General features: G+C 42.1%; 82 protein-coding genes and 3 pseudogenes (2 of these 85 cut by a window edge). 77 read left to right on the top strand and 8 right to left on the bottom strand.

The window, feature by feature from the left end; all coding sequences use genetic code 11:
- Positions 1–918, top strand: partial view of a hypothetical protein gene (locus MH117_RS06580; RefSeq protein ID WP_239327886.1) — the end only. The gene continues 2,517 nt to the left of window position 1, outside the view; 918 of the gene's 3,435 nt are visible here — the last part of the coding sequence; its start codon lies beyond the left edge, outside the window; it ends in the stop codon at positions 916–918.
- Between the two features lie 178 nt (positions 919–1,096).
- On the opposite strand, the gene MH117_RS06575 is transcribed toward MH117_RS06580, so the two are convergent.
- Both MH117_RS06575 and loaP (MH117_RS06570) read right to left on the bottom strand, forming a co-directional pair.
- On the bottom strand, positions 1,097–6,733 hold the full coding sequence (locus tag MH117_RS06575) for a hypothetical protein (protein ID WP_239327885.1): 5,637 nt from the start codon (positions 6,731–6,733) through the stop codon (positions 1,097–1,099).
- A 684-nt stretch (positions 6,734–7,417) separates the two neighbouring features.
- The gene (loaP, locus tag MH117_RS06570) at positions 7,418–7,945 is read right to left on the bottom strand and encodes an antiterminator LoaP (RefSeq protein WP_239327884.1); all 528 of its coding nucleotides are present in this window, start codon (positions 7,943–7,945) and stop codon (positions 7,418–7,420) included.
- Between the two features lie 578 nt (positions 7,946–8,523).
- On the opposite strand from loaP (MH117_RS06570), the gene MH117_RS06565 reads away from it, so the two are divergent.
- The 20 genes and pseudogenes from MH117_RS06565 (at position 8,524) to MH117_RS06470 (ending at position 51,793) form a co-directional block, all read left to right on the top strand.
- The gene (locus MH117_RS06565; RefSeq protein WP_481857255.1) at positions 8,524–10,065 is read left to right on the top strand and encodes an FAD-dependent oxidoreductase; all 1,542 of its coding nucleotides are present in this window, start codon (positions 8,524–8,526) and stop codon (positions 10,063–10,065) included.
- 1,023 nt (positions 10,066–11,088) lie between these two features.
- Positions 11,089–11,718 carry an antiterminator LoaP gene (loaP, locus tag MH117_RS06560; protein ID WP_239327883.1) on the top strand — a complete coding sequence of 210 codons (630 nt, stop codon included), beginning with the start codon at positions 11,089–11,091 and terminating at the stop codon, positions 11,716–11,718.
- Positions 11,702–12,907 carry an acyl-CoA dehydrogenase family protein gene (locus MH117_RS06555; protein ID WP_239327882.1) on the top strand — a complete coding sequence of 402 codons (1,206 nt, stop codon included), beginning with the start codon at positions 11,702–11,704 and terminating at the stop codon, positions 12,905–12,907. Before loaP (MH117_RS06560) ends, MH117_RS06555 begins: the two co-directional genes overlap by 17 nt.
- A 73-nt stretch (positions 12,908–12,980) precedes the next feature.
- On the top strand, positions 12,981–14,168 hold the full coding sequence (locus MH117_RS06550; RefSeq protein ID WP_239327881.1) for a class-II aminoacyl-tRNA synthetase family protein: 1,188 nt from the start codon (positions 12,981–12,983) through the stop codon (positions 14,166–14,168).
- 22 nt (positions 14,169–14,190) lie between these two features.
- Positions 14,191–15,252 carry a pyruvate dehydrogenase (acetyl-transferring) E1 component subunit alpha gene (pdhA, locus tag MH117_RS06545; protein ID WP_239327880.1) on the top strand — a complete coding sequence of 354 codons (1,062 nt, stop codon included), beginning with the start codon at positions 14,191–14,193 and terminating at the stop codon, positions 15,250–15,252.
- A gap of 20 nt (positions 15,253–15,272) precedes the next feature.
- Entirely contained in the window at positions 15,273–16,265 is a 993-nt protein-coding gene (locus MH117_RS06540; RefSeq protein WP_239327879.1) for an alpha-ketoacid dehydrogenase subunit beta, read from the top strand.
- A 6-nt stretch (positions 16,266–16,271) separates the two neighbouring features.
- Positions 16,272–17,324 (top strand): dihydrolipoamide acetyltransferase family protein, encoded by a 1,053-nt coding sequence (locus MH117_RS06535; RefSeq protein ID WP_239327878.1) that lies wholly within the window; start codon positions 16,272–16,274, stop codon positions 17,322–17,324.
- A 483-nt stretch (positions 17,325–17,807) separates the two neighbouring features.
- Positions 17,808–18,512 (top strand): ABC transporter ATP-binding protein, encoded by a 705-nt coding sequence (locus tag MH117_RS06530; RefSeq protein ID WP_239327877.1) that lies wholly within the window; start codon positions 17,808–17,810, stop codon positions 18,510–18,512.
- 2 nt (positions 18,513–18,514) lie between these two features.
- On the top strand, positions 18,515–20,839 hold the full coding sequence (locus tag MH117_RS06525) for an ABC transporter permease (RefSeq protein ID WP_239327876.1): 2,325 nt from the start codon (positions 18,515–18,517) through the stop codon (positions 20,837–20,839).
- Between the two features lie 132 nt (positions 20,840–20,971).
- Positions 20,972–26,788 carry a type I polyketide synthase gene (locus MH117_RS06520; RefSeq protein WP_239327875.1) on the top strand — a complete coding sequence of 1,939 codons (5,817 nt, stop codon included), beginning with the start codon at positions 20,972–20,974 and terminating at the stop codon, positions 26,786–26,788.
- A gap of 40 nt (positions 26,789–26,828) precedes the next feature.
- Positions 26,829–27,554 carry a thioesterase II family protein gene (locus MH117_RS06515; protein ID WP_239327874.1) on the top strand — a complete coding sequence of 242 codons (726 nt, stop codon included), beginning with the start codon at positions 26,829–26,831 and terminating at the stop codon, positions 27,552–27,554.
- The gene (locus MH117_RS06510) at positions 27,535–28,476 is read left to right on the top strand and encodes an ACP S-malonyltransferase (RefSeq protein WP_239327873.1); all 942 of its coding nucleotides are present in this window, start codon (positions 27,535–27,537) and stop codon (positions 28,474–28,476) included. The genes MH117_RS06515 and MH117_RS06510 overlap by 20 nt, the downstream gene beginning before the upstream one ends.
- 30 nt (positions 28,477–28,506) lie before the next feature.
- Positions 28,507–28,755: an acyl carrier protein gene (locus MH117_RS06505; protein WP_239327872.1), complete on the top strand. Its 249-nt coding sequence runs from the start codon at positions 28,507–28,509 to the stop codon at positions 28,753–28,755.
- A gap of 47 nt (positions 28,756–28,802) precedes the next feature.
- Complete coding sequence (locus MH117_RS06500) at positions 28,803–29,678, top strand: 3-hydroxyacyl-CoA dehydrogenase family protein (RefSeq protein ID WP_239327871.1); 876 nt, start codon at positions 28,803–28,805, stop codon at positions 29,676–29,678.
- A 171-nt stretch (positions 29,679–29,849) separates the two neighbouring features.
- Positions 29,850–31,100 (top strand): MFS transporter, encoded by a 1,251-nt coding sequence (locus MH117_RS06495; protein ID WP_239327870.1) that lies wholly within the window; start codon positions 29,850–29,852, stop codon positions 31,098–31,100.
- A gap of 27 nt (positions 31,101–31,127) precedes the next feature.
- Complete coding sequence (locus MH117_RS06490) at positions 31,128–38,288, top strand: type I polyketide synthase (protein WP_275444553.1); 7,161 nt, start codon at positions 31,128–31,130, stop codon at positions 38,286–38,288.
- Entirely contained in the window at positions 38,264–47,956 is a 9,693-nt protein-coding gene (locus MH117_RS06485) for a non-ribosomal peptide synthetase (RefSeq protein WP_275444552.1), read from the top strand. The genes MH117_RS06490 and MH117_RS06485 overlap by 25 nt, the downstream gene beginning before the upstream one ends.
- A gap of 695 nt (positions 47,957–48,651) precedes the next feature.
- Positions 48,652–48,984: pseudogene (locus tag MH117_RS06480) on the top strand (ArsR/SmtB family transcription factor).
- A complete protein-coding gene (locus tag MH117_RS06475) occupies positions 48,981–49,379 on the top strand; it encodes an SRPBCC family protein (RefSeq protein WP_239327869.1) in 399 nt (132 codons plus the stop codon). Before MH117_RS06480 ends, MH117_RS06475 begins: the two are co-directional and overlap by 4 nt.
- Before the next feature lie 158 nt (positions 49,380–49,537).
- Positions 49,538–51,793 carry an ATP-binding cassette domain-containing protein gene (locus tag MH117_RS06470; protein ID WP_239327868.1) on the top strand — a complete coding sequence of 752 codons (2,256 nt, stop codon included), beginning with the start codon at positions 49,538–49,540 and terminating at the stop codon, positions 51,791–51,793.
- A 230-nt stretch (positions 51,794–52,023) separates the two neighbouring features.
- Here MH117_RS06470 and MH117_RS06465 read toward each other — a convergent pair whose 3' ends face one another.
- Positions 52,024–52,521: a DUF1036 domain-containing protein gene (locus tag MH117_RS06465; protein ID WP_239327867.1), complete on the bottom strand. Its 498-nt coding sequence runs from the start codon at positions 52,519–52,521 to the stop codon at positions 52,024–52,026.
- Positions 52,522–52,837: 316 nt separating this feature from the next.
- Between MH117_RS06465 and MH117_RS06460 the strand changes: the two genes are divergently transcribed.
- From MH117_RS06460 to MH117_RS06420, 9 genes are all read left to right on the top strand, one after another.
- A complete protein-coding gene (locus MH117_RS06460; RefSeq protein ID WP_239327866.1) occupies positions 52,838–53,494 on the top strand; it encodes a response regulator transcription factor in 657 nt (218 codons plus the stop codon).
- A 3-nt stretch (positions 53,495–53,497) separates the two neighbouring features.
- Complete coding sequence (locus MH117_RS06455; protein WP_239327865.1) at positions 53,498–54,946, top strand: sensor histidine kinase; 1,449 nt, start codon at positions 53,498–53,500, stop codon at positions 54,944–54,946.
- Positions 54,939–55,706: a hypothetical protein gene (locus MH117_RS06450; RefSeq protein ID WP_239327864.1), complete on the top strand. Its 768-nt coding sequence runs from the start codon at positions 54,939–54,941 to the stop codon at positions 55,704–55,706. Before MH117_RS06455 ends, MH117_RS06450 begins: the two co-directional genes overlap by 8 nt.
- Before the next feature lie 167 nt (positions 55,707–55,873).
- The gene (locus tag MH117_RS06445) at positions 55,874–57,265 is read left to right on the top strand and encodes an ABC transporter substrate-binding protein (RefSeq protein WP_239327863.1); all 1,392 of its coding nucleotides are present in this window, start codon (positions 55,874–55,876) and stop codon (positions 57,263–57,265) included.
- Positions 57,266–57,602: 337 nt separating this feature from the next.
- Positions 57,603–58,496 carry a carbohydrate ABC transporter permease gene (locus MH117_RS06440; protein WP_239327862.1) on the top strand — a complete coding sequence of 298 codons (894 nt, stop codon included), beginning with the start codon at positions 57,603–57,605 and terminating at the stop codon, positions 58,494–58,496.
- 56 nt (positions 58,497–58,552) lie between these two features.
- A complete protein-coding gene (locus tag MH117_RS06435) occupies positions 58,553–59,386 on the top strand; it encodes a carbohydrate ABC transporter permease (RefSeq protein ID WP_239328665.1) in 834 nt (277 codons plus the stop codon).
- Positions 59,387–59,405: 19 nt separating this feature from the next.
- Positions 59,406–60,548 carry an efflux RND transporter periplasmic adaptor subunit gene (locus tag MH117_RS06430; RefSeq protein WP_239327861.1) on the top strand — a complete coding sequence of 381 codons (1,143 nt, stop codon included), beginning with the start codon at positions 59,406–59,408 and terminating at the stop codon, positions 60,546–60,548.
- Positions 60,549–60,630: 82 nt separating this feature from the next.
- Positions 60,631–61,206 carry a sigma-70 family RNA polymerase sigma factor gene (locus MH117_RS06425; RefSeq protein WP_239327860.1) on the top strand — a complete coding sequence of 192 codons (576 nt, stop codon included), beginning with the start codon at positions 60,631–60,633 and terminating at the stop codon, positions 61,204–61,206.
- A complete protein-coding gene (locus tag MH117_RS06420) occupies positions 61,196–62,269 on the top strand; it encodes a hypothetical protein (RefSeq protein ID WP_239327859.1) in 1,074 nt (357 codons plus the stop codon). Before MH117_RS06425 ends, MH117_RS06420 begins: the two co-directional genes overlap by 11 nt.
- Before the next feature lie 321 nt (positions 62,270–62,590).
- Here MH117_RS06420 and MH117_RS06415 read toward each other — a convergent pair whose 3' ends face one another.
- Positions 62,591–63,223, bottom strand: coding sequence for a GNAT family N-acetyltransferase (locus MH117_RS06415; protein ID WP_239327858.1), 633 nt, complete (start codon positions 63,221–63,223; stop codon positions 62,591–62,593).
- Positions 63,198–64,010 carry a MerR family transcriptional regulator gene (locus MH117_RS06410; protein WP_239327857.1) on the bottom strand — a complete coding sequence of 271 codons (813 nt, stop codon included), beginning with the start codon at positions 64,008–64,010 and terminating at the stop codon, positions 63,198–63,200. The genes MH117_RS06415 and MH117_RS06410 overlap by 26 nt, the downstream gene beginning before the upstream one ends.
- 341 nt (positions 64,011–64,351) lie before the next feature.
- Here MH117_RS06410 and MH117_RS06405 point away from each other — a divergent pair, with 341 nt between their 5' ends.
- The 17 genes and pseudogenes from MH117_RS06405 (at position 64,352) to MH117_RS06325 (ending at position 82,078) form a co-directional block, all read left to right on the top strand.
- Positions 64,352–65,722 carry an efflux RND transporter periplasmic adaptor subunit gene (locus tag MH117_RS06405; protein ID WP_239327856.1) on the top strand — a complete coding sequence of 457 codons (1,371 nt, stop codon included), beginning with the start codon at positions 64,352–64,354 and terminating at the stop codon, positions 65,720–65,722.
- A complete protein-coding gene (locus tag MH117_RS06400; RefSeq protein WP_239327855.1) occupies positions 65,719–68,850 on the top strand; it encodes an efflux RND transporter permease subunit in 3,132 nt (1,043 codons plus the stop codon). The genes MH117_RS06405 and MH117_RS06400 overlap by 4 nt, the downstream gene beginning before the upstream one ends.
- 90 nt (positions 68,851–68,940) lie before the next feature.
- Positions 68,941–70,335 carry a TolC family protein gene (locus MH117_RS06395; protein WP_239327854.1) on the top strand — a complete coding sequence of 465 codons (1,395 nt, stop codon included), beginning with the start codon at positions 68,941–68,943 and terminating at the stop codon, positions 70,333–70,335.
- Positions 70,336–70,797: 462 nt separating this feature from the next.
- Entirely contained in the window at positions 70,798–71,178 is a 381-nt protein-coding gene (locus tag MH117_RS06390; RefSeq protein ID WP_239327853.1) for a GntR family transcriptional regulator, read from the top strand.
- The gene (locus MH117_RS06385) at positions 71,175–72,041 is read left to right on the top strand and encodes an ABC transporter ATP-binding protein (RefSeq protein ID WP_239327852.1); all 867 of its coding nucleotides are present in this window, start codon (positions 71,175–71,177) and stop codon (positions 72,039–72,041) included. Before MH117_RS06390 ends, MH117_RS06385 begins: the two co-directional genes overlap by 4 nt.
- Positions 72,034–72,660, top strand: coding sequence for an ABC-2 transporter permease (locus MH117_RS06380; protein ID WP_239327851.1), 627 nt, complete (start codon positions 72,034–72,036; stop codon positions 72,658–72,660). Before MH117_RS06385 ends, MH117_RS06380 begins: the two co-directional genes overlap by 8 nt.
- An 89-nt stretch (positions 72,661–72,749) precedes the next feature.
- The gene (locus tag MH117_RS06375; RefSeq protein WP_239327850.1) at positions 72,750–73,604 is read left to right on the top strand and encodes a CPBP family intramembrane glutamic endopeptidase; all 855 of its coding nucleotides are present in this window, start codon (positions 72,750–72,752) and stop codon (positions 73,602–73,604) included.
- Positions 73,605–73,993: 389 nt separating this feature from the next.
- Complete coding sequence (locus tag MH117_RS06370) at positions 73,994–75,055, top strand: suppressor of fused domain protein (RefSeq protein WP_239327849.1); 1,062 nt, start codon at positions 73,994–73,996, stop codon at positions 75,053–75,055.
- Positions 75,056–75,588: 533 nt separating this feature from the next.
- Positions 75,589–76,170 (top strand): CatB-related O-acetyltransferase, encoded by a 582-nt coding sequence (locus MH117_RS06365; protein WP_239328664.1) that lies wholly within the window; start codon positions 75,589–75,591, stop codon positions 76,168–76,170.
- Between the two features lie 96 nt (positions 76,171–76,266).
- Positions 76,267–76,428, top strand: a pseudogene (locus MH117_RS06360) (TCP-1/cpn60 chaperonin family protein); the annotation flags it as partial.
- Between the two features lie 780 nt (positions 76,429–77,208).
- The gene (locus MH117_RS06355) at positions 77,209–77,688 is read left to right on the top strand and encodes a TlpA family protein disulfide reductase (RefSeq protein WP_239327848.1); all 480 of its coding nucleotides are present in this window, start codon (positions 77,209–77,211) and stop codon (positions 77,686–77,688) included.
- 19 nt (positions 77,689–77,707) lie between these two features.
- Positions 77,708–78,196, top strand: a complete 489-nt coding sequence (locus MH117_RS06350) for a peroxiredoxin family protein (protein WP_239327847.1) — start codon at positions 77,708–77,710, stop codon at positions 78,194–78,196.
- Positions 78,193–78,723: a MauE/DoxX family redox-associated membrane protein gene (locus MH117_RS06345; protein WP_239327846.1), complete on the top strand. Its 531-nt coding sequence runs from the start codon at positions 78,193–78,195 to the stop codon at positions 78,721–78,723. Before MH117_RS06350 ends, MH117_RS06345 begins: the two co-directional genes overlap by 4 nt.
- Positions 78,720–79,199 (top strand): hypothetical protein, encoded by a 480-nt coding sequence (locus tag MH117_RS06340; RefSeq protein WP_239327845.1) that lies wholly within the window; start codon positions 78,720–78,722, stop codon positions 79,197–79,199. Before MH117_RS06345 ends, MH117_RS06340 begins: the two co-directional genes overlap by 4 nt.
- Positions 79,199–79,597, top strand: coding sequence for a hypothetical protein (locus MH117_RS06335; protein WP_239327844.1), 399 nt, complete (start codon positions 79,199–79,201; stop codon positions 79,595–79,597). Before MH117_RS06340 ends, MH117_RS06335 begins: the two co-directional genes overlap by 1 nt.
- A gap of 16 nt (positions 79,598–79,613) precedes the next feature.
- Complete coding sequence (locus tag MH117_RS06330) at positions 79,614–81,431, top strand: ABC transporter ATP-binding protein (protein WP_239327843.1); 1,818 nt, start codon at positions 79,614–79,616, stop codon at positions 81,429–81,431.
- A 494-nt stretch (positions 81,432–81,925) separates the two neighbouring features.
- The gene (locus MH117_RS06325) at positions 81,926–82,078 is read left to right on the top strand and encodes a hypothetical protein (protein WP_239327842.1); all 153 of its coding nucleotides are present in this window, start codon (positions 81,926–81,928) and stop codon (positions 82,076–82,078) included.
- 456 nt (positions 82,079–82,534) lie between these two features.
- On the opposite strand, the gene MH117_RS06320 is transcribed toward MH117_RS06325, so the two are convergent.
- A complete protein-coding gene (locus MH117_RS06320) occupies positions 82,535–83,920 on the bottom strand; it encodes an SMI1/KNR4 family protein (protein ID WP_239327841.1) in 1,386 nt (461 codons plus the stop codon).
- A gap of 139 nt (positions 83,921–84,059) precedes the next feature.
- Positions 84,060–84,521 carry a hypothetical protein gene (locus MH117_RS06315; protein WP_239327840.1) on the bottom strand — a complete coding sequence of 154 codons (462 nt, stop codon included), beginning with the start codon at positions 84,519–84,521 and terminating at the stop codon, positions 84,060–84,062.
- A gap of 394 nt (positions 84,522–84,915) precedes the next feature.
- Between MH117_RS06315 and MH117_RS06310 the strand changes: the two genes are divergently transcribed.
- The 29 genes and pseudogenes from MH117_RS06310 (at position 84,916) to MH117_RS06170 (ending at position 113,596) form a co-directional block, all read left to right on the top strand.
- Positions 84,916–85,683, top strand: a complete 768-nt coding sequence (locus MH117_RS06310; protein ID WP_239327839.1) for a GNAT family N-acetyltransferase — start codon at positions 84,916–84,918, stop codon at positions 85,681–85,683.
- A 296-nt stretch (positions 85,684–85,979) separates the two neighbouring features.
- Positions 85,980–86,543, top strand: coding sequence for an RNA polymerase sigma factor (locus MH117_RS06305; RefSeq protein WP_239327838.1), 564 nt, complete (start codon positions 85,980–85,982; stop codon positions 86,541–86,543).
- Positions 86,509–87,804, top strand: a complete 1,296-nt coding sequence (locus MH117_RS06300; protein WP_239327837.1) for a DUF4179 domain-containing protein — start codon at positions 86,509–86,511, stop codon at positions 87,802–87,804. The genes MH117_RS06305 and MH117_RS06300 overlap by 35 nt, the downstream gene beginning before the upstream one ends.
- 259 nt (positions 87,805–88,063) lie before the next feature.
- Positions 88,064–88,825 (top strand): class I SAM-dependent methyltransferase, encoded by a 762-nt coding sequence (locus MH117_RS06295; protein ID WP_239327836.1) that lies wholly within the window; start codon positions 88,064–88,066, stop codon positions 88,823–88,825.
- 359 nt (positions 88,826–89,184) lie between these two features.
- Positions 89,185–89,892, top strand: coding sequence for a DNA alkylation repair protein (locus MH117_RS06290; RefSeq protein ID WP_239327835.1), 708 nt, complete (start codon positions 89,185–89,187; stop codon positions 89,890–89,892).
- A 772-nt stretch (positions 89,893–90,664) separates the two neighbouring features.
- Positions 90,665–92,065, top strand: a pseudogene (locus tag MH117_RS06285) (amino acid permease).
- Positions 92,066–92,332: 267 nt separating this feature from the next.
- Positions 92,333–92,704, top strand: coding sequence for a hypothetical protein (locus MH117_RS06280; RefSeq protein WP_239327834.1), 372 nt, complete (start codon positions 92,333–92,335; stop codon positions 92,702–92,704).
- Positions 92,701–94,035 carry a right-handed parallel beta-helix repeat-containing protein gene (locus tag MH117_RS06275; RefSeq protein ID WP_239327833.1) on the top strand — a complete coding sequence of 445 codons (1,335 nt, stop codon included), beginning with the start codon at positions 92,701–92,703 and terminating at the stop codon, positions 94,033–94,035. Before MH117_RS06280 ends, MH117_RS06275 begins: the two co-directional genes overlap by 4 nt.
- Complete coding sequence (locus MH117_RS06270) at positions 94,032–94,631, top strand: nitrous oxide reductase accessory protein NosL (protein WP_239327832.1); 600 nt, start codon at positions 94,032–94,034, stop codon at positions 94,629–94,631. The genes MH117_RS06275 and MH117_RS06270 overlap by 4 nt, the downstream gene beginning before the upstream one ends.
- Positions 94,628–95,449 carry an ABC transporter permease gene (locus MH117_RS06265; RefSeq protein WP_239327831.1) on the top strand — a complete coding sequence of 274 codons (822 nt, stop codon included), beginning with the start codon at positions 94,628–94,630 and terminating at the stop codon, positions 95,447–95,449. The genes MH117_RS06270 and MH117_RS06265 overlap by 4 nt, the downstream gene beginning before the upstream one ends.
- Positions 95,442–96,170 carry an ABC transporter ATP-binding protein gene (locus tag MH117_RS06260; protein WP_239327830.1) on the top strand — a complete coding sequence of 243 codons (729 nt, stop codon included), beginning with the start codon at positions 95,442–95,444 and terminating at the stop codon, positions 96,168–96,170. Before MH117_RS06265 ends, MH117_RS06260 begins: the two co-directional genes overlap by 8 nt.
- A gap of 29 nt (positions 96,171–96,199) precedes the next feature.
- On the top strand, positions 96,200–96,712 hold the full coding sequence (locus MH117_RS06255; RefSeq protein WP_239327829.1) for a redoxin domain-containing protein: 513 nt from the start codon (positions 96,200–96,202) through the stop codon (positions 96,710–96,712).
- Positions 96,705–97,025, top strand: a complete 321-nt coding sequence (locus MH117_RS06250; RefSeq protein ID WP_239327828.1) for a hypothetical protein — start codon at positions 96,705–96,707, stop codon at positions 97,023–97,025. Before MH117_RS06255 ends, MH117_RS06250 begins: the two co-directional genes overlap by 8 nt.
- An 84-nt stretch (positions 97,026–97,109) precedes the next feature.
- Positions 97,110–97,934: a sensor histidine kinase gene (locus MH117_RS06245; RefSeq protein WP_239327827.1), complete on the top strand. Its 825-nt coding sequence runs from the start codon at positions 97,110–97,112 to the stop codon at positions 97,932–97,934.
- Position 97,935: 1 nt separating this feature from the next.
- On the top strand, positions 97,936–98,586 hold the full coding sequence (locus MH117_RS06240; protein ID WP_239327826.1) for a response regulator: 651 nt from the start codon (positions 97,936–97,938) through the stop codon (positions 98,584–98,586).
- Between the two features lie 194 nt (positions 98,587–98,780).
- Positions 98,781–99,671, top strand: a complete 891-nt coding sequence (locus MH117_RS06235; RefSeq protein ID WP_239327825.1) for an ATP-binding cassette domain-containing protein — start codon at positions 98,781–98,783, stop codon at positions 99,669–99,671.
- 59 nt (positions 99,672–99,730) lie between these two features.
- Positions 99,731–100,519 (top strand): ABC transporter ATP-binding protein, encoded by a 789-nt coding sequence (locus tag MH117_RS06230; protein WP_239327824.1) that lies wholly within the window; start codon positions 99,731–99,733, stop codon positions 100,517–100,519.
- Positions 100,520–100,729: 210 nt separating this feature from the next.
- On the top strand, positions 100,730–101,548 hold the full coding sequence (locus tag MH117_RS06225) for a nicotianamine synthase family protein (protein WP_239327823.1): 819 nt from the start codon (positions 100,730–100,732) through the stop codon (positions 101,546–101,548).
- On the top strand, positions 101,545–102,882 hold the full coding sequence (locus MH117_RS06220) for an opine metallophore biosynthesis dehydrogenase (RefSeq protein ID WP_239327822.1): 1,338 nt from the start codon (positions 101,545–101,547) through the stop codon (positions 102,880–102,882). Before MH117_RS06225 ends, MH117_RS06220 begins: the two co-directional genes overlap by 4 nt.
- Entirely contained in the window at positions 102,864–104,432 is a 1,569-nt protein-coding gene (nikA, locus tag MH117_RS06215) for a nickel ABC transporter substrate-binding protein (protein ID WP_239327821.1), read from the top strand. Before MH117_RS06220 ends, nikA begins: the two co-directional genes overlap by 19 nt.
- Before the next feature lies 1 nt (position 104,433).
- A complete protein-coding gene (gene nikB, locus MH117_RS06210) occupies positions 104,434–105,378 on the top strand; it encodes a nickel ABC transporter permease (RefSeq protein WP_239327820.1) in 945 nt (314 codons plus the stop codon).
- The gene (gene nikC, locus MH117_RS06205) at positions 105,375–106,241 is read left to right on the top strand and encodes a nickel transporter permease (protein ID WP_239327819.1); all 867 of its coding nucleotides are present in this window, start codon (positions 105,375–105,377) and stop codon (positions 106,239–106,241) included. Before nikB ends, nikC begins: the two co-directional genes overlap by 4 nt.
- A 41-nt stretch (positions 106,242–106,282) precedes the next feature.
- The gene (locus tag MH117_RS06200) at positions 106,283–107,134 is read left to right on the top strand and encodes a DMT family transporter (RefSeq protein WP_239327818.1); all 852 of its coding nucleotides are present in this window, start codon (positions 106,283–106,285) and stop codon (positions 107,132–107,134) included.
- 31 nt (positions 107,135–107,165) lie between these two features.
- Positions 107,166–107,852 (top strand): class I SAM-dependent methyltransferase, encoded by a 687-nt coding sequence (locus MH117_RS06195; RefSeq protein WP_239327817.1) that lies wholly within the window; start codon positions 107,166–107,168, stop codon positions 107,850–107,852.
- 405 nt (positions 107,853–108,257) lie between these two features.
- Entirely contained in the window at positions 108,258–109,427 is a 1,170-nt protein-coding gene (locus tag MH117_RS06190; RefSeq protein WP_239327816.1) for a serine hydrolase domain-containing protein, read from the top strand.
- 670 nt (positions 109,428–110,097) lie between these two features.
- Entirely contained in the window at positions 110,098–110,427 is a 330-nt protein-coding gene (locus tag MH117_RS06185; protein ID WP_239327815.1) for an ArsR/SmtB family transcription factor, read from the top strand.
- Positions 110,424–110,843 (top strand): SRPBCC family protein, encoded by a 420-nt coding sequence (locus tag MH117_RS06180; RefSeq protein WP_239327814.1) that lies wholly within the window; start codon positions 110,424–110,426, stop codon positions 110,841–110,843. The genes MH117_RS06185 and MH117_RS06180 overlap by 4 nt, the downstream gene beginning before the upstream one ends.
- A 106-nt stretch (positions 110,844–110,949) precedes the next feature.
- Positions 110,950–111,537: a YdeI/OmpD-associated family protein gene (locus tag MH117_RS06175; protein ID WP_239327813.1), complete on the top strand. Its 588-nt coding sequence runs from the start codon at positions 110,950–110,952 to the stop codon at positions 111,535–111,537.
- Between the two features lie 772 nt (positions 111,538–112,309).
- Positions 112,310–113,596, top strand: a complete 1,287-nt coding sequence (locus MH117_RS06170) for a M24 family metallopeptidase (protein WP_239327812.1) — start codon at positions 112,310–112,312, stop codon at positions 113,594–113,596.
- A gap of 56 nt (positions 113,597–113,652) precedes the next feature.
- On the opposite strand, the gene MH117_RS06165 is transcribed toward MH117_RS06170, so the two are convergent.
- Positions 113,653–114,327, bottom strand: a complete 675-nt coding sequence (locus tag MH117_RS06165; RefSeq protein WP_239327811.1) for a CerR family C-terminal domain-containing protein — start codon at positions 114,325–114,327, stop codon at positions 113,653–113,655.
- A gap of 330 nt (positions 114,328–114,657) precedes the next feature.
- Here MH117_RS06165 and MH117_RS06160 point away from each other — a divergent pair, with 330 nt between their 5' ends.
- On the top strand, positions 114,658–115,343 hold the 5' portion of the coding sequence (locus tag MH117_RS06160) for a sensor histidine kinase (protein ID WP_239327810.1). Its footprint extends 562 nt past the window's final position; only the first 686 of its 1,248 coding nucleotides appear in the window; the start codon lies at positions 114,658–114,660; the stop codon falls past the right edge of the window.

The following is a 115,343-nucleotide window of genomic DNA, read 5'->3' as shown; positions in this document are numbered from 1 at the left end:
ACGTCGCAACAAACCAACACTGCGCAAGTGACATACCGTTACACGGACACTGGGACCAACGTTTCCTTAAACCGCAGCACAGGCTTAACGATCCAGCACCCGAATATCGTGCTGACGCTGACAGCAACAAGCGCACTCTCAGGTACCTTTTACGCTGCAAAAGCAGTAGTAGATGTCAATGAGGTGCTCATTTTCAAATTAGCGTTTGTTAATAACAGTGCTGTGGCGCTGATGAATGGAACGATCAGTCTCCCCATTCCTAACGGTTTTGTGTTTAATCGGATCAATACAAACGTGCAATGTACGTCATCTTATTCCGCCAGTACCCGTAAAATTACAATTAGTGTCCCGTCTCTGAGCGCTAATGCTTCTGGCTTTATGGCCTTTACTGTTGCCTTGCTGCCCACTATGAGATCGGGAAGTTCACTGACGCTGCAAGCAACCGCAGTTTCTTATACAAATGATATCTCATCCAAAGTGTATGGGGGAGAGCAAAGCAATGCATTTGTGACTAGTTTGCCACCTGGCACCTCCCTGCTGCCGTCACCAACAGATCGTATTAATGACAGTACCTCCTTTAGGGTTACTCCGCCAGGCTCAACGGCAATCATTACGAACTTCTTCCGTAATACAGGAGGAGGCTACGATGATTATACGCTCTCCATTGCTGCTGTCTCTATTGCGTACTCCTTACTTATTAATGGGCAGCGAATCACAACTGTGCCTCCAAATACGGCTTATTCGGCTGATCTCTCCATCATGTCTAACCTCGAACCTAATGAATCGCGGATCATTTCGATAGAAAGCACTATTCCTGCCAATTCTTCGCTCGGCTCTCGCTATGACTTTGTGGTGACAGCTCGCTCCAAGACAACGCCTAATCCACAGAAGACAGTGCTCAATATTGATCCTTTTTGATGCATTACATCTCACTTACTCAGCAGGCTCAGTTGTACAAAGGACCTCTTCCCTATGAAGCGGGTTAGAGGTCCTTATATTCCTGCTTCGAGTCAATATTTCATACGATTGTTCGGTCGTGATTTGGTAGGCGGCCACGCTAAAAAATCAAATACATCTGGAGGGAGGCAGTCATCGTCTATTGTACATAGATTTTGATAATATTACTTTGGTATGTGCGAGTTCTATAGTTCTGTGCTTGCTGAACTCGGTAACGAAATCCTACTTGCGAGCGGCAGGTGACATACCCAGCACGGGGACGGGTCTGAGCAGCCACCAATAGGGTAATACTAATATGCTTGCTTGTTGCCAGCTTTCCTAGGAAAATACCATGCTGCAAAACAAAATCAGGGCAGCAATTGTTATTAAGCATGACCGATCCCGGAACTAAGGTAAGCTGCGGGGAGCATGCCTCATAAAGCCAAACGTCCGTAAGATCGATATTGCCTGTATTCTTAATTTGGATCGAAAGTTTCACGTACTCGCCGCAGTTTATTTCGAGTGCACTGGCACGCTGATAGAGCTCGATATCTGCTGTACTGAGCTGCACAATAGCGTCATTGCTGACGGCCTCATAATCATGAATAATGGAGGAGTCAGGAAACTGGTAATAACATACTGCTCTGGCCCGACAGTCTAGTTGCTGTCTGGTTGCATGTATATTGGCAGCAGAAAAGGTAATACGTCGGGTGTGGCCAACTGCCAATTGGCCCAATTCAACCCTATGTTCCTGTTGCTTGCATCCCCATATGATATCAGCACCGTCCACCATCCAAACAAGTTCTGGTAGACTAACATAAAGCAATAGTCCAAACACAGCGTGGTTGCCGCTGTTCTCAACAACAATAGTAAAGCTGAGCGTGTCGCCGATTTCCAGGGACGTACAATTAGCTATCACGCAAACCGCTATCTTAATCTCCCTCGCACGATAGGTCGATTTAACTTTATCATGTTCCCAAACTGCAGGTCTGCTGTTTGAGTCATCACTATAATAATAAGTTGCAACAGTCTCAAATGAATTGTTGTCGATAGGCTGCTGATCTTTATACGCATGCCTGTTCACACTGTATTTTATGATGGCAGTTCGATCTGGCTGGAGAACAGGAAGCAGCATACGCGCTGTTGCTGGATAGATGTCTAAACTATTGTCATAGAGTAAAGTTGTGCTTACGCTGCTTCTCAGCTCCGCCGGCAGAATAGATGTTATATTTAAATTATAAGCTGCACCTCCACCAACATTGTTAATTGTGACTATGATGAGTTGTCTGTTGTCTGCCTCGCAGGAGGAGGTTGCAGGCACACTTCTTATTTGCAACCCATGGTGTTTCACATAAATGTGAACTTTGTTGCCAACAGCAATCCGTGGAAATGCGTCTTCGTCATACTGCGCGTTGCTATCATAATGAATCTGCACCTGATTGGTCACCCATGCTGAGGTGAGGGGAGTCGTTATCTCTGTTTCGTGAAATAGGCTGCAGCTTGCCCCAGGCTCAAGATGGGTAATATTTAATCCGTCGGGAAGCAGACAAATTTGGTCTGCTGCTAATGCCTGCGCAGATTCGACTTCCCATCTAGGCGAGGATAGCAGGTCACTCACATGAATATTTACAGCCTTAATCGTTCCTTGGTTGTGTATGATCGTGTGAAATGGCAAGAGTTCTCCCACTGCGGCTGCATCTTGGTACACGCTAGTACAAACAGCAAGCTCGTAGTGTTGAATAATGGTGATGACGCAATTGCTTGATGTATGATAGGTGTTAGTCGGTGTCTTAAAAAAAGAGTGATCTGTCTGATAAAATGCTGCAGCTGTAATCCTTAGACAGTTGGGGCGAGGCAGCTCCGACAGTTCTATCTCATAATGGACAACTACGTCTTCACCTGGAAGAATACGTGGAATCGGTACATGATCCGGTGCTGAGAGCACCTCATTTTCGCTGCTTTTATCGGAGATCCAAGCTTGAATCCGGCTTGCTTCCCGTGGAAGAGTCAAAACCAGTCTGACATGTTCTGCAAAGGTGTATCCCACATTAGTTACTCTTACAGCATAACGGATAGGCTGACACAATCCTGCTTCGCTTTGTTCTCCCATCAGCTGCAAAATTAACTTAGCTGGTCCTGCACCATAATGATGCGGCGTCGCCTTCGACGGGTTCTGGTTTGGCCAGGGAGGCAGGATGTAAATAAGTATGGGATCCGCTTTTGTAATGGTTTGCTGCTCGCTGCAGCTTGTCATCAGCGGACGGTATACACAATGGAGTTTTGATTGGATTAAACAAACTTTAGCACTCGTTATATCTTCTGCACTGATCACATATGTGATCTTAACGGTTGTGGAAGGTGAAAGCGTTCCAAGGGAAAATCCTCGTCCGGGACAAGCTTCTGTCCACCTCTCATCATTCACAAGTAAAGAGCCAGCCACTATATGAAGTCCTGCGGGTATGCTCGCGTAAAACCAGACGTCATCAGCAGTAATTGTACCAGCATTGGAGACCGCCACTTCACATTTCATTTGCACACCCGATGTGACATATTTGTGAGAGCAGGCAACAAAGAGAAGCAAGCATTTTCTGTATACACGGGTACTAACTGTATTACTGGATGTATTTCGTTTTATTGTACATGATTGACCATAACGTGGCATGTAGAATTCGGCTTCCGCTGAATTTAGCAGCTGTCTTGAATCTAAGGCCTCCTTACTGACTTGACACCGATAGGACACGACAAGACTAGCACCAGGCTGGAGGGTGTCTAGGTGTAGTCTGATAGCTGACACGAAAGGGTGATACGCCTTGCCGTTAATCCGCAAACTTCCCGGAATAAAGCACAGGTCAGCGGGTAAGGGATTTACATAATAAATACTACTTAATGGAACTAGAGCAGCATTTCGCAGCACAATGGTATATGTCAGTTGTTCGCCGACTTGAACACAATCCCGATCCACGCTCATACACATATCCAATAATGAAGCCTGTACGAGAATGGGGGCCGCATTGGATTGTGCTGTATTGTAGCTGATATGTTCATCACAGCTGTCATTATGAAAAGCGTAATTGATCCATGCAGAACTGCATATTAACTGGTTAGTAGTGATATTTGTTACCTCAGCAAGCAGACTTATCCAAGTTTCCGCTTTCGGCCGCAGAGAGGCGAGACGGAATCCGTTTTGAGGATCTAATTTAGGTGCTGGAACTCCATCAACCCGTACACTTGCGGTTACAACTTGAAGTGGTGTGGCTAGTGGATCAGCAAACCAGACTTGTCCAAGTGTCGTATTTCCGATATTAATGATGTGATGCGTGAATCGAATAATGTCTCCTACCAAAGCTAAACGTGTACAAGTCTGTTTGTTTAAGCTGACATCCACATGCTGAACTATAGTATAAACCCTATTGCTGCGGCTGGTTTTTGTTAACAAGTGATATGGATCAAGCTGCACATATTGATATGTGATCTCAGCTTGATTATAGACTCGTCCATTCGGTGGGAGTGCTGTCACCACTGCTGCAAACGTAATGGTATAAGCAGTGCCTCGGCTTAATTGCCCCAAGTGACAACCCGTTTGCAAATCACAATGTGAACGTTTCAAACCATTCACCGTGACTGTCCCTGGAACAAGCGTCAGCCATGGCTCTAAAATATCCCGTACCGTTGCACCTATAATGCTTGTATGGCCGCGATTGGAAACCTGGAGTGTGTAGACGAGTTGATCTCCTACTGCAGCATACTTCCTGGTAACCTTTTTAGTAAGGCTGATATTTAAATTATGAACGTATGTGGTCACCATATTGCTTGGCTGTGATACGGAAATAAGAGGTTGATCAGAAGCAATTTGATACGTATAGGGTACAACTGCCTGATTGCGAACATGCTGTAACGCTTCTATGCGGGTTATCCTTGCTTTAAATTGAATGCAAAGCGAGCGGTTTGGCTTTACATGATCCAAGTGGAAGCCCTTATAAGGATTTTTGTTAGGACAAGCTCGCCTGTCTATTATTACACTGTCTTCTACAAAGCTCATATCAGGGGCGGGGCTAAGGTAAACGGGAACCTGTTCAGCCGTTTCGTTGCCACCATTGCTAAGACGCAAAATTAGGTCTACAACGTCCCCAATATTGCTGCCTTTAGATTTCATAAGAAGGTTACGATAAATTTGTGCATAATGAAGCCAAACCGTTGTTGTCTGACTTCGAATAGTATAGTTTGGCCCGGTACAGCCGTTTGGACGAAAGAACGAATAGTTGATCTGTGCTGCAGTTTGTAGTTGATTATTTGGAGGAATATGCTGCAGCTTCAAGTCGTAGCGGATGAGCGTTGTTATACAATCATCGATCTTATATAAGTAAAAGCCAGCCAACGGGTCAGCATCAGGAAGGAATTGACCGTTAACGGTTAACGTACCAGGAATGTAATAGCAATCATGGTAAGCCATATCTCTAAAAAACACGTTTGAAAGTTTCCTGTGCCCAAACGATGCAATCTGAACGTTGAATGTAATAGAGTCCTGCAAGCGCGCGGATGTAACATCCGCATATTGAGTCACATTCAAGTTGCTCTGCTTATTTGGCACGGGGATGCTGACATAATTGGATATTGTTCGAGCGTGATAGCGAGTTAAGGATACCTCAAAGGTGTATGTAATTGAAGCGACACACGTTATCAGATCACGTGGCAGCTCATTTTGATCAATCAGCTGCTCATCGATTACGACTGGAAATCTAATTGTGACGGTTTCATTCGGAAGTAGATCCGAAATCGTGACGATTCCACTTTTACAGCTCACCACGGTTGGTGCGTTCTGATTAAGGACACCTATTAGTTCTTTGAGTAAAATTCCCCCTTCAGAAGCATAAAATGATGCCAATATCGAGTCTGCCTTTTGATTCCCTTCATTAAATAGCTGCAGCTCATAAAGTTCAATTCCCCCATACTGGTAATCTTTGTATTCCCCCAGTCGATTCAAACAGGACTTGATAAGTGCTCCGTCTGAATCCAACTGAACTGCCATCGTAAAAATATCCGACCGCTCTGTTCTCTGAGGAACAGAACATACGCAGATGAGTTGGTTTTCAAATGAAGGATTCGTCAGCTGCAAAGGGGAGGCTTGTAATTGACGCATCCAAGCTGGATTCAACACAGGTTGAGCATCATTCATCGGTGTACGGGTCGCGTAATAAGAGCCAATATCACCTGTTAGTGCTTGTGCATTTGCAGCGCAAAGCCATAAGTTGAACTTAATATTTGTACTGGGAAGGCGGAATCCAGTAAGCTTCCAGTGGTGAGATTTATGTTGGCTAACATGTTCATGGCCCGTTACCAGATTAATGTATTGTAAAGGCAAGGAGGGATGCTTGATGATGACATGCAGTACCCAGCCGCATTGCAGCATTGAATGGATGCTTTCCCAAGCGGGGATCGTAACCGAATAGGTTCCTGATTTCCATTCTGTCACTATTGAAGTGAGATCAGCTGAACATATGCAATGGCTTGCTTGTCCTTTTTGGACAATGTAATTTGTTCCCTGTTCATTTATTTGGTAATAACCGATGGGTGTACCCAGATTCACGCGGTTTACATGCAAATCACTCATTTCCTTCATATCCACGCCAGTTGTGAATGATGCGAACCAGGTAAGTTCTGCATGCAAAATATCACACTCAGGTAACAGTTCCAAAGTTGTGTTCGGAGTCGTCAAATTGTCAGCAGAGCCACTGCAATGTTGCCCAGTAAAAGTTACAGCCGCTGTATCAATCGTGGAATAGCGTGGAATAAGCGGCATAGTTCTGCCTCCATTATCTTAATATCTCTTTTATAGTTTATGAAGGGAATCATTGGTTATAACCTAATTCGTTAGTTTAACCAATAAGATGACAGTGGTGCATTTTTGACACTCATTTCTCTTATAAGTTAAGAACAGAGATTAGCTGCTGTGAGATTCCAGTACTTTACTGGTATACGAGTAATGAGCACAAAGCTACTCGTAACTCTGCGCTGCTGTTTAACAGCGTCGTTTCAAATTGTAAAGTGGAACAACTGCTTGGTTATAAACACGGAGAGTTAGGAGCTTTTCGTCCCGAAGAGTGGGTAAATCGTGCCCTCGATTTTTGGAATGAGGAGAGGAATCAATGAAGAGGTAAATGGGACAGATAATATACGGTCGCACCGTTCACGGAGGTTGCCGTAGTATATGTATGATCACAAAAAAATGAACACATAAAATAGAAGAACCTAGGAAGTTCTGCTTGATGCCAGATCTCTGTGGTTCTTCAATAGCTGTTACACGGCTAGATCGTTGCACAGTTTATGTATAATACGATATATTTTCAGATCATTACACGAATTCATCCAAGGCTAGTTCTCTAAATTGGTCAAATCACACAGCGGTTCACGAACGAGAAGTTGTCCAGTGGGTACAGAGCAAGGTCCGATATCGATAACGTCCAGCTGCTTGTCGGCGAGATGATCATGTGGACAAAATATTAATTCCTACCTCAATCATTCTTGTTTCTCCCAAAAACATAACTTCTATTTTTGCTCTACCTTTGCGCTTGTCAATTTTTCGTATAATCCCCTCTTTGCCAAATAACGGCCCAGCAATGACTTTTGCCCGTTTATTCATCACAATGACATCTGAATAACCAAGCATGTCATTTGGCCCGACTAACTGCAAAAACATATCCATTTCTTCATCCGGGATTTCTGAATAGGGACTGTAGCTTTGATCCAGCTTATGCTCCCCGCTTTTAACTAAGTAATAAATTTTTGGAGTTTTTCGCAATCGATGATATAAGGTGGAAATAATGCTTGTGTTAATAAAAACATATCCGGGAAAAATCACTTTGGCCGAATCATGAACACAACCCTGCTTTTTCTCCGGCACAAGCTTTTTGGGCACGTAACAAAACAGTGATTGCTTGTCGAAATGCTGATTGATAAACCCTTCCACATCTCTTTCTTCTCCCGACTTTACAAATAGTGCAAACCAGCTCATTATTCCCCTCCATGAATAGCTAATTAGTTACGGATGTAATAGATGGGGCATTTTTGTTAAATAACAATAATTTCGTAAAGAGAATATTACGGAATTCCTTCATCCCAAAAATAGGCTTACAAAAAATATTAAATAAAAATAAGGTATGTATAATGGGTGGATTACAGGTAATTACTGCGGAATTAGTCAAGGCTTACAAATGGTTACGGTCTTTCGATAAGGGGAGTAAACAACGCAATAGAAGAATACACCTTTTGTTAATCCTATATCGATGGTAGATAATGCGCTTGTCCGCTTGCATGGAAGTGCTATCATATCGTGAGGGTTCTTTTGAGGTAAATATTAACACAAATTTTAGCAAAATCAAGGGTACATTTAACTGTACTTTGCAAATGGCTGTAGAGAAATATAAATCAAAGATATGCCTGATCCTGGGATAGGACTTAGGTCATCAGAAGCCGCAGAGATAAATATTATATACTTTTGTGGAAAATATGCTGCAAACCTGCGTTTTGATTAAACAAATACTAAACAGGTAATGAATATCAAGAGACCCTAATCTAGGAGGTTCATTCATGATGGAAAAGGAAACCTTGATATTTAAAGATATGCCCCACTTGCCTAAGTCTTATTGGTTGGAATCAGTAAGCATTGATTCCTTCCCAAAGCTTACCGGCGATATTGAAGCTGAGGTTGTTGTCGTTGGCGGAGGAATTTCTGGTATTACGTCCGCTTATTTATTAGCAAAAGAAGGACTTAATGTTGTGTTGTTAGAGGCAGGTTACCTGTTCAATGGAACAACGGGTCATACGACAGCAAAAATCACGGCCCAGCATGATTTGATTTATGACGAGTTAATCCAAAATTTTGGTAAAGAAAAGGCACAGCTTTATTACAAATCAAATGACGAAGCGCTGCAATTTATAAAGCAGACCATTAAACAACACGACATCCAATGTAATTTTATTGAAAAGGATGCTTATATTTATACGAATTCAGAAACTATCATAAAAAGGCTCGAAAATGAGCATAACGCGTATGACAAGCTTGGAATAAACGGGAACATGGTAAGCCGAATCGATCTCCCCGTACCGATAAAGGCAGCAATTGTAATGCAAAATCAAGCTCAATTTCATCCACTTGAATATTTGAAGAAGCTCGTACAGTTGTTTATTCAGGCAGGTGGGCATATTTATGAGCATACAACGGTAGAAACCGTAGAAGATGACACTCAGCCAGTAGTAGTAACAAGCGATGGCCACAAAATTACATGTAAGCACGTCGTATCTTGCTCTCATTTCCCTTGTATGGACGGGATGGGGTTTTATTTTGCAAGAATGCATGCTGAACGTTCCTATGTAATTGGGGTCAAAAGTAAAAGCAGCGATTTGAATGGTATGTACTTAAGCGCTGATGACCCGAAACGTTCCGTCAGAACGACGCAACTAAGCAGCGGGGACAATTTGATCTTAATTGGCGGTGAAAGTCATAAAACGGGACAGGGGATATGTACAATCAAGCATTATGAGGCATTGCAAGCTTTTGCGCACACTACGTTTGGAATACAAGAGTTTCCTTACCGATGGTCTGCTCAAGACCTGGTCACTTTAGATAAGATACCATATATAGGGCAGATTTCTTCCGTAACGCCTAATGTATACGTAGCAACAGGGTATCGAAAATGGGGGATGACAACGGGAACAGCTGCCGCAATTTTACTTCGGGACTTGATTATAGGAAAAGAAAACGCGTATCAAGATTTATATACACCATCCAGATTCCTTGCTTTCCCTGATGTGAAGACGTTTATTTATCAGAATGTAGATGTTGCCAAACACCTCATTAGTGGAACGCTTGAAATTGTTCATAAGCTGCCTAAGGATTTAGCGAACGATGAAGGCGCTGTTGTATCCGTAAATGGAAAAAGAGCAGGGGCTTACAGAGATGAGCAGGGTACACTACACGTTGTCGATACCACATGTACGCATATGGGATGCGAGGTTGAGTGGAATGTTGGGGATCGAAGCTGGGATTGTCCATGTCATGGCTCAAGATTTTCGATTGATGGTGATGTGTTAGAAGGGCCTGCAACAAAACCTCTAAAACAAATCATTCAATAACCGAGCGAAAAAATGAACTTGACGATTTCCGTGTGCACATTTACCATAATAGTATCATTCCTTTACTTGGAAATTGGATGTGACATTGGTAATTTCGTTCAGATGTCCTCTATTTACACAAAATTCAAATGAGTGTTTCCGGGGGGGATAAATAGCTTACGAAATAATAGTATCATTGCATCATGTCTAATTAAGCGGTAGGTTGATTGCTCCTAGTACACGTCATGGATGGAACGTAACCGGGTGTAAATACTAGTTATGTTACAGGGAGAAGCGATAAGCGCATTGTTTTTAGAAAGACAAATGCTCTCTTCATTCGAGTAGAATCTACAGCGCTTCGACATCTAGATATTTACATCGTGTCTGTATAAGGATATAATCGGTAAAGAAAACCAAACATGGCAACTATCGGGCTTTAGTGATACTATTTTGTTATTTTAACAGTTGACGGAGCAGTAACATGCGCCAAATTCGAGCTTAAGAAATGCAATTCATGGATTAGTGCCTACAGAGGTCTTTTATAGAAGCTACATGTAAGGCAGTTTTCAATATTATTAATATAAAAGCATGAAATCCCCCAAACCGTTCCTCCAAGCAATGCATGGAACGAGTTATATCTGGGTTATAGAAACCACGGAATGAAAGCAAGACCACACCAAATAAACGGAACAGCAAATGCAAAGCGATTTTCAGATCGTATGTTGAGTAGGAAATTGCTGTTCTTCGCGAGATACTCTTCTAATATGAATTTACACAACATTCTTGACAGCCCCTTCTAACATCCAATCACTCTGTAAGGATTAATCGTTGTTTAGGCACGTTAATTTTTCTGTGTGAAAATATTCCTCATTCGCAATAGGTCTATCTTTTAGGAGGGTAGCTCAGTGGCGAAGCTCTGTCTTTTTAGCACAGGATGGATAAAAAATCAAAAAATATAAAAAAGAGGAGGGATGTTTAATTAGTTCCTTCTCTTTTTTATGTTCAAACCGCTTAACATATCTCATTTTCAAAAGGAGCTATAGTATGGGCTGGTATGCACTTTTTGTTGAAACAGGCAGTGAGGACATTGTTCAGAAATGCTTGAAGTTACAATTCTGCCAAAAAGATTTATATTCATGTGTTCCGAAACGGCTAATTCCTGAAAAAAAGGGAGGTAAATTTTACAGTGTCGTTAAAACGTTATTCCCTGGTTATCTGTTAATCAACACAAAGATGACTCCAACCATGTATTATGAGCTGAAAAAATTGCCCAAGTACTATCGATTGCTCCGTAATTCATCTTTTATGCTAGACAAAATAAATCGAAGATCTCAGTCAATGCCTGATCCACACATAGAAGAAGGAGACCCCATCTATAATTACGATGATTTTTTTAACAAAATAGAGGAGGTTGAAATCAGACAGATCCTGCAGCTCATTAATAACGAGAATATTATTGAGTACTCAAACGTCATTGTTGAAAACGCTAAGGTAAGTGTTCAATCGGGCCCGTTATATGGCATGGAAGGGATGATCAAAAAAATTGACAAAAGAAAGAGAAGAGCTCAAATTGCGGTCAGTTTTTTTGGCGGCGAAAGATTAATTGAAGTAGGAATTGAATTAATAGTGCCGGATAGCCAAGGTATGATGAAGTTTTATGAAAAGATGGGCTAACAAAAATGTTAAATATACTGAAATGAAAAGAGGTAATATTTTGTTTATCCAAAACCTTGAACTGACGAATCAACAAATGGAGAAGCAAGAGGAATTCAAAGCTTTTGTCGATTCTGAAATTGTCCCCGCAGCTGGACATATTGATCAAGAGGAAAACATGCCAGATTCCGTCCTTCAAAAGATTATAGATAAAGGTAACTGGGGAGCCGCATTACCCGCTAAATACGGTGGAGCTGACATGGATTATATTACTTATGGTTTGTGGAATGAAGAAATTGGTCGTGGCTGTGCAAGTTTACGGAATATTATTGGTGTTCAAGGCATGGTCACATCGTCTATTCTGCGATGGGGATCTCAAGAGCAAAAGCAGTACTGGTTGCCAAAGATGAGTTCAGGTGAACTCAAGGTCTCTTTTGCTATTACGGAATCCCAAATCGGAAGTGACATAAAAAACCTTCAAACGAAAGCGCAACGAGTGGGTACTGAGTACGTAATTTCGGGTCAAAAAAAATGGATAACGTTTGCACAAAAAGCGGATGTCTTTTTGGTATTTGCTCAATGTGATGGTCAGGCAGTAGCCTTGCTAGTAGAAAGAAATACACCCGGCCTAACCGTTCGTCCGATATCTGGACTAGTAGGCTTTAGGGGCTCCTTGCTAGCTGAACTAAGTTTTGAAGAATGCAGAGTTCCTGTCGACAATTTGGTTGGTAAAGTCGGCTTCGGATTAGCGCTTGTAGCCAATAACGGTTTGACTCATGGACGTTACAGTACAGCCTGGGGAGCCGCAGGCTTGGCACAGGCTTGTTTGAATGCGAGCTTAGACTATGTTAATGAAAGAAAACAATTTGATCACTATCTAAAAGAACATCAATTGATTCAACAGATGATTGCCGATATGGTAACCAATACGATAGCTGCAAGGCATCTATGTTTTCGAGCAGGCCAGCTATGGGACAACAATGAGGTAAATGCTACGTTTGCTACTTCATTGGCCAAATATTTCTCTACCGTTCATGCTTTTAAAGCGGCAAAGGATGCAGTTCAAATACATGGAGCCAATGGTTGCAGCAGCGAGTACCCCGTTGAAAGACATATGAGAGATGCCAAGGTTATGGAGATCGTAGAAGGAAGCACTCAGATTCAACAGGTCTTAATTGCGCAGGACGCTTTTAATATGTTTAATAACTGACTGGCATTGAATCACATACTTTCTCGAAGCGAAAGGAATGCTTATAACTATGGACAATATTCATTACATTCTATTGGATGAACCAATATCTATAAAACACGCCGAGGAACTAGAAAAAAGAATTTATTTTATATCCGCCAACATTAATCAATTTAAATTGGTTAAAGGTGAAAGTACTATCAATGGTGTAGAAGTCAGTCTATTGCCAGGAACCGATCCTATCGAAATTAAAACTAAATTAATAACCGTGATCGACAATGAGATTGCGCTTCAAAAAGTGCTGCCACCTCGAGTCATTTGGAAATCAGATAAACATGACACAACTTATCAGGATGATCTTTTTGATAAGCTGCTTGAAAAAGAAATGGTTTATGAAATGGGCGAAGGTCAGGTCTGTTTTGGAGAAAAATTAATTTTCTTAATGGATACTTTAGATCGAATGATTAAAGAGATGACGATCTCTAATTTTGGAGCAATCGAATATCGATATCCTACATTAATTTCTACCAAAGCCTTAGAGAAATGTGGATATTTTAAATCGTTCCCACATTTCTTAATGTTTGTTACGAGGCTTCATAATGATATTGATACCTACCGTGATTTTCTTGAGGACTATACATCTCATAACGGGGTCGGTTCATATTTGCTGTCCTCCTGCCAAAATGTTGACTATTGCCTGCCCCCAACCATGTGCTACCACACCTATCATCAATTCCAAAATACCCAACATGCTGAATCACAAAATCGTGTCATAACATCAATCGGAAAATCATTTCGCTATGAATCGAAGTATCATCGCACCCTAGAAAGATTATGGGACTTCTCTATTCGTGAAATTGTCTTTATGGGGTCAAAGGATTTTGTGCTGGATAGTCGTCAAAAATTTATGGAAGCTTCATTTGCTCTTTTTCAGAAATTGGGATTGGAAGGACACTGCGAAGTAGCTAGTGATCCGTTCTTCTGCAGTGAAGACACAGCGGCGAAGATATTTAATCAAAGAATGCAAGAACTTAAATACGAGCTGCGGTTAAAGGTTGCAGACGATCGAACCATAGCAGCCGCTTCCTTTAATTTTCATGATCATTTCTTTGGGGAGCAATTTAATATAAAACGCGGTGAATCTGAGTGGATGTCAACAGGATGTGTTGGTTTTGGAATTGAAAGGTTAGCCTACGCATTTATTAGCCAGCACGGGATGGATGAAGAAAAATGGACAAGAATTTTATCAAATGGATGTCCAGAAGCCATTTTGGCGGACTAAATCCAATAATATGGGGGACTAGATGGAACAACAGCGTCTATTTCAAATCTTAGAACTCGACGGTACATTGCGGGATGACAATATGGTCATAAACGAAAAATTGGCCATGGAGATGTACAAGCTTCTTGTATTAAATCGGATATTTGATCGAAAGTTAGTGAACATGCAGAGAAAGGGTCAAATTGGTACTTATGCTTCCTTTGAGGGGCAGGAGGCGAGCCAAGTTGGCAGTGCTATGGCACTTTTAGAACAGGATTGGATGTTTCCTACCTATCGGGATCATGCAGCGATGTTAACATTCGGTTATGAGATGGTTAAAATTATTTGGTATTGGATGGGCAGAATTGAGGGCTGTATTCCTCCTAATAATAGAAATATTCTTCCTCCTTACGTGCCGATAGCTACACAGATTCCTCAAGCGGCAGGGGCCGCTTGGGCTAGTAAATATAAGAATGAAAGTGCTTGCTCGCTAGCTTATTTTGGAGATGGGGCCACCTCAGAAGGAGATTTCCATGAAGGGTTAAATATGGCCTCTGTATTTAAGGCACCAGTGGTGTTCTTCTGTCAAAACAATGGCTATGCGATTAGTGTACCGCTATCACGCCAAACAGCAAGTGAAACTATTGCTCAAAAGGCGATAGCTTATGATATGAACAGTATTCGTATTGATGGCAATGATGTGTTTGCTGTTTACGTAACGACCAAAAATGCCCTGGAAGCTGCTAGAAGCGGTAAAGGGCCTACTTTAATAGAGGCGGTAACTTATCGTTATGGCCCACATACGACTGCCGATGACCCAAGCCGCTATCGGAGCTCCGAGGAAAGTGAATCATGGAGATCACGAGATCCGATATTACGGTTAGAAGCTTATTTGCGTAGGCAAGGTTTATTGGATCAAGATACGGAAGAAAAAATTCATAGAGAAGCAGATCGATTAGTGAATGATGGCATTCAATATGCGCTTAATATTCCAAAACCTGATCCAACCATCATGTTTAAGAACGTACTTTCTGAAAAGCCGTGGAACATTCAAGAGCAGGAGAGTAACTTTAATAGCTTTATGGAACGTTATCATCATCAATAGATTTCACGGAGGGGCTTGGTATGCAGAGAGAGTTAAACCTCGTTCAGGCGTTAAATGAAACCTTGGATTTGTTATTGACTGATGATGACAAGATCCTTCTATTAGGGCAGGACATTGGTAAGAATGGCGGAGTTTTCCGCGTTACCGAGAAGTTGTTTCATAAGTTTGGAGATCGGCGTGTAGTGGATACTCCCTTGTCTGAAGCAGGTATTGTAGGTTGTGCCATTGGATTGGCGCTGAACGGACTTAAACCTATTGTCGAAATTGAATTTTTTGGATTTATTTATCCTGCTTTAGAGCAAATTTTGTCTCATCTATCAAGACTACGAATGCGGACACAAGGTAAGTATGAAGTCCCGTTAATCATAAGAGCTCCTTATGGAGCTGGCGTCCGTGCTCCCGAGCTGCATTCGGAGAGTATTGAGGCCCTTTTTTTCCAATCACCAGGGTTAAAAGTTGTCATACCTAGTAATCCCTATGATGCTAAAGGGCTTCTCATTGCAGCGTCAGAGGGCAATGATCCTGTCATTTTTCTGGAACCCATGAGAATTTATCGCAGCATGCGTCATTCTGTTCCGCTGCAAAGATATACGGTTCCACTTGGCAAGGCGAACATTATCAAGCAAGGTAAAGATATTACGGTTATATGCTGGGGCGCTATGGTATGGAATGTAGTTAAAGCTGCAGAACAGCTTGAAAAGTCCCAAGGTATTAGTGTGGAAATTATTGATCTGCGTACCTTGTATCCGTTTGATATGGACACGATTCAGGAATCCGTCAGAAAAACGCAGCGGGCCGTGATTGTACACGAGGCTCCATTAACGGGTGGTGTAGGCGCTGAGCTTGCTGCTGTAATCCAGGATCGTATGTTTGGTGAATTAAAATCTCCTGTAAAACGAATTACGGGATTTGATGTTCCCGTGCCGCAATTTTCCATCGAAGATTACTACCTCCCATCAGCAGACAGAATTATCCATGAAATAAATCAAATGTTAGTTTCTCTTAAGAGGTGAGCTGTTATGAAATATGAATTTTTTTTTCCTGAGCTTGGTGAGGGACTTATTGAAGGGTATATCGTTGCTTACATGGTCAAAGAAGGAGAGCATGTAGTTGAAGATCAACCGCTTGTCGAAGTTCAGACGGATAAGGTAACAACGGTGCTTCCTTCGCCGGTAGAAGGGATAGTTGGCAAACTGCCTTATAATCCGGGTGATGTCGTCACCGTTAACGATGTAATTATCGTCATTGATCAGGGGAAGGGGGAAGCATCCGGCGGATGGAATCAGGAATGGTTGAAGCTGGATGCAACTAAAGAGAAGGAGCATTCGTGGAATGATTTTGGCATTAATCTCGGTACCTATCCGAGCGTAGGGTTAGACAATTCAATCGACGATACGATTGTAAAATTGACCTCCATGCGTAAAGAAATAGCGAACATCGTAACAAAATCATTTCAAACCATTCCTCATGTAACAGCTTATGCAGAAGCAGATATTACTAACTTATTGCTGCATAAGGAAAAATTAAAGCAAAATAAGGGCTTAAACGTTACATTGACACCAATCTTTGTTAAAGCCTTATCTCAAACGCTCAACCAGCATCCCATGTTTAACTCGAATGAGCTAAATGGATCATTGAAACTGTTTCAATCCCATAATATCGGGATTGCGGTGGATACTAACGAAGGTGTCGTTATTCCCAATGTTAAGCAGGTCAATGAAAAAACTGTTGATGTATTGGCAGATGAGATCAATGAACTAATTGAGAGAGCAAGATCAAAGAAGTTGTTATTTACAGATGCACGCGAGGGGACAATTACGATAAGTAATGTGGGAGCGATTGGAGGGGGCTTTGCTACGCCTATTATTTTTTGTCCTCAAGTTGCCATTGTTGCTTTATATCGTGCCGATAAGAAAGTCGTCGTTACGGAGAATGACGAGCTTGTCGTTAGAAAAATGCTCCCGATTACCTTAACTTTTGATCATCGCTTCTTTGATGGCGCGGATGGGCTGAGGTTTATCAATACCTTTAAAGCTAACCTAGAAAGTCATTATGAAGACTATTTTGCTTAACGCAGCTTTCGCAGCTTGAAGTCTAAATCCCCTATAAGTGAATATTATTGATGAATGACATTTTTGGTGTATTTCGAATTACTAACAGGTCCAATTGATGGATCAACTTCCCTTCTGAGAGAGCTTGAGGGCGTATCACCCTTGGGCAGCCTACCCAATATCACTGACTTCTGGAATAATACTACCAGCCCAAACGGGGCCAATGCTTTTGCTTGACAAACGATCTTCTGTAATCCCATCATCCGTTTATACTTCCTTTGTTCCTATCATCATCATAGCTTCCAACTGAATAAATTGAATAAAGCGAGTGGTCCTTTAGCCACTGTCTTAGTGGGCGGGTTCTATAGATAGGTTAGTTCAGCCGTGCAGCTTCCAACTAGCAAACCTATTAGTAAGAATATCAGTTTGACTTTTTCCATCTCACCGGAAACGGGAAATTGAGTCAAACCAAGCACAAAAATACCCAACGAGGAGATGTAAGAAGTGAAAAAGCTAATCGAATTTAAAAGCGTAACAAAAGAATATAAAATTGGTGAAGTGCCGATCAAGGCTCTTGCGGGTGTTGATTTTTCCATATCAGAGGGAGAATTCGTCGTTGTATTGGGTGCAAGCGGTGCCGGTAAAAGTACAATTCTAAATATCCTTGGTGGAATGGACACGGCTACTACAGGCCAAGTGCTTGTTGGTGATCAAGAAATCACAAGGTACAACGAAAAAAAACTAACTGAATATCGCGGGGAGAAGGTAGGCTTTGTATTCCAATTTTACAACTTAATTCCGAATTTAAACGCGTTAGAGAACGTTGAATTTGCGACGGAAGTATGTAAAAACCATCTGGACGCAAAAGATATTTTGTATAAGGTTGGATTAAAGGACCGTATCAAGAACTTCCCTTCCCAACTTTCTGGAGGCGAACAACAACGCGTTGCGATCGCGAGAGCTGTTGCCAAAAATCCGTTGCTTTTACTCTGCGATGAACCCACTGGAGCTTTAGATTATGTCACTGGGAAGTCTGTCTTGAAGCTTCTTCAAGATTTGAACAAGGAAACGAAGAAGTGCGTTGTTTTGGTCACACATAACACCGCGATTGCTCCTATGGCGGACAAAATTATCAAAGTGAAGAGCGGAATGATCGAAAGCGTTACAGTAAATCAGGATAAACAGAATGTTGAAGGGATCGAGTGGTAATGATGAAGTTATTTTTAAAATTACTAAGGGATATCAAACAATCAATCGGACAATTTATCGCCTTTGTGCTGGTTATCGCAGTGGGAGCTTTTTTCTACGCGGGTCTGGTCACGTTAAGCGATAATCTTAACGCTTATACGAAGGTTTACTTTAAAGAGCATAATTTAAGCGACTTGAATGTCTATTACAACAAAATATCCCAACAGGACTTAGCAGGGTTAAGCAGCATTGAAGGTATTAACAAAATCGAAGGACGCTATACCCTGGATGCAACACAAGCGTTTGAAGGAATGAAGGCTGCCTTAAAGATTCACTCGATCCCTGTAAACAATGAAATTAATACGCCTACGCTGATTGAGGGTAAGATTCCGACCCAAAAAGAGGAAATCTTGCTAGATTCCCATTATGCTAAGGAACATCAGCATCAGGTCGGTGATCAAATTCAAATAAGTGTGAATGATAAAAATATGAGCTTCACCATTAGCGGCTTGGGTGAAAATGTAGAATATGCCAAAAAGAACGCAGTCCAAGACCATAAATCTTTTGGCGTAGCGTATATAACCGAAGTCGCCATCCCTCAAATCGCAGGCGGCATTTATTATAATGAAACCTTAATTGATGTTAAGGAAGGTTACGATATTGACCAATTAGGCAAAACGATTGAAGCACAATCTAAACAACTCTCCTATGTTAGCCAAGTCAGTAAAGAGCGGATGTTCAGCTATTCGCAACTACAACAAACCATCCATAACAATAACATGATGAGCAAGGTTATCCCATTAGTTTTCTTTATCATCGAAGCGATTATTCTATTCCTTACCATGTCGCGAATTATTGATTCTCAACGAAATCAAGTTGGGATTATGAAGGCATTAGGTATAAAAAACAGAAACATCATGCTTCACTATATGGGATACCCCGTAATGGTAGGGATCATAGGCTCCGTTCTAGGCTGTGTGCTTGCCACTTATGTATTTATTCCATTAATAAGAGCATCAAATGCAAAAGCCTACGCGCTGCCTGATATTATGTTCTCCTTATCCTTCACCTCTGTGATTCCACCCATCCTTTTCTCTTGTGCATTTGGAATCCTGTCCTGTTACTTAAGTGGCAGAGCCATCCTGAAAGAACGTGCAGCTCAGGCGATGCGGCCTAAACCGCCTAAGAAAATGAAGAAGCTCCTCATCGAAAGAATTCCGGGTATTTGGAATCATATTTCCTACAGCTACAAGATCATTTTGAGAAATATATTTTTAAATAAGTCAAAAGCATTAGCAAGCTCCGTTGGTGTTGTGGTGAGTACAGTGTTATTGATTACAGCCTTTGGTACTATGACATCCTTGCAAAAAGTAGCAGATCAGATTGAAAAAGTAAACACCTACGATTTAAGAGTCGATTATAAGAGTGGAACAACTCCGGATACATTACAACTACCCAACGGTATTAAAAGCAGCTATGATCTATCCACCTTTCCGGTGGAATTAATTAAAGGTAATGACAACAAGAATGCTTCGTTAGTTGTAACGAAGAAAGAAAACAATCTCATTCATTTCTTCGACGAAAATGACAAACAGCTTGCTTTGGAAGACAGCGGTGTACTGGTCCCAAAATCGTATGCCGACAACTATCAGATCGCAGAAGGGGACATTATCCAAATCAAGTTCACTGCGCCAGAGTTTGCTAATAAAACGGTCGATATGAAAGTTATACAAATATCCACCCAGTATTCGAATCCGTCGTTTTATAGCACGCCAGCGTATCTGGAGAGCTTTGGCATCAAGTACAATCCAACCTCGCTTTTAGTGGAGGCCGGCAGTTCTACAGATCTTGCAAGTGTGCGTAGTGTCTTCGAACAAGATCAGCAGGTAGATACTATCGCAGATAAGAATGATTTAAAAGAATCGGCTCAATATATTCTGAAGCAAAATAGTTTTATCTTTATTATGTTTATCATTTGTGCGGTCGTGCTTTCCTTTGGCGCTATCTATACGATATCTTCCATTAACATTTATGAAAGAAATCGTGAGTTGGCCACACTCAAGGTATTAGGCTACCCTAAGCATAAAATAAACCGGCTTATCTTCTTCGAGAACATCATACTCACCACCTTTGCGATTATTGTAGCGCTACCAATCAGTGGTTACATTTATGGGCTTGTCGTCAAGGCACTGTCGAGTGCTCATCAGCAAATCCCGGATCAATTAAGTCTGTTTGTTATGCTAATATCTGTTGTACTTGCATTTGCGCTTACCATTCTTTCAAGCTTACTGCTTCGAAGAAAAGTATCTCGTATCAATATGATTGAGTCCTTAAAAAGTGTAGAATAATGGAAAAAACAACCTTAGGTTCCTATGGAACTTAAGGTTGTTTTTATAGATGCAGCGTGTATTCAACCGTACATCAAGATTTGAGTAATCGCTATAAAGCAAAGAAAGGAACCTATAAGGAGATGAGACAAAATGAGCTCTGAAAAAAATTTTACAAAGCATGAGATTATCACGTATCTGGCACAATTAGTGGAAGATATTTTGGATGAACAAGTTGTAGATTACAATGAGCCATTTATCAGCTTAGGATTGGTGTCGGTTGATATACCACTATTTACAAAAAAAGTATCACACCAATTTGAAATTGATATCGAAGTTGCGTCAATATTTGAGCACTCCAATATCAACCTGTATGCAGACTTTTTATTTAACACTTTAAATAAAGTAGATGTATATGCCCAAAATGGTGAAGATGCGGATAGAGACAAAGAAGAAAATAATTCACAGCAAGATGTAGCGATTGTAGGGATTAGCTGTCGCTTCCCAGGAGGAGCCAATAGTCCTGAGGAATATTGGGATGTTTTAATTAATGGCATTAACGGGATTTGTGATATGCCTGAGGACCGATGGGATGTAGATAACTATTTCAGTGCTGACAAAGAAGAGCCTGGAAAAATGTATTCTAGAAAAGGCGGGTTTTTGAACGTTCCCATTGATCGTTTTGATCAGAAGTTTTTTAATATATCGCCCAAAGAAGCCAAGTCATTGGATCCACAACAGCGATTGCTGCTTGAGTTGACATGGGAGGCTTTTGAAAATGGTGGTCTTAATATTGGGGATCATTATGGAAGCAACACGGGAGTATACATTGGTATAGCAGGAGAAGAATATTCGTTTGCCCACTATAAATCAGGAGATTTAAGTAAAATAGACGCCTATTCGCTTACAGGGACAACGTTCAGTACGGCTTGTGGGAGAATATCCTATACGTTTGGCTTTGAAGGACCTTCCTTTTGCGTGGATACGGCATGCTCTTCCTCCCTTACGGCACTTCATTTGGCTTGCAGAGCCATTAAATCTGGTGAAGTAGATACCGCAGTCGTGGGTGCCGTGAATTTGATGATTTCGCCAGCAGTTCATGTGTGCTTCTCAAAGCTAGAAGCCATATCCACTGACGGGCAAAGTAAGAGCTTTGATGCGGCAGCAAATGGATATGGTCGAGGTGAAGGCGGCGGGGTATTGATCTTAAAACGCCTTCATGACGCTATAGAGAATAACGATAATATACTTGGTGTCGTAAAAGGCACGGCGATTAATCAAGATGGCAAGAGCAACGGATTAACGGCGCCTAATGGCTTAGCGCAAGAGAAAGTAATCACAAAGGCGCTAAAAGATGCTAGATTGGATTATTCTGATGTTGACTATATGGAAATGCATGGTACTGGTACAAAACTGGGAGATCCTATAGAGGTAAAAGCTGTTGTTAATACTTATGGCAAAGATAGAGCTAGTGATCATCCGCTTCAGATTGGTTCTGTTAAGTCGAATATCGGGCATTTAGAAGCAGCAGCAGGAGTGGCTAGTCTTATAAAGGTACTATTAGCGTTCAAAAATGAGATGATACCTGCTAATTTAAATTTTAATGAGCCAAACCCTTTTATTCCATGGGAGAAATCACCGGTATCCGTCATAGCAGAAAATAAAGCTTGGAAAAGTGATGGCCGATTACGAAGAGTGGGAGTAAATGGATTTGGGTTTGGTGGCTCCAATGCCCACATCATTTTAGAAGAGCCGCCAAGAAAAGAAACGATACGAACAATGGATACGGATGCCATCTCCATCGTGAAAATATCAGCTAAAAGTGATAAGTCATTACTCGATAATATTAAAAGCAATCTTGAATACTTGAAGAGAAATCCTCAGATTTCGGTCAAAGACTATGCTTGTACCAACAATAGAGCCAAAGTTGATTTTCCTTACAGGTTTACTGCTACTGGTAAAAACCGAGAGGAACTAATGAACAGGCTGCAAGCCTATTTGGATACGAACAACAAAGCTGGAATTTCAACGCGGCATAATAACAAGATGGATATGCATCAGGAAACAAAACGAGTGTTCCTATTTACGGGACAAGGATCTCAATACTTAGGCATGGGGAAAGAATTGTATGAGCATAATCCTTCGTTTAAATTAGCTTTTGACGAATGTGATCAATTGTTTGAGCCGTATGTGGATATATCTTTAGTTGAAATGATCTACAGCAATAAATTTTCCAGTAAGGATATTGAAAGAACTCTCTATGCTCAGCCTCTAATATTTTCAATCGAGTATGCCCTATTAAAGTTCTGGGAAAGTGTAGGGGTTACTCCAGAAGTCGTCCTGGGTCATAGTATAGGAGAATACACCGCAGCAGTTGCAGCAGGTATATTGAGTCTTGAGGATGCTGTGAAGCTGGTTGCCTTACGAGGCCGATTAATGGATTCAGCTCCGGGACAAGGAGCGATGTCTGCTCTATATGCGAATAAAACAACGGTTGAAGCTTTACTAAAGGGTTATGAGGAAAAGCTGTCTATCGCCTTGCATAATGCGGAAGAGAGTATCGTGATATCTGGAGAGCTTGATGCTGTAGAGGAAGTTACTAAAGAAGCGGAAAATAGAAACATAAATGTAATAAGATTGCGTGTATCCCATGCTTTCCATTCCCATCTTATGATTCCGATTTTAGAACCATTTAGAGATGTTGCGCAGCACGAAGTGGAATTTAAAAGCAGCAAGCTGCCTTATATATCGGCCACCCTCGGAAGAGTTATAGAAAAAGATGAGTTATTAGACGCTGACTATTGGACCAATCATATCAAGGATAAAGTTGATTTTTATCAAGCGTTATCTCAATTAAAGGATGTACACAATACCATTTTCCTCGAAATTGGAGCAAACAACACGTTATGCACGCTTGGTAAGCTCATACTTGGTGAAGAGAAGATGTTGGTAAACTCATTGGATATGAAAAAAAAGGCATGGGAGCAAATCACACATTGCATGGGCGAATTGTATTGCCATGGCGTCACAATCCATTGGACAGGACTCAAGACAAGCTTAGATCATGACTACAATCGAGTAGCGTTGCCTGCTTATGTGTTTGATAGAGAATCCTATTGGATGCAGCCCGTGTGCTCCCATGAAGATCGTTTGCCTGCTATTGCAAGCACGGATTATCATCCACTCATTGGACAGAGAATTAGTACCCCTTATTTTAAAAATGGCACTCTATATCAGAGCAATTATACGATAGAAAATCCGTATTTTATGCAAGAACATATTATTTTCGAGACAGCGATTGCTCCTGCTGCTGCTCATATGTCCATGCTTTTATCGATTGCTAAAGATTTCCGAAATCCGTCAAGCTGCACGATATCCAATGTAGAGTTTCATGCCCCCCTAACGGCTATACAAGACGAAATGCGGGTTGTGCAATTTCTTATCGAAGATACGAATCAAGACCAAATGAAATTTGAACTTGTAAGTACAGACAAGCAATCTCAACATGAGAACTGGATTAAACATTGCAAGGGCAATATTATGATGGCTCAGGGGCAAGAACAAGAGAAGCGTGTGTCGATTGACGAGTTAATAGACAGGTATCCTGAAGTAACATCGGAATACAGTGCCTATGATGTGATGAAAAAGTTTGGGTTTAAATTAGGAGATGGCTTTACACGAATTTCGAAAGTGTGGAAGGGTGAAGCGGAAGGAGTCTGCTTTATTGATCCTAAAAAGGACATTCCCGATGGTAAAAATTATATCGTATATGCGGGTACTATAGACTCTATCTTCCAATCTGTATTTTTTGTTTCCGAATTGAGTATGCGGATGGATTCTCAGAGTGAGGAATATGCATTAAAGACGGCTATTCCTATATCCTTAGGTAAATTAAAGTATTACTACAGAGACGCTGAGAGCTTCTGGTGCCATATTAAGGTAGATGATTCCCAACAATCTGGGGTAGTCGGCGATATCGATGTTTACAATGAAAAGGGGGAAATCGTATTTGAAATTGAACGTATCATGGCGAAGATAACAGAGCGAGATACCTTACTCAAAGAGCTAAATAGTAACGGCGATCGTATGCTCTATAACGTGGAATGGATGGAAGCAGCAAAAACAAGCAAAAATGGCACAGGCAATGAAAAAATTGTATTAATCGGAAATGACCCGGATATCGTTGATCAATTCCATGAAAAATTGAATAACCATGGAATATCTTCGATACGAGTCATGCAAGCGGACAAATATGTAGAGCATGAGAATGATCTGTTTTTTATATCGTACTCCAATAAACACGATGTAAAGCAGCTTCTGGAAAGCATCGCAAGTCGATATAAAAAAGAAAGATGTAAGCTTATTTATTTAAGCACAACGGATGAAGCTAAGCTAAAAAATTTACAAGCAGAAAAATTATTAGCAGTAGTGGAACAGGAATGTAGTGGTTTATTGCACCTCGTACAATCCATAACCGAATTAAATTACTCTAATAAAATGGTCGTGAAAGTAATAACAAACAATGTACATCAGATAGATGGCATAGCAACGTCCCTCTATCAAGCTCCATTATGGGGGTTTTCCGAAGTCATTAGACTCGAGCATACGCCGTTATGGGAGGGCATTATTGATACGGATCTCCATATGCTGAATAACCATATCGATACAATTATTAACGAGATCATACATGGAGAAGATAAGCAGGTTGTACTGAGGAATCAGCATAAGAGGTACATTCCTAGGCTGATTAGAAACGCCAAGAGCCGCACTAGCAGCGAGGATCTCACAATTCGGATCGACGAAACAGCAGCGTATATGATCACGGGTGGGACCGGATCGATAGGTCAAATCTATGCAGAGTACCTGATCCAGCAGGGTGCTAAAAACATCGTGTTATTAAGTAGAAGTCAAGCTTCGGGCACATTGCTTGAAACTGTGAACTCGTGGAAAGAAAAAGGTGTCCAGCTCATCGTTGAACAAGCTGATATAAGTAATGAAGCTGACGTAATCGCAGTGGTACAGAAACTAAAACAGAACAACATGGAGATTAAAGGCGTCGTCCATGCAGCCGGAATCATTGAAGATAAGATGATAAAAGATCAAACCTGGAACAGCTTTGAAAATGTATTCAAAGCAAAGATAGGGGGAACCTATCACTTACATCATGCATTAAAAGAGGAGAGCTTGGATTTCTTTGTGATGATGTCATCTATTTCTTCAGTTGTGGGCAATATGGGACAAGCCAATTATGCAGCAGCCAATTATTTTATGAATAGGTTTGCAGAATATAGAAGAAGCTTGGGAATGCCAGCGATGTCGATATGCTGGGGGCCTTGGGAAGAAGCTGGAATGGCTACAAGTAACAGCAATATTTTAAAGAACATCGAGAATAAAGGACTCTATGGGATGTCTAAAGAGCTTGGAAAGAAAATGATTGACAACCTATTTCATAAGAACATGTCTTCGATCGTTGTTGTCGATGCAAATTGGGAGTTATTTAGTGAGAGAACAGGTGTAGATGAAGTAACGGCATTTCTAACGAATTTCATTACAAACAGTCCTGTGCTCGGAGAACAAAGCGGGAATACGGCTGCTAAAGAAGATGTTGTCGCCAAGCTGAAAGATTTAGGAACAACGGAAAGGAGTGATTATTTATTAGTCCTATTGCATAAAGCAGCAGCTAACATTATTGGATTTAATGATGTCAGTCAACTATCCGTAGATAGTTCCTTTACAGAACAAGGGGTAGATTCCTTGATGATATTCTCTCTGAGGAACGAAATAAAAGCTCTATTACATGTACAGGTCGACATTTCTGTATTCTTCAACTATCCATCTCTAAGAAAATTAAATGACTATTTATTAAGGGAAGCTATGAGCTTTGAAGAGAAAGAAGAGAATGTCAGCGCAGACAATGAAGATCAGTCCGTAGATGATATTTTGTCTGAAATCAATTCCCTAATTAATTAAGGACAAATGTGTACTTGTTACTTCGGAGGAGAACGTGCCAATGAAATTGTTTTGTTTACCATTTGCAGGTGGATCCAAGCGTGCGTATTCACACTGGAATACATTCACTTCTCACGCGATGGAAATAGAAGCTATCGAAATAAGGGGAAGGGGGGAGAGATTTGGTCAGGGCTTTTATCAGGATATATCAGAAGCTGTGGATGATATTTATTCGATGATAAAAGATAAAATTAACGAGGGAAAATATGCGCTATACGGCCATAGTATGGGCACGTTGTTGGCCTACGAGCTGTACTACAAAATTTTAGACGAAGGACAGCAGAAGCCACAGCATATTTTTTTCTCAGGAAGACAATCACCTATCGTGCAGAATAATATGTATGTCAGCTTTAACATGTCTGATGATGAATTTATTGCAAAAATAATTGCACTAGGTGGCATCCATGAAGAGCTAACTCAGAGTAAAGAACTAATGGAGTTTTATTTGCCGATATTAAAAAATGACATCAGAATCATGGAAACCTATAAGTTTCAAGAAAGAACGGAAAGACTAAAATGCAAGATATCTGTGTTAAGTGGATTAGAAGATAAAATTGATAGTATTCAAAAGATTACATGGGACGATTTATGCGAACAGAAGAGCAAGTCCTATTATTTTACGGGCAGCCACTTTTTTATTAATGATCATGTCGATAAAATCGTAAAAATGATTGAAGACGAATTATGCCAGAATAATGAGGTTGGTCATGAACAAATTAAGCAATAAAAAGCGGGCCTTTCTTTTTCAGGGTGTTGGAGCGGACTACCGTGATTTGTTGGATAAGTTTGATAAAGAACAGCTAGAATACCTGAAACAGTACTGTTCCACTGTGAATGAGGAGATTGGGATAGATTTGTATGCCTATCTTATTAACTCTGAAGATAAGGAAAGTGTGCAGTACGATAAGATGTTCTATGATTGGATAGCGATTTATACGTGTGATTATATTGTTTATCAGCATTATGATAATTCCGGCATCAGACCTGCAATGATGGTAGGATACAGTATGGGCTTGATCACCGCTATGGCGTGTGGCAAGTCCATTTCTTTTGCTGCTGGATTGCGAATGCTCCAAACGATATACGAATACCCCAAAGGTCACGCAGATTTATGCAGTATGGGAGTCATCGTAGGCAAAACGTATAGTGAGATTTGCGATATCATTGTCTATTGCAAAACGGAAAATGATGTTTATATCGCTAGCGAAAATAATGATACCTGTCTCGTTATTTCAGGAATCAAGGACAGCGTTCATCAGGTTTTGAAAATAGCTGAACAGGAGGGGGCTATAAAAGCCTCAACCATCAATACGCCATATGCGTTTCATTCTCCTTATGCAGCAAGGGGAATTGATGTGTTCGTAAATTTGGTAGAGAAAACTCCTATTTGTGATGGTGAGATACCGATTGTATCGGTCTTTACTCAGACTGTCATCCAAAGTGCGTCTGATTTAAAGGATGAGCTAATCAAAAACATGGCAAGTCCCATGAATTGGAATGCATCCATTCTAAAATTAGGCGAGTGGGGAGTAAATCAATTTGTTGAAGTTAGCTTGGATGATTCACTTACTAAAATATCAAGGCTCATTAATCTGGATTATGAATTTCTAACGTATAAAAAATTTATTCGATTAAAAAGTACGATGTAAGTAAAAACTATTAAATAGAGGTGTATAACAATGGAAGAAATCAGAAACCAAACACGAGCATTTTTAAGTAAATATATTAAAAATCAGCAATTAAAGGATAACGATGATATTTTTGCAATTGGGGATGTCAATTCTCTATTTGCCATGCAGCTGGTTATGTTTATTGAAAAGGAATTTGGCATCGAAATCGATAACAATGATTTAGACTTGAATAATTTCAAGTCTATTCAGGCGATTGCTACGCTCATAGCGAGCAAACGCGCTGCAGTAGGTCAATGAATTCAAGCACGACAAGGCAATCCAATATGATTTAGGGGGAGAAAAAGATGAAGGTGATTGGAGTCATTGGTGCAGGCGTTATGGGGACAGGCATTGCACATCATTTTGCATTAGCCGGGTATGACGTAATACTCGTTGATATTTCAGAAGATATTCTTACGAGAGCCAAAGAACAAGTTGCCAGTAACATTCGTTTTCAAGGCTTGTACCACAAAGATCTAACCGTGGAGAAGCCTGAAACCATCCTGAATCGAATTTGCTTTACCGTTAATTATGATTTATTAAAGGATGCAGACTACGTCATTGAGAATGTTCCAGAGAAATGGGAGATTAAAAAAGACGTATATCTAACACTTGATCAGATCTGTCCTGATCATTGTATTTTTGCTGTAAACACCTCTTGTATTTCAATTACCAAAGTTGCTTCTCTTACCAAGAGGCCGACTAAGGTCATCGGCTCGCATTATATGAATCCGGTAATAATGAAACCGGTGGTAGAGGTTATCAAGGGTTACCATACTTCGGAGGAAACCATTGCAGCCACCATTGAGCTTCTTGCCACTTTGAATAAAGAGGCTATTGTGGTTAACGACTTACCAGGGTTTGTGTCCAATCGTATTTCTCATCTGATGATGAATGAGGCTGCATTTGTCGTTCAGGATCAAGTGGCAGAACCAAAGGATGTAGACGATATTTTCAAAAAATGCTTTGGACACAAAATGGGACCGCTTGAAACTGCTGATTTGATAGGTCTGGATACCGTTGTGCATTCACTAGACATTTTATATGAGAGCTATCAGGATTCGAAATTTCGCTGCTGTCCGCTTCTTCGCAAAATGGTAGAAGCAGGGACACACGGTAGGAAAACCGGACAAGGGTTTTATTCTTATCCGATGTACGAGCGCAGTTTAGTGCAAGTTTAAAAAATGATGATGGCAATGCTTTGAAGTTAGATTATTTCAAGTCGCAGTGTTGCATACAACACAGGAAACAATAGATCTTGAACAAGGGAATCGTGATCGGTGAGGGAGCGGGTAGTGGTGGCTCCAAGCTGAGTGCGATTCTTTTTGTTTTAGCTCTCGACAGGAGGAAAAATGGAAAACACAAGCGAACCTAAAAAACGGTTATGGTCAATGAATTTCTTTTTACTCTGGCAAGGACAACTGGTTTCTACTTTAGGTGATTCGATCTATGAAATCGCCTTAACTTTTTGGATACTTTATGAAACAGGTTCGCCAGGGTTAATGGGTGCACTTTTGGCGGCAACTTTGCTTCCCAAAGTCCTCATATCTCCTTTTGCAGGCGTAATTGTAGATCGCACCGACAGAAGAAAAATGATCCTATTAATGGATTTCATTCGAGGTGTATGTATTGTTTTTGTGGGTATTGCAGCAATTTTTGGATTTCTTGAAGTTTGGATGGCATTTGTAGCAGGGATTATTCTCGGGATATGCGCTGCATTTTTTAATCCCGCAGTCACGTCAACGATCCCAGATATTGTTCCTTCGTCTCAAATTGTACAAGCTAGTGCTAACTTAAGTATGTTACGTGCCATTTCTCAGATAATAGGACCTTCATCAGGCGGTGTGTTATATCATCTTGTGGGCCCGCCGATTCTATTTTTATGTAATGGCATATCTTATATTGTTTCATTTTTCTTCTCATTTTTCATGAAAATTCCGAAGTCAACGAGTCAGGATCAACAATATAATTTCTGGCAGGATATGAAGGACGGATTTGCTTATGTCTGGAAAATGAAAGGGCTTAAAGACTTAATTATTCTGGCAGGTTTTTTAAACTTTTTTGCAACGATAAGTATTGTATTGCTTGCACCCATGTTTAAAAATGCCGTGAATCTGGGAGAAGTAAAATACGGGATTGCAATGGCGATCTTTACGCTAGGTATGCTCGCGGGAATGATTTTTACATCTGTATATCGTATCAAGCCTGAAAACAAAAGTATGGTGCTTACGGTTTCAGGGCTGTTATCAGGGATTGTTTTTGCAACTGCAGTCATGATGAACCATTTTATACTTATGGCCATTTTGTTATTTATCGGTGGGATATTCAACGCAATTGTCAATGTATTGATCGAATCGACCATACAGCTGACGGTGACCCAGGAAATGAGGGGCAAGGTATCATCACTCAAGGGAACACTTACAATGGGACTTGCGCCGCTGGCTATGTTTTTAGGAGGTATTTTAGGCGAATTTTTCCCGATAAAGTACATTGTATTTTCAGGTTTCATGGCAACGACCGTTTTATTTATCCCCTTATTTTTCTTAAAGTCCTTTAAAGCTTTTATTCAATACAATCCAGAAAAACATAAAATTGGAGCATAATCATTTTGAGGAAAAGGGAGTGAGTGCATGGAGCAAGAGATTGATAAATATAAAGTGGCTCTAAAAAAAGCTGCAGCCAAAATAGAAGAGCTGTCCACCATCATTCATGATCAAAAAAGCAATGAAGAAATTGCTGTAATAGGCTATTCGTGTCGGTTTCCCGGCGACGCTTCAAATCCTGAAGGGTTTTGGAACGTTCTGGCTAACGGATTAGATACCGTTACTGATATTAACCCGGATCGATTCGATTATCACGACTACTACAGCGATAATCCCGACGATGAAGGTAAAATGATTACAAAAAGCGCATCATTTTTGCAGGATAATATTAGAGATTTTGATAACATCCATTTTGGCCTATCTGCCATAGAAGCTGCATCAATAGACCCCCAACAGAGACTCCTATTGGAGGTTAGCTGGGAAGCTATGGAGAATTCGGCGCTGAACATTGAGGAGCTGAAAGGAAGCAAGACAGGCGTATTTATAGGAATAAGCGCTTATGAGTATGCCAACGCAGAATTGTTCTCAGGCGATGCTTCTGATATTACGCCGTACTCTACAGTAGGCGTCTCGCTTGGCTCTGCAGCTGGAAGATTATCATACTTTTATGATTTCAAAGGACCAGCGATAACCTGTGATACGGCCTGCTCGTCTTCCATCTCAGCATTAAGTATGGCTGTGGACAGCTTGAGGAATAACCAGTGTGACATGGCCATTGTTGGGGGCTCTAATCTATTACTAACACCAGAGCCGTTTATAGGACTATCAAAGTTCAATGGTTTGTCCAAAGATGGAAAATGCAGAGCTTTTGATGATGAGGCAGATGGTTTTGGAAGAGGCGAGGGTTGTGGTGTCATTATACTCAAAAGGTTAAAAGACGCTAACCACGCTGGAGATGAAGTCGCTGCCGTGGTAAAAAGTGTCGCGATCGGACAAGACGGCAAGTCAAACGGTTTTACGGCTCCTAACGGGCTGTCTCAACAAAGCGTAATCAGACAAGCATTACATAATGCGAAATTAACGGTCGATGATATCGATTTTATTGAGACGCATGGAACGGGGACCCCGCTAGGTGACCTGATCGAAGTACAGTCGATATCTGAGGTGTTTAAAAATAAAAAAGACCCTATTCTGATTGGATCTGTCAAACCGAACATCGGACATTTAGAAGCTGCTTCTGGAATGGCTGGATTGATTAAAGTCATTTCGTCGATTGAAAATAAGAAAATATTGCCCAACATTTATTATAAAAATCCTAATAAGAACATTTCATGGGAGAAGGTTAGGATTGCAGAGCAATTTAAGGACTGGCATAAGCCCGGTGGAATTAGAAGAGCTGGTATTAGCTCTTTTGGATTTAGTGGGACCTTGGCGCATGTCATCCTTGAGGAGCCCCCTCAGAACACGGATGAGCAGCTTGATGAATTGCCTACTTATCTATTAACCTTGTCAGCTAAGAATGATAAAGCTTTAAAAGAATATGTAAGCTCTATGAAGGATCATCTGCAAAAGGATAACAGCTCTATCGCAGATATCACGTATACGTCCAATATTAGCCGCTCATTTTTGAACACCAGATTTTCGGCAGTAGGGAAAAGCAAAGAGGACTTGTTAGAGAAAATGGAACTGGTTCTCAATAACAGCAATTATGAACATTTGATTCAAAAAAGCACGGCCAAAGACAAAAAAATAGCTTTTTTATTTACAGGTCAAGGCTCTATTTATGAAGGCATAGCAAAAGATTTTTACACAACGTCTAGTACGTTTAGAGAAACCATGAATTTGTGTAATGAAAAGTTTGAAGCAATCCTTGGCCTATCGATACTTGAAGGGATCTACGGGGAAGACGCAACGCTGCTCAGCAGACCGCTCTATTCACAAGCGGCTATTTTTGCGATTGAGTACGCGTTAACCAAGCTTTGGGGCACATTAGGCATTAAACCTGCAATAATCATAGGTCACAGCATAGGGGAGTATGCTGCAGCATGCTATGCAGGCTTAATAAGCTTGGATGATGTCATTCTCATGATTGCACAGCGTGGAAGAATGATGGAATCCATTGATGTGGAAGGCAAGATGGTCGTTATCCTTACGAATGTGGAATACGTGAAAGCTGCATTAGAGGAAAGCGGATGTAAGCATGTTTCGATAGCAGCGATAAACGCTCCTGACAATGTGACGATATCGGGCCGAAGTGATGAGGTAGATCTCGTTATTGAAATCTTGCAAACCAAGCACAGGGTCTTTTTTAATAAGCTTAACATCCCTCATCCCTACCACTCCTCGTTGATGAAGGATTATGAAAGCATGTATGAGAAAAGTATCGGTGATATTACATTCTCAAATATGCATGTAGCGATGATATCCAGCATTACGGGGAAACTAGAAAAAGAAGATCTGCTGGGCAATAGTAAGTATTGGGTAGAACATCTATCAAAAACGGTTGATTTCCAAAGTGCCATTCAAGAAGCAAAACGACTTGGCGTCGATATCTTTATTGAAATTGGAGGAGATGCGACTCTAAGTGGGTTGGCCAATCAATGTTTAGTTGAAGACGACATGATGTTGTTACCTTCCATGAGAAGAGAAACAGAAAACTATACGCAGTTTTTTAACTCCGTCGCGTCTCTATTTAGGTTAGGGATGGATCTGGATTGGAATTCATTCTATAAGTCCTATAGCAAAAAAAGAGTTAAACTTCCAAATTATCCATTTCAAAAGAAGGAGCTTTGGAGAGAGGTAAGAAGAATGGGGCATAACGTTAGTAATCCCGTGAAAGCAGCGGAATCAGTGATAGATAGGGGAGAAATCACTTATATTTCACAACAATTACAGCATCCGCAGCAAAATCACCAAAATAGCTTACGAGCTAACCACAAAGAGAAAATCAAAACAGAATTAAAAGAAATGATAAAGATTTTAACCGGGCTAAAAATCGAAGAAATTGAGGATGAGCTCAACTTGCTTACGCTGGGCTTTGATTCCTTAGTACTCATCCAACTCAACAAACAAATTACGAATAAGTTTAACCTTTCGATTACATTAAATGAGTTTTTTATTAATTTGGATACTGTTGAGAAGATAACTGAGCATATTAGCAAGCATATTGATTTGTTTGTAGTCGAAGACGAAAGTGCAAATATCCCCGAGCCTGTGTCTGATGAGACGACAAATACGATCTCGGATGCTGAGCCAGCAAATAGCTTTGTAGCTGCTGGCAAGGAGATGAGGTCTTCGCTGAGCACACTCGATGATAACATGGGTGCGATACAAAATATATTTACGTCCCAGATGAAAATTATGGAGGAGCAGCTTGGTATTTTGAAGAATCTAACGAATCCAAGCCATCCAAGCGGTAGGCAGCCGACAGAAAATAAGCTGCCAAGCGTAAAGCATAGTCAGGTGAGTGTGAGCAGCTCGAAGACAGCCCCTTTGACGGTGGATATAAAGGGCCACTATGTTCCCTACAAAAAACTGGATTTAATCGATAATGAAAATTTTAATGAATTACAACAATCCTATATTCGAAATATAGAAAAAAAGTATACAAGTTTCTCTAGAAAATCAAAAGAGAATATTCAAAGATACAGAAAAGTATATGCCAATAATCGAAATGTGGCGGGATTCAGACCTGTCATGAAGGAAATGATTTATCAAATAGTAGCTGAGACCGGACAGGGGTCGAAGCTTCGTGATATAGATGGAAATAATATCGTAGATCTAACGATGGGATTTGGCGTTAATTTACTTGGGCATAATCCGAGCTTTATTAACGAAGCATTAACAGAGGAGCTTGGTAAAGGAATGCCCTTAGGTCCGATGGGTAGGCTGGCAGGAACCGTTGCAGAACAAATCAGCCACTTAACAGGCGTCGAAAGGGTGGCCTTTTATAACTCGGGGACAGAAGCCAATATGGTGGCCGTACGGATAGCTCGCGCAAGTACTGGTAGGAAGAAAATCGTAACTTTTGCGGGCTCCTATCATGGCACCTATGATGGCTTGCTTGGATTGTCTTCCATTGGAGAGGATGGAAACCTGACGACGATCCCGTTAGCGCCAGGTATTATGGACAGCGTGGTCAGTGATTTAGTCATGTTGAATTACAATCAAGAGGCTTCACTAGCGTTTATAAGGGAACACGCGAATGATATAGCAGGTGTCTTAGTGGAGACCGTTCAAAGCAGAAGACCTGATGTACAGCCCAAAGAGTTTCTTAAGCAGCTAAGACAGATCACGGAAGAGAATGGGATTGCCCTCATATTCGACGAGATCATTACGGGTTTTAGAATTTGTGCTGGAGGAGCGCAACAGTATTTTGGGATCAAGGCAGATATTGTAACCTATGGAAAAGTTATAGGTGGCGGAATGCCAATCGGTGTTGTTTCTGGAAAGTCAGAGTTTATGGACTGTATCGATGGAGGCATGTGGAGCTTTGGCGATACCTCAGTTCCGCCTTGTGAGGAGAAGAGAACATTTGTGGCAGGAACTTTTTCGCATCATCCGTTGGCCATGGCTGCTGCTCACGCCTCATTAACCTATATAACTGAGCATAAAGATACGCTTTATAACAAGCTGAATAAAAAAACCAATGATTTTGTGAACCGAGTAAACGCATATTTCGAAGAGCATCATGTCCCTATTAAAGTAGTGCATTTCGGTTCATTATTCAGATTTGTGTTTCGAGGAGATTTTGAAATATTCTTCTTCGGTTTGCTGGAGAAGGGGGTTTATGTCTGGGAGGGACGGAATTGTTTCTTCTCGACCGAACATACAGATGAGGATATCGAATATATTTTTGCTGCCATAAAAATGACGATTGAAGAAATGAGTCAAGCCGGATACCTAGGTGATACGCCGTTGAAACAACGTGCAAATCAGGAGATTCGCCCCACCAATAATGAAGTACCACCCCCTGTACTACCCATGTCATTAATCCAGCAACGATTATATACACTAAGCTCGATTGGTAAAGATGACCCGTACAACATGGTGACAGTCTTGAAGATTAAAGGAGCGCTCGATCGTCAAAAATTTGAGAGCGTACTCAATGAAATTGTAGGGCGACATGAAAGTTTACGAACACGCCTGTTTGTAGAGGACGGGGAGTTTAAGCAAGAGATTGTTGAAAATGTAAATTTTAAGATCGAAATTATTAACAAGGACTTTCAAGAGAATGTAGATGATTTAATTGAAAAATTAGTTACACGCTTTGATCTAGCGGAAGCCCCTTTGTTTAAGGTCATCTTGATCGAAGAGAAGGACGACGAAGGAACGCTAATTTTTAACTTTCATCATACGATAGCAGATGGAATTTCGATGAGCATATTTGTCCAAGAGTTTATGCAGCTGTATGCCAATGAACGTCTTATGCCTGTGAATAAGCAGTATAGAGATTTTGTTGAGTGGGAAACACAGTATTTGATGTCGGACGAGAGGAAGCAAAGTGAACAATATTGGCTGAACAAGTTATCAGGGGATATGAACGTACTGAAGCTGCCAACCGACTTCCCAGCACATGCAGAGTCAGATTTAACGGCAAATACATTCCATATGAAGCTTGGTTCAGAATTGGTTCACGATTTAAAATTAGTATCTATGCGGAATAAATGCTCGTTATTTATGTTGCTAGCTGCTGGGTTTAATCTTTTACTTAAACAGTTAACCAAGAATGAAGAAATATGCATAGGTACCCCTGTAACGAATCGAGCAGATGGATCTTTTGATGAAAGTATTGGCATGTTTACGAATACGATTGTACTTAAAAACAATCTCTCAGATGAAAAGACGTTTACAGCGTTTTTAAATGAAGTCAAGCAAAATTGTTTAGAAGCTTATTCGCATATGTATTATCCATTTAATTTATTGGCAAGTCTCATAAAAAAAGCAAAGAACAGCAGGGAAGGTTTCCTTAATGTTAGGTTTGTGTATGAAAAAACGGACGAAAGAGTACTAACAATTAATAATTTGGGAATCACACCTTATGATTACAAGAGCAAATTATCCGATTTTGATTTTGTCATTGAAATTCTTGAGGAAAATGGCTTATTTCATATTAGTATGACCTATAAATCTGGCCTATTTAAAGAGGAGACAATCGAGAAATGGGGACAAACTTATAAACATATTTTAGAGTTTATTACCCATCATGATAATGACGATAACTCTACGCTTAAACTCAAGGATTTTAGAAATATCGGACAAGATGGAATGGACAAGCTTATTCCAGATGCAAAGCCCGCTCGTGATGCGTTGCCGGTTCCTACAGGTCGTGTCGGTGCAGGTGCAAATTACGAAGCCCCGCGTAATGAAATAGAAGAAGTACTAGCTAAAGTATGGGAAGTCACCTTGGGCTCCAACCCGATCGGCATTAACGATGATTTCTTTCAAATGGGTGGAGATTCGATTAAAGCCATTCAGCTCCTATCACGAGCAAGAGCAAAGGGCTGCAGCTTTGAAGTTGATCATTTATACAAAAACCCCACAATCAAGCAGCTAGTAAAATTTGTAGAGCAGCAGACCAAGCGTAGTCAGGATCCTTTAGCTGGAGAAATATTGTTGACCCCCATTCAGAAGAGGTTTTTTAAACAAGAATATAAGGATCAACATCTGTGGAGCCAAGCCAGGATGTTGTACAGGGAAGTTGGCTTTAAGGTAGACATCGTAAAGAAAGTATTAGATAAACTACTCATTCACCATGATGCATTAAGGATGGTGTATAAGAATGAGAACGGTAATGTCGTTCAAATCAATCGAGGTATCGGTGAAAGTTTGTATGACTTAAATGTATATGAGAATGTATCGGATCAAGAAGTTATCCAAACATGTAATGAAATTCAAACGTGCATGGATCTTGAACAAGGACCGTTGGTTAAACTGGGTTTGTTCAGAATGAGCGCGGGGGACAAGTTATTTATCGTCATCCATGGTCTTATAATTGATGAGGTGTCTTGGAGAATCCTGCTTGAAGATTTCTCAAATGCCTACATGCAAGCTGAAAAGGGAATGAGTATCGTTTTTGCTGAGAAGACGATATCTTTCAAGGAATGGTCGGAAAAGCTGAATGGATATGCGAACTCTTACAGTGTTAAAAGGCAGGATGAATATTGGAAAAGCTTATGTGACACCGGCATCAAAAAATTGCCAAGGGAAAGAGGTAAACTTGCATGGGGTTCAACAAACAAGTTCTAGAGCTTGGTGAACAAGTTACCGAAGCTTTACAGGAAAGGATAAATAAAGCCTATCGTACAAACATGATAGATGTTTTATTATCTACTTTAGCCCTAACGATCCGTGATTGGACAAACGAAGCTAACACATTGATTACTTTGATAAGCCATGATAGAGAAGAACAAATAAAAACGATAGATATAAGCAGAACTGTAGGGTGCTTCAGCTCACAATTTCCAGTTCTTCTAAGGGCTTACGATGATCTCGGAGATACGATTAAACATACAAAAGATATGATGCGACGAGTTCCGAATCAGGGTAGGTTCTATGAAATGATGACGTTTGTATCCAGTGAGGACTTACATCATGTCGAGCCTGAAATTAGTTTTAATTATTTAGGCAAACTAGATATGGATACGAGTGGAGATTTATGTGAAATTACGAGTGATGAGTACATTATCCGCTCCTCCAAGCATCCGGCAAGCACACACTCGCTTGGCATCGAAACTGCTCTAATAAAAAACAAATTAATGATTTCTATATTCTACGAAGAAGACGATTTTTATGCGGGTACCATTGAGAAGCTGTTGGCCACATATCAAGACTATTGGACACGCTTAATTCATCATTGTACAGCTAAACAGGAAGCAGAAATAACCGTAACAGATATTACGCTTGAAGATGTATCAATAGATCAATTGTCCGCCTATAAGCATGAGCTTAACAATATTAAAAACATATACCCTCTTGCTCCTATGCAAGAGGGTATGCTTTATCACGCCTTGACGGATGAATTGGATACGTATATTAAGCTATCGTGCTTTCAGGTAGAAGGGGAAATCGATCTAGCGGCCCTAGATAAGGCTTTTAACATCGTTATCGAACGACATGATATTATAAGAACGATATTTGATTACTCTTCATTTAAACAAAATATGCAGGTGGTTTATCGAAACCGTAAAGCTGCGGTAGAGTATATCGACATTACAGATCAAGGCGATAATAATGAAGCATATTTAGAACAGTTAATCAGACAATATCGTACAAAACGCTTCGATTTAAGCAAAGACATGTTATTACGAATAGTTCTTGTCCGGATGAAAGAGAATGTCTACAGCATGATATTCCATCTTCATCATATTCTTATGGATGGATGGTGCAACAGCCTAATCTTAATTGAATTATTTAAAATTTATAATGAATTAAAGCATGGCATTAAAGCAAGTCTGAACGAAGTAGTGCCTTATTTCACTTATATTGATTGGTTGAAAAATAAGGATATTAATGAAGCAACAGCGTACTGGAAAGAGTACTTGTATGAATATAAAGAAGTTACAAAAATACCTTTTGAAAAAGAGAGTAAAACGAATGAAATCATCAATAATGAGACGGTATTGGTTATAGACGAGGAAAAAACAGCATGCATAACACGTATCGCTCAGGAAAGTAAAGTTACGGTTAATACCGTGATTCAAAGCATCTGGGCGCTTCTTCTTAACAAATACAATAACACGGATGACATTGTATACGGTTATGTCGTGTCAGGAAGAAATGCTGAAATAGAAGGCGTGGAAGTTATTCCAGGACTGTTTATTAATACGATCCCACTCCGTGTGAAGTTTGCAGAAAACTTGCAGTATCAAGACTTGATGAAGCACATCAGCAGCATTACACTGCAAAACAGCAAATATGATTATGTAAGTCTAGCAGAGATCCAAAATCAGAGTGAGGTTAAGAGTGATTTGATCAGCAGCCTCCTTGTATTTGAAAACTATCCGATCGATGAGAAGCAGTTAAATGAAGAAATTTTGAAAAACAAGGATATAAAAATACTTAATTCTGTGTTTGTACTACCTCATCAACTTATTGAAGGTACGAACTATAACTTAACGCTAGTTGTCAATCAAGACGACACAACGTCGATCAATTTCATATATAATAATAACGCTTATTCAGAAGAGGGTATTTCAAAGATTATAGCTGGATTTGATGCTGTTGTTACTCAGATTATTGAAAACCGACATATAAGCATTAAAGATATTGAGATAGTTGATGATGAGGACAAGCATCGGATTCTACATGAGTTTAATCATACGCACAGTCAGTATCCGAAGGATAAGTCTATTGTCCAACTGTTTGAGGAGCAAGTAGAGAAAGTACCCAATCATACAGCATTGATCTATCAGGATGAACATGTAACTTATGATGAACTTAATGAGAGAGCCAATCGTCTAGCTCATCATTTAAGACAAAAGGGTGTTGGGAAAAATGTTTTAGTTGGTATTATCGGAGAACGTTCGGTGCAAATGGTTATCGGTATTTTGGGCATCCTCAAGGCTGGCGGGGCCTATTTGCCCATTGATCCGAAATATCCGACAGAACGGATGATAACCCTGCTTGCAGATTCAAACACGGAATTGCTGCTTACCCAATCAACCTATATGGAAGCGTTGCGACAGAACATCGGAAGTCATATAGAAGTAATGCTTATGGAGCAAGTCCCTGAGGAGTTGTCGTCGGAAAGGTGTACCAATCCGCCGTGGATGAACAGCTCCTCTGATTTGGCATATGTTATGTATACATCTGGCTCTACAGGGAAACCAAAAGGGGTTATGGTTGAGCATAAGAGTGTTGTACGACTAGTTAGAAACACGAATTACGTCGAATTTGCAGAAGGCGATCGGATATTACAAACGGGATCCGTAGTATTTGACGCATCCACATTTGAGCTTTGGGGGGCCTTGCTGAACGGGATCAGCTTGGTTTTGGTTGATGAGCATGTTCTCTTGCATGCAGAAAGGTTAGGACAAGAAATCAGGAAGAACCTAATTACAACGATGTGGCTGACCTCTCCGTTATTTAACCAACTCGTTCAACAGGATGTAACCATATTTACGGGACTGAAGACCCTAGTCGTGGGCGGAGATGCTTTGTCAGGAGAGCACATTAATCAAGTAAGAATGGCTCATCAGTCTCTGAATCTGATTAATGGGTATGGTCCAACGGAAAATACAACTTTTTCGACCTATTTTGCTATTGAGAAAGAGTTCAGCAGTTCCATCCCGATTGGAAAAGCGATCAGCAATTCAAACGCATATATCCTGGACCGTCACAACCATCTGCAGCCGATTGGAGTCGCAGGTGAACTTTGCGTTGCCGGAGACGGATTGGCTCGCGGGTACTTGAATAATGCGGCATTAACGGCAGAAAAGTTTGTTCCGAACCCGTTTGAACCAGGTGCACGAATGTATAAAACAGGTGACTTGGCTCGCTGGCTGCCTGATGGAAATATCGAATATTTGGGCCGGATTGATGAACAGGTTAAAATTCGAGGCTTCCGCATCGAACCAAACGAAATCGCCCAGCATTTGCTGCTGCACGAGCAGATTCAAGATGCAATCGTAGTGGCCCGTACAGGAGAGGACGGACAGGCATATTTGTGCGCGTATGTCGTCAGCGACGTTGAACTGCCCGCATCAGCGCTGCGTGAGCATATAGCTCAATCGCTGCCGAGTTACATGATCCCGTCGTACTTCGTACAGATGGAGCGATTACCATTAACCCCTAACGGCAAAGTAGACCGTAAAGCATTACCAGAGCCAGACGGTGAGATACATACTGGAGTAGAATATATCGCGCCTCGAAATGACATGGAGCAATCAATTGCACAGGTTTGGGAAAAGATCCTAGGTGTAAGAAATGTGGGGATCAATGACGAGTTTTTCGCCCTAGGTGGAGACTCCATAAAAGCCATCCAAGCTATTTCGCAAATGAGCAATAAAGGGTATTCGTTTGAGATCAAGGATTTGATGGCAAGTCCAAGAATTAAAGATTTGATCGTTCATATTAAACATACAAAAAAAACCATTGATCAAAGTGAAGTATCAGGTGAAATTGAGCTTACACCTATTCAAAAATGGTTTTTAGAAGAAGAACATATTATTAAGGATCATTTTAATCAGGAGCTAATGCTGTTCAGTAAAGATGGCTTTAGAGAAGACAGAATTGAGCGAGCTTTTGATCAAATTGTGCAGCATCATGATATTTTACGAGCAACCTATGTAAACCAGAAATTTATCAATAGAGAAGTAACCAATAAGTTATATGACTTGTGTATTTATGACCTTACGGGAACAGAGATTGCAAATGAATATATAACAGACTTATGCACCGAGCTCCAAGCAAGTATGAAGTTAGCGAAAGGACCGCTTGTAAAATTAGGATTGTTTAAAACGGACAAGGGTGATTATTTGCTTGTATCCATCCATCATATGGTTGTAGATGCCGTGTCATGGAGAATTATTATGGATGATTTTGAGACGCTTTATGACGGACAAGAACAGAAATTACCTTTAAAAACCACCTCCTTTCAAGAATGGGCGTCCAAGCAAAAACAATATGCCAGCGGTTCGGCATTAAAAAATGAACTTAAATACTGGAATAGCATTGGAGAATCGGAAATTAAAGAGCTCGATAAGGAGAAAGTACCCCAAAATATACATGGCGCTAAGATCGTTAAACAGACCATCGTACTGGATAAGGCGTATACTGAAAAGTTATTAACTAAGGTAAATAAGGCGTACGCAACGGAAATCAATGATATCCTTTTATCAGCCCTGACCTTTACAGTGGGTAATTTCAACCAAACCGAACGAATCCTAATTAATCTAGAGTCCCACGGCAGGGAACAAATCATAGACGATGTAGATATAACAAGGACAGTTGGGTGGTTCACCAGTCAGTATCCTGTAGTCCTGCACACCAAAGAACACGTATCAGACTTAATAAAACATACAAAGGATACACTGCGACGAATCCCTTGTAAAGGGATAGGTTATGGAATGCTGAAATATTTATCACCTTTTGAATTGAATGCGTTACGTAAACCAGACGTAAGCTTTAATTATTTGGGACAGTTCGATGAGAATATTTCAGGTGAAAACTTTACGTTATCAGATATTTCACCGGGGGATTCGGTGAGTAAGGATAGCGGCAGATTGTACCCTCTGAATATTTCAGCAATGGTACTCCACAAACAATTTAGTCTGACCCTGAGCTATATCAGGGAAGAATTTAACGATGACACGATTGAAGGATTGTTACAGCACTACATGGAGAGTCTTAAACTGATTATTGATCATTGCATATCCCAGGAATATGTAGAATTAACCGCGTCGGATCTTACAGATGAGAACATAGCGTGGGAAGAATTAGCTCCATACCTCAAGCAAATCGACAATATGAAACGAATATACCCGTTAACTCCGATGCAGGAAGGGCTGCTTTTCCATTCGATGGCGGATAAAGGTGAATACTACCATGTAAATATGGAACTTAGGGTGATCGGAGACCTGAACGAAGAGTTATTTAACAAGAGCTTTAGGGAGCTCGTTGCCCGCCATGACGTATTTCGAACCAATTTTGACAGCAGTAGTTTTAAAGAAAATATGCAGATCGTTTACAAATCCAGAGAGGCTGAACTCACGTACCTCGATATCCGAGATTTACAGGTCGATAGAGAAGCGTATATTGAACAGCTGGTCATAGAGGATAGGAAAAGAGGCTTTGATTTATCTAAAGATATTCTAATAAGACTTTTTGTAGTGAGGATGCATGAACAGGAATACAGTTTGATTTTAAGCAATCACCATATTATTTTGGACGGATGGTCTTTCGGAATCATAAGCAGTGAATTGTTCCACATCTATAGTTGTCACTTGCAAAACTCTCTTGTGGAGGCGAAGAAAGTAAGACCTTACGAAGCGTATATCAAGTGGATAGGATCGCAGGATATGACAGCGGCCTTGAACTATTGGGATGTGTACTTAAAGGGATACGGCACTACAATTGAAATTCCGTTTAAAAAGGCTTTAGCAGCCAAAGGAAAACCACAAGAGGTCATTTTAAGCCTAGATAAAGATATGACTAGACAAATCGAGGTTCTGGCAAAACACACTAACGTTACAATTAATACGATCTTCCAGAGTGTATGGGCGATCCAGCTTCAGCGATACAATAATGTGGATGATATCGTGTTCGGATATATAGTGTCGGGTAGAACAACAAAAATAAATGGAATTGATGAAATGGTTGGTTTGTTTATAAATACCATTCCATTGCGTGTGAATACAACGCATGAGAAAAGATATACAGAAGTGCTGCAAAAAATAAAATCGGATTTTAATGAGAGCGAGCCTTATCAATACTGCTCGATAGCTGAGGTTCAGAAGCTTACTGAGGTTGGTACTGGTCTTATCAATGGGCTGATGGTTTTTGAAAATTATCCGATTGACGAAGATATGATTAATAAGGATATTCAAGAGCAGATATATCTCAACATTAGCTCTGCTCGGATTTTTGAGGAAACAAATTATAGCTTTAATATCAAAGTTATTCCAGGGGCAGAGCTTGTTGTTAAATTTGATTACAACGATGGAGTATACGATGCAGAAGAAGTTAACAAAATAAAAAACCATTTCTCGAATATTTTAAACCAGATCATTACCAATCCGAATATGCGGATTGATGAGATTGAAATTTTGGGAACGGACGAGAAAAGTGAAGTATTGGTAGATTTGAACGATACCTATATGGATTATCCAAAAGAGGATACGATTCAAGGCCTCTTTGAATATCAAGTTACGAGAAATCCAGAAAAAACAGCGGTTATGTTTGGCGAAGATACAATAAGCTACGGTGAAATCAATAAGAGAGCAAATGCATTAGCCAATCTTCTCAGAGATAAAGGGATAAGTGCAGCGTCCATCGTACCGATTATGATGGATCGGTCCATTGACATGGTTGTTGGCGTACTTGCCATCTTAAAGGCAGGTGCTGCTTATCTGCCTATTGATTCGGACTATCCTGAAGATCGAATCAATTTTATTTTAAAAGACAGTAAAGCCGAAATGATGCTTTCAACTCTTAAGCTTACGCAAATGAGAGCACTTGAAATTAATGAGGTTATTGATTTAGAAGATGCGGGACTTTATGCGCTCGCTCATGAACAAGTCGATAATATCAACCGTTCGAATGATTTGGCCTATGTGATCTACACTTCGGGAACGACCGGAAAGCCTAAAGGCGTTATGGTTGAGCATAAAGGCGTTCTTAACTTGAAGTATTGGTTCGAGAGCGATCTGGGGATCGGGAAAGATGAAAATATACTGCAATTTGCCAGTATTGCCTTTGACGCATTCTCGTGGGAGCTCTTTATGGCGCTTTTGCTCGGTAATACACTCTGTATCCCTGATAAGGATGTGCTGCTTAGCGCTGACTTGTTAAACGAGTATATTAGTACACACGGGATTACAACTCTAACATTACCTCCATTCGTAGCAGCTAATGTAGAGGCAGTGAACGGATTAAAGCGGGTAATCACCGCAGGCAGTGAACTGAAGTACGAACAAATTTCACACCTACTCGGTAAGGTAGAGGTTATCAATGCATATGGCCCAACAGAGGATACCGTATGCACAACAACCTGCAAGCTATCACCAGAGCATGAAGCCAAAATTACAATTGGAACTCCTATTAGTAATCATCGAGTATTGATACTGGATACCCATAATAAACTGGTACCAACGGGGATCACCGGTGAATTGTGCATCGCGGGTGTGGGATTAGCAAGAGGATACTTAAACAATGAACAATTAACGCAAGAAAGATTTATAGTTAACCCTTATCAAGAAGGAGAGCGCCTGTATAAAACAGGAGACATGGCAAGATGGCTGCTCGATGGAAATATTGAATATGTGGGACGCATCGACCATCAAGTTAAAATAAGAGGTTATCGGATTGAAATAGGCGAAATTGAACAGAACCTATTACAACTGGCGCAGGTGTCCCAAGTTGCTGTTGTCGATAAGGAAATGGATGGAATTAAGTATTTGTGCGCTTATTATGTATCTGATCTGGAAATTGCCATCCATGTACTAAGGGATTCTTTGAGTAAGAAATTGCCTGCCTATATGATACCTGCTCATTTTATCCGTATGGAATCGTTGCCATTTAATTTGAACGGTAAGGTTGATCGAAAGCAATTACCTGAAATTGAAGGTGTAATAAAGACAGGCACCCACTATGAGGAAGCTGAAAATGAAATGGAAGCTCTCATGATAAATATATGCAAGGATGTATTAGGATTGCAGCAGCTAGGCGTAAGGGACAACTTATTTGAGGTGGGAGGAGATTCAATACGAATTGCTAAAATACACAAAGAATTAAAAAAGGTTAATATCCAAATATCAATTAAGGATATTTTCTATTATGAAAATATACGTGATATTTATAAACACTGGGCAAATAAACAAATGGATTTTAATGAAGCGGGACATGTGGCCACGGAACCTATTTTAACGAGCCTCTTGCAATGGGAGCAGTCACTAACCGACCAGCTTAAAGAGTTTAGTAAAAAGATAGTAAATGAGAACAAAATGATTCAGGCTTATCCACTATCCGCGATGCAGGAAATTCTACTACATACTAACAAAACATATAGTGGTGCGATATTGGATTTTAACCATAAGGTTAATGTACAGCTGCTGCGAAAGAGCATTGAATGTGTTATTAACGAGCAAGACTTATTAAGAAGTACTGTCATAAAATCAGATCATCAAACCATGATCCAACAGTATGACGTGGTTAAGGGAATTGAGATACCTTATCTGGACCTAGAGCATGCCGGTGAAGAGCAACAAGATGCCATTCAAGCCTACATTCATGAGCTTTATGGAGAACATTTAGAGCGTGCAGATATTTTTGGCAGCTTGTTGTATAAAGTAATCATGGTCAAGTTCGCTGAGAATGATTTTAAAGTATATATGCCATTTAATCATTTAATTTTTGATGCAATGAGCTTCGAAATCATCCAAGCGAGCATACGGCAAGCCTATTCAAACAATGGTGAATTAGTAAGACATGACATTTTGCAATATGAGCATTATGTTACAGAGCAGTTGAAGGGACCTCAAGGCATAACGGAAAAAGAACTGATCGAGAAATATAAGCTAAATGATTTTCACGCCAGCTATAGCCAGTATTTCAAAAAATATAAGGAAGCATCATTAATAAATACTACTATTTCCATTCCGATAACAGACGACATTCGTGAATCCATAGAAGATATGTCATGGGATATATCCTTGAAAATATTTTTGAAAGTTCTAGAGCTTAATTTCGAGCTTGATACGATACCGTTTGCAATCCTGCATACAGGAAGAAAATATCAGGCAAACAATTATTATCATACAATTGGGGCGTTTATTGATATTTTGCCTATAAGCGTACGATGTGATCAACATCTAGCTTTTGAAGAGATTAATGAATTAATTAGCTTTGCATACGAGAAAAACATAAATTTTGCAGCATTGATGTCTCGTGAGGAACCGAAGAACAAGTATAAAAAGGTGAGACGCGCCATAAAGGATATCTACAGCTCAGAAGCAATCCGAATACCGATTTTTAACTATCTGGGTATGTATGATTCACAATCAGAGATGGTGGAAGAGCTCAGCAGAATTAAGGAGATTTACGGTAGTCAGACAAACAATGTATCTACCGAGATCGCGATTGCCGTAAAAGAGGATGAACTAATGATCAGGTTATTCTGCGAGGAGTACCAAATAACAAGGATTACACAAGAACTTCATAGCTTGATGAATAACTTTAATAAATTGCTCTTCATCTAAAAGATTCGTGAAACATGTTAAAGACTGGACACATTCACATCAAGAGAAAAAGTGATCATATAGTTTGTTAATGTAAAGCTGGCCCACCCCAAGGCATATCTTTGCTCTGCATGCTGAATAAAGTTTAGCAGTAAGCGTAGCGGTGATATGTCTTCAGGGTGGTATTAGCCACAGTTCATGTATCGGATGCAGCGCATAAAACCTTATGAAACTGTTGGTCAGTGGATTTATTTATATTTTATACATATGTACAAAATACGATAAGATTAGAATAATAGTATTTCAATATTAAAAAGGGTTTTGACAATGGGGATGACCTGGGAAAAAAATCATAAATGGGAAATCTGAAGAAGCTGCCGATCGTGTGTCGGCAGCTTCTTCACGTTTTCAGGCAGTTTGCAGAACCGTATGATAGTAACTAAACAGTATTAGTACTTAAGAAACTCTAAGTTATGATCATAAAGCCTCGGCATTGTCGTGCTGAGGCTTCTTACTAGTAATGTAGGAGCCAAAGGGGGGATTATATTAATAGTTGACATGACACTAAATGGTGTCCTATAATCAAAACGTCACTAAATGGTGTCGAATTAGCTGTTCTCGCTTCGTGGGCGCTGCGTTAGAACTACCGCCTACTTTAGGGAGATGGTGAAATTATCGGTTGTTCCTTGGAAATAATATTTAGGAGAGAGGCAGTTGTGCGTGAGAACAACCAGTTGCGGGATATGTTTGACGCGATTACCGATCCAACTAGGCACCGACTGATTCATCTGTCTGTTTGCAGAAGCGGAGGAGTTACCGCTTCATGAGTTAACCGACACTGTTTCAAGTGGGCTGGATTGCGGTATCCAAGCATTGACAATGCTTAAAGATGCCGGAGTTGTACTTAACTGTAAAGTAGGCAGAGAAACATGGTTTAGGCTAAATGCCTCACCTTTAAAATAAATTCAAGATTGGCTAGCTTTCTACCACAAGTTTGGCGTGTGAATATGCTGCGCCTAAACCACTTATTAGAGGAGGAACAAGAATGAGTTTAACATTATCCTTAGATTTTCAATACTCGACATCGATCGAGAAGCTTTGGTCTGCCTTAACTGATCCAAGCGAGCTTGCCAAATGGGTCATGGAGAATGATTTTAAGCCTGTTGTTGGATACCGTTTTCAGTTCCGCACTGAGCCGAACGAATGGTGGGACGGAGTTATTGAAGGTGAAGTGATTATCGTGGACGAGCCAAACTGTTTGTCCTACACTTGGGCCAGCGCAGGAGAGCAGCATACAGTTGTTTGGACGTTACAGGCTTTAGAAGATGGAAAGGTTAACCTTCATCTTGAGCAAACCGGATTCTCAAATGCTCAAGGGCTCGAAGGTGCCAAGTATGGCTGGAGTGGTTGGTGCGCCAAGCTCGAAAAGGTGTTGGAACAATAGCTAATATTTCTCTCTTTCCATTGGCGAATTAGTGGGTACGGTAGCTGAGTTCTGCTAGACAAGACATAACCGGCTGCAACCTACATGCGGCCGGTTATGTGTTTGAGGGGAAAGCCATCTCTAATCATCTAATTAACACGACTGGGAGGATGTAAAGCATGAGCGAATCTAAACAGGAATATATCGTAATCTCGGCGGCGAGGGAAAATAATCTCAAGAACGTATCCTTGCGCATTCCCAAGCGAAAGATCACAATTTTCACCGGGGTATCCGGATCAGGCAAGTCATCGATCGTCTTCGATACGATTGCCGCAGAATCCACGCGTTTGCTGAATGAGAACTTCAGCATGTTTGTGCGCAATTTCCTGCCGCGTTATCCACAGCCAGATGCGGACGCGATTGAGAATCTAAGCATGGTTGTTATTGTGGACCAGAAGCGGCTCGGCGGCGGTTCCCATTCCACTATGGGCACGATTACCGATATCTCTCCCATTCTCCGGCTTCTCTTCTCCCGAATAGGTCAGCCGTATGTTGGACATACGAACATGTTCTCGTTTAACGATCCGCAAGGCATGTGTCCCGAGTGCAACGGGATCGGTCGCAAACTAGCCGTTGACATGAAGAAGGCGGTAGACAAGTCAAAGTCGTTGAACGAAGGGGCAATTATGCTGCCGGATTATGCGGTGGGCGGCTGGGATTGGAATATGATCGTGCAGTCGGGGGACTACGATCTGGACAAGAAGCTAAGTGATTATTCAGATGAGGAACTGGAGCAGTTGCTGTACGGCAAGGCTAGGAAAGTGAAGATGGATTTCGCCGGGAAGGCAACAAATATTACAGTTGAAGGCGTCATCGAGAAGTTCACGAACAAATATATCAAGCAGGATGTGAAGGCGAAGTCTGAGCGCACACAAAAAGCTGTTGCACCGTACATCACCGAGGGTTCTTGCTCCAGCTGCCACGGTGCGAGACTTTGTCAGGCCGCACTCAGCTGCAAAGTCAATGGATTCAACATTGCGGAGATGTCCGCCATGGAGGTCGGGCAGCTCATTCGAGTCATTCGGGAGATTGACGATTCTGTCGCCGCGCCGGTCGTTAAGTCACTAGCAGATCGGTTGCAGCATCTAGTGGATATCGGACTTGACTATTTAACTCTGGACCGTGAGACGGATACATTGTCCGGCGGCGAGTCGCAGCGCGTCAAGATGGTGAAGCACCTGAGCGGCAGTCTGGTCGATGTCACTTATATCTTCGATGAGCCCAGCGTCGGTTTACATCCCCGTGATGTACACCGGTTAAACGAATTGCTTCAGAAGCTGCGCGATAAGGGGAATACCATAATTGTCGTTGAGCACGATCCCGATGTGATCAAGGTGGCGGATCATATCGTTGACGTTGGGCCTCGCGCTGGCAGTCGTGGTGGTACCATTGTGTATGAGGGCAGCTATCTAGGCCTACTGGAGGCAGATACACTGACAGGTACCCATATGAAGCGACCGCTCCAGTTGAAGCATGATTGCAGGCAGCCGACCGGTAAGCTAACGATCAAGGATGCCACTTTACACAACCTGCAGAACGTTAGCGTAAATATTCCAACTGGAGTGCTGACAGTAGTTACAGGAGTCGCCGGATCGGGCAAGAGTACGTTAATTAACGAAGTGTTCCTTAGCCAGCATCCGGATGCGATAGTCATCGATCAATCCGCAGTAGGCGTGTCAACACGCTCAAATCCCGCTACTTACACGGGGATTATGGATGATGTGCGCAAGGCGTTTGCTTCCGCAAACAAGGTCAGCCAAGGTTTGTTCAGCTTCAACTCCAAAGGTGCATGCGAGAACTGTCAAGGTCTAGGTGCAGTGTATACAGACCTTGCATTCCTTGAAAGTGTCAAGCTGCCGTGTGAGGTATGTGAAGGGAGACGGTTTAAGGAAGAGGTGCTTGAGTATAAGCTGCATGGCAAATCAATTGCAGAAGTACTGGAGATGACGGTGGAGCAGGCATTGGAGTTTTTCCAGCTAAAAGAAGTCGTGCGCAAGCTTCAGGCGATGAGTGATGTCGGGCTGGACTATATTACGCTTGGCCAGCCACTCAGCACGCTATCGGGCGGGGAATGCCAACGCATCAAACTGGCAAGCGAGCTTCATAAGAAGGGCAGCATCTACATGATGGACGAGCCAACGACCGGTCTCCATATGTCAGATATCGGGCATCTTCTCAAGATTATGAACCGTCTCGTAGATGCTGGCAATACGGTGATCGTCATCGAACACAACCTTGAAGTGATCAGCCAAGCGGATTGGATCATCGACATGGGACCAGATGGAGGTAGTAAGGGTGGCCAAGTCGTTTTCGAAGGTACACCTTCGCAAATCATTGATGCTGAGCACTCGATTACGGGAAAATACATGATGTAATACATTTTAGCCTCATAGTAATGTGTGAAATATGAAAATAAATGGCATTTAAGAATAGCTTATAGAAGTTCAATTTAAGAGCACGAGATCAAAGGCTGCCAGCAGAAATGGCAGCCTTTCGCTTTATAATAACTGAAATTGATGTGAAAATATACCTGACAGACTACTCCGCCCGCTAGCGAAGTCGAATATCGTATGCTGCGGTTTTCGGGATGTGTACTTCTAAAAATCTACTTCAATCTACCATATAATGGTCTTACAATCTTGCCCAGCTTACCTAATTTACCTGGTAATTTTTTGAGGCTGAGTCTACTTAATATAAATTTTGGTTTTCTCTTTTTGGACACTCTAGTATTTCTTGGGATAGATGTACCGTTAGTGCTATTTATAAGGTTTAATGTGAAGTTTATGAAATTGCCGACATCAACTCTATCGAAGCCTACTCTTCTACAGCCCGCACCTTGACATCTTTCGATCCAGCACATGGAGAATGCTGTTGTAGGCACATAAGTGAAATAATTACCGTCCCACACATTGTTAAAAGTGTCGTATGCATAAACATAGTAAGTTTGATTAACAGAGGAGCCAGTCACTAAAAGCGAACTTCTTCCAGGAGTAATACGGTACCAGCCAACCTTAGTGTAGGTGACAGGGCTACAACCTGCATCATAATACCCGACTGCAACATATATCGGGTTAGGCGTACTATTTCGAACATAAAAACCCACTGTTATCACTCCACTCTAATAAAGGAACTGAGAACACATCTTTAATCTATGTCAATTTTTCGAGAAAGTAATAGGCATATGGAAGATTAAAAAGTCCAAATATAAAAGAAGTCAATATGAGTTTACTATTCAAGGACCGATCAACGACCACCAAAGAAGACATATACTCTAGACATCACGTTTGACTCGAATTACCAACCCATTTATACTAATTCCACCTTTAGATAAATCGTTTAACATGATCTGACCTAGGAGCGGTTAATGTTACAATGATATCGGGTGATTACATATTTGATGAATTAGGAGATTTCTAAATATGCAGAAAAAGATTTTAATCGTTGAAGATGATATCCATATATCCCAAATTATTAAAATGAACCTCAATATTGTGAATTACATAACGACTGAAGTATACGATGGCTTGGCGGCACTGGAGGCGATAAAGCAAGAGAAATACGATCTGATCCTGCTTGACGTCATGATTCCCCTGCTCGACGGGTTTGCTCTAATGGAAAAAATTCAACCCTACTGTATACCGGTCATTTTTCTGACGGCAAAAAACTCGGTTTACGACAAAGTCAACGGACTGAAGCTGGGGGCCGACGACTACATGGTCAAGCCCTTTGAAGGGATTGAACTCCTCGCCAGGATTGAAACTGTATTACGCAGATACGGTAAAGATGAACGCGTCATAAAGTTCCAAAACATTCAAATCGACTTGGATAAACGAGAAATAACCCTTCAGGGGGAGCCAGTTGAACTAACCCCGAAAGAATACGAGTTGATGGTTGTGCTGCTGAAAAATAAGAATATCGCCCTCTCCAGAGAGCAGTTCATCGATAACGTATGGGGTGGGGATTATTACGGCGAAACAAGAACGGTCGATATGCATATCAAATCGGTGCGCAAGAAGCTTCAGCTTCAGGATCATATTAAGACTGTTTACAAGGTCGGTTACCGACTGGAGGATTGATCCATGAAATTTTGGCATAAGATCTCATTGTTTTCTTTCCTAGTCTTCGTCGTCGTTTTTAACGCAGCCTCGATTCTGGTGATCGAACGGAGCCATAACAAGATCCTGTCGCAGGTAATCAACAGCGCCTTAAGCCAGAATATGAGCATCCACTCAAGCATCGACGCGATTGTTCCGATTCTTCGAATCTATGATTCGCTTGATTATGAGAAGACGGTATTAGCTAATGTCGCCAAGGAATTCGTAGAGAAAAATCGCGATCAACAGGTGTATATAGATATTATGAATGATAAGAAACAGGCGATCTACAGCAATGTTGATTTTAAGATGCCGATCCATCGAGAAGAACTTAGCAAGCTGGCTGTGGATGAGATCCATTATATTCTTCGCGATATCGATCAGCGTACGATCTTGTTCACTTCGAATATTACGGATATAAATCATAAAAGCTATGTCTTTACGTACATGAAAGACGTAACTTCCTTGTACGCGGATCGCTTGGAGCAGTATAGCTTCTTCGCCAAAGTGGATATTGCTGCCAGTTTCCTCTATATGTTGATTATGCTCTTCGTTAGTAGAGGGCTGACAAAGCCGATTGATCGCTTGAATCGGACGGCTCAAGTCATTGCGCGGGGAGGATTTTCGGAACGTGTCCCATTGAAATCAAAGGATGAGATTGGTATTCTGGCTCGAAATTTTAATGAAATGGCCGCGGTTGTTGAGGACAAGATTCAAGTCTTGGAGCGGCACAATCAAGAGAAGCAGCGATTCATCGATAATTTTACTCATGAATTAAAGACACCGTTGACATCGATTATCGGTTATGCCAATTTTCTGCGAACGACAAAATATAACGAAGAACGATTCCTCGACGGTCTGGATGTTATTTATACAGAAGGGAAGCGATTAGAGTCGCTTTCGCATAAGCTGATGGACTTGATATCGTTGCAAGAAGGCCGCAGTCAAATAGAAGAACAAGATCTAGGATCCATCATCACCGAAATGAAACCGGCACTTGAAATGATGTCGAAGGAGAAGCAGGTTGCTATCATCCTTGATTGTGATGAAGGCGGCAGGCTACTGCTGGACAAGGATCTGATCAAAGTACTGATCTTTAATCTCGTAGATAATGCGTTAAAAGCTTCAGCCCTACAGCAGAGCATTACGATCCGGCTCATCAGTCAGAATGAGCGATACGTGCTGGAAGTGATCGATCAAGGGATGGGTATCGCTGCAGCGCATCGTGACAAAATATTCGAGCCGTTCTATATGGCAGATAAAGCAAGATCACGGGGCAATCAGGGGACGGGACTAGGACTCTCTATTTGTCAGAGCGTAGTAAGGATGCACGGTGCCGTCATTGAAGTCGCGAGTGAAGAAAATGAAGGCACGACGATTCGAGTTATCTTCGAACCTATTTATCCGAAAGGCGGAGGAGTTGTTCATGAATAAGCTAATCCTGATGGTCATCGGTGCAGTATTCGTGTTGCTGTCGCTGACGGGTTGTGAAGGCATATTCAATGGCATTGCCAAAGATAAGGTGATCGTGAAGAAGATAACGAAAGAGCCGAATAAGAATGAAGTGCAGTATGAAGGCGTGTTGTCGCGGGATGCGGTGAAGACCGTCAGTCTGAAGGCGGTCAACAAATACTACGATAAGAAATTATCGATCGATGAGGTTCAATTTGGCGAGTTGCTTGCGGTGGACCAAGTGAAGCTGAAAGAACTGCTGGATCGGGTGGAAAAGGGATATAAGAGTCATACGCGCCCGAGGCAGATGTTCGCATTTGAGATTGACATTGAAGCAGAGCTTAAAAAAATACCAAGCGGTGTATTCTATGTTACCTTGATTCATGATGCTGACCCGAGGGAAGTTTTTGATATTGTTGTGAATGCGAGAGATGGCGATGTACTTCGAATCAATAATGTTGACCAGTCCCCTGTTGTATACAACGATGTCGTTTCAACTCTGCTTATGGATGAAGTCCATGGTGTGGCGGAACGTTTCATTCAAAAAAAAATAAATGATCCATTATCGCAGTTAACTTTTGATAAGAAACAGATTCGTTGGGGCTATAAACCGGAAGTGTATTATTTGAACAAGGCAAATCAAATGATAAAATATAGTGTTCAAGTTCAAATGGGGACAAAGCAGGTGGCGGGATTCAGTAAAGACGTGATGGCGCTCCTACAATATTATACAGAGTCGTAAAGCGACAATTTATGGCCGGCTGCATCTGCAGTTGGTCTTTTTTTGCAATTTGTACGCTTGAATCTAAATTTTACAACTCCTATATAAGTCTATCTTACTTATCATATATTCGCCTACTACACTAGGGTTCATGGCACAGTATGTTCATAAGGGAAAGGAAGAAGATAATGAAAAAAACGTTATTCATGATGTTAATGATTCTATTCATCATTTCGGTCTCAGCATGCAGCACCCCTGCGAGTAAGGGCGAGGCACAAAGCGAAAATAAAAACACAGAAACGCTAAAAGAGAAGAATGCTCCAGATTTGAAATTGGACGGGGAGAAAAAAACGATCGTGTTCTCCACCTATTTTCCAGATGAGTTTTATAAGCAGGCAAAGAAGAAATATGAAGCCAAACATCCTAACATTACGATTGATCTCAGTTATGTTGAGAGTGATGACGCACATGGCGAAGAGGATAGCGAAAAGTTTATTAAGACGACGAATACGGCCATGTTATCTGGCGCAGGACCGGATCTCATTGCGATGGACTTACTGCCGATAGGAAGATATGTGAATAAACAATTGTTGGTCAACATGAGAGAGTTGATAGAACATGATCCGTCTTTTCAGAGAGACCAATATTTCACAAACATTATGGACGCTGTTAAATTAGACGGGGGGATCTATGGCATACCGCTGAACTTCTTCTTGTATGGCCTTGCAGGCAATGAAACGGTGATCAATAAAAGCGGGGTGGAGATCAATGATAAAAGTTGGAACTGGAGTCAATTCGTCGACGTGGCCAAGGAACTAAAGAATGCGGGTCCTGCCAACAACCAATCAGTCTTATTAAGCGAACCGCATTATTTGTTAAATGAAATGGTTAAAGATCAATATGCTACCTATGTGGATCAGGCAAACGGTGAAGCCAAATTCGATTCAGAAGGTTTTACTGCTCTGTTGCATCAAGTTAAATCGTTATTCGATGAACAGGTGGCTTCGGAGACAGCATCACGATCGATATTTTGGAACACTTCGATTGTTTCCCCGGCGGACTACATTCGAACGATGAAGCAGAGTGAGTACTATGGAAAGGGATATGAATTTACGTCCAAGCTGTACGCCAAACCTCATGCAGACGGGAAGGAAGCGGGAGGATATTTCAGAACCTACAAGACAATCGGGATGAATGCCAAATCGAAGGTTAAAGCGGAAGCATGGGATTTCATCAAATTTATGTTGTCGGATGAAGTACAAGCCAAAGCAGGCAGCGCGGGTTTTCCATTAAATAAGCACGTCTATCAGAAACAAGTGCAGGAGCTGCTGCAGGAGGGCAAGGTAATATCAGATCAAGAAATGGGACCACTGAAGGGGAAGGTATTCGACGTGACAGCACAGGATCTTCAAGGGTTGGAGCATTTCCTGGCTGAAGCGATCTATCCGGTGGAGTTCAGACCTTCCAAGATTGACGAGATCATTACGAATGAATCGAAGGCCTTCTTCAGCGGACAGAAGTCAGCCGAAGCCGTGGCCAAGTTAATTCAGAATCGAGTGACGACTTTCTTGAATGAATAACCAGCTAAACTTGTGGCGGATCGTGTGACTTATTTGAATGAGAATACGTCTATCTTTCCATTATTGAAGGCGAAGAATGAACCTTGATCGACAATTCAAAGACTGACAGAACCAAGGCCAGCTGCAAGCGCAGCTGGCCTTTTTACGTTGTGCTGCCAGGTGAGTTCAGCTTTTTACAACTCCATTACAAGTCCATCTCACTTATCATATATTCGCGTACTACACTGGTAGTGTACAAGCCGATGGCAGGGGACTATGCAACGAATATGGCTTAGTAAAAAGGTAAAAGCGAATGGTTCATTTTTCGCATTCGACGTGGATTTAGGAGATGTTTAACATGGTGGGAAAGTGGTATCAAGGCACAATATGTAAGCTGCTGCGGCAAGATTGGAGGATAGCTGTTCTTTTCTTGGCGCCGAGCTTGCTAGGTTTCGCAATTTTTTATCTTATTCCGTTTGTCATGGGATTGTTCTATTCATTCCAAGATAGCGCAGTGGGTGGGTCGTTTGTTGGTTTTGATAATTATAATGAACTGTTTGATAGCGGCTCCTTCCGTAAAGCGGCAGCAAACACATTCCTATTTACCGGTATAAGTGTGCCGCTGATCATGGTTTTATCCTTACTATTTGCGATTTTGCTTAATCAAAAGTTATTTGTTCGGAATTGGCTGCAGACAGCTTTTGTATTGCCACTTGTGGTACCCGTCGCCTCTATCGTAATGATGTGGCAAATAATGTTCGACTGGAATGGTACAGTGAATGTATGGATGCAAAGCATGCAAATTGAACGGATCGATTGGATGAAATCAGATTGGTCCATGGGCGTGTTGGTTGCCGTGTACACATGGAAAAATATCGGATACAACATCGTTTTATTTTTAGCCGGATTACAAAGTATACCTAAAGATTACTATGAAACTGCAGACCTCGAAGGTGCCGGCAGATTTCATAAATTGATTCATATTACGCTTGTCTACTTAACTCCGACGATATTCTTTGTCATTTTAATGTCCATTATTAATTCGTTCAAAGTTTTCCGTGAAACGTATCTGATTGCTGGTGATTATCCACATGACCGTATTTATATGCTGCAGCATTATATGAACAACATGTTTCTATCACTCGATATTCAGAAACTGACGGCCGCTGCCACCTTGATGGTCGGTTTCATTTTAATTAGTGTGACAATTATGCTATCAATAGAACGCCGTTTTCGGAAATTTATGGATTAAGTATAAGGACGGTGATATTGTTGGCTAAATTTCGTAAGGTTGCGTTAACGTTGGTGATGGGAATAATCGCCGCGATCATGCTATTTCCCATTGTTATCACATTCACTAACTCGTTGATGACGGAAGGTGAGATTGAACACAACTATAAGCTCATTGGCAAGATGATCAATTCTGCAGCAGGTGAAAAAGATGGATTTGTTAACTTGAAGCTGGTTCCCGATTGGTTGTCCATTCATCAATATGCAGAAGTGTTGGTTCATAAACCGATGTTCCTTCAAATGTTTTGGAATTCCGTATGGATAGTTACACCGATCATCGTTGGGCAAGTGCTGGTCGCATCTCTGGCGGCCTATGCTTTTGCCAAGCTCCGATTTTGGGGACGGGATAAGTTGTTTGTCGTTTATTTGATGACCATGATTATGCCGTTTCAAGTTACACTGGTTCCCAACTACCTTATAGTGGAGAAGCTTGGACTAATGAACACAACATCTGCGATTATTTTGCCTGGAATTTTCAGTGCCTTCGGTGTATTTATGTTAAGACAGTTCATGCTGCATATTCCGAATTCGTATATCGAAGCTGCCAAAATGGACGGAGCGGGGCACTTGAGGATTTTTTATAAGATTATTGTTCCTCTTATTCAGCCTGGAATTGCTGCACTAATTGTATTGCTGTTTGTTGACAATTGGAATATGGTCGAGCAGCCCCTTATTTTTCTGGAGGATTCATTCAAGCAGCCATTATCGCTTTATTTATCGCGTGTCAGCGAAGGGGCCCGGGGGATTGCTTTTGCTGCATCTGTGCTGTATATGGCCCCAATGGTGCTCTTGTTTTTATATGCAGAGTCCTACTTTATTGAAGGAATTCAGCTATCCGGAATTAAAGGATAGTGATATAGGGGTGATTATAATGGAATTACAACATACAGATCAAACGAAGTCTGAACGTAAGCGAAAGATTCGAAGGTTGTCTGGCTGGTTTATTGGCCTCCTGATTGTTTTTACGCTGCTCAGCAACACGATAATGGCTCTGACTCTACCTAAGGTTGTTATAGTAGAGCCGAGTCGGGGACAGCTTCTTCATACGTTCCAAGGTAGTGGTGTATTAAAGTGGAGGGCAGAGGTAGCATTAACGAATAGTACAGGTTGGAAATCGGAGAGGGTAGATGTTAAATTAGGGGATGCTGTAAAGAAAGGGCAGAAGTTGGTCCTATACAACAGTACAGAAGCGGAACAACAGATTCTGGACGAACAAGCGAGTCTTCATAAGCTTAAGCTTACAATGGAAGAACTGCAGAGCAGTTTTATGGAGGCTGTACATAGCGGGGATGAGGAGAGCATACGCAGCGCCAAAAATGTAATCGAGATCAATAAAATTGATCAGGGATTTCAGCAGCGAAAAATCCAAAAGCTGCAGGATCACTTGACTAATAATCGCGCATTGGTTGCTCCGTTTGACGGAATCGTCACACAAGTCAACGCGATAGATGGCCTCATTTCATCCAATGGGGGAGGAGATGTACGTATCTCCAACGGAAGCCTTGGATTTGAGTTTGAGTTTTTAGCCCCTGCGGTTGTAGCTGATCTCTTGGAGATAGGACAAGAGCATGATGTTCTAGTAAATAAAAAAATGAACAAGCAAGTTGAAGGTAAAATTGCAGAAATCGAAGATGCAAATTCTATTGATACAGGTTCAGTAGGTGAAGGTGCGATCTTGAATTCTCCAATGAAGCGTATTGTGGTCACGATACAAGACAAGAGCTTAAAAAGAGGCGATAGAGTTCATATGGAGCTCACTAAAATGACGTCTGATGATGCGGTATTGATACCCAATAAAGCTGTGCACGAAGATGGAAGCGGAAAGTATGTATTTACGATAGAAGGGAAAGATGGCCCGCTTGGCAATACATTTTACGTTCGAAGAACATCTATTATTGTGGCGGATTCTAATGAGCAAGTATCAGCCGTAACCCAAGGTGTATTTGAGCAAGAACAAGTCGTCGTCGAGAGCAGCGATCCTCTGCAGGATGGCGATAAGATTCGAATGCCATAATTATTTTGTCTTGGGGAGCGAACCTTTTTCCGATAGAGCGACAATATAGTGTGTAAGCTGGTTACTCAGGAGGGCCCTCTGAATGCAAAATGAAGATATGTACCAACTACTTATAAAAATGAAAGATGGTGATCAACAGTCGTTTCATACGATGTACGATGCCACCTACCATGACATCTACCGAACAGTCTCCTTTCTCGTGGATCATCAGCAGGACCGGGAAGATGTCATGAATGAGATCTATATGCAGATGTGGACCTCACTTGCTAATTACGATACGAATCGTCCTTTCCATTTTTGGTTAAACGGCTTGGTCATCCGTCAAGTGCAGCGATTTCGGGTAAAGGGCTGGAGAAGGTTCCGAATTTTTGAACGCGTCCGTGTCTTCTCCCGGGAAGAGTCTCATTGGGATCAACCTACTGTGTTGATGGAGGGGACAAACCAAATGATATCGCAGTCAATACGAAAACTGACCGATAAACAGCGGACAGTGATTATCTTGCGCTTTTTTCACGACTATACGCTTGAGGAAACTGCGACTTTGCTCGATATTCCGCTGGGTACTGTCAAGTCCAGATATCATGCTGGCTTACAGGCGCTTCGAAAAAGCTTAGGGGATCTTCCCCGGGAAAGGATGGAAATGATCAATGACTATTGAGCGCACAATCCGTGAACATCTGCACAACGAGGCAAAAAATATGACGTGCCCACCGGCCATTACCAATCGAATAGAACAGTCCTATTCTCAATATTTGAAACAAAAAAGGAGCGAGATAACCTTGAAAAAACGATTAATTGCTGGAATAGTTGCGACTGCTATTTTGATTCCGACCGCAGCATTTGCTGCGCCTACCCTGATTGATATATTTACTAGAACACCAATGACTGCTGAACAAGTCAAGGTAGATAAGTTGGGCAAAGCAACACTTGAGAAGCTGTATAGCGCATTTCCGGAAACAAGATCGTTTAAGATTATCGATGCAAGTTACCTTGGTGACCCGAGTGATTCAAGCAACACAACGATCCAACAAAGCATCGTACTGCAGGAAAACGGAGAGACAGGAAAAAAGATTACGCTTCATGCAAACGGTATTACGGGTGAGATTGAAGATCTGACTCAAGAGAATTGGGAGCCAAAGCAGAAACCACTCCATTCTTTAACTGATCTGGAAATTAAGGCGAAGGTGGATGATCTTATTGTTAAAATATATGGCAGCATTAAAGACTACGAAGCTGCTATAGAGCAAATGGAGAACCCGGATGTGAAAACATGGATGTTGAGTTACACTAAAAAGGAGTCAGAAACACCTTTCTACCAAGTATTTGTTTATGGAAATACAATTAGTCTTTCTCAGGTAGGAGGCAGTGATCCTACTCCTTCAAACCTTAAAGTAGAAGGTTTATTCTCTTTTAATGGTAAGACAGATTATACTGCTGATTCCTTTTTAAATGATGAAAAACTGTTTTCTTTACTACAAATAGGCCCGACAGTATTAAAACAAGAATTAGCACAAGGTAAATCTGTTGTGGAGATCGCAGCATCTAAAAATGTCTCTAAACAACAAGTGATTGATGTAATTGCAAGAACACAGGCTGAAAACCAATATAAAGCGGATCATGATGGAGGAACTATTAGCGAGCTTTTAATGAAGAAAATGATGAAAGCTGTTGAACCAAAAGTATTGGCAGTCATTGAACATAAAACGGAAACAGCATGGTAGCAATAATAAGTAAAGGCAAATAAGATTGGCAAAATACCAAGAGGCCGGTATCCTTTGCGTACAGGAAACCGGCCTTATTTAGATTAAAAGGACCTCACATGTTTGCTGAACATGAGGTCCTATTTCTATTAGATTGTGTTTACAAGTCATTAGGAAAATTGGCGAAGTTTGATTAAAAAAGCGTTTAATTTCGTTCAGATGTTCGGGCATATTAATTTGCCACCAGGCAAAACATTGTATAAATAGGGCATACAAATTTGAGTTCGCCGTTTGCTGGAGTGATTTGCTAGGGAAAACAGCTGCGGTCAATAGCACTGGTTCTTATTTGGTTATCTCTTGTACCATGTAGTACCAATTCCCTTCCTTCAACAGCACATGGCTCATGACACTAATTTTGTGTGAATGCCTACGAAATGACATTTGCTCGTATAGCTGTCTGGCACGTGGATTTTTACCTGAAACATGCAAACTAAGCAATTTCAAGCGTGGCTCTGCTTGAGCATGCTGCCGCGCCCAATCCAATAGCATGCTGCCAATGCCTTTGCTGCGATGGCCTGGATGGACAGCTACATCAGCAATATAACATTCTCCAACTTGTGGCTTATGCTCTAATGACCATAACCCGAGGAACAGCTTAACAGCGTTCCATTTGCTGAAACGACTAAAGTTTTTCCACGAAGCACTTGCTTTCTTTTCTTGCTTAATAATGGAACCTACGTTCCATTTGATTGACAAAGTGCCGATCACTTCCCCCTCATAGACTGCAATCACTCTGCGAGTGGTCATTGCAGCTGGAAAAAGCTCAAGCAGACTTGCGAAAAATTGTGCCAGATCGTCATCATTCAAATTCGTAAGATGCTGAAATTTCCCTCGAAACCCGTAAACCAACAATCGGCCGACCTGTAAATTGTACTTGGCCTGCATAGGTTCAACCGTTATTCCTGCCGCTGTCATATTCAGCCCCCCCTTCGAAATGAGCACCTGCGTCAAGCAAGACTTGGAGTTCGTAATGAAGCTCATTATTGCTAAACAAAGATAAATAGGACTTCTCAATCAGAATGAGAGGGCCTGCCGGAACATAAGAATGTGCTGCTGCATAGTCATAGAACCGCTCAATGGCTTGATCAAGCTCATCATCTTCTAGAATGGAGCACTGCAGGACAAGGTAGTTTCCTTCAGGCAGACATAAATCCCCGGGCTTTTGCGTTTCCAGGCAGAAGCTGACGGTATTTGAACCATCACATATAAAATGAAGGTCCAATTCAAACAAGTTGGGCAAGCTTTTTGTTTGAGCAGCCAATTGCTTGGCACTAAGCTTTGTACCGATATCCATTTCCATCCAACGTGTGAAATACGTGGTGTCTCGCCGTTTTATATGATAGGGAGTGGACATATTCTTTAAGTTTTTTTGTTCTTGCTGCACTTTTTGAATGAACTGCTGCAGTTCTTGAAGGCGCTGTATCTCGACCTCTATTTTGCGAAGGGAACGATGAAGAAGCTGGTCATATTGATCCGCAGAAAAGGTGGTCATGCATTCTTTTATCGATTGAACAGATACTCCAAGCTTACGCAGCAGTAAAATATGGGCAAGCTGATATACCTGCTCGATGCTATACAATCTGTACTGATTGTCGTCTGTATACGCGGGTAGCAGGACTCCTTTCTCTTCAAAATAACGAATTTGATGGATGGACACGTTCATAAGCTTGGCTAACTCACTAATGGTAATTTCATTTTTCACAACACTCACTCCTGAGCTTCAATCTTGTCGTAATTAAACGATATACCTTAGGTCTGACCTAAGGTCAAGTGTTTACGTAAATTTATTAGTTAAAGTGGGAACATATCATGCTCACGCTTCAGCAGATGACCGCACTTATACAGGCATCCCGAGCAACTACAAAAGAGTTGCTTGGGATGCAAGTTATGGTGCTTATGTTGCAGCAGTACATTCCATCCAAACACCTTGCTTGACTCTAGGTCTGACCTAGGGACTAATATGAACTCATCTATCATTCAACCCTCGCTGAAAGTGGAGTTGGATGTTACGTAAATAGAACGTAATAGAGGAGAGATGGAATCGTGCGTGGACAGAAAATAGCAGCATTGCTGTGCATAATGTGTAGCGTAGCAGTGGTCGCCTGCACCAGTGTGGATACACAAGACAGCATCCCAACACAAGCCCCGCAAGGAAGGGTGGTAGGTGTTAGCACAATAAGCAAACAGCCGCTAACGACAAATTATTCGCTTTCAGGTACATTGGAGCCAGAAAGCCAAATGTCAGCAGCCTTTGAGATTCCCGGGCGAATCGTGGAGACAACTGTTCAGATCGGAGATATCGTTAAAAAGGGAAACATCCTTGCTAAGCTGGACACGTATCAATATCGACTTCAGCTTGAGCAAGCGATCCAAGGTGCTGCACAGGCCAAGGCCGCGCTGGACAGCGCTGAAGCTGCTATCCATGTTTCCACTGCGCAAGTCAAGCGTACTGAAGCGAATTTGCTCGAAATAAAGAAAGGCGCTCGAATACAGCAGCGAGAGAGATTAAAGAACGCCGTAACCTTAGCTCAAGCCGCCTGCGAGAAAGCTCAAATAGATGCGGAACGTTCCCATCGTTTATACGAGCAAGGATTGGTGTCCCAAAGTGATAATGAGAGTGCTCAGCTAGCACTGACAAATGCTCAAAATGCAGTCAAAGACGCAGAATCTGCTCTATCTGAAATGCAAGCGGGCGCAACAAAAGAGCAAATGCGTGCCGCATCCAGCATGTTAGATGAAGCAAACTCGGGTAAAATGGCAAGCATTGCCGCCAAGAAGCAAGCAGTTGCTGCGTATAATGCAGCACTTGGTGCGAAACGACAAGCGGAATTAGCCTTATCCAAAGCGGCGCTTCTTTCGCGCTTTGATGGTGTTGTATTAACAAAGTCATTTCACAATGGAGAACTGGTTGCAGAAGGCCAGTCCGTGTACACATTAGGTAATGTGGACGAATTAAAAGTGCTCCTACCCTTACCGGATCGTGAAGTCAAGCAGTGGAAGCCCGGCACGGCAGTTGATGTCAGCTTGTATGGTTCGACTACAAAGGGAACGGTCAACAAAATTTATCCGATTACAAATGCAGCAACGGGCACGATTAACGGGGAGGTTGTCATTAACAATGAATCGCTCGGTTGGTCTCCCGGACAAGTCGTTAAAGTGGGGCTGCATCGAGCGGGGCGGGATGTCATTCTTGTTCCGGTAGAGGCGGTTATCCGTAATGGCGAGAAACCTTTTGTGTACAAAGTAAAAAAAGGGGTGGCTGCCAAAACGATTGTGCAGTTAGGGGAACACACGGTGAACAATCAGTTTGAAATTAGCGGCGGCCTGCAAGTAGGCGATCAAATTGTAACAAAGGGCGCCGAACTGTTGTTTGATGGCGATCAAGTTCAAGCTGCAAAAGGAGCTGCCCAATGATCGAATATTTAGTAAAAAAACGAAAAATAACGCTGCTATTTTTTATTATGGCCATGATCGTGGGAGCTTTTAGCTTTGTCGGACTCCCCCAGCAGGAAATGCCGGATATTGTTATCAAGTATGCAACAATTACTACGATCTACCCTGGAGCTTCCGCGCAGAAAATAGAACAAACGGTCACAAAAGTTGTGGAGCAGAAAGTAAAGGGAATTCAAGGGATTAAGGAAATCATATCGGTATCATCCGAAGGTTATTCTTCTATTACTATTAAGGCCAAAGATGAGGCAAATACAAAAGAAGTATGGGACAAATTGCGCAAAAACGTGCAGGATGTGCGAGAAGAATTACCCGAAGGAGTCAAGGTTCCGGTTGTAAATGATGACTTGGCAAGCTCCTTCATCGGTTCTTATGCGATCACTACAGAGAGTAAAAAAGATCTGTATAAGCTTAATGATCTGATGATAAGCTGGCGAGACCAACTGCGGGCAATTCCGGGTGTTGCCAAAGTAGATCTGAATGGAATTCCTAAGCAAGAAGTTCATATTAGTGTCGACAGCAATAAATTGCAGCAGTATCAAATCAACTGGGAGCAAGTATTGGTGGCTGTGGAGGGAGAGAAGCAGCGTGTTCCGACCGGGGGCATTACTTTTAATAACAGGAGCTATCAGCTGATTGTCAAGGATGCCGAACATCTTGATATTTTAAACAATCTGCTTGTGACCAGATCTGAGTCTGATGCGCCTGTCTATTTAAAGGACATTGCTACGGTGGAATTTACTCATGCCAAATCGGAGTACTATGCTTACTATAATGGCAAGCCTGTTATGACTATTGGGATCGGTGCTGAAACAGGCAGCGACGTGCCTGCGATGAACAAGCTTGTCCAGGGAAAGCTTGAACAGCTAAAGAAAAGTCTTCCGTCGCAAGCTCAGTTAATAACTTTGTTTGCCCAGAACGATCGTGTTGATGAAATTTTCACTAGTTTAACGAAGGAGACTGTTATCGCCATCGCTGCGGTGATTGTCATATGTATGCTTGGCATGAGTTTGCTCACGGCTTCCTTTGTGGCATTGGCCATTCCGATTTCCATTGCGATCGGTTTAATCTTGCTGCCGTCACTGCATGTAACGCTTAATGAAATGTCTGTAATTGGACTTATTATCGTACTTGGCATACTAGTTGATGATGCTGTCGTCGTTAATGACAATATTGAGCGAAGGTTGACAGATTTGGGGGAAGAACCCCATGTTGCTGCGGTAAAAGGAACCAAAGAGGTAGCGATCTCCATACTAACGGCTACGCTGGCAACGATTTCCGCATTTGCGCCGTTGATTTTTTTGAAAGGAGACATCGGTGCATTTATTAAACCCATTCCGATTGTGATCTCCTTAACGATGCTGGCATCGATGGTGATGTCTTTAACGATTATTCCGATTTTTCGCGAATGGTATGAGAAACGAAGGAAAGACAAGATCGCTTCGATCCGTTCCAAACCAGGATTATTAAATAAGCAAATCGAGGCAATGGGACGTTTGTATTCTGATAAGTTAATGAAGAAAGTCATTAAACGTCCATTCATCGTAGGCTTCTCAGGCTTGCTAATCGGAACAGCAGCTTATTTCTTGGTGGTGTTTGTTCCAATCGAACTGTTCCCAAAATCAGAACGTCCAGAGCTTACCATTAATGTCGAGATGCCGGCAGGAACTTCGCTGCAGGAAACGGATCGTGTTGTTAACCATGTGGCGAATTGGATAGGAAAACAGCAGGAGGTGGATGTATTTTCATTCAGTGCAGGCGGTAATGCTCCCTTACTATTTTATGATCTGGATGCCGATCCTACTGGACAATATTCACCGACAAGCGGAAATGTGATGGTGAGATTAAAAAAAGAAAAAGTGAATCTGCCTGCTACCATTCAAGCATGGGATAGCAAATTCAGACAAGATTATCATGGCGCAACCATAACGGTCAGCGCTCCTTCGCTAGGTATTGCTGTGGGCAAACCTGTTTCCATTCGTATCGCAGGCGAGGATATGGAGCAACTGCAAGCACTGTCACAGCAGGTGAAATCGATGATTGTGAACACCAGCGGAACTTATAATGTGAAAGATGATATGGGCATTGAGCAGTATGGTCTAGAACTAGATATTAACAAACAGGCAATGGATCAATACATGGTGTCCTATGCGAATCTGACACGTACACTACTGCTTGCAAGCGACGGAATTGCGTCAAGTCAATACAACACAGGGAAAAATCTGATCAGTATTCGCTTGTTCATCGAAAAAGGTGTCTCTGATCCGAACGAACTCTTCCATCATTTGAATGTGACCAATGCAGCAGGAAAACAAATTCCGTTATCTCAAGTGGCGGTGCTCAGGCCGGCTTTCTCCGTTCAGCAAATTAAACACTACAACTTAGCGCGTACGATAACAGTGGATGCTGATGTGAAAGGTCGTACGGCTACTGATATTATGACAGAAATTATGGGGAAAATGAACGGAATCTCGTTCCCAGAAGGCTTTAGCTGGGCGATTGGTGGGGAAACATCCGAGCAGGATAAAATCTTTTCCGAATTAGGAGCATTATCTGTTTTCGTAATTTTTCTTATTCTGATGTTAATTACGATTCAATTTTACTCCGTGTCAATTCCATTAATTATTATGACTACTGTTTATTTGGCGGCAGCAGGTGGAATCATCGGTATATTTATTACAGGCATGCCAATAGGCTTTATGAGCATGATGGGGATTATTTCTTTGGCAGGTATTGTCGTACGAAATGGCATCGTATTGATCGAGTTCATAGAAGATGCTCGACATACGGGGGCTGAGCTGGAGGAAGCGATCATTCAGGCAACTGCTGCTCGTTTCCGGCCTATTCTGCTCACTTCGTTGACGGCAATTGTTGGCATGATTCCGATTGCGCTTATCGGTGATATTTTGTTTCGTCCGATGGCAAACACAATCATTTTTGGTCTTATTTTCTCGACAATATTAACCTTGTTTGTGGTTCCATCCTTGTATCTGGTTGTCGCACGTTACAAATTGAAGCGCCAGCAACGACGGCACGAACAGCAATTGAACAAACAAATGAAGCAACACGACAGCACACATTTATCCGTTTAGAGTCAAATGAGCTTGTAGAGCGGAGTAATCCACCTGCGTTTGCCTTATTTTTTGAATGTCATTTTAGTTCCGTTAAGGGAGGAAAACTGCATGAACAAAAAAACAATCTTGGCATCAATAGTGCTTGCATTGTTTGCGAGCTCTGCTGCAACGGCATGGGCTGACAGCAGCACGTCAATAAATAACATCCCGGATCAACCCGTAATGTCGACGGGAGATCAGGCAACTAAGGACAAAAAATTACCGGCCTCGTTTGTGGCTTCACGACCCTTAGTTGAGATTTCACGCTTAACTTTGGCTGATGTGCAGTCGCGAGCTGTATCAGATTCCTTTAACTTAACATTGCTGCATCTCAAGTTCTATGCGCTCGAGTCCAAACGGGCTGATCTTAAAACACAGGCTGACCATATGACCATAAGTTGGCCAATGGATCCTTATCAATTACCAGACACACCAGAGAAAATATTAAGTCATGCAGTTTATCAGATTCCACCAGACGCTACTCCAGAGCAGCTGCTCTGGCTCGGTCCAACTGTAGAGACAAATGCTGTTGTGAATGGGTTGACGAGAAGTGTCAGCGAAATTGTATACGGAATGAACGATATGCTGCAAGCGCAGCGGAACGAACTAGAACTTGCTGTAAAGCAGTTGGAACGTGACAAGTGGAATTCAGAGCTTGACCTGGTAGAGGCTAAGGAAGTGATCAAGTTAAAAATAACGAATCAATACGTACAATTATTATCCTTGCAAGAGCAGCAGAAACTGCATGAAGAGGCGCTGCAGCTATTGAATAGAGAGCGCAAACGTCTATTGGCGCTGCAAGGGCAGGGAATGGCTGCAACAGATAATATGAGGGAACTGCAGTTGAAAATATCCCAGCAGACAACTGAAATAGAGGTTCAGCGCATCAACTATCGTCTCGCTTTGCTGCAGCTCTGCTTTGATCTAGGTATTCGTTACGATCCATCTATCGTATTGGCAGATGTAGAAGCGGGTGATGTTGTGCTGCCAAACCGTAAAAGTACGGAGGAAATATTATCACGATCGTATGAAATGAAGCGAAAGTGGAATGAGCTAAAACAGGCATGGTGGGAACAGGCAAACACAAAGACTTCTAATGCTCATGGAAAAAGCTATTTGGGGGCAATTATGGCACTTACACTCGCGCAGACAAAACAGACTAATGTGCAGGTAATGAAACACATTAATGCTACTTATAGCGAGGCAGACCATACTTATCAGCTGTACAAAACAGCACAAGTAGAGGCAAACGAGGCAGCTGCCAATTATGCCATGGTACAGCGCTGTGTTAAATTGGGGAGCATGCCATCCCATGAGCTTAATCAAGCCGGCTTTCAACGGCAGCAGGCGGACATGAAAGTCAAGCTGCTGCAGCTGCAATATGTCGTGATGAGGAGTAAGGTGGAGGCTATGGAGAAGGGGTTTATTTTTGCAAATAATAGCGAGACGGCGATTACGGAGTAAGAGTAGAGCTTGATTTCAATGAAAGTGGAGCCGTTCATTCAGAACGGCTCTGATAATTGTAGCACCAACTGCTCTGATCCGCAGTGTATTTAGGGTTCTGGTCATTTTGCCATTCCAATTTGTTCTCTCCTCAGTTTTGCTGCGTATATGTTATGTCCTGATGATACCGCACTTCTTTAAACATCGTGATCAATAAGACTAAAGCGGTTGTCTCCTAATTCACTTAACTGTAGGTAAGTGAGGGGAAATGGGGAAAAACTAGATTTGATAGGGCTGAAATCGCATAAAATGCGATTTTTTTGTTATTTCTAGACTGACATAAAATTAGTCAACACCTGCTCTTCACAATACCGCATAGGCTGACTACAACCATACAAAACATGAATGTGTTGACGAAATAGTAAATAGTGTATATATTATATATACACAGTAGTTACTCTATAGACGATGGTGAGGTGGAACATGAACATTATCATATCCAACGCTTCGAGCGATCCCATTTATATGCAAATTATGAATCAGATTAGACAGAGCATACTGTGTGGGGAATTGCGTGCTGGTGATAACCTCCCTTCTATCAGACAGCTGGCCAAAGATTTGCAAGTTAGCGTCATTACAACGAAGCGTGCCTATGAGGAGTTGGAGAAAGAGAAGCTGATCGACTCTGTTGTAGGCAAAGGGTGTTTTGTGTCAGGGGCAAACACAGATTTTATTCGGGAGCAGCGAATGAAACGATTAGAGGAGAAAATGATTGAAATCATACAAGAAAGCAAGGAATTAAGTATGAGCCAACAAGATGTCATGAATTATCTGACTTTATTGTTCGAGGAGGAACAGATATGAATGTAATAGAATTACGTAGCCTTACCAAAAAATATGCTCAATTTACAGTGGACAACGTATCTCTCGATGTAAAACAAGGATACATTACCGGACTCATTGGCCCAAATGGTGTTGGTAAGAGCACCTTGATCAAGATGATGCTCGGTATAATCCGTCCAGACTCCGGGAGTGTAAAGATTCTAGGCTGTGATATGCCTGCTCAAGAAATGGACATTAAGCAGCGCATAGGCATTGTGTCGGATGATTGCTTCTATTATGAGCATCTTACGATTCATGACATGAAGAAGCTGATCGCGCCTTTCTATAAAAAGTGGGACGAACCGAAGTTTAATCGGTATCTTGAACAGTTCGAGTTGTCACCCAAGAAAAAGATTGAACAATTATCCAAGGGGATGAAAGTGAAGTTTGCTCTAGCTGTGGCGTTATCGCATGAGGCAGAACTCCTCATTATGGACGAGCCAACCTCAGGTCTAGATCCTGTGTTCCGCAGGGAAATGCTCGATCTGTTGGCGGATATGATGCAGGATGAGCGAAATTCGATTATTTTCTCGACTCATATCACGACAGACTTGGATCGCATTGCCGACTACATTGCTTTCATCAATCGTGGAAAGCTCGTATTTAATGATACGAAAGATGATGTACTCGATAGATACGTGATCGTAAAAGGCGATTCACAACTGCTAGATGCAGATGTTCGAACACAATTTGTCGGAATCCGTGAGACAAACGTTGGTTTTGAAGGCTTAGTAGATAATCGGCAGGATGCTGAGCGTTTATTTGGCAGTTATGCTGTTTTGGACAAACCATCGTTAGAGGATATCATGTATTTCACCGCTAGAGGGGGCCAAGTTCATGCTTAACCTAGTCCGAAAAGACTTTATCGCTTTAAAAAGCTCATTTTGGATGAGTCTTATGTATCTAGTTGTATTTAGTGTCGCGTTTATTCCAAAGATGTCATCATCTATTCACCTTGTTGGAATCTATACCGCTTTTGCAACAATTATGCTCGGCACATTGATTGATATTAAACACCATAATCACATTTTTCTAGTTACACTTCCGATTAAACGCAAGCAGATTGTCCTAGCCAAATACGTATCAGCCATTATTTATACGGTAGTGGGCGTCCTTGTTTCTTATGGGATTCATTTGCTCGTTAATCTATATTTCCCGGAGCTCAACAAGCCTGATTATTCGATCAAAGACATACTCGGTCCGGTAGGCATAACTCTTGTTCTAACTTCCGTATACTTGCCGCTTTTTTATGCATTTAGCAAAAAGGGAGCCACTATTATTAATGGTGTGTTTATGATACTGCTCATTGCACTGGCACAGCCTACAGCTATTTTTATGAATTTGATTAGGGAGGAAGGTTCTAGCAGTAGTCAAATTTTTTATTTGGTGCTAGCGGGTATTTCGCTGTTGTTTATGGCGTCCTATTTCATAACTGCAAAGCTGTTTACGAGGAAGGATCTTTAGAAATAGCTCCATCTCTTAGTAGCAAATAAAACGACTCATACTTTGAATGAAAGGACTACGATGTAATGCTATTGACAGAAAATCAAAATATGAAATGGATACGTTTATTGCTTGCTGGATGGGCGACATTAGTTGCTGCCCTGTTTCTAGCTTCATCTTCTGGTGATGTTACTGTACAGATGTTCGGCTCATCAAAGCATGCTCAATATTTGGTTAAGAGTATTGTGATGAGCGGGCTGGTAGTTCCGATTATTTTGTATTTGTATCAGCATCTCTATCGGATGACTGGTGTAAAACCCCAAACTCCGATCTATTCCTGGAAAAGGGGATACCACTTTATTACCGGGATTCTACTGGCAATTGCATTGGCTGCATTGAGTTTCATTGTAGCTAGTTCGCAAGGGTGGATTGTCATTGAAAAATGGTACCCTCCCAATCAGTGGTTCACTGCGCTGCTCATTAATCTATTGTTTGCAGTTTTTTATGAAGCTTTGCCAGAGGAGCTAGGGTTGCGAGGTTTGCTGTATGATGTATTACGCCATCGATTTCCCGCCTGGCTGTCTGTATTATTTCAAACTTTACTATTTGTATGCGTCACGACAGCGGTTGCCCTAATTCAAGCATTCGTTGGACTTGTACCTGGAGTATCGATTGACATCTCTTACATCGTAATAATTATATGTTTTGGAGTAGGCTTGCAGTTACTCCGTTTATGGACAGGTAGTATCTGGACGTCGATTGGTTTTCACCTTACATACTTAGAAATTATGAGGTTTGTCATCCTCCCGCATGCATATGGTGTACCGCCAATCATAACCTACCACGAATCAGAAGCTGGAATCGGCATGCTATTCGCTATCGCTATGATGCAGATCGGGGGCATAATTGTGTCACTTGTTATACTAAGTGCACAGCGTATTATCCGGAAAAAGCATATTAGTTAAACTCGCGAACTGGATAAAAGCCACCTGCACAGCATTTGAGCTAAAGTTATGAACCAACTTACATAAGGAAAAAGACTTAAATCTATAGGACATAGGTATGTTTTATTGAACAACAGTAATGGGATAGGTTGATTGCTTTCTTCCTGAGCCCATATACTAATCTTAATCAGGCTATGGACTCCCCATTTTCCACCAGATCCATTATGGAAATGGGGACTACGACTCCCTAATTTTTCACTTCCAACAGTATGACCTAGTTGATCACGGAGTGGACTGAAATGAAACGAACGTTCATAGATCAGTTTAAACGAATTTTAGGAGCAACCCATTCAAAGCTTCCCCTGACAAGCAGCTAACGTTGAACCAAATCATCATTGGAGGGAAAACAAATGAGCGAGGATGTTGTTACAACTGGATGGGATGCCATCGAAGAGCAAATGGTCAACATTTATGGAGCACAGGAGCCGAAGCATTACGGTACGATGATTTCGTATGAGCTGGGGGGACATGATCCGCTGGATGGAATTAGTGTCTATAAGGCAGAGCAGCCGTTTCCGCACTGGCACTTCGTCACCTTTGGATTTTCGGAGCTGTATGAAAAAGAATCCGAAGATACCGATTACAGCGGTTTCGGATTCGAACTTACGTTTCGGCTCACACGCGAGGAACATGAAGAGGAGCCGCCAGCTTGGGCGCTGAACTTACTTCAAAATATGGGGAGATATGTATTTAGCAGCGGAAATGTGCTTGCTGCTGGTGATTATTTGGATGCCAACGGTCCCATCTGTTTGGAATCTGATACGAAATTAACAGCACTTGTCTTTATCGAAGATGCTGAGCTTCCTGCCATACATACACCAAACGGACGAGTCGAGTTTGTACAAATGATTGGTATGACTGAGGACGAGCTGGAAGCGATTAAAACATGGAATACACTGAAAATGTTAGATGCTTGTCAAGTGATGATGCCGGGTTATATCACCAATTTATCAAGGGACTCCATGCTGCAAGTTCCCGTTATTGCTGAGGCTGTGCAGTGTGGCATAGAACGTGACGGTTCCAATACCGGATTTTTATTTGTGGATCAATTATCATGGGAGCCTGGGAAAAATCGTCTGCTTACCAAGACGCCAGCAGTACTCACTTTAGGAGCGAAACAGGCCGGTACCGTTGCCAAACTGATCCGTGGCCGCCTGCTGAAAGGGAAGGAACTAACACTTTCCAGCCAAGACTTGCGGGTCATACTGGCGCCAGGGGAGGAAACACGTTGTGAGAGCGGAGAAAAAGAAGTACGGTTGACATTGGATACTGCGGCAGCCGCCGAGCTTTCACAAATCATGCAACCGCAGGAGAGCGTACTCATGCTTTCCACTTACAAAGGATTGACCATTCAAGTCGTAAAAACGTATATCCGAGATCAAAATGGGCAAGTCGTATCCACTATAGGATAAGAAGGACTTATTTGGAACTCTCCTCAAAGATCTGACGATGCACTTCAATTATCATTTAGATATATATTTTACGTAAATTAGGCTTCCCTGCCCTTCTGCTCTAAACCGTAAATAATAAATCAAGCAATGACCACTTCTTAATAATTCTATTAGGGAGTGGTTTTTGTTTAGAATATGCACAGAAGAACATCGGAAAATCTAACATTGCTAGGTGAATTTGTTAACTATTGCACAAATAATGAGCTATTTCACATCGATCGAGGTCGTGAGTTTAAAAACAAATGAATAGATGAGAAGTAACAGGGTTCAACATTGATCGCTCTTTAAGTATGAAAGGTTTCCCCTCCGATATGCTGTGCTGAGGCAACGTTCAAGATTATGTCTGATATTGTGTAGACAGTCCATGTAAATAAGATGAACGATGAAAAATGTGAGTTCTATTGTAGGGAGAAGTCTAAATATTATGAAGATAGTTGACTGACCATAAGATACGCAAAGAGAGGAGAAGGTGAAAGTTGAAGAGAGTGTCGGAGATGAATGAGGATGAATTTAAAAGGTTAGGCATATTTATGAATCAAAACGTACGTTATGCAGCGTATTCAATCGGTGACTTTACTTATGGACAGCCAGATGTGCTCTCTTGGGGAGAAGGAGCAAGTCTTACCATAGGCAAATTTTGCTCTATCGCACCACGTGTGACTATTATGCTTGGTGGAGAACACAATGTGGATTGGGTGACTACTTATCCCTTTAATCCAATATTTTCGCAAGCGCAGGCCTTTTTAGGACACCCCAAAACCAAAGGTAACGTGATAATCGGTAATGATGTCTGGATCGGCATTGACAGCTATATCTTGTCTGGTGTAACCATTGGCAACGGTGCTGTTGTATCTGCCCGGAGCCTCGTTACTAAAGATGTGCCCCCATATGCTATTGTTGGAGGTAATCCAGCCCGGATTATACGTTATCGCTTTTCCGATGAACAAATAGCGGAGCTTGAAGATATCGCTTGGTGGAAATGGCCGATCCATCACATTTTTTCTACGCTGCCGTTGTTACTATCCAATCGAATTGATGAATTTATTCAACAAGCAAAATTGGAGGGCACTATGTGAATTTTTACTGAAGTACCTTTTTCCGACCCATACTTGGTTCCACTAAACCGGAGACCATTGCAGAGTAACACTGATATATTTGCGCTAAAGGCTTTGACAGGTATCGTTTACCTAGCAAAAGTAATGCGTTCCGCATTATAAAACGAAGCTTCCATTGCAGCGAAGTTCATGACAATAGAAGCGGTTATCGCTGATAAATCTGAAAAGAATGCACCAGCTATACCTGATATGGGCGGCATGGGTGGGATGGCGAAATGATGTAATGAGGCCCCACTAGCCTTGCTGCCACATGGTTTTTCTAAAAAGCACACCACGGGATAGCATTTGGGTATAATGTGATCCCTACAAGGGAAGAGGCCTCTTATTTGTTCACTGAACTTTTGAGAAGCCTCTTTTTATTTATAAACCGTGGTTCAAAATTTCTTACCTCACAACAAGGGTAGAGCTTACTATACTTGCGTTTAAATATCATGTGAAATCAATCAGAAAATTTGAGTTACCAATAAATTACTAAATCCGAGTTGTCCCAGTTGAACCGATTAAAATAAGCTAGAAAATGATATTTACAAGTTGAAATGTATGGAATATAGTGAAGGTGCAACATCTTCTAAATGCTACTAGCCAGCCTACCTACCACTTCATTTCCTTTAGTTCCTACCTACCTTGTGTTCTCTCATTTTATGACTGTTCTTATCTGATTGTTACCTTCACTTAAGTATATATGGCTACGTTTATGACACTTCAAACTCGTTTGTAAGGGGTTACAATGTGTGCTTGCTTCGGCTAAATCATGATTAGGTTGTGCCAATAAGGAAGCTATTTATTATACGTTATATCTAAATATATGAATATAAAAGAGTAGCATATAATTGTGTATGCGCTTACATTATATGCGATATGTACTTTGACTAGGGGGGATACAACGATTGATTGAAATTATATCGATATCCACGGATAGATAATGTTATATAATGCATCGCTATGTTCTTCAACCTGAACAAGAAGCTACATAATCTAGAAAGGGTGAGTGTATTGGCTATGAACATGGAAGACATGAAGCTGCCTGAATTTTTACGCACGAATGAGCAATGGAGGATTGGAGATTATTTACCTAATATCACAATTCCCAACTATGAAGATTTAAAGCTGTATGATCTAATCGACGACTACCTGCTCGTAGCGGCTTTAAGCACAAATTGTGCCCCATGCTTGCCGGCAATGAAAGCATTGGATGCGTTCATTCAAAAGCACCCGTACTATAAGTTGATTATGTTTGTAGTGACAGATGAACATAAATTTGAGTTGACCAAGATGGCATTTCATGAATCGGCTCGATTATATATCGCTACAGAAGAAGTGATGTCTCAGCAGATAAAAGTACGAGGATACCCATGGGCTTATGGACTCAATTCAGAAGGGCAAATCATTACGATTGCTCATGCTGGAAGGGTTGAGTTTTTAGAAAAGTTGGCAGCGCCGTTCTCACGATTTCACAAACCAGTCATGGTTGCAGAATAAAAATTAGGAGGGATGCTGTGTGACAAAAGTTAAATTTGAGGATTTATTCGCTCCCGGTGCAGGTGAGAGACTCAACAATTTTATACCTGCTCGATTGCAGGCGCAGACGCCAACTCCCACAGTCATTGAAGGGATGAGGTTCCAAAGCGATGGCGTGTATGACCATTTTGAGAGCCATCCCTCAGCTATTGTTGTGATTGTTTCTTTGACCTGTTTAGGCTGTATTGATATGCTCCCAGACCTGAACACTTTTGCCAGCTCATACGAGGGCAAATTTATTATGATTTGCAGTGGTGCGGATGAAGAAATTCAGGAGCTAGTGCAGCACTTTCAATATCCGTTTCCTGTCGTAGCAATGTCGGATACAGAATATACAGCTAGATACGGAGTAGATGCGACCCCATATGTGTTTCATCTGGCAGGGGGGATGATTACGCATAGCTACTCTATTAACGGAATAAGAGATTTACAATCGTTAGCAAGTATTGTCAAGGGGGCGAAGTTGTGATTTGGGCTTCCTATTTGCTGGATAGCTTGCTGGCAGCAGTGTTTTTTGCGGCCTTTTATTCTAAGGTTAGCCGTATTCAAGACTTTCAATTATCGATAGGTTCTTATCGGTTATTAAAAGAGAAGTACCTAGCTGCTGCTGCGAGAGGGGTGTTGACGACAGAGATTCTATTATTTGTAACGTTTGCTTCGGGTACAGCATCATACGTAAAGGAAAGCATGGCAATTGTTATACTGGCTTGGTTTACGTTTGCACTGCTGTGGAAGCGAAGACGTGCAAATGATGAAGCGGCCACCTGTTCATGCTTTGGCTCGAATAGTTGGTTGAACCGATATCCGCTTACCCGCAATCTCGTACTGCTGGCATTAGCGGCAGGGAAGGTGTTCCTGATTCCTGCGTTGGGGCAGGGTGCTTCTGGCTCATGGCTTCAACTGGCGATCAATACGCTCCTCATCTGTGGCTACTTGCTTATAGCGGATCTTCGAAGCAGTTTACAACATAACAAACGATTGAGGTTGCGGCTATGAGTATATTATGGGTGTTATCTGGTACGGTCATGATGATGACGCTGCTTTGCCTTCTGCTGTACCAGGCAAAGTGTTCAATAAAAAAAATGGAGCGTCGTATATTTCAAGAAGCCAAGCAGGAGCTAGCATTAAATCAAAACAATGTAATTATTATAGGGGTCGATTACGCGCATTCTTCTTTTAAGAAAATAGACGCCATTATGTCTAAAAGCAGCAGCCAGTCGAGTAATATTGTAGTTGTCATGCATGGACCTGATTTTTTGGTTCGTATGAAACAGAAGATATGGAAAGGATGCGGGCATGTTCTCCCTGCTTCAAATGAGGCTACTTCCAAGTGGACCGCATTACTGCGGGAGAAGACAGAAGTAATAGCGTGGAATGGAGTTCGTTCTGTTCGATATACAGAGGTAGAAATGTATTTAGAAACACAGCTATATAAACAGGATGGTAAAGTTCAAGAAGGGGAGGCTGTATAATGAGCACAGGTTTAATGGGTCAATTGGTGGTCGCTGATCTGGTTGTAAGTAATAATACAGAGAAAGCGCATACGATCCAACATGTTCGTAACAAGATTGCTGTTCGCACCTATCCTGCTGTAGCTATTATTCATGTATGGGTGAAAATATGGATCTTGGATGAAGCTGAGGATGTGGTGTATTTAAATGTTCTTGGCCCCAATGACGAGATGATCTGGGAGAAAAAGTTTGATGACATCGTCAATGTGAGATCTTCAGAGATGCCTGCGGGTAAAGATTTTAGCTTTGAGGTTCGGTTTGTGGTACACAATGAGGGCATATTTAAGGTTGCCATGAATGATCAATATGGAGTTGAGTTGGCAAAGTATCCTGTTTATATCTGTTGTGATGACAACTAAATAAGGAGATAGCGCAATGCAACAAGCTCTTACATTTCTTTTTCCCTTATTGTGGAAGGTGTCTCGATTATCTTTATGTGCTTTGCTGCTTATCACCCTTCTTCAAGCGTTTGTTCCTATTGCTCAGCTATCTTTGACTAACGAACTGGTGAACGTTGCGGCTTCACTGTTCAAAGTTAATTCTAATGATCTCATGTCTCAAGCAAAAACTTTAGTTACTATACAACTACTCTTGTTACTCGGTGGCGCTTTCATGCAAAATGCTCGCAAATATGTCGAGCAGTATTTTAATCATCGCACCGCTTTATATTTTGATGAAATGTTATCTACAAAGGTCAATCGATTATCCCTCTCTTACTTTGATAGTCATACCAACTTCGATCAACTTCAACGCACAGCATTTAGTCTGAATCTGCAAGGTATCAATCTAGTGTTTACGATACTCAATATTATTCAGAGTATTGTTACTGTATCAGGCTACTTCCTCATCTTATTCCAATTTCACTGGTTATTGTCGGCTGGCATGATCCTGCTTGTGTTTCCAATGCTAGTATCTTATATCTACGAAAGTAAGATCAGATTTGAACTTATTTTAAAACAAACTCCCGATGACCGTATGACCTCTTACTTAAGTCATGTGCTGAAGAGCAGAGAAGCGGCTAAAGAGCTGCGTGTATATGAAGCGGCTCCATATCTGATTGAGAAATGGAAGCAGCTTGCTTGGAGCATTGCCAAGCGAAAGCTCTCGCTTGAGAGAAAAGTGATGGGGATTACGTATGGAGTGCACACCCTATCATTAGTTGTATTGAGTGGAATGGTGCTATTTCTACTCCACAGTGGCGCACAAGGTGCATTGGAGATCGGCAGCTATGTGGCTTTAACACAAGCACTCTTTAGTACCCAAACGTCTGTCCAAGGAATTGCCCAGAGCTATTCCCGCATTCATCAAGACATCAAGCACGCCAATGAAGTTATACAATTTCTCCAACTTCCAGAAGAAAATGGCCCAACACAGACAGAGAACTTTCCATCTCCGATGACAACTGGGATTGTCGTAAACAACCTCAGCTTTAAGTACCCAAGCTCTATTCATCCGATTCTGAATGAAATCAGCTTTACGATTCAAGCTGGAGAAAAGATTGCTATTGTTGGGGCTAACGGTGCTGGGAAAAGCACGCTGGCTAAATGCTTGCTTGGACTATATAAACCAGACAGTGGTTCCATCTATGTGGATGGCATTTCCTTAGAACATGTTAAGGAAAGCACGATGCGTGCCCATATGAGCGCTGTCTTTCAAGACTTTCTTCAATTCCCATTTTCGGTAAAAGAAAATATCGGCATGGGTCAGATTGAGGAAATGGATAATATGGAACGTATGCTGCACTCTAGTGATCTTGCTGATTCCTCATCTTTTATTAAGAAACTTCCTCAAGGATGGGATACGATACTAGGCTCCAAATTTACGGGAGGTCAGGAGCTTTCCTATGGGCAATGGCAAAAGATAGCTGTGAACCGCTCTATTTTTCGCAGCTTTGAATTGATTGTGTTAGATGAGCCTACCGCTTCGCTTGATCCGATGACGGAGTCTTCCATCTTTCGTAACTTGATGGAGCTCACCGTTGGGAAGACCGCCATTTTTATTTCTCACAGGTTAGGAAGCTGTCGCTATGCAGATCGAATTCTAGTATTAAAAGAAGGAAGCCTCATTGAGCAAGGGAATCACGAGGAACTAATGGAGAAGGATGGCGAATATGCGGAGATGTTCCGTAATCAGGCAAGCTGGTATACGAAGGAATGGGAAGAAGAACCATTAATTACGGGGGGAGTTAAATAACATAAATGCTAGAAAGGAGGTGATAAAATGCCTAGTAAATGCACTACAGATTGCCCAGGGTACATGTATGATTATTGTGCACCATCTGGTTGTTCCTTTCCTTGGCCGGCTAGTGATAGCACGTTACTGTATTATTGTGCTGAATTAGACTGCGCTTATCTGATTGGCTGTAGCTGTTAGTTCTAGGTGAATTGAAGTACCTCTTAAGCCTATTATGATTCGTGTGTATGCGGTCACGTTGCTAAAAGTTACAAAGGAGGTGAAAATGATGTCTTGTCCTAATCATCAATGCCCAGGAGATAAATGGGAGGCAGTGTGTTATAGCGGATGTCCGTATCCTGGGCAGTCCAGTGTTATGGTTGGTTTGTGTCCAGAACTTAATTGTGGAGAATTTGGATACTGCGGTTGCGATTATTAGGTTTAAGCAGTGGTAAAACTTGCAAGATTTCATTGGCAATGCAGAGTTAATCGAATATGAAAGGAGGGGTTTACTAATGGCGTGTCCTAACGGAGAATGTCCAGGAGGCCGATGGGTGACAGAATGTGCTGGAGGTTGTGGTTATCCCTATTCAGGAGATGCAATAATCGGTGTTTGCTACGAACTGAACTGCGCAGAGTTTGGCGGCTGTGGCAGCTGCTCTTACTAGCTGCAAGTACTTGCGAATCCGTAAAAGATACACCAGATTTTCAAAACGATATGAAAATCTGGTCATATCGCAGGTGAATAGGTGACTTATTGTGCAGAGGATTGTAGACATCTATATCCAGGTACAACTGCAATCTGTAAGTTGTTATGAAACGTGCTGCCATGAGTTTGATAGTAGCGGTATTTGTTCGTATTAGATGAAAGAGGTAAAAATTTAGATGAATGATAAGCGTTCATGACATCGTACATAACTTATATTGTTATATTTGGATGCTTGTCGAATATTTATGTGAGCTTCCTCCTGGTACCACAGTTAGAATACATTTCTGACTGTGTGGCCAGGAGGAATTTTTATTTATAAAAATACTTCAATGAATCAATTCCATCCATTTAAACCCTTGTAGAAACAAGGTTTATCAGGCATAGAAAAAGGAGTGATTTCCCAAATTGAGCTCTCTCAGGCTGATTGCAACTGCTGGACCACTTCATCTACAAACAAATTTGTAGCATGAAGGCATCCATTATCCTGTACAATCCGTCCTTCCTGCAAGCGACGGTCCAGCCAATCTGTAATAAAGGATGGAGCGTAGCCGCCAAGACTGAATTCTCCACCGAAAGTAATCATCTTCTCATAAATAGTCAAGTATTGTTCCCGGCTAGTATCTGGGTATGACTTTGTATATAACCAAAACTGCACATCATACATCACATAGGATAATTCATCCGCATGGAAAGAAAAATGACCTTTTTCTTCAACAATCTGTGTACAAATTCGACGGATTTTCTGTTCAAGCTGTTCCACATCTGTGATTGCGGCGCAAAGTTCTTCAAGCAACGGTGAAAATTTGCCGTGGGCCACTTTATCAAGAGCGGCATGTTTGTCCTCTTCAGAGGTATCATACTCCTCTTCATTCACTAGGCCGCTAATAAACGCTTCAAAATTATCGGCCAGAAAAGTGATTTCATAATCATCTTCTTGATCCACATGAATAACTTCGGGTTCACCATCTCTTCCACATGCGCGGTAGTCCAGCATCACAACGTCATGACCTGCTGAAGGACAATCACAGATTACGACGCCAATGTCTGGATATCCCCATTCCTCAATCATAAATGTGCTGCCTAAATCTCCGCAGAGCGAGTAGCTTTTCTCACGTCCAATACCCATAATGCCGCTTATCGCAATATGGTCCTCAGCCCAGGAAGTTGCTTCCTCCGTTGGAAAGCAGGCATTTTTCGGAATCCCACCATTTTGCTGCTTCATCAGTGTGATATAAGAGGCAGGGAGCTTGTAACCAAGCTCTTCCTCGATCGAGATAACAAGGTCATCCATTGGCGGTTCGGATTGATAGGAATTCCTTGCATACTCACTTTCCTCCCAAAAATCGGTCAGCGGCATGTTCGCTAACAGAACTTGATTCGCTGCTGTTCCATGCGATTCCAATGCCGCTTTCCTTTTGGCCTCAATTCGCCGCTGTTCCCTTTGCTGCTTCTCGGCTTTTTGCAAGCTCCATTTTAACAACGATTCGGTGTGCTGATCACCAGCATTGAGTTGGTCTGCGTTGCGTAAGGCCTTAACCGCATCCTCATATCGTTTCAAATGGTATAAAGCAAAGCCTACCCGATAGTGCCACAACGGATCAGGCTGGCCCGCTTCCGCTATTAGTTCAAAGTGATGAAGTGCTTCTTCATATAGCCCCAAGTTGTTATAGGCTCTGCCCAGGCGATTATTCGTCTCATAGTCCCGGTCCTTTTCAAGAATAGTTAAAAGTGCATCGACGATTTGTTGATGTTTGTCTTCTTCATGCCATTGGTTTAATTGTTCAATGTGTACGGGATTCATGGCAGCCTCCGCTATCAATTTTTTAGAAATGAGAATATGAAAGATCAAAATTCACTGCAAATTCATTACGATAATTTGATCCAGTGAGGATAGATGAGTTCATGGGTATCGCTAACTGCTGGATACAGGCAACTTTGCTTTAGACCGATGACATCCATGCAACACTGCCACCAGCAATTGTTAATAGGGCGCCACCCGCAACTATCAAATTGTGCTTTTTATCTAGTTTCAGCTCCCCAAACATCAGTGGCAGCATCCATTTAAATGCAAGCAGCGCGAAGGCCCCCTGCATAAATCCCCAAAGCACCAAACTTTTGGCTTGCATCAGGTAGACATCAATGGAATATGGAGGAATGAAGGCCAATGTGCTGCTAGTTCGTACGTTCCGATAAGTAACGACCATATACACGATCAATGTAAGTAATGTAAAAAAGACGGTAAGCGCAAATTTGATCATGTCGAGCGTAAACCATTTTTTTATGGACTTGGATTGCGGCCAGCCAATCAGAAAAAAGACAAATCCCACAAAAACGGCGCCACCCACAAATACAAATTGGATCGTATTTATAGCGGCGCTCGCCATTAGAAGCATAAATGTCATGATTTCCTCCTGCTAGATAGGATGAATAAAACTCATTCTATCTAACGATCTAATGATTACAGTTTGCTATGGGTAATGGCAGGTCTGGATTGACAATCATTTGCAGAGGTCCTGTAAGTGAGTCAAAATACGGCTTGGTATCTTCTGCCTTTATAAATAGTAACATCAATATTTGGCTGTGTACATGAATATGAGAACCGTGATTCATAGCTAGTATGTTGCAATTGGAATATGTTACAATCCGATTTATATATGAATAGATGTTGATTATCCGCTCATATGAAAGACTGTTAAGTTGAAAAGTTAGTGAAAGTGTGTAAAAAACGATAATTGTGAGCACACGAAGGACATGCAATAGAGAACGGCTAAAGACAAAGAAAAGGTAGTGAACTTCATGCCCAAACACGAAACTCAACCTACTCCAGCCAGTAATAGCTCTTCATTTTCTCAAACCACCACCGATTTTTGGCAGGCACCGTTTGTGAACGGCAGTCTCCTGTATCACGATGAAGAATTTACGATTATTATCAATTCTGACCTGAGCGAAGACAATCGGGTCATGGTACTGGAAACGACCGATGGAAAAGTGAGCGCTGTTCTGACGCCAGCACTGGCCGATAAAGCAGGACTTACAGTACAAGAAGAACTGACAGAAGCCATTTTCCGGCAGAAATTGAATGGAGCCGGCATTACGCTGCATGGTGCAGATTATCTGTTTTATTTTACAGAAGAAGATAAGCACGTATTAGAGCAGGAAACCGTTAAGGGTGATTTACGTCAGCTGACAGTACAAGATGACGTGGTATTTTCTGAATTTCAAGCCTCTGCTTCGGAACAAGATCTGGATGATGCTTATGTGGAATTGGATCACTGGGCGGTATTTGGCTCTTTTGACCAACACAACCTGGTCTGCGCCGCTAGTATGTATCCTTGGGAGAATGCACAAATTGCGGATATCGGTGTTCTTACCCTGATAGCTTATCGCGGGAAAGGCCATGCCCGCAATGTTGTGCGCTCTATAAGCAGGTATGCATGTAAACAAGGATACGAACCCCAATACCGCTGTCAACTTGATAACTATGCATCTACGTCATTAGCCAAAGCGGCTGGTTTAACGTTGTTTGGAAAATGGGAAGTCGTTTCACCCGAATCTGCGAATTGATGGTCTGACTCACATTTCTTGCTCTCAATTTTATCCATACATAGACGTGCTTCATGCAAATGCAACCGCATAATAATGCGGTTTTTTTTTGATTCTGTTTACAGGACTGGCCAATGACGTTGAAAAAAGGGGAGGATTCCATTCCGAGCATCTTAGCCCGCAGCATCTTACAGGATGACACAGCATTTTCAAGTGCAGAGAATGAACGAAGGTTGTTTAGGTTCGAATGAAATTTTTAGATCAAATGAACTTTTCTGACCTTTATGATCTCTTATCTATAGAAAAGGGGAGTGAACATGAACGTAGGCCATCTTGTCAGACAAGCGCAAAAAGGCAACAAGGAAGCTTTATTACAACTCATTATGGCTGACCATAATGCTTATTATCGCCTTGCATACAGCTACATGGGAAACGAGCATGATGCTATGGATGCGATGGAAGATATGATCGTTGTACTTTACGAGAAAATTGATCAATTGCAGAAGAAAGAAGCGTTCTACAGCTGGAGCAAAACGATTCTTGTCAATCGGTGCAAAACATTACTCCGTAAAAAGGATAGCGTATTTCCACTAGAAGAACAGCAAGCAACATCCGCTGCTGTGTTAATAGACGATAATCCATATCGCGACACCGAGTCCGAGATGGACATGCAGGTGCTGCTGTCTCATCTGAATGCACAGCAGCGAGAAGCGATCGAGCTTCGTTATATTCATGATCTACCATATCAAACCATTGCGGACATGACGGGCGCTCCGCTTGGAACTATTAAATCGAGAATCTCACAGGGGATACAAAAATTAAAAGTGATGATCGGAGGTGATCGTTATGACAACGATCGAGGAGAAATTAGAGGCGCATAAAGAGACCTTAAATCAAATACATGCTCCGTTAGACTTTGAAAGCAGACTTCGAAGTGCGCTTCACAACGTTCCAACCAAAAAAAGAAATCGAAGCAAAGCCCGTGCATGGATTGCATCCGCTGCCGCAGCTTTTATTCTTATCGTTGGCGTATATGAGTATCCGGCCTTAGCTTATTATGGAAGTAAACTGTTTGGAAGTGTTAGCTTGAACTCACTTAGCTTTGCAGAGGTGATGGAGCAGGGAATCGGACAAAGGATAAATAAAAGCACAACGTTTAAGGACGGTACTGTCCTTACCATCAATGGTGTAATTGCTGACGATAATGTATTCCGTATGTATTACACAATTGATCGGCCTGCAGGCACTGAATATACAAATCATGATTTTGTACGTTACAGCTTTGATCAGCTGCAAGGGTTCTTGACCAATTCCAAACCGCTTGGAGGAGGTGGTCACCCAGGTAAAAACAAGAGCCAGTTCGTTGGAGACGTTGATTTCGAACCAGTTAGTCCATTTTCTCGAACATTAACCCTTACTTTCAATGAATGGCTCGATAATGGGGAGAAGATATCCTATCCACTTTCCTTTGAGTTTGAAGCAAATAAAGCAATGAAGAGTGTCATTAAAGAGGGTCTTTCCGAATCCATCGCTGTTGATAAAGGGACTATTTATTATGACTCCATTACAGCTTCACCAACTTCAACCCTTATAAAGGGACATTATGAATTAGAGGAATATCCGAGATTTTCAGGTGAAACCAAGCTTTATGTGAATGGAACAGAAGTGGGAAGAAGTCGAGCAGGGGGAAGTAATCCGGACTTCCAACTTAAATTTGAGCCACTCCCAACAGACCATATTCAATCCCTTGAGCTTGAACTGGTCAATTTTGAAGGATATCACAAAATACAAGAACCAATCTTGCTTGCGTCACCATCCGATCGCTCCATTAAAATAGGGGATGAAAAGTTCTGGATTCGCAGTGTTACCCAAACGGCAGCAGGCTATGATGTTGTCATTGCGAGAAAACAGTTTACGTTCTTGGATACGGACGGTTTATCCATACGAGCTGGCGGCAACGTAATTCCTGTGTCATCAATCTCCGAAGAGCGACAGTGGGATTTGAAGAATGGCAACATTCTGTGGGAACAAACATATTCGTTTATCACGACAGACAAGCCGGACTTTCTATTGGTAGAGGGGTACCAATATATTAAAACCCACAAGAAGAAAATATCGATTCCTGTAGATTACAACAAATAAAATCAAGTGTGCTTGTTATATCAGCTTCGGTTCACGTTTTATCGTTAAGTTAAATAAAAGCAGAGGCTGCTGCTACTTGAACGAATTAATAGATCAGCCTTGTTTATTTACCGTAGATATTATATAATTTCCATAATTACTAATGAAAGAGAGTGATTTCCTATGACAGTCAGCTCTGTTTACTCATCCTTAAATCTAGAGGTACGGAAGAGTTAATTTTATTAGGGTCTTCCGTACATACAAACGGAGGAAAATATTTATGTTTAGTTATTACAGCACACTTTGTACTGAAGTCTATGACTTCACCAAACCTGTAGGTTGCTCTTTGAATGGAGATATTGAGTACTACCAAGAACGACTTAAGTCGTGTCAGGGACGTATTTTAGAAGCGGCAGTTGGTTCAGGGCGCTTTATCATTCCACTTCTTGAGGCAGGATATATAGTCGATGGAATTGATTATTCTCCTGAAATGCTAGTTTCTTGTCGTACACGTTGTGAGGAAAGAGGCTTTAAGCCTAATTTGTACGAATGCAAATTACAAAAATTCTCATTGCCATTCACGTATGAAGCGATCATTATACCTACTGGTTCCTTTTGTTTACTTGAAAAGCGAGAGGATTCTCTTGCAGCGTTGAAATGTTTTTATAACCATCTTGTTCCTGGCGGGCGCTTGATTGTTGATCTTCAATTGCCTAACGATTGGAAGCCAGGTGAGATTACGACGTCAACTTTTGCTTTACCTAACGGTGATGGTATTACGATGGAGAACAAATCAATTGAAATGGATTGGCTCAACCAGTTTACCGTATCGTATATAAAGTATGAAAAATGGCGTCAAGGACAGTTGATTCAAACCGAGCTGCAGCGCTTTGCTATTCGTTGGTATGGGATCGAGGAATTTAAGCTTGTTTTAGAGCATATTGGATTTTCCGATATTACATGCTCAGCTGATTATGAGTATGGGAAACAACCATCTCATGCAGATCAAATCATTACTTTTGAGGCTGTAAGAAAGTCATAATGCCAAAAGCTTGTTGTCCGATAGGGACAACAAGCTTTTTTATTACAAGCGTTATGCGCATGGAGCAAGCCACATCAATAACAGCGAATGTCACGGAGACATGATGACGACGATCTTCATTATATACATAGATTGCCCGAGATTTGTATGGCTCTATTTTGGAGGAAGTGGTTAAAAATTTCGGAAGATGTTTCAACAATGAATATTCTCTCTCGTTTGATCGTCACACATCTTTGCCATTTTCTCAGTTAAGGTAGTCTTGAACCCGACTTTATGGATTCAGTACACTTTATGATATATTCAAGTAAAGACAAGCTTTATCCATTAACAGAAACCCATTAAAAAGGGAGTGCGAACAAATGAATCTAGATATGGTCATGCAAGAGCTTGAAGCCCTCGGCAAGGAACGAACCAAAAAGATATACCTATCCAACGGCGCGCACGAACCGCTTTTTGGTGTAGCTACAGGCCAGATGAAGCCCATCTTCAGAAAAATAAAACGCAATCAATCATTAGCAGAGGAGCTTTATGCTACTGGAAATTATGATGCGATGTACTTTGCTGGCGTCATCGCCGATCCTAAAGCCATGTCTGAGGCGGATTTTGAACGGTGGATAGATAAAGCTTATTTTTATATGCTATCGGATTATGTGGTAGCCGTAACCTTGGCAGAAACGGACATCGCACAAGAGGTGGCTGATAAATGGATTAAAAGTGGTGCAGAGCTTAAAATGTCGGCAGGCTGGAGCTGCTATTGCTGGATGCTCGGCAATCGTCCAGACAGTGAATTTTCGCAAGTAAAAATCGCGGATATGTTGGAACTCGTCAACAATTCGATTCATGATGCTCCTGAGCGTACAAAGTACGCGATGAACAATTTTATATACACAGTGGGAGTATCCTATGTGCCACTACATCACAAGGCGGTCGAGATTGCGAAAGAAGTGGGTCCGGTAGAGGTCAACCGCGAAAGCGGAAAAAGCAAGTTCCTGAACGCATCTGATAATATTCAAAAGGCGATTGATAAAAGTCAGCTTGGTTTCAAACGAAAATATGTTAGGTGTTAGGGAATAAGGATAACAACAGGTGTACGCAGCATCGAAGGACAATATGATAACTTCTTACATTCGTGCTGCAGTCTGCTGTGGAGATTGATTTCTCACTTGCGTGACGGATGAGAGCACCCTCAGAAACTGAGAAACTCCCCGTTGCGCAGGGCCCTACTGATCTGCGAACTTGGCACAAGATCACTGTTTCCAAACATGTGAAACGGATCAATCCTCACTCTGCATTAGCGGTGGTTTTTTGATTATTAGGTGAAAATTAGGTAAACTCTGGATATGTGATCACGATAACGAGAATAACCGACGTACATAAAACTAATCTTTTGCATACAAACTTGAATTAACCATCGGTAAAATAGTGTTAAGCAAGCACTAACGATCACGCCGACAATAGGGCAGCCGGAAAAGCCTTGCCATATCATTTGCAGCATAAGCAAACTAACTATTAACCGTACGGCTTAGCATACCGCATTAACTCCTCTCGTAAATTCCGCCAATATATCTGTTCAATAGAGTCCTATCAAAAGAATAGTTGAAGGCAGAAACTTCCTTCCCGCCAAGAAGATTAAATTTATTTACACAAAATCCTTAATATTGATTTATTCCCAATTTATCTTAATTGTTTCCATCAAAAAAAGATAATACAATTAGAGCGGTTATATAGAGGTAGGAGACTACTCATATAACGAAATGCCGGTACCTGCTTAATGATTGTATGGTTTTGCAGCTTATCCAAAATAACAGCTAATAGTAGCGGGGGGAAGAGAAAACTGCAATGGAAAACAAAGAATTGAAAAGGGGCCTTGAAGCCCGTCATATTCAAATGATTGCTTTAGGCGGTACAATCGGTGTTGGATTATTTATGGGTTCTGCAAGCACAATAAAATGGACAGGTCCGTCCGTCATGCTGGCGTACGCGATTGTCGGGATTTTTATCTTTTTTATTATGCGTGCAATGGGTGAAATGCTGTACGTGGAGCCAAGCACGGGGTCTTTTGCGACCTTTGGTCATAAGTATATTCACCCTTTGGCGGGTTATATGACGGCCTGGAGCAACTGGTTCCAGTGGGTCATTGTTGGTATGGCGGAAATTATTGCCGTTGGGACATATATGAAATACTGGTTCCCGGATTTGCCATCTTGGATACCAGGGATTATCGCAATGGTGATTCTCGGTGCAGCCAACCTGTTTTCCGTTAAATCTTTTGGTGAATTTGAGTTTTGGTTTGCGATGATCAAAATCGTAACCATCGTCTTAATGATTGTAGCCGGGATTGGTCTGATCTTCTTTGGGATTGGCAACGGCGGGAATGCAATTGGGTTATCTAATCTGTGGCAGCATGGGGGCTTTTTTACGGGAGGCTGGACAGGCTTCTTCTTTGCTCTCTCGCTCGTTATTGGGGCATATCAAGGTGTTGAACTTATCGGGATTACAGCGGGCGAAGCAAAAAATCCGCAAAAAACGCTAACAAAAGCGACTCAAAGTATCATTTGGCGCATTTTGATCTTCTATATTGGTGCGATTTTTGTCATCGTGACGGTGTACCCGTGGAATCAGCTGCAAGAGATCGGCAGCCCGTTTGTGGCGACATTTGCGAAAGTCGGTATTACCGCGGCGGCTGGTTTGATTAACTTTGTTGTTATCACGTCTGCTATGTCAGGCTGTAATAGTGGAATATATAGTGCAGGGCGCATGCTTTATACTTTAGGAGTAAATGGACAGGCTCCGAAAATATTTACAAAAATATCCCATAATGGTGTTCCTTTGTTGGGAACGATTGGTGTACTAGTATGATTGGGTGTAGGTGTAATCTTAAGTTATATTGCACCGGAAAATCTGTTTGTGCATGTATACAGCGCGAGTGTACTTCCTGGTATGGTTCCATGGTTTGTTATTTTAATTAGTCAAATAAATTTCAGGAAAATAAAAGGCAGCGAATTGGATCGACATCCTTTCAAAATGCCGTTTGCCCCGTTTACGAACTATGTAACTATTGCTTTTTTGTTTATGGTATTGGTCGGGATGTGGATTAATGATGATACACGCATGTCCCTTATTACGGGAATTATCTTTCTAGGTATCGTTGTGATCAGCTTTTACGCTTTCGGAGTGAGTAAAGCTGTTCCGATTAGTGACCAACCCGGTAATGGAAATACAGATGAAATAAAAAATTAGCAGAAATATATATAAAAAGTGAACCACTCCTATCATCATGCTGGAGTGGTTCACTTTTTATATATGGATGTTGATGTGGTGGCGAAGCCTTTAGTTGAAGCTTTCATTTATAAGAAGTTTCAATACAAATTTGGCCATCCTTGTTCACAAGTTGACACAAATATGTCGAAGTTAAGGAGCGTAATAGCCCTAATGAGTTATAGGAGCAGGCAAATGTTGTTGCTACAATGATTGGTGTTGAGCGGTAGTAAGCAAGGTGGTGAAGGAATGAAAGCAAAAGGAGTTGCTATAGTCACATTTATGATCGTACTGAGCCTGTTAATCGGGTGTTCCAAAGAGGCGCCTGTTCAAGTGGACGACGTAGAAGCCTCGTTAACAACGAACCCGGAAACTATTGTTGCTGGTCGGCCAGTAGAACTTCAAGTTGCCTTTACAGGAATGCAAGTATCAGAGAAAGCAACTGTCACCTTTGATATCCGAGCAGACGACAAGCCCGAGCTGTTTGATGCTGTATATAAGGGAGATAACGTATTTAGCGGATCTTTTACTTTTTCTGATAAAGGAAAATACAGTGTGTATGTTCACCTGTTTGGGGATGATGTGCACCTAACCCGGAAGAAAACGGTCGAAGTCAAATGAGAACATTACCTAACAGTTGGTTCTTGTTTACGTTAATTGTGCTTGCTTTATGTTTACCGTCTGGACCCGTTTATGCAGAACAACAACAAACACTGGAACTCCAACGTTTGTTGGATCAGGCCAAGCCAGGAGACCGTATTGTACTCCAGCCTGGAACGTACGAGGGACCTATTACGATCAACAAGTCTCTTACTTTGCAATCAGCAGAGCCTACTGGCGAAGTTATAGTACGCAACAGCAGTGAGAAGCCAGCAATTACGCTCAAAGCAGACCGTATAACAATTGCTGGATTGCGTATAGTTGATGAAGCTATTAAGGAGTCAGCAAGCATACTCGTTCTAGGTAATCGTTCTGTCCTGGATCGTTTGCAAATCCGTACCGGAGCCCATGGGATTGAAGCCAAAGATGCGCATGAGGGTTCAGTCAATCGTACGACAATTGAATGGGCAGTTGACGACGTGCGAATGGCTGAAAAAGGTAACGGTATTGATCTTTTTAACGCACACCGCTGGCGGATGACAAACAATACAATTCGGGAAGTACATGACGGCATTTATATGGAAAATAGCGATGAAGCGCTCGTTGCAGGCAATGTAATCGAACGCTCGCGTTATGGAATTCACTGTATGTACACCAAGCGAACGGTGATTCAACACAATGAAGGCAAACTGAATGTAACAGGCGCCATGGTGATGGCTGCTGAGCAAGTTGTGGTTACAGGAAATACATTCAGCAAACAAAGCGAAAACGTAAATTCGCAAGGTGTTTTGCTTTACGATGCACACGAGACAATGGTGTCAGATAACAAGATTGATGGGAATCGAGTAGGATTGTACGTTGAACAATCAACTGCAAACCGCGTAGAGCGCAATCAGGTTGGCTACAACTTTGTCGGTATTCAATTGTTGGAGTCCAGCGAGAATACGATAACAAGCAATCAATTTTTGGGCAATGTGACGGATGCACAAGCGCGTGATAGCGACAATAACACAATTGCAAGTAACTATTGGGACAGCTTTCGCGGCATTGATACGAATGGGGATGGCAATAGTGAAATTTCATATGCCATCAACCCTTTTTTCCAAGGATTAACCCGAAAGCGAGCGGCCTTTCAATTGTTTTTCCAATCTCCTGGCATGGTTTTTCTAGAAGGCCTCTACCAGACGGAGCGCATTCGCTGGACAACTGACTCATCCCCCTTAATGAGACCACACGCAAATTTTATCCAGACAGGACAACGTGTTGACAAGCTTAAAACTGGACTGACGGGGTTATTATTGATAGCCTGTGCAAGTTTATTATTTTATAAAATGAGGAGACAAAAAATATGAAGAAAATAACGGGACTGATTGCCAATATGTTTGTCCTAATGGTATTGCTTACTGCTTGTGGTGGAGATAAATATGAGCCACAGGCAATTAATGAACAAACAGACCTATGCGCCATTTGTAAGATGGCCGTCAAAGACGACCAGTTCGCAACCCAAATTATTACGAAGGATGGACAATCACTTAAATTTGACGACCTTGGCTGCTTAAATAAGTGGAAGAAGGAAAATGGAACAGATACGATTGGCGCTGCCTTCGTACGTGACCATAACAGTAAGCAGTGGATTCGTTATGAAAAAGCCTACTATGCTTATGATATTTCCTATAAAACGCCGATGGCTTACGGGATTGTGTCATTTGAGAAAGAAGCAGATACAAAAGCATTCATCGAAGCTCAAGGAAAAGGAAAGCTAATGACAGCGGACGATCTTACCAATCACTCATGGGAAGTAAATCGTAAAATGATGGAAGGTATGGGCGGGCATGGTCATTCTAATTCAGAAGGTGGACATACGAAGTCGGATGACAAGACGACAACAGATAAAAACCACTCGACGGATACGAATAAGCAACAATCTTCCGGAGGTCATGGCGCGTGACTGAGATGAGTTATGTCGCTGCAAGAGAAATGAAAATCGGTTTTCGCAATCCATGGGCCTACTCGTTTACGGCCCTTTTTGCTCTCTTTATGCTCAGCCTCTTGATAATTAATGCGCAAGGTTATGTCAAAGGTTATTCGGGAAGCAGCAGCACGATGCTGAATTTGGCCTTGTATTTGCTGCCCCTAATGGCACTAATGCTTGGTTCTTTTTCATTGACAGGTGAAAAGGAAGAGGGGAACTGGGAGTTATTGTCTACTTATCCATTAGGAACATGGGCTTTTCTTACAGGGAAATTTGCAGGGCTGTCTATTGTGATGCTGGCAATTGTCGCCTTTGGATTCGGCTTGTCTGGTGCCGCTGGTTCTTTGTTTGGTGGCGGGTTTGATTTTGCGACATATGGACAGCTGTTGGTATTTTCAATCAGTTTGTCCTTACTTTTTCTAAGTGTGGCCATGCTTATCGGTACAATTGCTCACAATCGCTGGCAGGCGCTTACGATCGGGGTTGGAATCTGGTTCTTTGCCATTATTGCCTGGCCTTCTATTCTTATTGCGACACTGGGCATGATGCCTTATCCCTGGATCAAACCATCACTTACGTTTTTGACCTTTCTTAACCCTGCCGAGCTGACCCGTCTATTTACCGTTGTTAAATTAGGGGGCGGCTCAACACTTGGACCTGAATATTATAACTGGATGCTTTGGATACGCTCGCCATGGGGAACACCTGCATTTCTGGGCGTACTCGTCATATGGATCGGACTAGCTTTAACAGTTGCCTATCGTTTATGGGAAAGGGAGAGAAGGCGTGGTTGACGAATTGGTACGGTTTGATATGGTTCACAAAGTATTTAAGGAAAAAACGGTAATTGGAAAGGTGGATTTACGTGTTGGCCGTGGTGAAGTGGTGGCTTTGTGCGGTGGCAATGGAGCCGGCAAGAGTACACTGCTGCGCATGCTGGTAGGTATTTTGCACCCGACATGCGGAGTAATAACTGTGAATGGACTTAGCTGGCAAGCTGACCGACGTCATTATGCACAACAGATCGGTTATATGCCCGACGATTACCGCTTTAGTCTTGGCCTTACAGCATTGGAGACCCTTCATTTTTGGGCCAAGCTTCGTGGGCTGAGCAAGGAACGTGTGCTGGAGGTACTCTCGCTGGTTGGCCTTTCTGATAAACTGAATAGGCAAGTCTCTTCATTCTCCAAAGGCATGCGGCAGCGCGTTCTATTTGCCCAGGCATTGCTTGCGGCACCTCCGCTTATCGTTATGGATGAGCCGACTAACGGGCTCGACCCCTATTGGATGGAAACGTTCATACATCTTGTTCGTCAGTCAGCCAGTAATGGCCATACCATTCTTTTTTCCACGCATCAACTGCAAATCGCCGAAGCTTTGGCTGATCGAATTGTGTTTCTACGCGATGGTAACATCGTGCTGGATGGAAAGAAGGAGCACATTTATCAAGAGCATGGAGCTGACGGCTTACAGCAATTGTTTGGTGAATTGTTTGGCATACGCTCAGGCTTATAAATTCTATACATCAAGGAGTTCATGTTGATATGACAATTCGCAAACTGATTCCATATTTTTTGCTGCTGGTGTTGGTTGGCGGCGGAGTTTACACTCTGATTGAAGCGGATGTCCCCAGAGATAAAGCTGTGCTTGGACAAGCTGCGCCGCTGTTCTCGCTGAAGGATCTACAGGGAGACAACATTGAACTCTCCAGTTATAAGGGAAAAGGTGTGCTGCTTAATTTCTGGGCATCCTGGTGCAATCCATGTGTGAACGAACTGCCCTTATTAAATGAAGCCTATAAATTAACGGGCGTTGATGTACTGGCTGTTAATGTTGGAGAAAAGGCCGAAACGGTGCAACAATTTGTAGATCGATATGAGCTTGGATTTCCAGTCGTATTAGATGCGAGCAGAAAAATCAAAAAACAATATCTTGCTATCGGATTGCCGCTTACTTTGGTTATCAATGCTAAAGGTGAACTTATCGAGAGGCACGAAGGGGAGTTGACGGAAATGGTCGATATTTTGAATTTAATGAGGAAGATTAGTGATGATTAAACGGAGGTGGGGATTAAGCGGCGGCCTGCTGCTCGTACTGTTAATCATGCTCTTTGTCCCACTGTCTTTTCAGCCCCCAGGTAATACAAGAATGGTTATTGACCACACACTACGCGTATATATCGCCCCACCTTGTTTTAACGAGGCAGACCTAACCAATAATTTAATCGAGACAACATGGCACAAAGCAGTAGAGACTGGATATGGACCTGAATCCGACTGTACGGCCAACAAGATGAAACCGATAAAGCGTACGCTATGGGATAAAGTTATGGAACTGACAGGTCTTATACCGAATCCTTGGTCATGGTAAATGATTAAAAGCTTCTGATCCGACCCCGCTTTTTTTCTTGATCAATATACAGCTGCTTAAATATATGGAAAGGAGACTACAACGTTGAACTACAAGCAGATCAAATGGCTGATTCTGATCATCCCCACCTTGACAATTGGTATGTGGGAGTATGTAAGGCATGAGTTTCTCCTTCCCTATATTTCCATGGATCTTGGCAATTGGCTTGCACCTGTACTTGTGTTGTTAGTAACCCTGCTGTTCCTGACAAAATTGTTCTCCATGATCGAGCAAAGCCAGGAAGAGTTAAATCGTGTGAAGGCTGTTCAAGCGGTCCTTGAGGAGCGGGAGAAGATAGCTCGGGAATTGCATGATGGCATCGCACAATCCTTATTTTTCCTGAATGCTCAGGTAACACGGATGGAGCGAATGGAGCAAGCAAATGACTTACCGTTAGACAAGCTAAAGGAAAGCGTACATCATACAAACGATTATGTAAGACAAGCAATTGCAAATTTGCGGCATGCAGCGGATGTGGACAGCAACCCTTGGCTTCAAGGAGTAGAAAGCCTAATTGACGAGCTGCGCAGGGAAAGTGATTTGCACTTTGAAATAACATGGAATTTGACCGACTCGATTCTCTCTTCTAAAGAAAAAGTAGAATTATTGTCCATCATTCGCGAAGCACTGCTTAATATTCATAAGCATGCGGATGCAACCAGTGTCTGTGTACATACATCAACGACCAATACAGGTTGGCTCTGCCAGATCACGGACAACGGAAAAGGCTTTAATCAGGAGACAACGAATAGAGGAAACTGCTACGGTCTTAAGATGATGCAGGATCGTGCTGACAAGATGTCTTGGGAATTATATATCGACAGATTCAATGAGCAAACGAGGGTTTCGATTACAAAGGGGGCGACTTGAAATGTCAACGTTTCGTGTATTGATCATAGATGACAGCGAAATGGCTAGAGAAGGAATGCGGATGATTCTGGATAGTGACCCCGTATTTGAAGTAGTAGCCGAGGGGAGCAGCGGTGAAGAGGCTCTTATACTCAGTGAGCAGTGGATGCCCGATCTTATTCTGATGGATATTCAAATGCCAGGTATGGGGGGACTAGAAGCCACTAAGCGCTTAAAGGAAAAATTTCCGTATGTCAAAGTGGTCATGGTTACTGTTTCGGATGATATTACCCATTTATTTGATGCCTTAAAGAGGGGGGCTCAAGGCTACTTATTAAAAAATTTGAACCCCGAGGCTTGGCACGAATATTTGAAAGCAATTGCCGTTGATGAGGCGCCAATGACACGCGAACTGGCTTTTCGTATTCTAAAAGAATTGTCGCCAATGGGAGGGGGCGAGGCTCAGGACAGTCCGTTAACTAGCAGGGAACATGAAATACTGAGCTTCGTTGCCAAAGGACTCAGTAACAAAGAAATTTCATGCAGGCTTGATATCTCGGAACATACAGTCAAAAATCATTTGAAAAATATCCTCCAGAAGCTCCATTTAGAAAATCGAGTCCAGTTGGCACGTTATGCCTATGAACATGGGTGGATGAACAAGCGTGAGTAGTGCACGAAAGGAGATTACAGGAACTCAGAGGCGTTAATCATGTTCTCGCTTTGAGTTCGACCTTTACCGCATTAAATTATTATTTGCGTATTGCAATTTAAATCTATTGCTGCACCATAAAATCCTTTAAACTAATAGACAATGGTGGACTTTTCCAGCAAAGAACAGGAGGCTCTAAAGGAGGAGGGTATTAAATGGCAGCTCATCAGGATGAGAACAATCAGTACGCGAATTGGAGCGACAATTCCAATGAGATCTCGGATAATGACATATCGCGTCAAGTTTTGATCGTGGACCGTCTCAGCGTCATTGTCCAAAAAGACAAAATTTGCAGGCCACTTCTTCACGAGCTCTCATTCTCCATTAACGAAGGGGAAACATTGGCGCTTATAGGCGAGAGCGGAAGCGGGAAGAGCATAACTGCAAGTGCCATAGCGGGCTTGATGCCAAATGGAGTCCGTATTGGAGGCGGGAATATTTTATTTCAAGGTGAGTCGATAGTAGACTGGCCCGAAAAGAAAAAGAGGCAATGGAGAGGAAGGCAGATTGGCTGGATCTTTCAAGATTATCAAGGCAGCTTTTCTCCATTTTTTCCATTAGGTCGGCAGTTGAGTGTAATAATTCGAACCCATCTGAAGCAGCTCTCTTACCGGGAAGCCAAAGAACTGGCGCTGACTTGGCTGGACAAAGTTGCGCTGCCGCCTGAGCGTACCTATACAAGCTACCCATTCCAATTAAGTGGTGGACAACAACAGCGTGTATCTCTAGCTGCGGCACTTATGCTGAAACCAGCGTTACTTATCGCGGACGAACCGACAACTGCCTTGGACGCACTGACCGGGGAAAGGGTACTGGAGCTAATGTCGGAGCTGCAACAGCAGACCGGATGCGCAATGCTGCTTATTTCGCATGATCTGCGACAAGTTATGAAGCGGGCGCATCGCATCCTAGTTATGAAAGAAGGACGCATCGTAGAGTCGGGGGATGCCGTGAATATTCGCGAGCATACGAAGCATCCGTACACCCGTCAACTGCTGGTGTCGTGTCCTAAGCTGAGAAACCCTGCTGAATCTGTACCCAAGTAGCTATCACATGAAGGTTCTGTGACACTAGACAGCGGTACTGCTAAGGAGGCAAATGCCAGATGAATGTACTACTTTCCGTGAACGGGTTATCTAAAATGTACTACGGCTCAAAAGGAAAAGGAACGATTGATGCCATACAGAATATATCCTTTCATATCGATAAGGGAGAATGTCTAGGACTTGTGGGAGAGAGCGGCTGTGGAAAAAGTACTCTTGCAAAGCTTCTTTTGTTATTGGAGCACCCGGATTGTGGAGAAATATCGTTTAATGGATCGCTGCTAAAAGGACTCAAAGGAAAGGCTTTGCGTACGATGCGGCAGCATATACAAGGGGTTTTTCAAGACCCGAACGCCTCACTTAATGATCGTCTGCCAGTCTGGCGGTCCGTCTTGGAGCCGCTCGACAATTATCCAGAGGTGGTTCCGCCGTTTCTCTCTGATATAAGAGACTCCAGACGGAAGGCCGCTGCGAGATTATTTGAGATGGTAGGACTGGAATGCGCTTGCATGGAGCGTTATCCGCATGAGCTTAGCGGTGGACAGCGACAGCGGATTGTAATAGCACGTGGAATCAGCCTGCTTCCCAAGCTGCTTATTTGCGACGAAGCCACCACGAGCCTAGACGTTACTGTACAGTCGCAAATCTTGCAGCTGCTCGATCAATTGCGTCTCGAGCTTGGGCTAGCTTATTTGTTTATTTCTCATGATATCGCCGTCGTGGAGCAAATGAGCGACCGAATCCTGATTATGCAAGCAGGAAAGGTTGTGGACCAGTTTGCCAAAAATAAGATTTGGAGTAAAGACCGCCATCCTTACACCCAACTGCTAATCGCTGCCGCACGCAGCTAATGTATTTCACAGTAATTTCACCATATTTCGAATATTTAGGAGCTATGGATGGCCTGACTGTGGTCTTAACCCAAATCTGCTTAAGCCATACTAGCGAAATATAGCCCGTTGTAGCTATACAAGTACGTCTAGAAGTCTTGTATAATTACGGTTGTAAAATGGTTGTTATTACCATATATTAAACAATCCGATGAAACGGGGGGAAATTGTGTGAAGCAGAAGTACGCCTTGCTGCTTGCCTTGCAGTCGTTTGAATTTGAAATTCATCGATTAAGGGCCTATTCGGAAGAATGTCCAGACTGCTACGAGTTATTGCAATCGAAGCTGGACGCCTTATGTCAGTTCATGACATCTGATGAAAATGAAGCGCTGTGGAGGCAATGGGGAAACACGGAGGAGATCAAGCAGCATGGAGAGCGGGTTCGCTCCGCATCTAATCAGGCGTTATGTTATTTGGAAAAGTATCAATCTTCTCAATTACTGAGTCAAAAAACGAGCATAAGTGAATATCTTTCAATTCTCTCTTCCACAGTAAGACGTGAACTGCTATTGTTCGGCATGGACTCGTCGTCCAAAATTTTGTTTATTGGCTCCGGCGCATTTCCTGTATCTGCGTTGACGATGGCGCAAGAAACCGGTGCGAAAGTATTTTGCTTGGATACGGACGAAGAAGCCGTTGCACTCGGAAAAAGGGTTGCTGAAGCAGTTGGCTTGATAACCAGTCTTACGTTCTCTGGCTGTTATCAGGCAGGATTAAGCTTCCTTGAACAGGCTACACATGTCGTTGTTGCTTCTCTGGTCGACGACAAACATGAGCTGCTGGGAAAGCTGCAGCAATCGGCTCATGAAGATGTCAAAATAATCGTAAGATACGGCAACGGATTAAAGTCAATCTTCAACTTTCCTTTCGATGTTGAGCATTCTGATGAATGGGAGATTACCCCGATCGTGCATGGAAAAAGGATTTACGATACGGTCATGCTGCAGCGGAAAAGAGTTAGAGAAATGGAGGTGACACAGGGAGGATGACGAATCCACACCTTAAACCATTCGGCAATACATTAATCATTGGCGTTGGGCCAGCTGGTATTCATGCGGCAGTAGATTGGAGCAAGCAATCGAATCAGGTAGGCTTGCTGAATCGAAGAGGAACTCGTGCAGATCAGATCCAGCAGGAGCTCGAACACAATCGTTATGCGATTTATGCCGATCTGCAAACTCCGCAAGCCCGGCATTTATCTGGTGGAGCGATTGTAAGTCGCTTCTATAACGGGTATGCAGATGTTGAGGATATATGGCACACCCTTGTTTTATGCACACCGAGTGACAGCTACACCCGAGTCATTCAACAATTAGATCTGGAAGCGATGAAACAGCTGCGTACCATTGTTCTTATCTCCCCAGGCATCGGATCGAATCTTCTTCTGCAAAGTACACTCGGCCATTTTGCAGCTTCTATTGAGCTTATCAGCTTTTCTACCTATTATGCCTCTTCAAGATTTCCATCCCACGAAAATACGATGTTAAAAACCGTTGTAAAAGGCATGAAACGAAAAATATTTGTAGCTTCGAATCGCAAAGACAGCAAAGTCACGCAAACCATTAAAGCTTTGCTCGAAGCTCAAACCATACAGTGTGAGTTAGCAGCATCGCCTATCGAAGCAGAGAGCCGCAGTATAACAACCTATGTGCATCCGCCTTTTTTTATCAACGAATATTCGTTAAACGAAATCTTCGGCTCGCACATCTCTCGCAAATACTTGTATAAGCTGTATCCGGAGGGGCCGATTACACAGCATTCGATCCGCAGTATGATTCTGCTGTGGAAGGAGATATCACAGCTGCTCTTATTGTTTGGTGTAAAGCCGATGAATTTGCTGAAATTTCTGAATGACGATAATTATCCGGTTCATGAGACAACGCTGTCGCGAGCTGATATCGAAGGCTTCCCCCAAATGGAGCCAGTCCAGCAAGAATATATGCTCTATATCCGTTATTCTTCTATTCTGATTGATCCATTCTCAGAACCGGACGAGCAAGGAAAATATGTAGACTTTTCCGCAATTCCTTACAAGCAGGCTGAGGTTGATGAAAACGGCTCTTGGTCCATTCCACGAATCCCGTATGAGGATTATAAGAGGCTGAAGTTGCTGTGCAGCTTGGGGCAGCTGCTAGGTATGCATATGAAGCATTCACTTGCATTAGTTGAGCTTTTTGAAAGAAAGCTGTCCGCCTTTATAGAAGAGAAAGGTGCAAACAGGTTCGCTTCTGATCGGATGACGGATGATACAGAGGAGCAAGCGGCAATGATCCTTCTTATTTTTCAGGAACAGGAGGGAGAGGCATGCTTGGACAAAACGTAAACTTTCTTCGCAATAGAGGGACAATGATCGCTTTGTTATGCTGCATGATTCTTCTCACCAGTTGTAGTGACAATACGCAGAAGACAGAGGGGAACGAGCTAGGTGAGAAGAGCGTAACCATTCTACACAGCCTGCCTAATGAGTCACTGGACCCCCACAATGAATGGATTGCCTTGAGAGCGGGCATAACCGAAACATTACTTCGCCTTGACGACAACATGCAGGTCGCTCCTTGGCTTGCTGTCAAATGGGAAGCCAAGGATGACCATACCTGGCAATTTATAATTCGAGACGGGGTCACTTTTCAGGATGGTACTAAACTTGACGCCGCAGCGGCTAAAGCCTCCTTCGAGAGGGCAATTGCAGATAGTAAGGCGCTTGCTGCTGCATTAAAAATTAAGAACATGGAAGCGAGTGGACAAGTGATTACTTTTACAACGACGGAACCGCATCCGGCGTTTGCAACGGAGCTTGTTCATCCCACGGCAAGTATTGTCAGTATAACGGCTGAGAATAAAATGGGAAAGGCGGCCTTTAATAAAGCACCTGTTGGGACGGGGCCCTTCCAGGTCAACGGTTATATTCCAGGGCAGGAAATATCGCTGTCTCGATTTGACGGATATTGGGACGGAAAAGCGAAGCTGAGTGCAGTCAAGTTTTTGTTTAATGCGGATGCGAACGTCAGGACGCTGGCTTTTCAGTCAAAGCATGCGGATATTGTGTATCATTTGGCACCAGAGGCGCTGGGGACGATTGGTCAAGATCCTCAGCTTGCGGTTCAATCGGTACCCAGTCTTCGTACCCATTACTTTACCTATAATCCGAAAAGTACGAGCGTATCGGATATTCTAGTGAGAAAGGCTATCGACAAGCTGATTGATCGGGACACGATCGTAAAAGACATTATGCTCGGCCATGCCAATCCTTCTAACGGTCCCTTTCATTCGTTGCTTCCGTTCGGCAACAAGGGTGGATACACAAAGTTCAATCCACAGGAAGCGCTTACGCTGTTAGCGAGTGCAGGATATAAAAACAATAGGAATGGAAAACTGGAAAAGAACGGGAATGTGCTTCAATTAAAGCTGATCGCTTTCTCCGGAATCAATCCCGAACTGCCTCTAATTCCATTGCTGCTCCAATCCGAAGCCGCCAAAATTGGAGTTGATATTCAAATATTATCGGTCGAGTATCCGGACGTCTATATAAAGGATCACACCGATTGGGATTTGTCGACATCTAGTTATTTGACTTCCCCTCGTGGAGACGGAGCCTCCTTCATTAATGCTGCATATGTACCTGGAGGGTCGTACAATCCGGCTAACATTCGATTGGACCAGCTTGATCCGATTCTAAAAGAGCTTAACGTAACTGGCGATGTACAAACACGCAATCTTTTGATACAGAAAGCTGTTAAGGTCATTAACGAAGCGAATGTACATTCCTTCATTATTCATCCGAATATATTGGTGGGCGTCAATCAACGCGTATTGAATTGGAAGCCAGGTGCTGAAGAATTTTACATTGTGACCAATAAAATGGATGTGCGCTAAAATGTTTAGGCATGCGGGATTAAGGCTGCTTCAGCTCGTGCTGATGCTTGTTGTATTAAGTCTAGTTACTTTTGTTCTCATGAAAATGGCGCCAGGCGATCCTGTGCTTGCCATATTGAAGGCTGACGAAAGGCCGGTCACAGAAGCCAATGAGCTCACTGTTCGCCAAGCGCTAGGACTTGAAAAGCCTCTTTATCAACAGTATGGAAACTGGCTAGCACAAGTTGCACGGCTCGATATGGGCCGATCCTATACAACCAATCAGGACGTTTGGCAGCTATTAACTGAACGCTTGCCTGCAACCGCATCATTGATGCTCAGCTCTATGCTTGTGCTGCTTGTCTTTGCAGTTCCTCTCGGACTGCTCGCTGCAGTCTATTATGGCCGTTCTGTCGATCATGCCAGCCGGATCATTGCTCTGCTCGGTGCGTCTATCCCCAGCTTTTGGCTTGGCTTGCTGCTCATCTATCTTTTTGCCTATCGATTAAGCTGGCTGCCAATGATGGGGGGAGGAAGCTTACGCCATCTCATCTTACCCTCCGTTACGCTTGGATTTGTCATGGCTCCGGAATATATCCGGCTGCTGCGTGCAGGTCTGCTGGAAGGTCTTTCGCAGGAGTATATTCGTGCGGCCCGAGCCAGAGGTATTCGAGAATGGAGGGTAACAGCCATATATGCGATGCGTCCTGCCTTACTGCCTGTTGTATCTCTGCTTGGGATGAGCATGGGAGCATTGATGGCCGGATCTGTCGTGACGGAGTCTCTGTTTGGCTGGCCAGGGCTTGGCAGCATGGCGATGGAGGCCATTGCACAGCGAAATTATCCGGTTATTCAAGGCTATATCCTGTTAACCGGATTATTTATTGGACTTGCGAATTGGTTATCCGACGTTGGCTTAATGCTGTTAGATCCGAAAATCCGACATGAGAGGGGGATGAGTGCTTGAAATCCGAGGGTCCTATAAACGTGGTAACCTATAGAGCATATTCCTCATGGCGCAGCATTCGACGCAGCCCAATCATGGGGATTGGCATAGGAATTGCAGGACTAGTCCTGTTGGTTGCTTTGTTAAGTCCATGGCTTACGCTTAATGATCCGGTGTTCGTACAAATGTCGCAGCGACTACGTGCACCAAGCATGGAATATCCGCTTGGCACGGATCATCTGGGCCGCTGCATTTTATCCAGATTAGTGGCAGGTACTCGTCAAACGGTGGGGTTGTCGTTCTGTGCCAGTGCTGTCGTTATGATTATCGGAGTACCGATTGGCCTTATTGCAGGCTTTGCCAAAGGGTTTTTGGACGCATTGCTGATGCGTTTGGCCGATGCTGCTGGCGCAGTGCCTGAGTTTTTGCTTGCTATTGCCGTGGCTGGGTTTCTTGGCCCAGGTCTTGTGAATACAATCTTGGCAATTGCTTGTGTGAAGTGGATTGGCTACGCTCGGCTCGTACGAGGGATAGCCATATCGGAGTGCAAGAAAGACTATATCCATGCCTCCATTGTAGCCGGCAGTGGAGGCTGGGCCATTATCAGAAGGCACTTGCTTCGTCAAATGGCATCTCCATTGGCAATTATGGCTGCGGCGGATGTGGGGAAAACGATATTGCTTATTTCGGCACTATCCTACCTTGGTCTTGGGGCACAGCCCCCGTCTCCAGAATGGGGAGCCATGCTGAGCGATGGCAGGCCTTATTTTCAGATAGCACCAGAACAGATGATATATCCCGGCCTATGTATTATGATCGTTGTGCTGGCATGCAATCTTGTAAGCGACGGCTTACGGGATCTAATGGATGTGCGTGCCAGATAACTTAATAATAGAGCAAACTTCAAATAATGAAAGAGGTCGCCATGAAAAATGGAGTAGTGCTGGCCCTGCTATCGTCCTTCGTATTCAGCGTGATGAATGCGCTGGTCAAAGAGGTAAGCTTTACGATTCCCGCTGCGGAAATCGCGTTTTTTCGCGGATTGATCGGCACGGTACTCGTGCTTGTTATTATGCATCGGCAACGTATCTCTTTTTCCAGGACAGGCATTCCGATGCTCGCTGTTCGTGGCCTGATGGGAGGAATGTATATGCTTACATTCTTCTATACGCTCTCGCATTTGCCGCTCACGGATGCGAGCATATTAGCTCAACTAGCGCCTATTTTTGTTATGATCCTGTCAGCCCTCTTACTAAAGGAACAAATTCGAGGTAAATCAGCGCTGCTCCTGCTCGTCGTGCTTGTTGGCGCAGCTATTCTAATTCAACCTAATACGTACGCCAGCTATTCCGTTTTTGCAATCGTCGGTCTTCTAAGTGCGTTTTTTTCCGCGGCAGCGAGCATATCGATTCGTTATCTAAGCCAAAAGCACTCGGCCTATGAAATCGTATTTTATTTTACGGCGACCTCAACAATCGTCGCAATTCCATTTTTAACAAACCATTTTGTAATGCCTGATGTAAGAGATAGTGTTTATTTACTGCTTATCGGCGTTGTTTCATTAATTGGACAACTATTTTTAACGAAGGCGTTTACACATGAAAATGCCATCGTTGTACAGGTAATTAGCTATTTCGGCCTAATGCTCAATGCGCTGTTCGGTTTCCTTTTTTGGGAAGAAATACCGAATATCACAACGATTATTGGCGGAATTTTGATTGTTGCCGGCTGTGTCGGTCTCTCTATGTTTAAGCCGTCCGGGGATGCCCGTGCCTAAAGATTTCGATATATAGGATAAGGAGGAAATTATGATAAAAGAGGATCAATTCTATAAGGTATGGTGGCAAGAGGGGGACCAGAGCATGGAAGACACTCATATTCCACACTGGAAACGTGTTCTGAAATTTATTCCTGAGGAAGATTTGCGTTCATGTAGCGTGCTTGATTTCGGCTGCAATCAAGGCGGATTTTTACGTCTGCTTTATGAAGAACGGCCATATAAAGAGGCGATCGGCACAGACTTAGCGAGTGAATCCATTGCGATTGCAAACAGTCGGAAGAATCAATTACCGATCCGTTATGTATTAACATCAAATCCGGAGCAATTTGAGCATAGATTTGATATCGCATTCAGCTTGGCTGTCCTGTATTTGCTGCCTGATTTGGAGGCGCATGCCCGACAAATTAAAAAAGCTTTGAAGCCGGGAGGCGTATATTATGCGACATACGCAGATTACCCGAGCAATCCAAGCTTTCTTCGAATAAAAGAAAAAATTAATACAAACTCGGCGATCCCAATGCAGGAATATTCGCTTGATGAGATTGCTGGCGCATTTTTTAAAGAGGGGTTTAAGGTCTCGATCCGCCGCATGCTGCCAGTGGATTTTGTCGAGCTAGCACAGGCTAGTGTGTGGTATGAGTGTGTGGCAGACCATTTAAAATATGCTTATGAACAGGCCTATATTTTTCGATTAATAGCTCCTACTGAGAATTAAAAGGAATCTATATCTAACATTTTCGACAAGTGTTGTTTGAGCACTCTACAATAAAAGGACTCAAATTAATGCTGCATTCTGACCTTGCTTTGCCACGCGAAGAGTATCACAAAGGTAGCATTCAATACTAACTTATCTACGATGCTTCTCTATACTGTCATTATTGACGATATAGAGAAGCATTTTTGTGCGGCTGTAGTGAAGGGGATTCAAAGTGTGTCTAAGAAATCAACTCAACTAAGATCGTTTCATAGAACGTAAGAATGATGTAAGAAACAGGTAAGAAATTTGAAAGAACGCTGCTATATGATGGATTTGTAAGCAAGCAATTCATTCGAGTAGGAAAGCGTAAGTTCATATTAAAATGGAGAGCGAGGAATTATGGTGAATTCTAAAGCAAGCAACATGAAAAAAAGAACAACGATTATGCTGGCGACGGCAATAGCAGCAAGCTCCTTACTTTTTTCTGTACAAGGAACCGTAAATGCTCAAGAAGGCCAATCATCGCAACAGCAAATGGGGGGCCAACAAGCTCTCGTTGATTCACGAGCCAATGTGAAGCATGTATTGGATCAAGCAGCTGCGCATAAGTTTACACCAGGTATATTTGCTGTAGGAATGAAAAATGGTGAGCAGTGGTCTTATGCTTCAGGGCAAGCTAGCATACATGATTCCAATCCGATAAAATCGAACTACACTTTCCGAATTGGGAGTATAACCAAAACATTTACTGCAACGATTATTTTGCAGCTAGTAGACGAGAAGAAGCTAAGTCTAGAAGATACGGTAGAGAAATGGCTTCCGGGCGTAGTGAAAGGAAATGGGTACGATGGCAATAAGATTACGATCCGCAATTTGCTGCAGATGACGAGTGGGATAGCAAACTATACAACGAGGGAATTTATTGCAGAGTTCGAGAAAACGCCGTACCGCAACTATAACGCAGATGAGTTAATTAAAGCTGGACTTGCGATTAAACCTTCATTTTCCCCAGGAGAATTAGGGAAATGGGAATATTCCAATACGAATACCGTACTTGCTGGTGAAATTATTCGTAAGGCATCAGGTGACACCTACGCTCAGCAGGTTAAGAAACGTATTATTGATCCGCTAGGATTAAAAGATACTTATTCGCTGGGAAGCGCGTCGCATATTCCAGGAGTACATGCTAGAGGTTATTCGATTCCAATGAACAGTAAGGACAATAAGTTAGTAGACTTCACCGAGATTAATCCATCGTGGGGGAATGCAGCTGGTGATATGATCTCCACGGGCAAAGATTTGAATACATTTTATAGTGCGTTGTTAGGTGGTAAGCTCTTGAAGCCGGAGACTTTACAGCAGATGCTGAATGGTGTACAAACCGAGTTAGGTCTCTATGGATTAGGAATGATCGGAATGAAACTGCCTAATGGCGAGACGTTCTGGGGACATGGCGGCGATATACACGGAAGTTCGTCATATGCTGGGGGTTTAATAGGTGGGGAGCATGTGCTGGCCGTAGCTATTAATGCGATGCATAGTGATACGTGGGAGCAGCGTTTGAGTGTAATTAAGGCTGAATTTGGTCAATAATTGAGAAAAGACAATAAACGGCGCGCCACCCTTGTTGATGAGGGAAGGTGCGTCGTTTATTGTACAAGCAAACACACCAGCATCAATGCTAAATGGGAGTTAATTTCGACACATTTGACCATCAAGTGTAGTGCATTGGCTATAAGCTGCATATGGTCGTCGATGTGATGAATGGTCTACCAATGACACTCAAGGTGACGATCGGATTAGCCGCGCTGTTGATCGCGAATAGGCTCCGTCGATAGGGGCAAGATGCTGTGAAAGCTAATTAACAGGCTTATGCTCAGGGTTAAAATAAATTTGAACTCACTCTATGAGCAGGCGGGCAGAATAGAGATATAAGCACCTTGTAACTTTCCAAGTGGGTCTGCTTGACGGGACACCAAATGGTGACATATAATCAAAGTGTCACTAAATGGTGTCCAATAAGGGGTTAGTCATTTGGAAAGTACTATGACTGGCGCGGCTTTATCTCATGCGCTTGCTAACCATTATGCTGATTATGTTTTCATAATGTACTTCGCTTTTCATATGCTGCACTAAATATCGCTGTATGGTCGCTGCGTCCGAAGAGCTACTAACTTTTAGGGAGGTGGCTATAATTAAAGGCTGTCCTTTCGTGCCACCAATAGATTTCTACGACATAAAATAATATTTTGGAGGGAGTGTGGTGAGTGAGAACAACCAGTTACGAGATGTGTTTGATGCGATTGCAGATCCAACTAGACGTCGACTGATACGACTATTAGCAGAAGCAGAGGAGATACCGCTTCATGAATTAACGGCACAGTTTCAGATGGGCCGTACAGCCGTATCCAAGCATTTGACGATCCTTAAAGAGGCCGGACTAGTACTCGACCGGAAAGTTGGTAGAGAAACGCGGTTTAGGCTAAACGCCGCTCCACTTAGCGAAGTTCAAGATTGGGTGGCTTTTTATAGTAAGTTCTGGAGTACGAATATGCTGCGCTTGAAGCAGCTATTAGAGGAGGAAGAAGAATGAGTTTAACATTATCTTTAGATTTTCAGTACAAGACAACGATTGAGAAGCTTTGGTCTGCCTTAACCGATTCCAGCATGCTAGCCAAATGGGTGCACAATATCCATACCGGTCAGGCGATGGAAAATGATTTTAAACCTGTTGTAGGACATCATTTTCAGTTCAGCACTCAGCCGACTGAATGGTGGAATGGAATTATTGAAGGCGAAGTGCTTATCGTGGACGCACCTAACAAGTTGTCCTATACATGGGAAAGCGGAGAAAAGCACTTAATCACTTGGACACTCCAACATCTAGAGGATGGAATGGTTAATCTTCACCTTGAACAAACCGGAATTTCGAATGAGCAAGCACTCGCAGGAGCTAAGTATGGCTGGGGTAAATGGTGCGGCGAGCTTGAAAAGGTGCTGGAACAGTAGCCCATCAACGGATCTATTTATAGACGTGTATAGGCTGTAACTAATTTCGGGATCGAAAATTCCATCATACTCCACTAAACGAAAAATTGATGAGGGGTTATCCTTGATGACAAATAGCAGAATGAATCCTAAGGTTGATGGATTTTTAAGTAAAGCAAAAAAGTGGAAGGAAGAATATGGGGAATTGAGGAATATCGTCCTCGATTGTGGGCTGACAGAGGAGTTTAAATGGATGCATCCTTGCTACACGTTTGAGAAAAAAAACATCGTTTTAATTCATGGATTTAAAGAATACTGTGCACTGCTGTTTCACAAAGGCGCCTTGTTACGAGATGCTCATGGAATTCTAATCCAACAAACGGAGAATGTACAGGCGGCGCGTCAGATTCGGTTCACCAATCTTCAGGAAATAGTTGAAATGAAAACTATTTTGAAAGCCTATATTCGTGAAGCCATTGAAGTCGAACAAGCCGGTTTGGAAGTGAATTTTAATACAGAATTTGTGATCCCTGAAGAACTTCAGAATAAATTTGATGAAATCCCTATATTAAAAACTGCTTTTGAAGCATTGACACCGGGACGGCAAAGAGCGTATATTCTTCATTTTTCTGCACCTAAACAATCCAAAACCAGAGAGTCGAGAGTTGAAAAATGCACGCAGCAAATCCTGGATGGAAAGGGATTAAATGATTAGTATGTGCGATGGGAAAAACAGAAGGTGCAAGTAAAGCTGTATCTTACTCCTAAGGACAAATAAAACACAGTGGAGTATGCATAAATGAAACGAAACAGCCATAACCGTCCCTTCAAGGTCTTTGGCTGTTTTCTTGTGCACCCAATTAGGTGTCATCTTTCTTAGGAAAACATTATTCCAAAACAACATTAAAGCACAATGATAAACTTTTTATATGGATAACGGAATAAATCAAGAGTATGACGGCTTGATCTTAGCACTTGCACAAAAGTTGTACAATCAGTTTCTGTAGGAAGGACGGGAATCGCTAGATATAGCTTTGAAATCTTTGAAACAAAGATTCCAGAATGATGTATCGGTATGGGGACACACAGGTCGCATTTTAGGATTTTCTACTTATTCTGGAGGTCCCTTTGCATTCAAGCATATCTTGGTTTTACTTTAAGAAATTAGCAAATAGGAAAGGGAAAAAATTAAAAATTTATCCTATTTCCTTAACGTTAAAAATATACCCTTCTGGACAAAAAGCCCAAACTTACTTTTTAGAGTAAGTTTGGGCTTTTTGGAATTCTGGCAGCAACAAAAAGGTATTATGCTAACAATAAATCCACATCCTCGCATTAAAAATTACTTTTGAAGCATTAACTCTGGGACGATAATGAGCGTATTCGCTTTATTTTGAAGATTTGAAGCGAAGTTCACCGAATAGATAAATTCATTCAATTGAATTAATCATATGATTGAATTATACTTACCATGTAATCGTTCATTCATGACATCTATTTGGAAAGGGGCTATTCTCATGTATCAAGATACTAGAATCCCAACCTATTCACTTGCGGAAAGAGATCGTAGATGGAACATTGCAAATCAGCTGATGGAAGAAGAGCATGTGGATGTATTGATTGTGTATGGCGATCGAGAGGGTGCATTCCCTGCTGTATTCAACCCGGACACCTATTTTACGAATGAACGTCCAGGTTCTATTGTCATTTTTCCAAAGTATGAAGAGCCGATCTCTGTTGTCTTTTTAGCGACTGCTGTAGAAGATCATATTCAAGCTGGATATACGAATACGCAAGGCTGGATACGCCCAGAAAATATGTATGTCGGGAAAATGGGTACGCACATCGTGAAAATTTTGGAAGAGCGAGGACTTACGAATAAAGCATTTGGTGTAATTGGTTTAGAGCCTTATCCTCCCTATTACTTTGATGGAGCCATGCCCTATAATACTTGGCAAACAATCTTAAAGGGATTGCCGAATGCGACCTTTAAGCCTGTGGGCCACAAATTTTTCGCACTGTCTTCTGTGAAAAGTCCGGAGGAGATCGGGGTATTAAAATGGTCTGCAGACGTCGGGGAAAAAATGGTCCAGGCGATGCTTGAGGCGACGAAGCCAGGCGTTAGAGAAAACGAGATTTATGCGGCAGGGATGAATGCTTGTGCGACCCATGTCGGCTTCACGACAACAATCTTAATGGGATCAGGACCGGAGTTCGTAGGATGGGGACTACCCGCATGGATATATCGACCAGAGGAGCCGCGGATGATCCAAGAAGGAGATATTATCTTGGCTGAGGTATTTTCATCATTCGGAATGCTAGAGACGCAGCATCAGCCATCAATCGCTGTGGGAGCCGTGCATCCAGATTTTGAGCGGGCGGCTGCGGCAGCGAATCAATCGTATGTGAACGGAGTAAAAGAGCTGCGGCATGGGGCTATCTTCAGAGACGTCGTCAAAGCGATGAATGAGCCGTTGCGTGAAGTAGGAGGCTGGCACGTTCATCCGCTTATTCATTCCATCAGTCCATTTGGCCTTATTGGGGTTGGTGATGAGATTGCACGGTTGCCTGAGGTGAAAGAGTACGGAAGTGTACTGCCGATCCCATCCATAGGGTTAGAGACCGAACTTAAGGCAGGAATGGTATTTGCATTTGAGCCGAATTGTGCGATTGGCAAGAAGGTCATTAACCTTGGCGGAACGGTGATTGTGGGTGAAGATGGGGGAATTGAACTAAATAGTAATTCTACTCAGTTAATGAGGGCAACTTGGTAAAATAGCAAAAGGGTACGTAGGGAAGAGTGTTTATATCTTTGTTACGTACCCTTTTTTTAATTAGAATAATCGCCGCATGTACGAATCGACATCTCGCCAAGTTCCTTGGCGATCAAGGCAACGTGTGCTTCATCCAAGTCTTGCATCCCTTGGCGTCTGAGATAGGTTTCCTTTGCTACAGAGAACGCAATCGATTGTCCAACAATGGCATGCGTGATTAATATCGTTTTTGGATCATTTGCGTCTAGTTCCATTAATTTACCCACCAAGACGGCAATCATCTGATGTAGTGGCAGGAAAAATTGTTCATACAATATATCATAAGCCTCTGTAGGCTGCAGCTGCTCTCTTGCGATAAATAAGCTTCTTGCATTGGTTTCATAATTGCCAATCATCGTCTTGGAGAACTGTGTCATGACTTCTTTTAGAGCTACTTCAGCTTCTGCTTTTGAGCGTTTCTGGATCACTTCTGTCTCAATAAGAGCCTGCTTTAAAAATTCATCATGAACGGCTGCTGTCAAGCGACGGGTAACCGCTAAGTACAATCCTTTTTTTCCACCGAAATAATAGGGTATCGCCGATTGGTTCACACCCGCTTCATCTGCAAGGGTTCGCGTTCGTACGCCTTCATAGCCATGTAATCCAAAGATTCGCAGCCCTGCTTCTAATAAACGAGTTTGGGTAGAGTCTTCATTTCCTTGATTCATCTCGCTGCTTAGTGTTGTATTCAATGTCCATTCCTCCATACTGTTGAGTATAATTAATTCAAATGAATTAATCAATTGAAACAAAAGTACGGTGCGACTTATTTTGTTTCTATGCATACGGTCGGCTGTACTATGATAAAAATAATAATGAGACCGAGCTGTCCGAGTTCAATAATTTGTACGCATAGGAAGTCGCTAAATTAGCGGCTTTTTTGGGTTTTAAGGGTTATTTTCATTTACACATAATTTTTGACGCTGCCTACTTTCGCAAAAATGTAATAAACATGGCAGCTATATAAATAAATTCAATGCTAGACTTTCAGTAAGTAAGGACGGAGGGAATGAGCGCCATTGATGTCAACGTTCCAGAAGACAAAAACATTCGTGAGATTTATGGTGAAGAACGGGATATTAACGATATGTACAACACTGATTATCGTATTTGCGATTCGTGCCATTCTTCATGAGGGGAATCGAAGCTGGTTGAATTTTGTACCGGTTTTCTTATTTGTGCTGATGATTACCACATTATTTTTCTTTATTATTTATTGGCAGAGTCACAAACTTCGTTCTGAGCAAGAACTGCTCTCGAATGTGTTCAAGCATAGTCCGGATGGAATTCTGGTACTGGATCATGCATTAAATATCATGCGAATGAATCCCGTGGCAGTCCAGTTGATGCAAATAGGCAATGAACCCGTTACGCTGAATTTCTGTAATCTTTGTTCGAATTATCCAGGATTAAATAAGCTGTGTTCCTATCAAACTTGTTTTATTACGGAGCCTAGCCCACAGGCAGTAGAGTTGCAGCTGACGACGCCAAGCGGATTGAGTAAATCCATGAACGCGAGCGTATCCCAATATAAAGATCCGATGTATGGCTTTTTGAATATTATTCGCATGCAGGAAGTGGAGGAGCAGCGTCAGGAAGAACAGCATCAGATTGCTAAAATGATTACTCACTCTATTTTGTCTGCGCAAGAAAATGAGCGCAAACGCATCTCACGTGAGCTGCATGACGGAATCGGTCAGTCCTTGTA

The sequence above is a fragment of the Paenibacillus sp. ACRRX genome (assembly GCF_022346885.1).
Lineage (GTDB): Bacteria > Bacillota > Bacilli > Paenibacillales > Paenibacillaceae > Paenibacillus_B.
This window is presented reverse-complemented; position numbering and strand designations above follow the sequence as displayed.

Bases quoted from the DNA above. Each gene is read 5' to 3' on its own strand.
- nikB (WP_239327820.1), top strand. From the start codon at position 104,434: ATGTTTAGGCATGCGGGATTAAGGCTGCTTCAGCTCGTGCTGATGCTT.
- MH117_RS06280 (WP_239327834.1), top strand. From the start codon at position 92,333: ATGAAAGCAAAAGGAGTTGCTATAGTCACATTTATGATCGTACTGAGC.
- MH117_RS06460 (WP_239327866.1), top strand. From the start codon at position 52,838: ATGCAGAAAAAGATTTTAATCGTTGAAGATGATATCCATATATCCCAA.
- MH117_RS06565 (WP_481857255.1), top strand. From the start codon at position 8,524: ATGGAAAAGGAAACCTTGATATTTAAAGATATGCCCCACTTGCCTAAG.
- MH117_RS06505 (WP_239327872.1), top strand. From the start codon at position 28,507: ATGGAAGAAATCAGAAACCAAACACGAGCATTTTTAAGTAAATATATT.
- MH117_RS06520 (WP_239327875.1), top strand. From the start codon at position 20,972: ATGAGCTCTGAAAAAAATTTTACAAAGCATGAGATTATCACGTATCTG.
- MH117_RS06510 (WP_239327873.1), top strand. From the start codon at position 27,535: ATGAACAAATTAAGCAATAAAAAGCGGGCCTTTCTTTTTCAGGGTGTT.
- pdhA (WP_239327880.1), top strand. From the start codon at position 14,191: ATGGAACAACAGCGTCTATTTCAAATCTTAGAACTCGACGGTACATTG.
- MH117_RS06450 (WP_239327864.1), top strand. From the start codon at position 54,939: ATGAATAAGCTAATCCTGATGGTCATCGGTGCAGTATTCGTGTTGCTG.
- MH117_RS06500 (WP_239327871.1), top strand. From the start codon at position 28,803: ATGAAGGTGATTGGAGTCATTGGTGCAGGCGTTATGGGGACAGGCATT.
- MH117_RS06355 (WP_239327848.1), top strand. From the start codon at position 77,209: ATGAACATGGAAGACATGAAGCTGCCTGAATTTTTACGCACGAATGAG.
- MH117_RS06430 (WP_239327861.1), top strand. From the start codon at position 59,406: ATGGAATTACAACATACAGATCAAACGAAGTCTGAACGTAAGCGAAAG.
- MH117_RS06555 (WP_239327882.1), top strand. From the start codon at position 11,702: ATGAAAAGATGGGCTAACAAAAATGTTAAATATACTGAAATGAAAAGA.
- MH117_RS06515 (WP_239327874.1), top strand. From the start codon at position 26,829: ATGAAATTGTTTTGTTTACCATTTGCAGGTGGATCCAAGCGTGCGTAT.
- MH117_RS06295 (WP_239327836.1), top strand. From the start codon at position 88,064: ATGTTTAGTTATTACAGCACACTTTGTACTGAAGTCTATGACTTCACC.
- MH117_RS06310 (WP_239327839.1), top strand. From the start codon at position 84,916: ATGCCCAAACACGAAACTCAACCTACTCCAGCCAGTAATAGCTCTTCA.
- MH117_RS06180 (WP_239327814.1), top strand. From the start codon at position 110,424: ATGAGTTTAACATTATCTTTAGATTTTCAGTACAAGACAACGATTGAG.
- MH117_RS06300 (WP_239327837.1), top strand. From the start codon at position 86,509: ATGACAACGATCGAGGAGAAATTAGAGGCGCATAAAGAGACCTTAAAT.
- MH117_RS06425 (WP_239327860.1), top strand. From the start codon at position 60,631: ATGCAAAATGAAGATATGTACCAACTACTTATAAAAATGAAAGATGGT.
- MH117_RS06340 (WP_239327845.1), top strand. From the start codon at position 78,720: ATGAGTATATTATGGGTGTTATCTGGTACGGTCATGATGATGACGCTG.
- MH117_RS06445 (WP_239327863.1), top strand. From the start codon at position 55,874: ATGAAAAAAACGTTATTCATGATGTTAATGATTCTATTCATCATTTCG.
- MH117_RS06325 (WP_239327842.1), top strand. From the start codon at position 81,926: ATGGCGTGTCCTAACGGAGAATGTCCAGGAGGCCGATGGGTGACAGAA.
- MH117_RS06190 (WP_239327816.1), top strand. From the start codon at position 108,258: ATGAAAAAAAGAACAACGATTATGCTGGCGACGGCAATAGCAGCAAGC.
- MH117_RS06525 (WP_239327876.1), top strand. From the start codon at position 18,515: ATGAAGTTATTTTTAAAATTACTAAGGGATATCAAACAATCAATCGGA.
- MH117_RS06415 (WP_239327858.1), bottom strand. From the start codon at position 63,223: ATGACAGCGGCAGGAATAACGGTTGAACCTATGCAGGCCAAGTACAAT.
- MH117_RS06395 (WP_239327854.1), top strand. From the start codon at position 68,941: ATGAACAAAAAAACAATCTTGGCATCAATAGTGCTTGCATTGTTTGCG.
- MH117_RS06275 (WP_239327833.1), top strand. From the start codon at position 92,701: ATGAGAACATTACCTAACAGTTGGTTCTTGTTTACGTTAATTGTGCTT.
- MH117_RS06170 (WP_239327812.1), top strand. From the start codon at position 112,310: ATGACATCTATTTGGAAAGGGGCTATTCTCATGTATCAAGATACTAGA.
- MH117_RS06175 (WP_239327813.1), top strand. From the start codon at position 110,950: ATGACAAATAGCAGAATGAATCCTAAGGTTGATGGATTTTTAAGTAAA.
- MH117_RS06490 (WP_275444553.1), top strand. From the start codon at position 31,128: ATGGAGCAAGAGATTGATAAATATAAAGTGGCTCTAAAAAAAGCTGCA.
- MH117_RS06220 (WP_239327822.1), top strand. From the start codon at position 101,545: ATGACGAATCCACACCTTAAACCATTCGGCAATACATTAATCATTGGC.
- MH117_RS06250 (WP_239327828.1), top strand. From the start codon at position 96,705: ATGATTAAACGGAGGTGGGGATTAAGCGGCGGCCTGCTGCTCGTACTG.
- MH117_RS06230 (WP_239327824.1), top strand. From the start codon at position 99,731: ATGAATGTACTACTTTCCGTGAACGGGTTATCTAAAATGTACTACGGC.
- MH117_RS06390 (WP_239327853.1), top strand. From the start codon at position 70,798: ATGAACATTATCATATCCAACGCTTCGAGCGATCCCATTTATATGCAA.
- loaP (WP_239327884.1), bottom strand. From the start codon at position 7,945: ATGAGCTGGTTTGCACTATTTGTAAAGTCGGGAGAAGAAAGAGATGTG.
- MH117_RS06440 (WP_239327862.1), top strand. From the start codon at position 57,603: ATGGTGGGAAAGTGGTATCAAGGCACAATATGTAAGCTGCTGCGGCAA.
- MH117_RS06270 (WP_239327832.1), top strand. From the start codon at position 94,032: ATGAAGAAAATAACGGGACTGATTGCCAATATGTTTGTCCTAATGGTA.
- MH117_RS06535 (WP_239327878.1), top strand. From the start codon at position 16,272: ATGAAATATGAATTTTTTTTTCCTGAGCTTGGTGAGGGACTTATTGAA.
- MH117_RS06335 (WP_239327844.1), top strand. From the start codon at position 79,199: ATGAGCACAGGTTTAATGGGTCAATTGGTGGTCGCTGATCTGGTTGTA.
- MH117_RS06380 (WP_239327851.1), top strand. From the start codon at position 72,034: ATGCTTAACCTAGTCCGAAAAGACTTTATCGCTTTAAAAAGCTCATTT.
- MH117_RS06255 (WP_239327829.1), top strand. From the start codon at position 96,200: ATGACAATTCGCAAACTGATTCCATATTTTTTGCTGCTGGTGTTGGTT.
- MH117_RS06330 (WP_239327843.1), top strand. From the start codon at position 79,614: ATGCAACAAGCTCTTACATTTCTTTTTCCCTTATTGTGGAAGGTGTCT.
- loaP (WP_239327883.1), top strand. From the start codon at position 11,089: ATGGGCTGGTATGCACTTTTTGTTGAAACAGGCAGTGAGGACATTGTT.
- MH117_RS06235 (WP_239327825.1), top strand. From the start codon at position 98,781: ATGGCAGCTCATCAGGATGAGAACAATCAGTACGCGAATTGGAGCGAC.
- MH117_RS06320 (WP_239327841.1), bottom strand. From the start codon at position 83,920: ATGAATCCCGTACACATTGAACAATTAAACCAATGGCATGAAGAAGAC.
- MH117_RS06540 (WP_239327879.1), top strand. From the start codon at position 15,273: ATGCAGAGAGAGTTAAACCTCGTTCAGGCGTTAAATGAAACCTTGGAT.
- MH117_RS06385 (WP_239327852.1), top strand. From the start codon at position 71,175: ATGAATGTAATAGAATTACGTAGCCTTACCAAAAAATATGCTCAATTT.
- MH117_RS06240 (WP_239327826.1), top strand. From the start codon at position 97,936: ATGTCAACGTTTCGTGTATTGATCATAGATGACAGCGAAATGGCTAGA.
- MH117_RS06455 (WP_239327865.1), top strand. From the start codon at position 53,498: ATGAAATTTTGGCATAAGATCTCATTGTTTTCTTTCCTAGTCTTCGTC.
- MH117_RS06575 (WP_239327885.1), bottom strand. From the start codon at position 6,733: ATGCCGCTTATTCCACGCTATTCCACGATTGATACAGCGGCTGTAACT.
- MH117_RS06315 (WP_239327840.1), bottom strand. From the start codon at position 84,521: ATGACATTTATGCTTCTAATGGCGAGCGCCGCTATAAATACGATCCAA.
- MH117_RS06485 (WP_275444552.1), top strand. From the start codon at position 38,264: ATGGGGTTCAACAAACAAGTTCTAGAGCTTGGTGAACAAGTTACCGAA.
- MH117_RS06305 (WP_239327838.1), top strand. From the start codon at position 85,980: ATGAACGTAGGCCATCTTGTCAGACAAGCGCAAAAAGGCAACAAGGAA.
- MH117_RS06400 (WP_239327855.1), top strand. From the start codon at position 65,719: ATGATCGAATATTTAGTAAAAAAACGAAAAATAACGCTGCTATTTTTT.
- MH117_RS06290 (WP_239327835.1), top strand. From the start codon at position 89,185: ATGAATCTAGATATGGTCATGCAAGAGCTTGAAGCCCTCGGCAAGGAA.
- MH117_RS06470 (WP_239327868.1), top strand. From the start codon at position 49,538: ATGAGCGAATCTAAACAGGAATATATCGTAATCTCGGCGGCGAGGGAA.
- MH117_RS06475 (WP_239327869.1), top strand. From the start codon at position 48,981: ATGAGTTTAACATTATCCTTAGATTTTCAATACTCGACATCGATCGAG.
- MH117_RS06200 (WP_239327818.1), top strand. From the start codon at position 106,283: ATGAAAAATGGAGTAGTGCTGGCCCTGCTATCGTCCTTCGTATTCAGC.
- MH117_RS06420 (WP_239327859.1), top strand. From the start codon at position 61,196: ATGACTATTGAGCGCACAATCCGTGAACATCTGCACAACGAGGCAAAA.
- MH117_RS06495 (WP_239327870.1), top strand. From the start codon at position 29,850: ATGGAAAACACAAGCGAACCTAAAAAACGGTTATGGTCAATGAATTTC.
- MH117_RS06435 (WP_239328665.1), top strand. From the start codon at position 58,553: ATGGGAATAATCGCCGCGATCATGCTATTTCCCATTGTTATCACATTC.
- MH117_RS06375 (WP_239327850.1), top strand. From the start codon at position 72,750: ATGAAATGGATACGTTTATTGCTTGCTGGATGGGCGACATTAGTTGCT.
- nikA (WP_239327821.1), top strand. From the start codon at position 102,864: ATGCTTGGACAAAACGTAAACTTTCTTCGCAATAGAGGGACAATGATC.
- MH117_RS06365 (WP_239328664.1), top strand. From the start codon at position 75,589: ATGAATGAGGATGAATTTAAAAGGTTAGGCATATTTATGAATCAAAAC.
- MH117_RS06195 (WP_239327817.1), top strand. From the start codon at position 107,166: ATGATAAAAGAGGATCAATTCTATAAGGTATGGTGGCAAGAGGGGGAC.
- MH117_RS06370 (WP_239327849.1), top strand. From the start codon at position 73,994: ATGAGCGAGGATGTTGTTACAACTGGATGGGATGCCATCGAAGAGCAA.